The organism is Streptomyces sp. A18 (genome assembly GCF_059026065.1).
Genome location: NZ_JBWLKL010000010.1, coordinates 166,111 through 278,007, shown reverse-complemented (window position 1 = coordinate 278,007; position 111,897 = coordinate 166,111). Strand labels below are relative to the sequence as shown.

Sequence of the window (111,897 nt, the reverse complement as noted above, 5' to 3'; positions counted from 1 at the left end):
ACCGAGGAGCCCACCGCGGCCCGCGTGGGCCGCGCCGAGCTGCTGGCCGCCGCCGAGGTCGACGCGGAGCAGCTGGCGGAGTGGGAGACGTACGGGCTCATCGCACCCTTGCCGGACGGTGGTTACGACGCGGAGGCCGTGACGGTCGCCGCGCTCGTCGTCGAACTCGGACGGTTCGGCATCGAACCCAGACATCTGCGCGCCATGAAGTCGGCGGCCGAGCGCGAGGCCGGCCTCGTCGACCAGGTCGTGGCGCCGCTGCGCAGGCACCGTAACCCGCAGACCAGGGCCCATGCGGAAGCCCGTACGAAGGAGCTCGCGGGGCTGACCGGGAAGCTGCACTCTGCACTGGTGCAGACCGCGCTCGGGGTGCGGTTGCCCTGACTCGGGGGGTGCCCGACTACCCAAACCGGCCGGGCACGTCCTAGGGTTGCTGTGTGAACGAGCTCGACGTCGTAGGTGTCCGGGTGGAAATGCCCTCCAACCAACCGATCGTGCTCCTGCGTGAAGTGGGAGGCGATCGTTACCTCCCCATCTGGATCGGACCAGGTGAGGCGACCGCGATCGCCTTCGCACAGCAGGGGATGGCGCCCGCACGGCCGCTGACCCACGACCTGTTCAAGGACGTGCTGGAGGCGGTGGGACAGGAGCTCACCGAGGTGCGCATCACGGACCTCCGAGAAGGGGTCTTCTATGCGGAACTGGTGTTCGCCAGCGGAGTCGAGGTGAGCGCCCGGCCGTCCGACGCCATAGCGCTCGCCCTGCGCACCGGAACGCCGATCTACGGCAGTGACGGTGTCCTCGACGACGCGGGCATCGCCATTCCGGACGAGCAGGAGGACGAGGTGGAGAAGTTCCGCGAGTTCCTCGACCAGATCTCGCCCGAGGACTTCGGTACCAACAGCCAGTAGTCCGTCGCTTCCGAAGGGGCCCGGCGGACCATTCGGCAAGCCATTCCCGGCGACGCGGTACGGCAAACCACTCTTAGGGTGATTATCACTCGGCGTGCCGAGTGTGGCGATCGTTGACGAGCCCCTGGTGACTGCCTACCGTCGTGGAGGCAGGTCAAGGACGGAGGTCGGCGTGAGAAGCAGCGGCGACGGTACGGCGATGGGCGGTCCGTATCCGCTTCACGGCAGCGCGGCCGGTCACTCTCCGAGCAGGCCGATGGCGGTTCAGGGGAGCGTTCAGGGGAGCGGGGACGCCACGTCCGGACAGTCCGAACAGGAACAGATCGGTTACCGGGGGCCGACCGCGTGCGCGGCCGCCGGCATCACCTACCGACAGCTCGACTACTGGGCCCGTACGGGCCTCGTCGAGCCCAGCGTGCGGTCCGCGGGCGGGTCGGGGACCACGAGGCTCTACAGCTTCCGGGACGTCGTCGTCCTGAAGATCGTGAAGCGGTTCCTCGACACGGGAGTGTCCCTGCAGAACATCCGGACCACGGTCCAGCATCTGCGCGGCCGCGGTTTCCGGGACCTGGAGCGGATGACGCTCATGAGTGACGGCGCGACGGTCTACGAGTGCACGTCGCCCGACGAGGTCCACGACCTGCTCCAGGGCGGCCAGGGGGTCTTCGGGATCGCCGTGGGCGTCGTGTGGCGGGACGTGGAAGCGGCGCTCTCGCAGCTGCACGGCGAGCGGATCGACACCGGGGAGACGCTGGTGCGGCAGAACCCCGCCGATGAGCTGGCGAGGCGGCGCAACAGGGCCGTGTGAGGCGGCTGGGACGGTTGAGGCGGGTTCGAGTGCCCGGTGGTGTTCCCCAGGTGTTGTCAGTGGCGTAGGGCAGCATCAGAGGTGTGAGAACCGCGCCCACGATCCTGCATCTCGACATGGATGCCTTCTACGCGTCTGCCGAGCAGGCCGCGAAGCCGAGTCTGCGCGGGAAAGCCGTGGTGGTGGGCGGACTCGGGCCGCGGGGTGTGGTGGCGACGGCCTCGTACGAAGCGCGGAAGTTCGGTGTGCACTCGGCGATGCCCATGGGGCAGGCGCGGCGCCTGGCGCCGAATGCGGCCTATCTGGTGCCGCGCTTCGGGCTCTATCGCGACATCAGCGAGCAGGTGATGGGGCTGCTGCGGGAGCTGTCGCCGCTGGTGGAGCCGCTCAGTCTGGACGAAGCCTTCGTCGACCTGGAGGCGGGCGGCGTGGCGGACGACCAGGCGTCGGCGCTTGAGGTGGGTGAGCGGTTGCGCGCGGACATCAAGGCGGTGACTGGGCTCGCGGGGTCGGTCGGGCTCGCCGCGTCCAAGATGCTGGCCAAGATCGCTTCGGAGGATGCCAAGCCGGACGGCCTGCGGCTCATAGTGCCGGGCACCGAGCGGGAGCTGCTCGCGCCGATGTCGGTGCGGATCCTGCCCGGTGTCGGTCCTGCCACCGGGGACCATCTGCGGCGGGGCGGGATCATGACGGTGGGGGAGATCGCAGAGGCGGGCGAGGACGAGCTCGTGCGGCTCCTGGGCAAGTCGCACGGGAGCGCGTTGTACGCGATGGCGCTGGCGCGGGACGAGCGGCCCGTGGTGGCGGAGCGAGAGTCCAAGTCGGTCAGCGTCGAGGACACGTACGACGTGGACATCCACGACCGGGTACGGGTCAGGGGCGAGGTGGCGCGTCTGGCCGACCGGTGTGTGGAGCGGCTGCGGGCGGCGGGGCACTCGGGACGGACGATCGTGCTGAAGGTGCGGCGGTTCGACTTCTCGACGCTGACGCGCTCCGAGACGCTGCGGGGGCCCACGGACGACCCCGGAGTGGTCCGGGAGGCCGCCGCGCGGCTCCTGGAGTCCGTGGACACCACCGGAGGCGTGCGGCTCCTCGGGGTGGGCGTCACGGGGCTCGCCGACTACACGCAGGAGGATCTTTTCGCGCAGGCCCAGGAGCAGGCGCGGAGCGAAGCAGCCCAGGCCCTGGAGGCGCAGCGCGAGGCCGAGGAGGAGCGGGCCGCGGAGGCCGCGGAGGAACCCGCGGTCGAGGCGGTGGAGGAGCCGGTCGCTCCGGCCGAGCGGCGGTGGGCCGCCGGGCACGACGTGCGGCATGCCGAGTACGGGCACGGGTGGGTGCAGGGCAGTGGCCTGGGGCGGGTCACAGTGCGCTTCGAGACACCGGATTCGGTGGCCCCGGGGCGGGTGCGGACGTTCCGTACGGATGATCCGGCGCTCGAGCCCGCCGAACCCTTGCCGTTGGTGGCCTCTCCCGAGGCGCTGGAGCCGCAGTGACGTCCGGTCTGCCGCTGGTGGTCACCGGAGTGCTCGGCGGGCGTCAGATGCCCTCCTGGCCTGCGATCTTGCCGAAGTCCTGGTCCGGGGGCGGCGGTGACTGCGGGGGCGTGATGTCCAGGCCGTAATGGTGGTAGAGCTGCAGTTCCTGTTCGGGCGAGAGGTGGCGGCCCACCCCGAAGTCGGGGGCGTCCTTGATGAGGGAGCGGTCGAAGGGGATGCGCAGGGTTCCGTCGCTCTTGACCACGCTGGGCTCCAGGGGGACGAACGCGTCCCGGCTGAACAGACCGGTGCGTATCGCGGCCCACTCCGGGGCGCCGGTCGCGTCGTCGAGATAGACCTCGTCGATCGTTCCGATCTTGGTCCCGTGCTGGTCGAACGCCTTCCGGCCGATCAGATTGCGTGGATCGATATCGGTCTGCACGGTCCCTCCAACTGGTCGAGGCTTGTCGAAGTGGGGCGTAACTCATCCTTGTTCGTTCGTAATCACTACGAAAGAGCACTTCGGGGCAGGCGGCCACTCGAGGGATCCGCTATCTCCTCGCTGGTAGGCTGGCGCTTGGCTGCTGACCCCGTGCGGGAGAGCTCCCCGGTGGAAACACCGGGGGCGCCGAAGGAGCAACTCCTCCCCGGAATCTCTCAGGCACCTGTACCGCACGGACGAGGTCACTCTGGAAAGTAGGGCGGGCGTCGGGCGGGCACGTCCGGAACCCTTCCTCACCGACGGTGAAAGCCGGTGCGACGCCTCTCGCGGGGCACGGACCGGTGAAACTCTCAGGTTGAGATGACAGAGGGGGAGGCCGTCCGGGTACCCGCGCCGTGGTGCCCCTCGCAGGTCGCGTCAGACCAGGAGGCCTCCGCAATGACCGCCACCCCTCGTATCCCGCTCTCACAGCTCGAGCAGGGCATTCCCTTCGAGCAGCGGCACATCGGCCCCGATGTGGAAGCACGGGCCAAGATGCTCGCGCAGGTCGGATACGGCTCGCTCGACGAGCTGACCGCCGCCGCCGTGCCGGATGTGATCAAGAACGCCGAGGCGCTGAACCTGCCCGGAGCGCGCTCCGAGGCCGAGGTCCTGGCCGAACTGCGCTCCCTCGCGGACCGTAACGACGTGCTCGACTCCATGATCGGGCTCGGTTACTACGGGACGTTCACGCCGCCCGTGATCCTGCGGAACGTCATGGAGAACCCGGCGTGGTACACCGCTTACACGCCGTATCAGCCCGAGATCTCGCAGGGGCGCCTCGAGGCGCTGCTCAACTTCCAGACCGTCGTCGCCGAGCTGACCGGACTGCCCACCTCCGGTGCCTCGCTGCTCGACGAGGGAACGGCCGCCGCCGAGGCGATGGCCCTCTCGCGGCGCATGGGCAAGGTCAAGGACGGTGTCTTCCTCGTCGACGCCGACACGCTGCCGCAGACCATCGCCGTCATCCAGACCCGCGCCGAGCCGACGGGTGTCGAGGTCGTCGTCGCCGATCTGAGCGAGGGCATTCCGGCCGAGGTCGCCGAGCGCGGTGTCGTGGGCGTACTGATCCAGTACCCCGGCGCCTCCGGTGCCGTACGCGACATAAAGCCGCTCGTCGAGCAGGCACACGAGCTCGGTGCCATCGTCTCCGTCGCCGCCGACCTGCTGGCCCTGACGCTGCTCACCTCGCCCGGTGAGCTGGGCGCCGACATCGCCGTCGGCACCACGCAGCGCTTCGGTGTGCCGATGGGCTTCGGCGGCCCGCACGCCGGTTACATGGCGGTGCGCGAGAAGTTCGCGCGCAGCCTGCCGGGGCGGCTCGTCGGAGTCTCCGTGGACGCGGACGGCAACAAGGCCTACCGGCTCGCGCTGCAGACCCGTGAGCAGCACATCCGCCGCGAGAAGGCCACCAGCAACATCTGTACCGCTCAGGTGCTGCTCGCCGTGATGGCCGGAATGTACGCGGTCTACCACGGGCCCGACGGTCTCAAGGCCATCGCGCGGCGCACCCACCGCTTCGCCACCGTGCTCGCCGCGGGGCTCAGGGCCGGCGGGGTCGAGGTCGTGCACGGCGCGTACTTCGACACCCTGACCGTGCGGGTGCCCGGCAGGGCCGAGGAGCTCGTCGCCGCGGCCCGCGAGGGTGGCGTCAACATCCACCAGATCGACGCCGACCAGGTCTCCCTGGCCTGCGACGAGACCACCACGCGCAAGCAACTGACCGCGATCTGGACCGCGTTCGGGGTCGAGGGCGACGTCGAGGCGCTCGACGCGGAGACCGAGGACTCGCTTCCCGGCGGCCTGCTGCGCTCCGACGACTTCCTGGCGCACCCCGTCTTCCACCAGTACCGCTCCGAGACCGCGATGCTGCGCTACCTGCGCAAGCTGGCCGACCGCGACTACGCGCTCGACCGGGGCATGATCCCGCTGGGCTCCTGCACCATGAAGCTCAACGCGACCACGGAGATGGAGCCGGTCACCTGGCCCGAGTTCGGGCAGCTGCACCCCTTCGCGCCCGCCCAGCAGGCGCAGGGCTACCTGACGCTCATCCGTGAGCTGGAGGAGCGGCTCGCCGAGGTCACCGGGTACGACAAGGTCTCGCTGCAGCCCAACGCCGGTTCGCAGGGCGAGCTCGCCGGCCTGCTCGCCGTGCGCGGCTACCACCGGGCCAACGGCGACGAGCAGCGCACCGTCTGCCTCATCCCGTCCTCCGCGCACGGCACGAACGCCGCGAGCGCCGTGATGGCCGGCATGAAGGTCGTCGTCGTGAAGACCAGCGACGACGGTGAGATCGACATCGAGGACCTGCGCGCCAAGATCGAGAAGCACCGCGACGAGCTGTCGGTGCTCATGATCACCTACCCGTCCACGCACGGTGTCTTCGAGGAGCACGTCGCCGACATCTGCGCCCAGGTGCACGAGGCGGGCGGCCAGGTCTACGTCGACGGTGCGAACCTCAACGCCCTGGTGGGCCTCGCCCAGCCCGGCAAGTTCGGCGGCGACGTCTCGCACCTGAACCTGCACAAGACCTTCTGCATCCCGCACGGCGGCGGTGGCCCCGGCGTCGGCCCGGTCGGTGTGCGCGAGCACCTCGCGCCGTACCTGCCCAACCACCCGCTGCAGCCCGCCGCCGGGCCCGAGACGGGCGTCGGACCGATCTCCGCCGCGCCGTGGGGTTCCGCGGGAATCCTGCCGATCTCCTGGGCGTACGTACGTCTCATGGGTGGCGAGGGCCTCAAGCGCGCCACGCAGGTCGCCGTGCTGTCGGCGAACTACATCGCCAAGCGCCTCGAGCCGCACTACCCCGTGCTCTACACCGGCCCCGGCGGGCTCGTCGCGCACGAATGCATCATCGACCTGCGTCCACTGAGCAAGGCGACGGGTGTCAGCGTCGACGACATCGCCAAGCGGCTCATCGACTACGGCTTCCACGCGCCGACCATGTCGTTCCCGGTCGCGGGGACGCTGATGATCGAGCCGACCGAGAGCGAGGACCTGGTCGAGATCGACCGGTTCTGCGAGGCGATGATCAACATTCGCGCGGAGATCGAGAAGGTCGGCGGCGAGTGGACCGCCGAGGACAACCCGCTGCGGAACGCGCCGCACACCGCTGCCGCCCTCGGCGGTGAGTGGGAGCACGCCTACAGCCGCGAGGAGGCCGTCTTCCCGGCCGGTGTCGTGGCCGCGGACAAGTACTGGCCGCCGGTGCGGCGCATCGACCAGGCGTACGGCGACCGGAATCTGGTCTGCTCCTGCCCGCCGCTGGATGCGTACGAGGACTGATACCGGGTCCAGCACATGCGTGGGGGCCGGTCCGGAGGTCTTTCTCTCCGGGTCGGCCCCTTTGTCGTCCGTGCCGTGCTGCCCCGCGTCAGGCGGCCGTCATGATCTTGTCCGTGCCCAGCGGTCGATGCGGGGCGATGATCTGGCCGTCCGGCAGCAGCTCACCGGTGTCCTCGAAGAGGAGGACGCCGTTGCACAGCAGGCTCCAGCCCTGCTCCGGGTGGCTCGCCATGAGGAGCGCGGCTTCCCGGTCGGCGGAGTCGGCTGTCGGGCACGGTGGTTGGTGCTGGCACATGGAAGGGTTCTTTCGCTGCGATGTGATGGCTGTGACGTTGGCCTTGCGACTCGATGCGGTGTTCATGGCCGCCCCCCGTTTGTTTGGTCGGTCCCAGTGTTGCCCTACGGACGTCGATCCGCAGGGATTTAGCGGCAGCGCTCCTTACTGCTTAATGACGTATCACCCGCCCGGACGGTTCAGCCCAACTGCACTGTCTCTTCGGGTGGTTCGGGGTGGTCATACCGGGCTAGTCCGTATGGGCACATCACGCGCCGTGCCCCGCGGCCTGGACGGCGGCGGGGCACGGAGACGTACGGCGAGGTCAGGCGGGTGAGCCGAGCAGCGATGCCGGGGCCATGCGGTGGCTGAGCACCTCCAGGAGCTCCGTGGCGCGGTGCGGGCGGTGCGCCGCGATGCCGGGAGGCGCGGGCGCCAGGGGCACGAGGATGTCGGAGGGCGCGAGGTCGCCGCCCGCTCCGTCCGCCGTGCAGTCGCCGTGCAACCAGAGGGTCAGCATGTAGAGCTCGGGCACGGACAGCAGCCGGGGTTGGTAGGGCATCGGCATCGCCTCCGCGTGGCGCAGGGCGCGCTCGGTGGACGCGAGGTAAGGGCCCTCGAAGAAGTGGGAGAAGGCCCACCCGTCGGGCGTCAGCATCGTGTCCGCCGCGGCGACTGCGCGCTCGCCCGCGCGGATCAGGAAGCGCCACCCCGCGAGCCGGGTGGGCGATGTGCCCGACGGGGTGATCCGGTCGAGTACGTGGACGGGCAGCGGGAGTTCGGGGTTCACCGGTCCCTGTGCGGCGCGCAGGGACGGGGTACGGGCTTCGCGTACGGCGGTGGGTGAACCGAGAGCCGCGAGGACGCTGCGCAGGGCGGGCGCGGGAGCCGGGGGGACTTGCAGCGGCATGATGGGTCGCCTCTCTCATTCGACAGGCACGGTGGAACGAGGACAGGTGCGGACGTCGCTGTCTGCTCCGAAGTCAGAGGGGGCGGGGGCAGGGGACCGCGAGCGCCAACTCTCTGCCTCGTTCGCGGAGTTTATACGACACGTGTTCAGGCAGTGTTTCGTCTAACCGCACCTGATATTGCCGGCAAGGCGGAATTCGGTCGCTATTTCGCGGACTTTATCCCGATTCTGGATGGACCCCGACTGTCTGACCTCGGCTCCCCTCGCGGGAGCGGACGGCCGATTCTCGTCGGCGTTTTTCACCAGGCGCCGCAGCGAGGGTTCCCCGGCGTATCGCATGCCCGGTGAATGTGCCGCGCGGGGCCACGGCGTCGAGCGTACTGGGCCGGAGGCATGTGCGGGGCGTTATCGATCACATTGCAGGGCATCATCCCCCGAGACATCGCGGCCGGATCATTGGCTGCCCATCAGAGGAGGGGACGCTTCGATGGGGGAGAAGGTCGTGGCAGGGACGTTTGACCTGTCCGAGCGGAACCGGTACCGGAGCAAGCTCAAGGAGTGTCTCGCGGGGCTGCGGAGGCTCCTGGACGAGGAGCGGTTCGACCGGCCCAAGAACCTGATGGGTATGGAGATCGAGCTGAATCTCGCGGGGCCCGACGGCATGCCGAGAATGCTGAATGCGGAAGTACTCGAACGCATCGCGAGCCGCGACTTCCAGACGGAACTCGGAATGTTCAATCTTGAAGTCAATATCGCCCCTCACCGATTGGGCGGACGCGTTCTTGACCGCCTGGCCGAGGAGCTGCGCACCGGCCTCGCCTATGCCCACCGGAAAGCGAACGAGGTGAACGCGGGCATCGTGATGATCGGTATTCTGCCGACGCTCGCGCACCACGACCTGGTTTCGGGGAACCTCTCCGACGTCGACCGCTACGCCCTGCTCAACGACCAGATCGTGGCCGCCCGCGGCGAGGAGTTCGTCCTGGACATCCAGGGCGTGGAGCGGCTGACCTGCACCTCCGCGTCGATCGCGCCCGAAGCGGCCTGCACCTCCGTGCAGTTGCACCTCCAGGTCACACCGGGCCGGTTCGCCGACGTGTGGAACGCGGCGCAGGCCGTCGCCGCCGCGCAGGTCGCCGTCGGCGCCAACGCGCCGTTCCTGTTCGGGCGTGAGCTGTGGCGCGAGTCGCGGCCCCCGCTGTTCCTGCAGTCCACGGACACCCGCCCGCCCGAACTCCAGGCGCAGGGCGTGCGCCCGCGGACCTGGTTCGGCGAACGCTGGATCAGCGACGCCTACGAGCTCTTCGAGGAGAACCTGCGCTACTTTCCCGCGCTGCTCCCTCTCATGGACGAGGAGGATCCCCTGGAGGTACTCGACGACGGCCGGGTGCCGCAGCTCGGTGAACTCGTCCTGCACAACGGCACCGTGTACCGCTGGAACCGCCCCGTGTACGGCATCGCGAACGGCGTCCCGCACCTGCGCGTGGAGAACCGCGTCCTGCCCGCAGGCCCCACCATCACCGACGTCATCGCCAACGCCGCCTTCTACTACGGCGTCGTACGCGCCCTCGCCGAGGAGCCGCGGCCCGTGTGGACCCGGCTGCCCTTCGACGCCGCGGCCCGCAACTTCGACACCGCGTGCCGCGACGGCATCGAGGCGCGTCTGCGGTGGCCGAGGCGCGGCAGGACGGGCGGGATCGTCGAGATGCCGGCGGTCGCTCTCGTACGCGACGAGTTGCTGCCGCTCGCCGCGGCGGGGCTCGACGCGTGGGGAGTCGAGCCCGCCGACCGGGACTTCTACCTGGGCATCATCGAGGAGCGGTGCAGGCGGCGGGTGAACGGGGCGTCCTGGCAAGCGGCGACGTACCACCAGGCCCTGGAGACCGGGCTCGAACGCGAGGCCGCGCTCGCCGCGACCACCCGGCGCTACGCCGAGCTGATGCACGCGGGCGACCCGGTGCACACCTGGCCGGTGGGGCTTCCCGAACCGGCTGTCCTGAGCTGAGGCACCCAGGAGGCGGGTGGGCTCAGCCGTGGCTGCCCGCCTCCATGATGGCCTTGAGGATGACCGCGTGGATCTGCGCCGGGTCGTCGACCTGGTGACCTGATCCGCCGGTCGCTTCCGCGATCTGCACGACCTCCTCCTTGTCCGCGTTCGGGCCGACCGCGATCGCGATGAGCGGCACCGGGCGCTTGGGGTCGGAGAGGTTCTCCAGCTGTGCGACGAGGTTGCTGCGCGAGATGGAGCCGGGGTCCTGGTTCGCGCCGTCCGTGAGCACCACGAGCGCGTTGAACTTGCCGCTCGCGTACGTGGACGTGGCTTCCTTGTACGCCGCGAGCGTCGTGTCGTACAGGCCGGTCGCGCCGCCCGGGATCGGCGCCAGGTCGCTGAAGGCCTCCGAGACCTTGTCCCGCTGTGTGCCGTCGCCCTTGCGGTCGCCGAGCCGCTGAGTCGGCACGAGCTTGCGGTAGTCGCGCTCGCCGTCCAGGAGGGTGGCGAACTCCCAGAGGCCGATCTCGTCCTCGTCGGTGAACCCCGCGAGCGCCTGCAGCAGTGAGGACTTGGTGACTTCCATCCGGGACTGATTGCGGCCCGGCACGAACTCGCTCATGGAGTCCGAGACGTCGACGACCGTGCTGAGCCGGGCGCTCTGCACGGTGATCGTCCACATGCCGAGCGTCTCCTGAAGGTCCTTCTCGGAGGGCGGCTCGCTCGGCTCGTCCCCGTACGGCTGGGGGGTTCGGCCGCCGGCCGCGGTGACCAGCTTCGCCGACGGCTCCTCCGCGCCGGTCCTGAAGCCGTGCTTCTCCAGGATCGGGCGCCCCGCCTCGTCGCTGAACAGCGTCATGAAGCGCAGGGCTGCCCGGCTCTGGTCCGTGGACAGCTCGTCCTCCTGGACCAGCGTGTACGGGTAGTCGAGCCGCGGTGAGCCGTCCTTCGGATAGAACATGTCCAGGCTGTTCTCCTCGTCCGCCGTCTCGTTGTGCCGGTACGCGGCCTGCTCGGAGAGGATCAGCGCCTGATTGCGGCGCGGGTTGCCCTCTTCGGCGCCGGACGAGTCGCGGGCCAGGGTGTCGAGGAGCTGGCCGTCGTTGTCGGTGGTGCGCGCGGACAGCGCCTTGGCCATCGCGGCGGCCTGGGTGTCGCCGTCCTTGCCGCCCGACTCCTTCGCCGACTTGCCCAGCTTGGCGAGTGCCAGGAGGCCGGTCGCGCTGCGCGCGGGATCGGCGGCGCCGAGCCGCAGCTTGTCGCCTTTCATCGCCGCGCCGGTCAACTCCGGCCAGCTGTACGTCTTCTTGGGCCAGCCCAGAGACTCGGCGGCGGAGGGGACCATGGCCATGCCCACCGGGGACGAGGCTATGTTGCCCGCGGGCGTCACCTTGTTCTGCCTGCCGCCCAGGCCGACGCGTTGCAGCCACAGCTCGGAGTCCGGTACCCACACGTCGTAGGCGGGATCGCCCTTGCCCGTCCGCAGTTCGTCGGTGACCTTGTACGCCTCGCGGGCGGAGACCCGTACGTCGATGCACGATCCGTCGGACGTGACCTCGTTCTCGCGCGCGTCCTCGGCGGCCGCGCGCAGGGCGGGGGCGATGTCGGGGGCGGCGACGAGGTCCAGCTCCACCGAGTCGTCGCGGCACGAACCGCCGAAGGTGAGGAGGTCGCTGCGGACGGCGACCGCCGTGCCCGCCGCGACCGTCAGGACGAGTGCGGTCGCGATGGCCACGCTGCGGCCTCGGGTGCGTGGCCGAGGGTCGGGTGCGTCCGTCCCGTACTCATCGGGCAAGCTGTGACGTCCCATGGCGGTGGTGCCCCTCCTTGAGTGATGAAGCAAGGAAAGAGGGGGTGGCAAGACCGCAATCGGCGTCCGTCCCCCTCGGCCTGTCGCGCACGGTCTTCGTAACTTCTTTCGAGACCCTAGCGGGACGGGGATGGGGATGAGGCGGGATTACTCAACTGGAGGCGGAGTGCAAGCGGAGACCGGGTCGTTGGCCGGTTCTTTTCGGGGCGAGGGGCCATCGCGACGGATCCTCCGGGACGAGACGCTGCTCGTCCTGGCGCTCTCCCTGGGCGCGAGCGGTGTGTCCGCGCTGATCAGCTTTGTCGGATCGGTCACCAAACCGGGCGGTCTGAAGGACCAGGCGGCGACCATGAACTCGTCCGCCGCTCCAGGGCGGCCCTGGCTTGATCTCGCGTGGCAATTGTTCGGAATCTCGACGGCGTTGGTCCCGGTGGCGCTGGTCGCCCACTTCCTCATCAGGGAGGGCGCGGGACTGCGCACGATCGGCTTCGACCGGAGCAAGCCGTGGCCGGACCTGGGCCGTGGGGCGGCCATCGCGGCGGTGATCGGCAGTACCGGGATCGCCTTCTATCTGGCGGCGCGCGGGCTCGGGTTCAACCTGACGGTGGTGCCCGAGGACCTGCCGGACGTGTGGTGGAAGTACCCGGTGCTCGTGCTGGCCGCGGTGCAGAACGCGGTGCTCGAGGAAGTGATCGTCGTCGGCTATCTGCTGCGCAGGTTCGGGCAGTTGGGGTGGACGCCGATGGCCGCGCTGGTCGGGAGCTCGGTGCTGCGCGGCTCCTATCACCTCTACCAGGGCATCGGCGGGTTCATCGGGAACATGGCGATGGGGGTGGTCTTCGTGCTCCTGTACCGGCGGTGGGGGCGGGTCGGGCCGCTGGTGGTCGCCCATTCGCTGCTCGATATCGGGGCGTTCGTCGGGTACGCGCTGCTTGCGGGGAAGGTGGGGTGGCTGCCTACGCCATAGGCGGCGGGCAGGCGGGTGGTTCCTGGGGTGGCTGTGGGGACGTACGACGTGGTCGTACGTCCCCACAGTGGCGTCAGGCGTGCAGCTCTCCGTCGATGACGGTGACCGCGCGGCCCGTCAGGAGGGTGCGGTCGCCGCGCAGTTCCGTGCGGACGAGGCCGCTGCGGGCCGATGCCTGCAGGCCGGTGAGTTCCGCGCGGCCCAGGCGCTGGGACCAGAAGGGGGCCAGGGCGGTGTGGGCGCTGCCGGTGACCGGGTCCTCGTCGATGCCTACGTTCGGGAAGAAGCCCCGGGACACGAAGTCGTAACCGCGGGTGGGGTCTTCGGCGCGTGCGGTGGCGATGATGCCGCGCTTGGAGTGCTGGGCGAGGGCCTTGTGGTCCGGGGTGAGGCCGCGCACTGTCTTCTCGTCCGCGAGTTCGACCAGCAGGTCGCCGAGGTTCGCGCCGGTGTCGTACACCGCGAGCGGCTCGGCGCCGAGCGCCTGCGCCGCTCCGGCGGGGACCTCGGCCGGGGTGAGCGGGGCGGTCGGGAAGTCCATGGTGATGGTGCCGTCGGGGCGGGCGGTCGTGGTGAGGATGCCGCTGCGGGTGGCGAACCGGACGGGGCCGTCGGCGGTGCCGGTGACCTGCAGGACGTGGGCCGTGGCGAGCGTGGCGTGGCCGCAGAGGTCGACCTCGGTGGCGGGGGTGAACCAGCGCAGCGCCCAGTCGGCTTCGCCGTGCGGGGGGAGGGGGTGGGCGAAGGCGGTCTCGGCGTGATTGACCTCGGCGGCCACGTTCTGGAGCCAGGTGTCCTCCGGGAAGGCGTCGAGGAGGAGTACGCCTGCGGGGTTGCCCGCGAAGGCGCGGTCGGTGAAGGCGTCGACGATGCGGATGCGGTGAGGAGTCGGCATGTGGAGGACGCTAGCGGGCCAATGTGGGGGTGGGACAAGGCCAATTGCTGGTGAGTGGCCCCGGTCCTGGTCCTGGTCCTGGTCCGGGCGGGTGGTGGCTCGGCGCGATGGACGCGGTGGACGCGGTGGACGCGGTGGACGCGGTGGACGCGGTGGACGCGGTGGACCGGGTGGACCCAGTGGGCGCGGGGCGCGGGGCTTGACCGTTCTGAGGGCGGGGCCAGGTCGGTATGTCCGTCCGGCGCGTCCCCTCTCGTCCGTTGCTGACCTGGGCCTCTGACCTGGGCCTCTGCCTGTTGTCCTGTCTCAACGAAGTTAGTCGTTCGCGTGGCGTTGACCTGCGCGGACTGGGTTGGTTGAGACAGGCCGACTCGGTTCGTTGAGACGAAAGGTCGTTGTTGGCCCGGTCGGGACTCAGTAGAGCAAGTACGGAGTGACCAAACTCCGTCGTGTTTCAGCGCCGCTGTCCCCGGGGGTGCGCGGTGGAGGGATGACTTCGCGGGGGAAGAACGCGTCGTCGATCCGTCGGCTGCGGTGGAAAGCAATGAACCTGTGGAGGGAGAAGTACCGCTCGACCCACTGGATCAGGGGGTCCGTGCGTTCTTTGGGGATGTAGCCGATGAGGATATTTCGATCCGTGATCTGTTCAACGAGCCAGGTGACGTGGCCGGTCGAGACGGCGTGCCGTTCCCACTCCTGGCTTGCGAGGAGTCCAGTGAGCGCCACGACTTGAGGGTGAAAGACCATGGAGAAGGTCAGGTCTCGCGAAGGTGGTTCGCCGGTGTCATCGGGGAGGATGCGACGCGCTGTGTCGAGCACGTCGAATGGATCAGCGGTCTCCTGCATCCAGTTGAAGTAGATCTTGCGTGCGTTGCGGTAGGCGTTCCGGACCCAGCGGCGGCCATGGCGGGTGATCAAGTTTCGATGGCGCCTTTGGGCCTTCAGCGTGTCCGGGAGCCTGGAAACGTCGACTTGCTCGTCGACCCGGGTGATCCCGTCACCGATCCAGAGGCGGTGACGGAGACAGACGTTGCGGTCGTGGGTGGTCCAACAGGACACGGGTGACGTGATGCCCGCTGCGTTGGTGCAGCGGCGGCAAGCGGGCCGTTGGATAGCGGTGTGCAGAGCGCTTCGCGGACGGCCGACCGTTCCGGGACAGTCTGGGGCGTCTGGATCGAGGAATTCGGGGAGAGCCAGTTTGAGGGTCGTGGTGGGGAGGCCGACCGCCCTGGCGAGCGGCTCCAGGAGTGAGCTGGCAGGGGTCTTCTTGGTGCGGCGGATTTCCAGGAGAGGCAGGAGCTGATCGGCGGGAAGGTGGTTTGCATCGGCGAGCCGGCTGAGGAAGGAAGCCACGGTCTCGTCGTGGAACGGGGAGACGGCCCGGGGAAGCGACTGCCGCTGAGACATCAGGCCTCGCGTTCTTGCGCAGGACCGGACGCCGGACGCTCTCTGAGACGTTCACGATCGGCAGCAGCGCGACAGAAATGTGAGCACCAGACCGGTGTGTCACCCTCGCGAGCCAAGCCTGCTTCCTGTTGGAGGCCGCATTGTCCGCACTGGTTGTTCGACCAGCGGGCTTCGTAGGCGTCTTGACGGCAAGTCTGGGAGCACCAACGGAAGGGGCGGTTGCGTTCGATGACGGTGCCGCACTGACCACAGGGAGCGATACAGAGAGCGCGCCGGCGGGCGCCCTGGCGAGAGAGTGGTGCCCGCTTGTGGCGGGCGGTCACCCGGCAGCGGGCGGAGCACCACCGGGCTGGACGACCTCTGGCTTTCCGGCTGCGCATGGGCTGGCGACAGACTTCGCATCGGGTGTCCGTCAGCGCCCGTTGCAGGTCAAGAAGGGGACGCCCGGCGGCCTCGGCGAGCTTCTCAACGCTCGGAGGACCTGAGGAGCCCGACTCGCAGAGATGCGAACGCAGATCGGAGGGAACGACGTGGTTGGCATGCGCGAGGCGCCGGATGTAGGAGGCGACAGTGTCTCCGTCAGCGGGGCGAACGTAGATCGGCAGTCGAGGGACGTCGGTCATCGCTGTCTGGCGGGCTTGCGAGCTGGACGGACGGACTCCGCCGCGTGATCCAGAGGGATCGCATCGAGGCCGTCCTTGGTAATGCACTCAGTGCCGTTGAGGACTGCGTCGATCGCGGCGCCCCGGATGGCGTGGGACAGTGCGCCGATCATCCCGTCGGTGCGGTTGTGCAGGTAGCGGTCCAGTTTGACCAGACTGCGCGGTGGATGGTCGTGCAGGATCAGAGTCTCTTCCATGGTCGCGATCAGCGCTTTCCATTCGTCGCCGCAGGGGAACGGGCCGGTGGGGACGAGAGTGAAGCGGCCAGCGATCTGTGCGCCCCGCGTGCCGACCAGCAGTTCACTGCTCTCCAAGTCGATGCCTGCATAGACGAAGGTGGCGGGGATGCGCTCGGAGAAGTACTTCAAGGTGTCGGATACTTCGGCCCCGGCCTGGGTCCTTTGCGAGATGTTGTGGATCTCGTCGACGAGCACGAGCCCGGTGCGCGTGTCTGTGGAGACCCCCACCACGGCCTCGATGATGTCGGTCATGTTCGACCGCGGACGGACCGGTAGCCCCAGGAACCGGGCGAACTCTGCCGAGACCATGCGGGCGGTCGCAGCGGGCGGAACGGTGATGTAGAGGACCGGGATTCGGTCGCCGACCTTCGGGTGACGGGCTCGGTCGAGGAGTTCGTGGGCGCGGCCGAGTTGGGCGATTGCGCTGGTCTTGCCCGTGCCTGGAAGACCCGAGACCATCAGTCCGCGGCGGGCGCTGATCGCGTGCCGGTTCAGCAGGACCAGGCGACGGCCGCAGATCCGCGTCTTCTCGACGAACGACGTGGAGACCGTGAGCATCCGGGCGTGATGGTCGAGGCGGTCTTCGTCGTAAAGGTCCCGCTCGGTTGGTGACAGCTGCTGCAGTTCGGTCGGGGACAGTCGGACCGGGCTGGGAGGCGGGCCGTCGATGAACTTCCGCCAGCCGGCCAGGGTGGTCAGTTGCCGGTTCGCCTCTGCGTCGGCCTCCTGCACTGCCGTGGGCCCGGCCGCTGGGCAGGAGGGGGTCACGTGCGCCTCCAGGGGTTGGCGAGCGGGTCGAACAGGCCCAGCGGGATGACGTCGGCGAGTTCGGTGTCCGACTCGTCGTTGTGTTCGGTCTTGGTGGCGGGCGGATCGGGGACCGGGCGGTCGGTCGTGGTGGCCCGGGTGCGAGCGGCGACGCGGCGGTCGCGCTTCGAGCGCTTGGCCGGACGGTCCTGTTCTGCGGCGGGACCGTCATGGGCCCGCCGCAGCAGGGCTGCGGCCGCGTCGGCGATCTGCTCCTCGGTGCCGCCGGGGACCTGGGCGCGAGCGTGGTCCCAGGCGAGCTCGCCGAAGGGGACTCCGGCGCGGTGCAGATGCTTCCAGAACACGGTGATCCACCGATCGGCGCCGGTATCGCGTACCCAGATCCGGGAGACGTCGTAGGGGTCGTAGTGGACCTCCCACAGGCCCTTCTTCGTCGTCGCCCCGGAGCGCTGGCGGCGCAGCGGGTTCAACTCGGGGCTGTCGTAGGTGCGGTGCTTGATGCGGATCCCGTAGGCATTGATCGCCTGCCAGCGCTCCGGCAGCAACTCGACGTAGTCCTCCCCGCTGAGCGGCACTGGCACGTATCCGCAGGACTCAAGGAGCGTGGCGTACTTCTCGTTCGGCGAGAATGCCCGTGCCGGTGCGTCCGGGTCGCGCAGTGAGTCGTGGGGCCTGGTCTGCCAGTCGGCGATGATCCATTCGTCGAGGAGGTTCTGAATTTCGGGCAGCGACCACAGCGGTCCTTCTTCCAGGCCCCGGCCGCGGCGGCCTGTCGTCGAGCCGGTGTATCCCGCGACGAACTGGGCGAACAACGTGGCAACAGAGCTCAGGGTCTTCTCGATCGTGCCCTTGTCGGTCGGCGTCGCCTTGTGGGCTGGCTGCAGGTTGATGCCCAAATAGCGACAGGACGCGCGGAAGGCGTGCGAGATGAAGACGCTGCCGTGGTCGCAGACGATCGTCTCCGGAACGATCACCGGGCGAGCGGCCGCGTGTTCCAGGCGCCTGTCGATACTCAGCAGTCGCCGGTGCGGCAACGCTGACTGGGACATTCGCAAGGCTTCCGCCCAGCCAGGACGCATCGCTTCAGGGGTAACGCTGCGAGCCAGCAGCGCGGAGGCGTCCGCGGCCTTCGTGGAGGGCCGCAACACCGCTGCGGTGATCGACCTGGTGGCAATGTCGACCATGCCCGTCAGTTCAACCTTCTCGGCGACACCGTCATCCAGTCTCACCAGCACGTCCATCGGCGTGGAATCGATCTGCATCAGCTCGCCGGGCGCACTCGCCGGCACTTCGCCAAATGGCCCAGATGGCCGTGCACCGATCGATCGGCGGGTTCGGGCCGACCCGGTGGCATGGGTGCCCCTGGCGAGCTTGTCGAACAGCCGGTAGAGCGTGGCCCGCGACGGCAGTTCAATGCCGGTGGTCTCCTCCTGGTCGGACAGGATCTGCTTGGTCCGCCAGATAATGAAACCGATCGTCCTCGACGATGCTTCGGCGGTCTCGACAATCGCCTGCCGCATGGCCTCCACCACGGCAGGCTCGACCTGGCCGAAAGCCTGCATCAGCTTGGCCGACCGGCGGTCCGCCAGCCCGACCAGACCATCCCCCTGGTAGCGCTGACGCCGCTGCTTGATTCCGCTGGCTGACACCTGGTGCCCAGCTGCCGTCAGCTCCGCAGCCTTGGCCCGCTCGCGCTGGGCCAGCGAGTGTTTCTTCGGATCGAACTCCGGCCGCGGTTTGGCCCCTTCTGGAGCATCTGGCGGCAGGCCGTGCAAGACCTCCAGGATGTGCCTCTCCCACCAGCGGGCCTGTTCAGCGGCAGCCTCGGGAAACTCCGCGATGCGGGACGTCTGCGGCACTCGCCTCTTCCCGGTCACCGGCTGGCTCCGTTGGCCAAGTGGACGATCGTGCGCGGACCCAGCAACTCGACCGTCATCTCCTCGGAGGTCAGATCCTGGATCCAGAGCAGGTGGAACAGCACCGGCAGCGTCAACAGCCGGTCCCCGGCGATGTTTGCCCCCACCATGAGAGGTCCCGGGGCTGCGAAGACCTCCCGGAGCCGGGCAGCCGTCGGGTGGTGCAGACACCGTGGGTGCCGGTAGCGCGACAGCCACCGGACATTCGCGAGCAGTACCGCGTCCGGTGTTCCCAGCCGCTCGAACCTCCACCCGGCCTGGGCGCAGAGCAGACGCGTCACCTCGAAAGCCTCGGCGTCCTTCGGCTCGATCCGATCGTTTGCACGAACATCGACGACCACCGCCGAGCCGTCCGCGCGGCGCACGAAGTAGTCCGGGGCGTGCCGACGCTCCCGCTCGCCGTCATGCCAGTGCAGCCAGAACGGCTGCGAGCCAATCCCCACCACGCTCGGATCGAAGTCCATCAGCAGCAGCCGGTCCCGCTCCAGCCACGACTCAAAGCCGACGTGCCGCCCGGTCGTCGCCGACCAGTACCAGCCCGGAAAATGACGCTCACCGCGCGACCAGCGAAACGTACGTACAGGATCGACATCCTCGAACCGGCCCGTCACACAGTCCCGCAGTGGACGCCGACGACGCCCGTGCACCGCGTCCACGTACGACAACTCGATGCACGGCCCCGCGTGATCCACCCCGGCCGGTACAGCCATCCAGCACCCCCAGCGCCCTCAACCGCGCGACTAGGTTCGCTGAGACAGAACCCCGAACGACTCGGTTCGCTGAGAAAACGACTCGATTGAGTGAGACAGGACACCTGTCGTCTGGTAGGGCCTTGCCAGACGAGTGGTTCCGATATATCGTTGACGCATCGCGACAGATCAACGATGTCGCAGACCTACAAGTGCACGAGGAGTGATTGCTATGCGTTCCCACGGATATGAGCACGAGCACGGAAGGCGTGGCCCCGGCCACGAGGGTCGGGGTGGTTTTGAAGGGCGGCGCTCCGCGTTCGGTCCCTTCGGTCCCGGCTTCGGCGGTCCCGGTGGGCCCGGCGGCCCTTGGGGCGGCGGACGAGGCGGCAGGGGCGGTCCGCGAGGCAGGGCGCGGCGCGGCGACGTACGCGCGTCGATCCTGGCCCTCCTGAAGGACCGGCCGATGCACGGCTACGAGATGATCCAGGAGATCGCCGAGCGCAGCGGCGGGGCGTGGAAGCCCAGCCCGGGTTCGGTGTACCCGACCCTCCAGCTCCTGGAGGACGAGGGCCTGATCGTCAGCGCGAGCGAGGGCGGCAAGAAGCTCTTCTCGCTCACCGAGGCCGGCACCACCGCGGCCGAAGAAGGTCCCGACGCGCCTTGGGAAGAGGCCGGGCGCGGGGTCGACTGGGAGACGCTGAGCGAGATCCGCCAGGCCGGGTTCGGTCTGATGGAGGCGTTCGGCCAGGTCTGGAAGACCGGCAGCAAGGATCAGCGCGACAAGGCTCTGACGGTCATCAACGACGCCCGTAAGAAGCTGTATCTGATCCTCGCCGATGAGGACTGAGGCGTGCCGCTGAGGCGCCCCGCACTTGAGTGTGGGGCGCCTCTTTGCGTGCGGGAGGTCAGGTCACCAGGCCCGCCAGCTTTCGCAGCGACTCGTTCAGCGCCGCCGTCGCCGAATCCTTCAGCTTGCCCGCCATCAAGGAGACCGCCGCGCCCGTGAACTCCCCGTCTATGCGTACGTTCGTCGCGTCCCCTTCGGGGGAGAGCGTGTAGCGGGTGCCGACCGTGACGCCCATCGGCCCCTTGCCCTTGATCGCCAGGGTGCGCTCGCTCTCCAGTTCCTCGATCGTCCAGTTGACCTCGGCGGGGAAGCCCATGAGCTTCATGTTCTCCGCGAACGTGCCGCCCGCCTCCAAGTTGGTGGGGGCGCCCTGGGGGAAGCTCGTGTGGGTGGCGTTCCACTCGCCGTACGAGGAGAAGTCGGTGAGTTGGGCCCAGACCTTCTCGGCGGGCGCCTCGATCCGTGCTTCCGCGCTGACTTCGGCCATGCGACGACCCCTTCTCGTTGGGCGCTGCGGCGGGGCGCAGCTGCGGTGTCGCGGAACGTAGCCGCAGGGCCCGGAACATTCAATACTGATGAACCGTCAGATGTTGTGGTCACCTCGGCGGACCTGCCCGTGACCGGGTCGGGTACTGTTGCCATCCCCGCGACGGACGCGGGCAGAAGGACCCAGGAGGTGAGACCCATTACCGCAGCAGCAGGTCGGGCGCTCCCCCTTCGCGACCGCGCGGTTCACCCGGCATAGGTGACCGAGGGAGCCCCATCGGTATCCCGAAAGGTTCCTCCGCATCATGTCGGTCTCACCGTCCATAACGTCCCTCACGCCTTCCGCCATCGTCACCAGGCTGCGCGCCGCGGGCTGTGTCTTCGCGGAGGACGAGGCGTCGTTGCTCGTCGCCACCGCGCGTGACCACGCCGAACTCGCCGCCATGGTGGAGCGGCGCGTCTCCGGCAAGCCGCTCGAACACGTCCTGGGCTGGGCGGAGTTCTGCGGTCTGCGGATCGCCGTGGACGTCGGGGTCTTCGTGCCCCGGCGGCGCACCGAGTTCCTCGTGCGCCAGGCCGCCGCGCTCGCCGGGCCGGGCGCGGTCGTCGTCGACCTGTGCTGTGGCTCGGGCGCGCTCGGGGCCGCGCTCGGCGCCTCCGTCGAGCGGGTCGAACTGCACGCCGCCGACATCGACCCCGCCGCCGTGCGGTGCGCACGGCGCAACGTCGCCGACACGGGCGGACGGGTCTACGAGGGCGACCTCTACGAGCCGCTGCCCGGAGCCCTGAGGGGCCGCGTCGACATACTCCTGGCGAACGTCCCCTACGTACCCACCGAAGAGGTGGGTCTCCTGCCGCCGGAAGCGCGGATCCACGAGGCGCGGGTGGCGCTCGACGGCGGTGCGGACGGCCTCGACGTCCTGCGGCGGGTGACCGCGGACGCGGCGCGCTGGCTGGCGCCCGGCGGGCGGCTGCTGTTCGAGACGAGCGAGCGGCAGGTGCCGTACGCGCTCGAAGCGGTTGCCGACGGCGGTCTGGTCGCACGGTCGGTGAGTGACGAGGAGATGTACGCGACCGTCGTCATCGGGACGCGAGCCGCATAGGGGCCGCGGGTCAGCCGACCCTGCGTATCACCGCCGCGTCGAAGAGGTCGCACGCCCTGGGGAACGGGCTTTCGTCGTGGCAGTGCCAGGCGTCCCAGAACAGGTCGGCGGGCAGTGCGTCATCGGGTGCGTACACCCGATACACGTACTGTCTGCCGTCGATCGCGGGCAGCGCGACCATCCAGCACCCGCACTCCATGCCTGAGAGACGAGTGACCCCCGTGCCATGGTTGCGTGCCCGGCGCGAATCAAGGCGGCGCGCGCCCCTCGGGGAAGAACAGTGAGATCTCATCCGTAAGGAGGAGAAGCGACACATGCGTACCCAACCTGTGTCGGACGCGAAGATGCTTCCCGCCGCCGATGACGCCGAACCCGGTGGCTGATGGGGTGGGAGGTGTGCAAAGCCGTACCCCCCAGGGCGCCGAGCCAGGCCCGACCCGAGCAGAGACCGACTCCCGACTCAACGCCGCGCTGGCGTCGGTGATGGCGGGCGCGCGCCGGCGTGCGGTGCGGGACGGGGACCGGCAGATCGACACCGCGCATCTGCTGCACTCCCTGCTGGAGACCGACCCGGATGTGCGGGCGGCCTTGGACGACGAGGCTCAAGTGGTGCGGCTCCTCGGCTATCTCGTCCAGCGCAGCATCGGCTACGGCCTGCAGTGGCAGGGCACGGTCGAGGACTCCGGAGCGGTGCCGATGGTGCGGGCGGGCGACCGGGCGGGCAACTCCGTTCCCGTGCAGTCCGGCCCCGTGAAGGACACCGGCTGGTCGCCGTCCGCGACCGCCGCCATGGCCGCGGCCATCGCGCGGGCCGAGCGGCGCGGCGAACCGCGCGCCGCCGGCGTCGACCTCCTCGCGGGGCTTCTCGCCGATCCGGACTGCCGCGCGGTCGAGGTCCTGGGGCGGGCAGGGGCCGATGCGGGGGTGATCCTCCGGCGCATCGAGGACGATCCGTTCACCGGATCGTCGGCCGACGCGTTCATCGACCCGTATGCCGCTCCATACGCCGATCCGTACGCCGAGACGTCCGCCGATTGAGACAGGGTCTATCAGGGGTGACGCTCATGACACGTCCTGTCATGATGTCCCGGTGCAAGCGTCTCGGGGGAAACAGACAGGCTCACGGCTGAGCCAGGGGAGAGGCGTCGGCCTGGGGCTCGCCCTGGGGTCGGCGGTCGCCTTCGGCGGCTCGGGCGTCGCCGCCAAGCCGCTGATCGAGGCGGGTCTCGACCCGCTGCACGTGGTGTGGCTGCGAGTGGCGGGCGCCGCCCTGGTGATGGTGCCGGTCGCCTGGCGCCACCGTGGACTGCTGCTCCGCAGGCCCGCGCTCCTCCTCGGCTTCGGCCTGCTCGCCGTCGCAGGTGTCCAGGCCTGCTACTTCGCGGCGATCTCCCGCATCCCCGTCGGCGTCGCGCTCCTGGTCGAATATCTCGCGCCCGCGCTCGTCCTCGGCTGGGTGCGCTTCGTGCAGCGCCGGCCCGTGACGCGAGCCGCCGCGGTGGGCGTGGTGCTCGCGGTCGGCGGCCTCGCCTGCGTCGTGGAGGTGTGGGCCGGGCTGAGCTTCGACGCCGTGGGGCTGCTGCTCGCGCTGGGCGCCGCGTGCTGTCAGGTCGGCTACTTCGTGCTGTCCGACCAGGGCAGCGACGCCGGGGACGACGCCCCCGATCCGCTCGGCGTCATCGCGTTCGGACTGCTCATCGGGGCCGCGGTCCTGACGGTGGTGGCGCGCCCCTGGGGCATGGACTGGTCGGTGCTCGCGGGCAGCGCGGACATGGACGGCTCGGCCGTGCCCGCGTGGGCGCTCATCGCCTGGATCGTGCTGATCGCGACCGTCGTCGCGTACGTCACCGGGGTGCTCTCGGTGCGTCGGCTCTCGCCGCAGGTCGCGGGGGTCGTGGCCTGTCTGGAAGCGGTCATCGCGACCGTGCTCGCCTGGGTCATGCTGGGCGAACACCTGTCGGCGCCGCAGATCATCGGGGGCGCCGTGGTGCTCGCGGGGGCGTTCATCGCGCAGTCGTCCACGCCCGCCAAGCCGCGGGAGGGGCCTACCGCGGGCGGGGCGCCGGAGCCGAAGGAACAGTTGTCGTCAACAGGCACTGCCGCTTAGGGTGTTGATCATGCATTCACGCGCGCTCGTTCTTCCGCCTCCCGCCGCTTAAGCGCGGGCACCTCCTGGATCACACCCGGCCGGTCGCCGGGTGGAACGACGCTGCCCGCAGACGGAGCCAGAGCACTTCTTCTTTCCTTTCTGCGGAGAACTCACGTGTCGAATGTGTCGACTGCTGACTCCGGCCTGTCCGTCGGACGAGGCCTCTTCTACCTGATCGTCGCCGGAACGGCCTGGGGCACCGCGGGTGCCGCTGCCGCGCTGGTCTTCGACGCCAGTGACATGGGGCCGGTGGCCCTGTCCTTCTGGCGGTGCGCGGGCGGCTTCGTGCTGCTGTTCGCCGTCCGTCTGCTGCGGGCGCGCCGACGGTCCTCGTACGCCGCCGGGGCCGCGCCGCTGCGGCGCAGGCTGCCGCGGATCGTGGCGACCGGCGTGGCCCTCGCCGTGTTCCAGACCGCCTACTTCGCGGCCGTCGAGTCGACAGGACTCGCGGTCGGCACGGTGGTCGCCATGGGCGCCGGGCCCGTTCTCATCGCGCTCGGGGCGCGGTTCACCATGGGCGAGCGGCTCGGGAGCGGCGGGGCCGTCGCCGTGGCCGGGGCGCTGGCAGGGCTCGTGGTGCTCGTCCTGGGCGGCGGTGACGCCAGCGTGCGTCCCGCGGGCGTCGGGTGGGGCCTGCTCTCGGCGGCCGCGTACGCCACGATGACGCTGCTCACGCGGTGGTGGGGGCGGGACGGCGGCGCCGACTCGTCCGACACCACGGTCTGGTCGTTCGCCGTGGTGTCCGTCTGCCTGCTGCCGCTCGCCGCGGTGGAGGGCCTGGTCCCGCACGCCGCCGAACCGGCGCGGATGGGTGTCTACCTGCTGTACATCGTCGTGATCCCGACGGCGGTCGCCTACGCCCTGTACTTCGCGGGCGCGGCCGTCATCCGGTCCGCGACCGTCTCCGTGATCACGCTCCTCGAGCCGCTGAGCGCCGCGGTCATCGCGGTGGTGCTGCTCGGTGAGGAGCTGACCGTGTCGACAGTGCTGGGGACTCTGCTGATGCTGGCCGCGGTGACGGGACTGGCGGCCGCCGAGACGCGGGAACTCGCGGGGCGCGGTGTGGGTGGCAGGGCCCCGCGAGTGTCGTCTTGAGCCCGCAGGCCGGTGGGGTTGATCGCCCCCACGCGGCGGAGCCGCACATGTCTCAGCCCCGCGCCCCTGAAAGGGCGCTCAGCGGCGGCGTAGTTGGTGCGTCCGCGCCGCCGCGTCCCTGGGGCCATCGCGCTCCGTGAGGGCCGCCGCTATCTGCTCCTGGACGTCCATCGGCTTGCGGCCGGCGTACTTGAACTTCGCTCGTACGTCGGTCACTTCGAGGCACAGGGCGCGGATGCCCGAGAGCATGCGGCCGAACGGGGCCTCTCCCGCCGCGGCCGGGGACGAGCCGCCCTCCGGCTGGAAGTGGGCGACCTGGCGGTTGAGGAGCTCGGCCTTCTCCGCCGGGTCGTCCACGACGCGGGCCGTGCAGCGGAGCTGGACGGCGGCGTAGAAGCTGGTCGGCACGCCGTGCTCGGGCGGGGTGCCCGGCGGCGCCTGCCAGGGGCCCGGCACGTACACGTAGTCGTCCACCACGCTGAGCAGGACCTCGGGATCGGCTTCGAGCGCGGGCCACAGCGGGTTGGGGCGCGCCAGGTGGGTGATCACCCGGCCGTGCGGGCCGTGGCCGGTCTCGTAGGCGAAGTGCGCGGGCTGGACGTGCGGGGGCTCTCCGGGCAGGCCGTTCACCGCGAGCTGCCCGAAGTCGTGGCCGGAGAGCCACTGCTGCCACTCGGCGTCGGAGCGCGGCGCGTCCCAGGGGTGGATCAGCATCACAGCTCGATCAGGTAGTCGGGCGCTTCGATGCCGGGGGCCAGGTCGGCCGACGGGACGAGGGGGTCGTGGCCCTTGCGGAGCGGGACGACGCCGGCCCAGTGCGGGAGGTCCAGGTCCTCGGGGTCGTCGCTCGGGCCGCCGGTGCGGAGCTTGGCGGAGACCGCGGCGAGGTCGAGGCTGAGCACGGCGGTCGCGGCGAGTTCCTTCGCGTTCGCGGGGCGGGAGTCGGCGGATCGGCCGGGCACGACGTGGTCGACGAGCGCGTCCAGGGCGGTGCGCTTCTCTTCGGGGTCCGTGACCTGGTGGGCGGTGCCGTGGATCACCACGGAGCGGTAGTTGATCGAGTGGTGGAAGGCCGACCTGGCCAGGACGAGGCCGTCGACGTGGGTGACCGTCAGACAGACCGCGAGCCCCGGGTCGGCTTCTTCCTGCTTCCGGGCGTCTCCCGCCATCCGCAGCGGCCGGGAGCCCGTGGAGCCGTGCACGTACAGGCGTTCGCCCACCCGGCCGTACAGCGTCGGCAGGACGACGGGAGCGCCGTCCCGCACGAAACCGAGGTGGCAGACGTAGGCCTCGTCGAGTATCGCGTGCACCAATTCCTGGTCGTACGCGGCGCGGTCCCGGCCGCGGGTGGGGACGGTGAGGTCGGTCGGCGCGTACGAGACGGTGTCGGTGGCGGACTCGACGCCGGTCTCGATGCCGGACTCGGATGCGACGCTCATTGCCTTCTCCATTGCACTAGTGCATAATCAGGTTTGTGCTAGGAGAGTATCGGATCGAAGGTCGACGTGCAGCTGAGATCGCTGCCAGCGTGGAGCGCGCGGTGGGTGGCGGGGGGCTGGAGCCGGGTCAACTGCTTCCGCCGATGCGCGAGTTGGCCGAGCGGCTCGGGGTGAATCCCAATACGGTGGCCGCCGCCTACCGCACGCTGCGCGAACGTGGCGTCATCGAGACGGCGGGGCGGCGCGGCAGCCGCGTACGCCCCAAGCCGGCGACGACGGTGCGTGAGCTGATCCGTGTGGATGTGCCCGCGGGGGTGCGCGACGTGTCGAACGGCAATCCGGACACGGCACTGCTCCCCCCGCTCGCCGAGGTGTTCGCGGCCGCCGCCGCGGAGGGCGACCGGCGGCCCGTGCTGTACGGGGAGGCGGCCGTGGACCCCGAAATGACCCGCCACGCGCGCGTGGCCCTCGACGAGGACGGCGTGCCGGACGGCCCTGTCGCCGTCACCTCCGGGTCCCTCGACGCCATCGAGCGCGTGCTCGCCGCACATCTCAAGCCCGGCGACTCCGTCGCGGTCGAGGACCCCGGATGGGGCAGCCTGCTCGATCTGATGCCGGTGCTCGGGCTGCGTACGGTCCCGGTGGGCGTGGACGACGAAGGGCCGCTGCCCGCCGACGTGGCTCAGGCGCTGCGCGGCGGCGTCCGGGCGCTCATCGTCACCGACCGCGCCCAGAACCCGACGGGTGCCGCGATCAGTGCCCCACGCGCGCGTGCCCTGCGCCAAGTGCTCTCCGCGCACAAGGACGTGCTGCTCATCGAGGACGACCACGGCCACGCCATCGTCGACCTGCCGCTGCACCCCCTGGCGGGCGTGACCCGCAGCTGGGCCTTCGTGCGCTCCACGGCCAAGGCGTACGGACCTGACCTGCGGCTCGCCCTGTTCACGGGGGACGCGGTCACCGTCGACCGCGTGCAGGGGCGCCAGCGCCTCGGCCCTGGGTGGGTGAGCCATCTGTCGCAGCGCGCCGTGGTGCGGCTGTGGGCGGACGGCGCGGTGGACGCGGCCGAGGTGGCGGCGTCCTACGGGAAGCGGCGTGACGCCCTGATCGCCGCGCTCGCCGAGCGGGGCGTGGCGGCGCACGGGCGCAGCGGCATGAACGTGTGGGTGCCCGTACCGGACGAGACCGGCGCCGTCGCCAGGCTGCTGCACGCGGGGTGGGCCGTTGCCCCGGGGGCGCGGTTCCGGATGAACGCGCGTCCCGGGGTGCGGATCACGGTGTCGACGCTCGATGACGGCGACATCGAAGCCATGGCGGACGCCGTCGCGTCCGCCACCGGGCCCGCTCCCGCGCGTCGCTACGAGTGAGCGGGCTTCCGTGAGCGCTCGCGCGGCCTGGACTGGGTGAGCGCCGCGCCCGCCAGGACGATCACCGCGCCGACCGGCGTCGACCAGCTCAGGGACTCGCCGAGCACGGCGACGCCCGCGGCGGTGGCGATGACCGGGACGAAGTACGTGACCATCTGGGCCGTCGTCGGCCCGACCTCGGCGACCAGGCCGTACTGGATGAGGAAGGCGACGCCGGTGCCGACGGCACCCAGTGCCACGATCGCGAGGAGCGGCACGACGGGGAAGTGCGTGGGGAAGGACGTGAACAGCGGGGTCACCACGGCCAGTTCCACGGTCGCGATCAGGAGCTGGGCGCCGGTCAGCGACAGGTTCGAGTGGCCGGTCCCTGCCAGGGTGCGGCGCACGTAGATCCAGCCGATCGGGTAGCAGAGCGAGGCGAGCAGCGCCATCGCGGTACCACCGAAGTCGAGGCCGCTGAAGCCCTGCCAGGCGCCGAGGACCGTGAGCACTCCGAGGAACCCGATGCCGAGCCCGGCGACCCTGCGCCGCGTCGGACGGTCCTCGGAGAGCGCGACCAGGGAGAGTGCCATGCCCCACAGGGGCGACGTCGCGTTGCAGATGCCGGCGAGCGTGGACGGAATCGTCAGCTCCGCGTAGGCGAAGAGCGAGAACGGCAGGGCGTTGAGGAACAGCGCCGCGACCGCGAGATGCGCCCATGTCCGTGCACCGCGCGGCAGCCGCCGGCGCTTCGTCACGAGCACGGCCGCGACGACGGCGGTGCCGAACACCAGCCGCCCCAGGGTGACTTGGAAGGGCGCGTAGCCCTCTGTGCCGACCTTGATCAGCAGGAAGCTGAAGCCCCAGATCAGTGAGAGGACGCCGAAGCGCAGGCGCCAGCCGAGGACGCGGCGGGGCTTCGGTTCGACAGGGGCCGACGAGGAGGCGGGGGAGGCGGGGGAGGCCGAGGAGGCGGCGGCGAGGGAGCCGTGCGGGGTGGTGACGCTCATGCATGTCACCTTGGTCCACCCGGACCTCGTAGAACAAGCGAAATTAACTGCCCGGTATCGCGTAGCATCGCTTACATGTTGAACCTGGAGCGCCTGCGCACGCTCGACGCCCTGGCCCGGCACGGCTCGGTCAGCGGCGCGGCGGCGGGGCTGCACGTCACGACGTCCGCGGTCTCCCAGCAGATGACGAAGCTGGAGCGCGAGGTGGGCCAGCAGCTGTTGGCCAAGAACGGCCGCGGAGTGCGGCTCACCGACGCGGGACGGCTCCTCGCCGAGCATGCCGCGCGCATCCTCTCCCAGGTGGAGCTGGCCAAGGCCGATCTGGAGGAGCAGCGCGGCAAGGCCGTCGGCGAGCTGCGCATCGCCGCGTTCCCCACGGCGATGCGCGGCCTGCTGCCCGCCACGCTGAGCGCGCTGCGTGCCGGGCACCCCGGCCTGCGCGTCCGCTCCCAGGAGCTGGAGCCACAGCCCGCAGTGGCCGCCGTGGTGCGCGGGGACATCGACATGGCGGTGGTACTCGACTGGTACAACAAGCCGTTGCCGATGCCCGAAGGCCTGGTCAAGGCGTCCCTCCTGGACGACCCCGCCGATGTCGCCATGCCCGCGGCGCACCCCCTCGCCGACCGCGCCGAAGTGGACCTCGAGGAGTTCGCGGACGACGAGTGGATCACCTGGGCGGAGGGCGAGTTCTGCCACGAGTGGCTGATGTTCACGCTGCGCGCCAAGGGCATCGAGCCGCGGATCGCACACCGTGCGGAGGAGCATCACACCCAGCTCGCGCTGGTGGCCGCGGGTCTCGGCGTGTGCGTGGCACCCCAGTTGGGGCGCGATCCGATGCCTGCCGGGGTGCGGATGGTTCCGGTGCGGCATCGGGTGCGCCGTCATGTGTACGTGGTGTGGCGGGCGGAGGCGGACCGCCGGCCGTCGATCAGGGCGGCTGTGGAGGCGCTCCAGGGGGCGGGGGCCGAGATGGGCCAGTGATCGCGGGTGGGCCTGTGGTCTCGGGTACTCCTGTCGTCCCGGTTGCTGCTGTGATCAGGGGCGGGCCTGCAGTGCCGCCAGCTTCCGGAAGTCCCAGGATGCGATCGCGTCGGGCGTGAGCCGGATCCACGCGTGCTTCCCGTCGTACGGCATCGTGTCCATCCCGAAGTACTTCCGGGCGAACAGACGCTCAGGCACGACGAGTTCGGGGCAGGGTTCGCCCACGCGCGGCGACTCGGCGACGAAGGCCGCGGTCCCGGACAGCTCCACGCCCCGCAGCTCTCCGTACTCGACGCCCGCGTCGATCACCACGGCGATCCGCTGGTCGCCCCGCAGGTCCGCCCAGCGCTTGCTGCGGGTGATCGAGAACAGCCACAAGGACGTGCCGTCCCAGGTGAACCAGAGCGCGCTGACGTGCGGGGCGCCGTCGCCGGAGACGGTGGCGACCCGGCAGGTCCGTTCCGCGCCGAGGAACGCGTCGAGCTCGTCCGGCGACATCATGATCCTGCGGCCCCGGCGCTGTGTGACGGCCATCGGTCCTCCCGCGACATGTGGAAAAGGTGGGCGCACAGCCATACCTGACTGAGCGTCAGGAAAGCATGCGGTCTCTTCCGCCGTGACGCAATGGCGGCTAACCTCCGCGCATCCCGGGCGCCGGATGCCTCGGCTGTCCCGGACGACCCGGACAGGGGGAGCCATGCCGTCGCACGAACAGCTCAGGGAACTCCTCGACCCCGCCACCACCGCTCTGTTGACCGTCGAGTGCCAGCAGGGCGTGGTGGGGACGGAGAGCGCGCTGCCCGAACTCGCCGCAGAGGCACGCTCTTCGGGCTGCCTCGCCAATGTCGCCCGGCTCGTCTCCGCCGCCCACCTGGCCGGTGTCCCGGTGCTGCACGCCGTCGCCGAACGCCGGCCCGACGGACGGGGCGCCAACCACAACGCCCGCCTCTTCCGTGCCGCGGGGCGGCTGCCCGTGCAGCAGCTGTCCGGGACCAAGGCCGTGCGGATCGCGCCGCCCATCGAAGTCGCCGACGAGGACTTCGTCGTACGGCGGCTGCACGGACTCTCGCCCCTCGCGGGCACGGATGTCGACCCGCTGCTGCGGAACCTCGGGTGCCGCACCCTCCTGGTGACCGGCGTGTCGGCGAACGTGGCGATACCGAACGCCGTCTTCGACGCCGTGAACCTGGGCTACACCGTCGTCGTGCCGTCGGACGCCATCGCGGGAGTCCCCTCCGACTACGCGCCCGCGATGATCCGCAACACGCTCGCCCTGGTGGCCACCATCGCCACCACCGAGGACGTGCTCGGCAGTTGGAAGAGTCCTAGGCCAGTGTGATCGAGTCCCCCTCCACGCGGATCTGGGCCGCGGGCAGCGGTTTCGGCGCCGGGGAGGCCTTCACGCTCCCGTCGGCGATCGCGAACTTGCTGCCGTGACAAGGGCAGTTGATGGTGCCGCCCTCGGCACTCGTCACCGGACACTGTTTATGGGTGCAACGGTTCGAGAAGGCCTTGAACTCGCCTTCCGTCGGCTGGGTCACCACCACCCCCTCCTTCTTGAAGATCTTGCCGCCGCCCACCGGGATCTCGGACGTCTTGGCGAGCACGGCCCCGGCGGCGCCGCCGGGCTCAGCGGCTTCCTCGGGCGTCTCGTCGGCGGCCGGGTCGGAGTCGTAACCGTCGTCGCTCTCACCGCAGGCGGCGAGCGCGGCGGCCAGGCTCACGACACCCGCCGCGGAGACGACCGAACGGCGGGTGAGCGCGGGATGGGGTTCCTTCGAAAGGGTCATGTCTGGTGGTACGAGGCCGCGCACCCCCGTGTTCAAACGCGTCTGCACTTCTTGCGCGAGCGGTGTTCGCACCGGCATTAACCTGGGCCAATGCTCACTGAAGTCACCGCGGTCCGCTACGCCACGCCTCTGCGGGAGGGCGGATCGCTCCCCGGCCTCGTCGAGGCCGTGGACAGCCAGGGGGCGTACGCGCCGTACGTCATGAAGTTCACCGGCGCCGGACAGGGCCGCAAGACGCTCGTCGCCGAGGTGATCTGCGGGCAGCTGGCGCGCGGACTCGGCTTCCGGGTGCCGGGCCTGACGACGATCGTGCTCGACCCGGTGCTCGGCCTGGGCGAACCCGATCAGCAGGTGCAGGAGCTGCTCAAGTCGAGCGGCGGGCTGAACCTCGGGATGGAGTACCTCTCGGGCGCGCTCGGCTTCGATTCGCTCGCGTACGAGGTCGACCCGGTGGGGGCGGGCCGCGTCGTGTGGTTCGACGCGCTGATCAACAACGTGGACCGCTCCTGGCGCAACCCGAACATGCTGATGACCGGCGGCGACCTGTGGCTCATCGACCACGGCGCGAGCATGATCTGGCACCACAACTGGCGCACCGCCGAGACCGCGGCCGCCAAGCCGTACGACGCGTCCGACCACGCCCTCGCCCCCTTCGGCCCCGACATCGCCGCGGCCGCCGCCGAGCTCGCCCCGCTCGTCACCGAGGAACTGCTCGGCGCGGCCGCGGCCGACGTGCCCGACGCCTGGCTGGTGGACGAGCCGGGCTTCGAGAACCCCGACGCCGTGCGCCGCGCCTATGTGGCGGCGCTGCTGCCGCGGGCCAGGACCATCCATGAACGGATCCAGCTGCCCGAGCCGCAGCGGAAGGGCGCCACCCAGTGACCGAGCAGCCGCCGATCCCATCGGCCCAGCGGGACGTCTTCGAGTACGCCCTGGTGCGCGTCGTGCCGCGCGTGGAGCGCGGGGAGCAGTTCAACGCGGGGGTGGTGGTCTACTGCCGGGCCAAGTCCTTCGTGGCCGCCCGTACGCACCTCGACGAGGGCAAGCTGCGGGCCCTGGACCCGGAGGCCGACCTCGGGGGCATCCGGGCCGCGCTCGGCGCCGTCGAGCGGATCTGCGCGGGCGGCGCAGGCGCGGGCCAGGCCGAGCGGGATGATGCCGGGCGGCGTTTTCGGTGGCTGATCGCGCCGCGCTCTACGGTCGTGCAGCCGGGGCCGGTGCACACGGGGCTCACGGCGGATCCTGCCGCGGAGGTGGACCGACTCCTCGACCTCCTGGTGAGGTGAAGAAGCACAGCTCCCGGTGTGCCGTTGACACCGGGTGCCAGGGCTTCTAGCGTCTCGTTCAGCTGAAGGTACTAAGCGGTCGCTCACCATCGGGGCGTACCGTAGAGCCGCATCCCAAGGGCGAGGAGAACCAGCATGTCCACCACTGAGCAGCGCGTCGCGGTCGTGACCGGAGCAGCGCGAGGCATCGGCGCGGCGACCGCCGTGCGTCTGGCCGCCGAAGGCCGCGCCGTCGCGGTGATCGACCTCGACGAGGCCGCCTGCAAGGACACCGTCACGCAGATCACCGCTGCCGGTGGCAAGGCGATCGCGGTCGGCTGCGACGTGTCCGACGAGGCCCAGGTCGAGGCGGCCGTCGCCCGCATCGCCGACGAGCTCGGCGCGCCCACGATCCTCGTGAACAACGCCGGTGTGCTCCGCGACAACCTCCTCTTCAAGATGAGCGCGAACGACTGGGACACGGTCATGAACGTGCACCTGCGCGGTGCGTTCCTGATGTCGAAGGCCTGCCAGAAGCACATGGTGGACGCCAAGTTCGGCCGGATCGTGAACCTCTCCTCGTCCTCCGCGCTCGGCAACCGCGGCCAGGTGAACTACGCCGCCGCCAAGGCCGGCCTGCAGGGCTTCACCAAGACGCTGGCCAAGGAGCTCGGCAAGTTCGGCGTCACCGCCAACTCCGTGGCCCCGGGCTTCATCGTCACCGAGATGACCAAGTCCACCGCCGACCGCGTCGGCATGGGCTTCGAGGACTTCCAGGCCGCTGCCGCCACGCAGATCCCGGTGCAGCGCGTCGGCCGCCCCGAGGACATCGCCAACGCCATCGCCTTCTTCACGGGCGACGCCGCGGGCTTCGTCTCGGGTCAGGTCATGTACGTGGCCGGCGGCCCGCTCAACTAGTTCGTCCCGGAGGGATGCGGAGATGACAGTGCAGGACAGCGGAAAGACCGCGCTCATCACGGGCGCGAGCCGTGGCATCGGCTACGGCATCGCGGAGGCGCTCGTCGCCCGCGGTGACCGTGTGTGCATCACGGGACGCAACGAGGACGCGCTCAAGGAGGCCGTCGAGAAGCTCGGCGCCGACCGCGTCATCGGCGTCGCGGGCAAGGCCCACGACGAGGCCCACCAGGCGGTAGCCGTCGAGCGCGCCATGGAGGCCTTCGGGCGGGTCGACTTCTTGATCAACAACGCCGGTACGAACCCGGTGTTCGGGCCGATGGCCGAGCTCGACCTCAATGTGGCCCGCAAGGTCTACGAGACCAACGTGATCTCGGCGCTCGGCTTCGCCCAGCAGACCTGGAAGGCCTGGCAGAGCGAGAACGGCGGCGCGATCGTGAACATCGCGTCCGTCGCGGGTGTGTCTCCCTCGCCGTTCATCGGCGCGTACGGCATGAGCAAGGCCGCCATGGTCAACCTCAGCCTGCAGCTCGCGCACGAGTTCGCGCCGAAGGTGCGGGTCAACTCGATCGCGCCGGCCGTGGTCAAGACCAAGTTCGCCCAGGCCCTGTACGAGGGGCGTGAGGAGGAGGCCGCAGCCGCGTATCCTCTGGGGCGTCTCGGTGTGCCCGAGGACATCGGGGGCGCCGCGGCGTTCCTCACGTCCAGCCAGTCCGACTGGATCACAGGGCAGACACTCGTGGTCGATGGCGGCATCTTCCTCAATGCGGGCGTCGCCTGACGAAGGGCGACCAATCGCCGGTTACGCCCCTGAAAAGGGACGTACACGCGCATCAAGTGCCCCGTCGGCGCCGCGAGTTGGCCCGGCGGGGCATTGCGATATTGTCTCCCGACCCATGGCATGGCCGATCGAGGAGCGTGCGCGTGTTCAGTGAAGTTCGCCTGGTGGCGGCGGCGGGTCTCCGCGGCCTGGCCGGGCTGCCCCGCCGGGGCCTGCGGCCGGCCGCGGCGCTGGTGTCCATATCCCTGCTCTCTGGGTGCGGGGTCTTCTCCTCGGACGAGTCCGACGAGGAGCAGCAGATCACCGTCGGCACGATGAGTGCTCCCAGCACCCTCGATCCGGCGGCCGCCTGGGACAGCTCCTGGGAGCTGTACCGCAACGTCTTCCAGACCCTCCTGAGCTTCCCCAGCGGGGCGGCCGAGCCCGAGCCCGATGCGGCCGAGTCGTGCAAGTTCACCGACGCGACGAACAAGGTCTTCACCTGCGAGCTCCGGGAGGGCCTCAAGTTCTCCGACGGTCACGCGCTCGACGCGAAGGCGGTCAAGTTCACCTTCGACCGGATGCGGCGCATCGATGTGAAGGGCGGGCCCGCCGGTCTGCTCGGTTCGCTCGACTCGGTCGAGACGAAAGGCGACCGGACGGTCACGTTCCGCCTCAAGAAGTCGGACGCCACCTTCCCGTTCGTGCTCTCCACGCCCGCCATGTCGATCGTCGACCCCCTGGAGTACCCGGCGGACAAGCTCCGCAAGGGCACCACGATCGCAGGCTCGGGGCCGTACGCCCTGGAGTCGTACGAGGCCGGTGACCGGGCGGAGCTGGTGAAGAACACCCACTACAAGGGTGCGGCCGACCGCAAGAACGACGCCGTCACGATCCGCTACTTCAAGAAGTCGGCCACCATGGTCGAGGCCCTGAAGAACAAGCAGATCGACGTCACCTTCCGCGGCCTCGCGGCGCAGGACGTCGTCGACATGCAGGCCAACAAGAACGCCCGCGAGGGCATCCAGCTCGTCGAGGGCGCGGGCACCGAGATCCGCTACCTGGTGTTCAACCCCGATGACCCGTGGGCCCGGAAGAAGCCGGTCCGTCAGGCCTTCGCCCAGCTCATCGACCGCCCGGCCATCGCCCACAAGATCTACCAGGACACGGTCGAGCCGCTCTACTCGATGGTCCCCCAGGGCCTCACCGGGCACGGCACCGGCTTCTTCGACGACTACGGAGACCCCGACAAGGCCAAGGCCGCGAACATCCTCAAGGGCGCGGGGATCAACGAACCGGTGCCGCTCACGCTCTGGTACACGACCGACCGTTACGGCTCGGCGACCGAGGGCGAGTTCAAGGAGATCAAGCAGCAGCTCGAGGATTCGGGTCTGTTCAAGATCACGCTGAAGGGCCGTCCCTGGACCGAGTTCGACGCCGGGACCAAGAAGCGCGAGTACCCGGTCTTCGGCCGTGGCTGGTTCCCCGACTTCCCCGACGCGGAGAACTTCATCGCGCCGTTCATCGGCACCAAGAACGTGCTCAACACGCCTTACCCGGTGCCGGAGATCACCGACGAGGTGCTCCCGCGCTCGCGCCGCGAGGCCGACCGGGGCGCGGTGGCCGACGACTTCGAGCGGGCCCAGGAGCTCCTCGTCGACGACGCGCGGCTGCTCCCGCTGTGGCAGGGCAAGCAGTACATCATGGCGAGCGAGGAGATCGCGGGCGGCGAGAACGCCCTCGACCCTTCGGCGATCATGATGATGTGGGAGCTGGAGCGCAAGACCAGCTGGTAGCGGGGGCAGCGGGCAGCAGGGGTCGGTTGTCAGTGGCCGCCGGTAGGTTCTGTGGTGAGAAGTGACCGCACACCGGAGGTTGTTGACGTGACCGACATCGCCATGCTGCCCGCGTCCTGGCGCGGAGTCCTCGGCGAGGAGCTGCAGAAGCCCTACTTCAAGGAGCTCACGGAGTTCGTCGAGCAAGAGCGGGAGAAGGGTCCCGTCTACCCTCCGCGTGACGAAGTGTTCGCCGCACTCGACGCGACGCCGTACGACCAGGTCAAGGTCCTCGTCCTCGGCCAGGATCCGTACCACGGCGAGGGGCAGGGGCACGGCCTCTGCTTCTCCGTGCGGCCCGGCGTGAAGACCCCGCCCTCGCTGCGGAACATCTACAAGGAGATGAAGGAGGAGCTCGGCCACCCCGTGCCGGACAACGGCTATCTGATGCCGTGGGCCCGGCAGGGCGTCCTGCTCCTGAACGCGGTGCTCACGGTCCGCGCCTCGGAGGCCAACTCCCACAAGGGCAAGGGCTGGGAGAAGTTCACCGACGCGGTGATTCGCGCGGTCGCCGAGCGCCCCGACCCCGCCGTCTTCGTCCTGTGGGGCAATTACGCCCAGAAGAAGCTCCCCCTCATCGACGAGGAGCGGCACGTGGTCGTGAAGGGCGCGCACCCCTCGCCGCTCTCCGCGAAGAAGTTCTTCGGCTCGCACCCCTTCACGCAGATCGACGCAGCGGTGGCCGCGCAGGGGCACGAGCCGATCGACTGGCGCATCCCGGACCTCGGCTGAGCTCAGCCGATCGCGTACGTGAGGGTGTACGGCACGGAGGTCTCGCCCTGCCGCGCGGTGAACGCACCGGTGCCGCCGATGCCCGCCAACTCGCCCGATCCCGAGCCGGGTTGCACGGTCAGGGCGCAGGTGATGGTGCCGTCGGCGCCGAAGGAGCCACGCTGCTCCAGGACGAACGAGCCCGTGCGCCCCTCGACGCTGCCTTCGACGAACTCGTAGCCGACGAAGGCGCCGGTGGTCTCGTCGGCGTACATGAGCGTGTACTCGCAGGAGGTGCCGGTGGCCTCGATGGCGCCGGTGAAGTCGTTCGTGACGGTGGCGTGCGCGATGCGGGCGCCGCCGTCCGCTCCGGCGACGGGCTTCTCGTCCCAGTGGGTGAAGGTGAAGGTGCCGGTGGCCTCGTCGGCCTCGGTGGTGTGCGGAGGCGTGGTCATGTGATGCCTTTCTCGGGCGGTCGTGTGCTTCGTGCGGCTCAGCGGTTCCGTGGCGGTCGCTGCTGCCGAGGAGAGCTTGTCGCCCGTACCTGACACCTTCTGTCAGGTACCGGTGCAGACTTGATCCATGCGCGCCGACCGGCTTCTCGCCCTGCTCCTGTTGCTCCAGAACCGCGGGCGGATGACCGCGCCGGAACTCGCCGAGGAGCTGGAGGTCTCGGTACGCACCGTCTACCGGGACGCGGAGGCCCTCGCCGCCGCCGGTGTGCCCGTCTACGCCGAGCGGGGCCCGGCAGGTGGCTTCCGGCTCATGGACGGCTACCGCACGCGGCTGACCGGCCTCACGGACGACGAGGCCGACTCCCTCGCCCTCGCGGGCATGCCCGCCGCCGCGGCCGATCTCGGCCTGGGTGCCGAACTGGTCACCGCACAGCTCAAGTTGGGCGCGGCGCTGCCCGCCGGGCTCGGTGAGCGGTCACGGCGGATCCAGGAGCGCTTCCACCTGGACGCGGAGGGCTGGTTCCGCGCGGCCGATAGCGCGCCGCTGCTGTCCGTCGTCGCCGACGCCGTGTGGCGTCAGCGCGTGCTGCGGGCGCACTACCGGCGCTGGGGCGGCGAAGTGCGCCGCGAACTACATCCCTTGGGGCTCGTGCTCAAGGCGGGCAACTGGTACCTGGTGGCGTCCGCCGAAGGCACCGTACGCACCTACCGGGTCTCGCGCTTCCTGGAGGTGACGGCCACGGACGAGCCCTCCGCGCGGCCCGCCGGGTTCGATCTGGCCGCCTACTGGGAGACGGCCTCGCGTGACCTTCACGCGCGCGTCCTGCGGGGGACGGCGCGCGTGCAGGTCACGCCCGCGGGGCTCCGGCTGCTGCCCGCGCTGTTCGGGGCGGCGGGGACGCGGGCCGTGGAGGGGGCCAAGGCGCCGGACACGGCAGGCCGGCGGGTCGTCGACCTGGAGGTCGAGACCCTGCCCGTCGCCGTGAGCGACCTGCTCAGGCTCGGCCTGGAGGCCGAGGTCCTTGGCCCGCCCGAACTCCGCGCCGAGCTGGCCAGGACCGTCACCGGCCTGGCCCAGCGGTACGCGTGAGCGCCTCGCGGCCGACCGCGCCTGACGGTGATTGTCAGTGCGTGCGGATAGCGTCGAGAGGGATTTGCACGATGGGCGTACGAGTGTGGAGGACCCGGTGGCGGAGCAGCAGGAGCAGGCGGCGGAAGACGCCATGATGACCCGGATCGGGCAGGCGGTCATGCTGCACCACGGAGGCGACCGCGAGGAGGCACAGGGCCGCTTCCTGGGCCTGTGGTCGGAGATCGGCGATGAGGGCGACCCCCTGCACCGCTGCACGCTCGCGCACTACATGGCGGACACGCAGGAGGACCCGTCGGACGAACTGGCCTGGGACCTGCGGGCGTTGTCGGCGGCGGACGAGCTCACGGACGAGCGCCTGCACGAGCACCACGACTCGATCGCCGTCCGCGGCTTCTACCCCTCCCTGCACCTCAACCTCGCGGCGGACTACGCGAAGCTGGGGCGCCCCGAGGCGGCGCGCAACCACATTCGGAGGGCGCGTGAGGTGGTCGGGGCGCTGGGGGACGACGGGTACGGGGACGGGATCCGAGCGGCCATCGGGAGGCTGGAGCTGCAGTTGGGGGAGGGGAGCGAGGTGGAGTGAGGCAGGGGCCGAGGTGTGGAGTCCGGGGCCGGCGGGCTCAACGCCCGTAGGCGTCCTGGCAGATGACGGCCGCGGGGCTGTCGGGCTGCCAGCCGCCGTACTGCTTGCCGAGGGCGCAGAGGTCCGCGTTCGTGGGCGCGGCGGTGGGAAGCACCGGCAGTTCGGCGGCCTCCGGCCGGTGACCGTGGCGGTGCGGGGGCGGGTCGGAGCGCTGCTCGGGGCTTGCGGTGCGGGGCGGCGCGGAGGGGACGGTCGGGGCGGTGCCGGTGGTGCGGGGCGCCGGGGAACGCGGCGGCCCGATGAGCTCGAGCGCCTCGCGGGCCGGTGCCTCCACGACCCGCGGCCGGGAGTTTCCGTCGGGGCGGGGCGCCGGGGGTGGGGCGCTCGCGGCGGACGGCCCCGACGCGGGCTGCCGCTCGACGCTCACACAGCCGGAGACGGCGGTGACCGCCACGGAGACCAGGAGAGTGGCGGTGGTCGTGGTTCGGTGCATTCGCGCAACTCTGGGGTCTGAGGGGCACATTCGGCGAGGGAACGGGGGGAAGTTGGCCCGCATGGGTGAGCGCGCCGGGCGGAGCCACCTGTCCCTTCGTGCCATGCGGCGAGAGGGGGGTACCTCCCACGCCCTTAAAGGCAGTGGGAGAGCGTGCGCAACGCCGCGGAGATCCATCAGAAGGCCCTAGGCCTCGTCCAGCATTCCCCGCAGGAGCTCGCGGAGCCCGGCGCGCAGGGGGCTCTCGCTCGGTGGCGGGGTGCGGTACGAGCCTGCCGCGTGGGAGAACAGCAGGCCTTCGGTCCAGGCCACGAGAGACAGCGCGTGACGCTCGGGGTCCGGTGAGCCCAGCGTCCGCATCAGGCCCACCAGTGACTCTCTGAACTGCGCCCCCGCCGCGTCGTAGTAGGCGCGCAGCTCCGGTCTGCGGCTTGCCTCCAGGGCCAGTTCGTAGCGGGAGATCAGCAGGTGGCGGCTGTCGCCGGTCAGGTATCGGTGCAGGATCCCGGCGAGTGAGGTGATCAAGGGCTCGCGACGGACCGTGTCGGTGGTCGCGACGCTCTGCAGCTCGGCAGGCGTGAGTACGCCCGCCTCGCGTTCCGCCAGCCTGCTCACCGCCACCTCCAGCAGCGCGAGCCGGGTGCGCGCGTGGTTCGAGGTCGAGCCCTGCGGGAGCCCCGCGGCCTCGTCCACGGCTCGGTGCGTCAGCCCTCGCATGCCGCGCTCGGCGAGCAGGGTCAGCGCCGTGTCGGCGATCAGTTCGCTGCGGGGCGGACCAGGCGGCCCCGCGCTGCGTCGGCGTGCGGTCATGAACTCCACCCTACCCCCGATCACTACAGGTGTAGTACGGTCGGTGCGTCGTCTACTACAGATGTAGTGTCCGAGCTTCAGGAGGAGTCATGGCGCAGCCTCAGCAGCCCCACCCGGGCCCGCAGGGACACCGGAGCCGCAGGCCCTACGCCGTCGTCATCGGTGGTGGCATCGGCGGCCTCACCTCCGCCATCGCCCTGCACCTCTCGGGCTGGCGGGTCACCGTCCTTGAGCGGGCCACCACCCTGGAGCCCGTGGGCTCCGGCATCGGGCTCGCGCCCAACTCCCAGCGCGCCCTGGACGTCCTGGGGCTCGGTGACCGGGTCCGCGCGCTCGCCGCCTGGGAGGGCGATGGCGGGATGCGTGCGCAGAACGGACGCTGGCTCGTGCGGACGAGCGCCGCGGTGACCGCGGCGGAGTTCGGCGGCGCGCTCGTCGTGGTGCACCGCGCGACCCTCGTCGACCTGCTCGTCTCCGCACTGCCCGGCGACGCCCTGCGCACCGGAGTGCGGGCCGAGCTCACCGATCCGGGAGCGGCCGACCGCAGGGCGGTCGTCCTCGCCGACGGCGAGCGCATCGAGGCGGACCTCGTGGTCGGCGCCGACGGCATCAACTCGGCCGTACGGTCGGCCCTGTTCCCGGCGCACCCACAGCCCACGTACGCCGGATTCACGGCCTGGCGTCTCGTCGTCCCCGCCCCCGACCGCCCCTTCGAACCGCACGAGACCTGGGGGCGCGGCGGCCTCTGGGGCACCCACCCGCTCAAGGACGGCAGGATCTACGCGTACGCCACCGCGACCGTCCCCGAAGGCGGACACGGCACCGACGGCGAGAAGGCCGAGCTGACGCGCCGCTTCGCCGACTGGCACGACCCGATCCCCGAGATCATCGCCGCCGCACGCCCCGAGGACATCCTGCGCAACGACGTGCGCCACATGAGCACGCCCCTCGCGCACTACCACCGGGGGCGTGTCGCCCTCATCGGCGACGCCGCGCACGCCATGGCGCCCACCCTGGCCCAGGGCGGCAACCAGGCCATCGAGGACGCCGTCGTCCTGGCCCATCACACGGCCCCCGGAGGCGACCTGGCCGCGGGGCTCGCCGGCTACAGCGCGGTCCGGGTGCCGCGTACGACGGCGATCGTCCGGCAGGCAGCGCGCGCCGCCCGCATGAACCATCTGACGAGCGCCCCGCTCATCGCCGTACGCAACCGCGTCATCGCCGCGGCGGCGCGCCTCGGCCCGAACCTGATCCTGCGGAGCTTCGCCTCCATCGCCGACTGGCGTCCGCCGCAGCAGCCGTATGCTGCGGGAACAGAACTCGCTCCAGCGCCAGAGCACGGCGCTGGAGCACAGCGGTAGAGGAGACAGGGACAGTGGTGAAGGTCGGCTGTATCGGACTTGGTGACATCGCGCAGAAGGCTTATCTGCCGGTGCTCACCACCCTGCCGGGGGTCGAACTGCACCTGCAGACGCGTACGCCCGCGACCCTCGCCCGCGTTGCGGGCGTCCACCACATCCCCGAAGAGCGCTGCCACACCGACTTGGACGCGCTGCTCGCCCAGGGCATCGACGCCGCCTTTGTGCACGCCTCGACCTCCGCCCACCCGGAGATCGTGACCCGGCTGCTCGAAGCGGGCGTGGCCACGTATGTCGACAAGCCCCTCGCCTACGAACTCGCCGACTCGGAGCGGCTCGTGCACCTGGCCGAGGAGCGTTCGGTCAGCCTCGCCGTCGGCTTCAACCGGCGCTTCGCGCCCGGCTACGCGCAGTGCGTCGAGCACCCGCGCGAGCTGATCCTGATGCAGAAGAACCGCGTCGGCCTGCCCGAGGACGTGCGCACGCTCGTCCTGGACGACTTCATCCACGTCGTGGACACCCTGCGCTTCCTCGCCCCCGGGCCGATCGACCACGTCGGCGTGCGCGCCCGCATCCAGGACGGGCTCATGGAGCACGTCGTACTGCAGCTGGCGGGGGACGGGTTCACCGCGCTGGGTGTGATGAACCGGCTCAGCGGCTCCACCGAGGAGATCCTGGAGGTCTCCGGTCAGGACACCAAGCGGCAGGTGCTCAACCTGGCCGAGGTCATCGACCACAAGGGCCAGCCGAGCGTGCGTCGACGCGGGGACTGGGTCTCGGTGGCCCGGCAGCGCGGCATCGAGCAGGTCGTGCTCGCCTTCCTCGACGCCGTGCGCGCGGGCAAGGTCCTCAGCGCCCGGGATGCGCTGGCGACCCATGAGCTGTGCGAGCGCGTGGTCCGTGCGGCTCAGGAGCAGGCCGCCTGAAGCGTCCCCTCGCGGATCCCCGCAGGGTGCGCGCACCCTCTGCCGCGCACAGCACCGCGAGCACGACGAGGGCCGCGTGCACGGGCCAGTCGCCCAGCCTGACGTACGGCGTGACGCCCGTGGCCAGCGGAATGTCGTACGTCGCCGTGGCGCTCGCCGATGTGCCGAGCGGGGCACCGACCGGCTCGCCGTCCGCGCCGTACACGGCGGAGACGCCGGTGAGCGTGGCGTGCACCATGGGGCGGCCGGTCTCGGCGGCCCGCACCGCGCCGAGCGAGGCGTGCTGCTCGGGCGCCCAGCTGGACTGGAACGTCGAGGTGGACGACTGCGCGAGCAGCAACTGGGCGCCCTCGCGCGTCAGATGACGGCTCATGTCGGGGAACGCCGATTCGAAGCACACGAGCGGGCCGACCTTGAGGTTGTTCCCGACGTCCATCACGACCGGGCGCTCCCCGCGCCTGCGGTCCTCGCCCGCCGCCTTCCCCACGGACGTCGCCCAGCCCAGGAGCGAGCGGGCGGGGACGTACTCGCCGAAGGGGACGAGCCGCATCTTGTCGTAGCGGTCGCCGGTGGTGCCCTCGGGGCCCACGAGGACGGAGCTCTTGAAGATGCCCGGCTGATCGGAGCGGCGCGCGTCCACGTTCACCAGGATGTCGGCGCCGACATCGCGGGACAGCGCGGCTATGCGTCGAGCGACGTCGGGGCGTTGCGCGAGGTCGTGGCCGACGCTGCTCTCGCCCCAGACGACGAGGTCCAGGTCCTGGCCCGCCAGATCGCGGGTCAGTGCCTCCTCGCGCGCGAGCCGCTTGTCGGCGCCGCCTACCCCGTCGATGACGCCGGGCTGGACGACGGCCACGCGCATCCGGCCTTCGGGCTCGGGACGCGGGGCCCAGGCCCAGGCGGATGTCGTCACGGCGGCCACGGCGACGATTCCGGCGGCGGCGGGGATGGCCCTCGCCGCGGCCTTGCGTGACGCCCGGGGAGTGTGTGGCGTCCCGGACGGGCGTGCGGCCAGGGCCACGACGAGCATCGCGACCCCGGTGTTCAGGACGACGATCAAGGCGCTGACCAGCCACACCCCGCCCACCGACGCGAGGCGCAGGGCGGGATCGACCTGCCACTGACTGGAGCCGAGCAGCCCCCACGGTCCGCCCAAGCCCTCCCAGGACCTGACCAGTTCGACCATCAGCCAGCCGGACGGCAGGACGACGAGCGCGGCCACCGTCCGCCCCGGTGCCGCAGGACCGCCCAGGAGGCGCCGCACCAGCCAACCCCACGGCGCCCACAGCAGGCCGAGCAGCGCCGCGATGACGAGGGTGAACACATGCAGGCTCGGCAGCAGCCAGTGATGCACCGCCACCATGAACCCGATGCCGCCGAGCCAGCCGTCGAGCGCCGCCCTGCGCCCGGTCTCCGCCGAGCGTGCGAGCAGGATCCAGGGCACGAGCGCGACGTAGGCGAACCACCACAGCGACGGGGCGGGGAAGGCCAGGGCGGGCAAGGCGCCGACGGCGACCGCGAGGGCGCCGCGCCATCGGGCCGATGCGAGCAGCCCCGTCACGGACGTGGCCGATAGGCGCGGCCACCGCCGGTCCCGGTCGTCGCTGAGTGGATCCATGCAGCGCCTCCCTCGGCCCCGACACCGGTCGTGTCTCCAGTGTGCGCGCCCCGGACGATCTAGCACAGGGCGCCGTCCACGCCCCTGCTCAGCCGGGTCAGCCGGGTCAGCCGGGTCTCAGCCGGGCGTGTGGCTTCGGGAGCGCTGCTGCACCTGGCGCCACTTCTCCCGCACGGTCACCTGCCGCAGCCGCCAGCCCTCGTGCGTACGCAGCGTGGTGAAGGCGTACCGGCCGCCGCAGATGAAGTCCGGGGCCGCGGAATCCGTGCCGCCCCCGCCTTTGCCCTCGCCCTCGCCCTCGCCCTCGCCCGATGCGAAGCGCATCGGGTTCACGTAGTCGGCCTGTACCTCCGCGATGTCGCCGATGTCCTGGTCGAGCGTCCCGAAGCGCAGCCTCCTGTTGACGATCAGATGCTGGCGCATCGGGAAGAGCTCCATCGTTCCGGCCAGCCACCCGGCCACATCGGCGGCGCTCGCGTCGATGCCGCCCGCCGAGCTGTAGTCGGCGCGTCCGTCCGGGGTGAAGAGCCCTTGGTAGGTGTCCCAGTCGCCGTCGTCGACGGTCACTGCGTACTCGGTGATGAGGGAGTCGATGGCCAACCGGTCCATCACGGCGGCGAGTTCCACGCGCTGCGTCATCGGCTCAGTGTTGGGCACGGGGAATGCTCAGCCAAGAGGCGTGCGGGAACGCGCCGGAATGAGGGTGGGAACACGGCGGGATATCTGCGGTCGCCGAGGGTCCTATTCAGGAGCAACTGCCTTACGATGCCGGGCAGTTGACCATCCGCAGCAGCAGAAACACTCTGAACTGGGAGGCCCGGTGAAGAACGAGCAGCGCATCGCGGCGTACAAACGGCAGGGAAACCGCAGCGAACTGACGGGGCGGCAGAAGCGCCGCATCGCGAAGAAGCAGCGTCAGGGCAAGGGCTGACGCGAGGCCCGGGGCGTCGACCGGGCCGCCTACGCCGCCTCCACGACCTCTTCGCGCATGGCGGCTGCCCACTCCGTCACCAACTGTTCGTACTCACGGCGCTGTTCGGCCGAGAGGCGACCACCTGCGCGCATCCACAGACCGCGGATCCGCTCGTTCAATTCCGCGGCAGACCGTACGGAACCACGGGGCTGAGGGCTTAAGGGCATGCGTCAACCCTAGGGGATAGCTACGACAATCGGAACTGTCAGCTACTGGGCAGATCCTCCAAGTGAGCAGCGGCACAGATCGGCGGCCGGGCCGTCACAGCCTGTCACCCGGACGGCCCATCACCGTGCCGCCCCCGGCCCCGTCTGCTGATATCCAGGGAGAAGTGACGCGCCGGAGCCGCGCGCCGAGGGGGATTCATCGCCCTGACGCCGTCGTGGCGCCCGGGGCCCATCGAGTGGAGGACCACTCATGTCCCAGTACGTCAGTCTCTCCGTGGACTTCACCCAGGGCCTCAACGACGCCTGGTCGAAGGTGGCCCAGTTCGTGCCGAAACTGATCGGCTTCCTGGTCGTCCTGGCCATCGGCTGGTTCGTCTCGAAGATGATCGCGAGGATCCTCGACCGGGTCCTGCGCAAGGTCGGCTCCGAGAAGCTCGCCGAGCGGGCGGGCGCGTCCCGGATGTTGGCGAATTCCAAGTACGACATGACGGGGATCGTCTGCAAGGTCGTGTACTTCGCCCTGCTCCTGATCACCCTGCAGCTGGGCTTCGGTGTCTTCGGCAGCAACCCGGTCTCCACGATGCTCGACGGCATCGTCTCGTGGATCCCGCGCGCCGTCGTCGCCATCGTCCTGATGGTCGTCGCCATGGCCGTGGCCAACGTCGTCCGCGACATCGTCACCAGCGCGCTGTCCTCGATGTCGTACGGGAAGACCGTCGGCACGATCGTCTGGGCCTGCATCGTCGCACTCGGTGTGATCGCGGCCCTCGGCCAGGCGGGCATCGCCACCTCGGTCACCCAGCCCGTCCTCTACGCGGCGCTCGCGGCCGGTGCGGGCATCCTGATCGTCGGTGTGGGCGGCGGGCTCATCGCCCCGATGCGTCAGCGCTGGGAGCGCTGGCTGAACACGGCCGAGCAGGAGACGGCCAAGGCCCGCGGCAGTGTCAGCGCGTACCAGGCGGGCCGACAGGACGCGATGACCAACCAGCCCGTGGAGGAGCGCGAGCGCTACGACATGTGACGGGCGCCGGTCCGCAGGTTTCCTCAGGACCCGGAGGACTCCGGCACCAGGTCGTGCCGCCTCACCAGCCAGGAGATGGCGGTGAGGCGGCACACCGCGTAGTCGTGGCCCACCGGCTCCCGCCACCCGTTCTCGGACAGCGCGTCGAGGAACCCCAGGGCGTAGTCGGCCAGGATCTCCGGGTCCGGCGCCGGCGGCACGAGCTCGGCCCCGCCCATCTCGAGCCGCTCCCGCAACTCCGCGACGTGCTGATCCACCGCGGCCGTGAAACCGGGCTCGAAGGCGAACTCGGCGAAGCGCGGCGCGTATGAGGCGTTGATGCGGGCGAGGGGCGACATCCCCACACCGTAAGCCGGACGAACCCTCCTGAAGAGCGCCTTTCGGCATGCCATTGGTCACAACGCCGCCCGGCCGAGGCCTGGTCCGACGTCGGGGCGTCAGCCCGCCGATTCTCCCGCGTGCGGGCTGAGGGTGCCCGCGCCCACCAGGATGAACAGGACGATGCCGAGCACGATCCGGTAGTACACGAACGGCATGAAGCTCTTGGTCGTAATGAACTTCATGAACCACGCGATGACGGCGTATCCGACGAGGAAGGCGATGATCGTCGCGAAGATCGTCGGGCCCCAGGACACATGCCCGCCCTCGCCCGCGTCCTTGAGCTCGAAGGCGCCGGACGCGAGGACGGCCGGGATGGCGAGCAGGAAGGAGTAGCGGGCCGCGGCCTCGCGGGTGTAGCCCATGAGCAGGCCGCCGCTGATGGTGGCGCCGGAGCGGGAGACGCCCGGGATCAGGGCCATCGCCTGGCAGATGCCGAAGATCAGACCGTCCCGGACGCCCAGTTCCTTCAGGCTCTTGCGCTCCTTGACGGCGCGGTGCTTGCCGCCGTTCTCGTCGCGGGCCGCGAGCCGGTCGGCGATGCCGAGGACGATGCCCATCACGATCAGCGTCGTGGCGATGAGCCGCAGATCGCGGAACGGTCCCTCGATCTGGTCCTTGAACGTGACGCCGAGCACGCCGATCGGGATCGAGCCGACGATGACGAGCCAGCCCATCTGCGCGTCGTGGTCCGAGCGCGGCACCTTGCCGAAGAGGGAGCCGAACCACGCGGAGATGATCCTCGCGATGTCCTTGCGGAAGTAGATCAGCACGGCGGCCTCGGTGCCGATCTGGGTGATCGCGGTGAACGCGGCACCCGGATCGTGCCAGCCCGCGAACGCCGCGGTCAGCCGCAGATGCGCGCTGGACGAGATCGGGAGGAACTCGGTCAGTCCCTGGACGAGCCCGAGGATGAAGGATTCAAGCCAAGACATGGAAACTGCGCCGTCCAACTACGGATCATGGGCTGCGGGTGCGGTCATGTGCCGGGAGATACGGGAGGTATGGGAGCGAGGGGTGATCACTCCCTTGCCGTGGGGCAGCGTAGCGTCACTTGGTTACGAGACTGCCGGAGGGCCGCGCTTGGCGCAGTTCCCCGCGCCTCTCCGGTGCTTCGTCCCCGCGGGGTTCTACCGCCCGCGCAGGTGGTTGCGCTTGCACCACGCCACCACCGCGCCCGCGAGACCCGTCACCGCGATGAAGCCCATGGCGACGAGGAAGACAGGGGACGTCGGCGTCGACGCGCGGGCGCCGGCGATGACGTACGCGGCGGTGTTGGGGATCGATCCCAGGCCGGTCGCGAGGAGGAACGGCAGCCACCCCATGCGGGACACCGACGCGCAGTAGTTGGCGGCCGCGAAGGGCACGCCGGGAAACAGCCGCGCCGCCAGCATCGACCGGAAGCCGTGCCTGCTCAGCTGCCCGTCGGCCGCCTTCAGCCAGCGCCCCCTGAGCAGCGGGCGCAGCGCGTCCTGCCCCAGCATCCGCCCGAGCCCGAAGGCGATACCGGCGCCGATGACCGTGCCCGCGAGCGCCGCGGTGAGCCCCGCCTGCGACCCGAACAGGGCTCCCGCCGCCAGATTGAGCAGCGGACGCGGCACGAACGCCGTGGTGCACAGGCCGTACGCGACGGCGAACACCACGATCGCGGCCACGCCGCCCAGCTGCCGCAGCCCTCCGTCGGACAGGAGCCGCTGTGGTTCGAAGAGCAGTACGCACGTCCCGGCGGCCGCCAGCATCACCACAAGGAGCGACAGCCGCGACCAGGGCGAGAGCAGCGCCCTGGTGCAGCGCACGGCGAAGCCCTGCGGGCGGGCGGCGACGGTGTCGAACATCCGGGGAGACTAACCGACAAATGTGTGTGATCGCCGTATGGTGCGTCTCATGAGCGTCACAGCCCCACGCAGCGACGTGGCGGACGTCGTCATGGAGCGGCTCACGGCGACGTACCCGACGGCGGCCTTTCCGGAGCGGGCCGTGCAGGCGCAGGCGTACATGAAGAACATCGCCCCCTTCCTCGGTCTGCTGTCCCCGCTCCGCCGTGAGTTGTCCCGCACGGTCCTCGCGGGCACCCCGCGCCCCGACGAAGCGGACTGCGCGGCGATCGCGCTGCGCTGCTGGGAGCTGCCCGAACGCGAGTACGCGTACTTCGCCGTCGACTACCTGCGCCGCCACGTGAAGCGGCTCTCCTCCGGCTTCCTGCCCGTCGCCCGCCACCTCGTCACCACCGTCTCCTGGTGGGACACGGTCGACGCGCTCGCCGCGCACGTCGTCGGCGGTCTGGTAGCCGCCGATCCGAAGCTGACGGCCGAGATGGACACCTGGATCGAGGACGAGGACCTATGGGTGGCCCGCACCGCGCTCCTCCACCAACTCCGGTACAAGGACGCCACCGACACCGGACGTCTCTTCGCCTACTGCTTGCGGCAGTCGGGCCACCCCGACTTCTTCATCCGCAAGGCCATCGGCTGGTGTCTGCGCGAGTACGCCAAGACCGATCCGGACGCGGTACGTGACTTCGTCGGGCGGGAACGCGGACGCCTGGCGCCCCTCTCGGCGCGTGAGGCACTCAAGAACCTCTGAGCGCACCGGAGTTCACCCCGGACCGGACCGCGGGGGCCGCCAGGGGAAAACCATTCGACGTACCCCCGCCCGTCGGCGATGATCTGCGACATGTTCCGGTACGCCTTTCACGCAGCTTCGCCCGCGGTCGCGGGCGCTGCGAAGGCTGCCGTCCTCCACTTCGCCGCACTTCCTGTCGACGGCGCCCGACGCTGACCCTCCCCGGACACTCCGGCGGACCCCATAGGGGGAGGGTCGGTCCGGCCCCGGGGTCCCCGTCCCGAGCGCGCACGCGATGACGTGCGCCCAGGACTTCAGCTTCGAGTTCCCCCGAAGGAACCGCCATGTCCAAGACGGCATACATCCGTACCAAGCCCCACCTCAACATCGGCACGATGGGCCATGTCGACCACGGCAAGACCACCCTGACCGCCGCCATCACCAAGGTCCTCAGCGAGCGCGGCACCGGCACGTTCGTTCCCTTCGACCGCATCGACCGGGCCCCCGAGGAGGCCCAGCGCGGCATCACCATCAACATCGCGCACGTCGAGTACGAGACCGACACCCGGCACTACGCCCACGTGGACATGCCGGGCCACGCCGACTACGTGAAGAACATGGTCACCGGCGCCGCGCAGCTGGACGGGGCGATCCTCGTCGTCTCCGCGCTCGACGGGATCATGCCGCAGACCGCCGAGCACGTCCTGCTTGCCCGCCAGGTCGGGGTCGACCACATCGTGGTCGCCCTCAACAAGGCCGACGCGGGTGACGAGGAGCTCACGGACCTCGTCGAGCTGGAGGTGCGCGAGCTGCTCTCCACGCACGGGTACGGCGGCGACTCCGTCCCGGTCGTACGGGTCTCGGGGCTGAAGGCGCTGGAGGGCGACCCGCGGTGGGCCGCCGCCATCGAGGCGCTGCTCGACGCGGTGGACACCTATGTGCCCATGCCCGAGCGGTACGTCGACGCGCCCTTCCTCCTCTCGGTGGAGAACGTGCTCACCATCACCGGGCGCGGGACCGTCGTCACCGGAGCCGTCGAGCGCGGCCAGGTGCGCGTCGGCGACCGGGTCGAGGTGCTCGGCGCGGAGACGGAGACCGTCGTCACCGGGCTCGAGACCTTCGGCAAGCCCATGGAGTCCGCCCAGGCGGGCGACAACGTGGCGCTGCTGCTGCGCGGTGTGCCGCGCGACGCCGTACGACGCGGGCATGTCGTCGCGGAGCCGGGGAGCGTCAGTCCAAGCCGTCGCTTCACCGCCCAGGTGTACGTCCTCTCCACCAAGGAGGGCGGACGGTCGACGCCGATCACGACCGGCTACCGGCCGCAGTTCTACCTCCGCACCGCGGACGTGGTGGGCGACGTCGACCTCGGCGAGGCCGCGGTGGCCCGGCCGGGCGACACCGTGACCATGACGGTCGAGCTCGGCCGCGACATGCCCCTGGAGACGGGCCTCGGCTTCGCGATCCGCGAGGGCGGCCGCACCGTCGGCGCGGGCACGGTGACCGAGGTCGGCTGACGTCCGGTGCCCGCCTCCCGCGGGGGGATCCGCCCCCGGGGGAGGCGGGCACAATGGAGCGGTGAATGATGACGAACGCGCGGATGAGGCCATACCCGTCATCAGGGACGTGGACCACGGCACCGCCAAGCTGATGCCGGACGTGGACCGGGCCCGCGCCTGGCTGCTCACGGTCGACGGGGCGCCTCAGTCGTACGTCGATCTGGACGCGCCGACCCATCTGGAGTTCGAGTACGCGCAGCGGCTCGCCCACGTCCTGGACACCGCCGACGATCCCGACCACCCCCTGGACGTGATCCACCTCGGCGGCGGCGCGCTCACGCTGCCCCGGTACGTCGCCGCGACCCGGCCCGGCTCGCGCCAGGACGTCGTGGAGGCGGACCGGGGACTGCTCGAACTGGTCACCGAGCGGCTGCCGTTGCCCGCGGACTCCGGGATCACCGTGCACGGAGCGGACGCCCGGGGGTGGCTGGAAGCGGCGGCACCCGACAGCACCGACGTACTCGTCGCCGATGTCTTCGGCGGCTCGCGGGTGCCCGCCCATCTGACGTCGGTGGCCTACGCGTGCGCCGCGGAGCGGGTCCTGCGCGCGGGCGGGGTCTATGCGGCGAACCTGGCCGACGGGGCGCCGTTCGGCTTCCTGCGCTCCCAGCTCGCGACCTTCGCCGAGGTGTTCGGGGAGGTCGCGCTGATCGCCGAGCCGACCGTGCTGCGGGGACGCCGCTTCGGCAACGCGGTGCTCGTCGCCTCGCACGAAGCGATCGAGGTCGAGGCGCTGGCCCGGCGCGCCGCGGGTGACATCTTCCCAGCGCGTGTCGAGTACGGGGCCGCGCTGCGGCGATTCATCGGTGACGCGAAGCCGGTGCGGGACGCAGACGCCGTGGCTTCACCCGAGCCGCCGGACGGGGCCTTCAGCATCGGCTGAGGGGTCGGCCGGGGGTGCGGCCGAGGGGGCGTCCGCGGGGTCGGCCGGGAGTTCGACGGGAAGCTCGACCGGGGTTTCGATCATGGGCTTGGCCGGGGGCGCGCCGACGGGAGCGGCCACCTTGGCGACCTCCTTCGACGCCGTGCGCCGCGTCAGATTGCGTACGTCGGGGACGAACAGCACGAGCGCGGTCACCACGACCACCAGCGCCGCGCACCCCCACAGCGAGGCCGAACGCCCGAAGGCGAGCTCCGCGGGGCCCGCGAGAGCCGTGGCGAGCGGGACCATCGCGATCGAGCCGAACCAGTCGTACGCGGCGACGCGCGACAGCTTCTCCTCGGGGATCTCCTGATGCATCGCCGTCATCCACGAGACGCCGAACACCTCGATCGCGATGCCGCTGACGAACATCACCGCCGCCAGACCCCACACCGGCAGGGGAACCGCGAGCGCCGCCGACGGTGCGGCGAGCGGGAAGACGCACAGGGTGCCCGCGAGCAGCAGACGCCGGGGCTTCCACCGCATCATCAGGAACGCACCGCCGACCGTGCCCGCGCCGAACGCGGCGAGCGCGAGCCCCCAGGGTCCGGCGCCGCCAAGATCGTCCCGGGCGACCAAGGGCCCGAAGACCGCTTCGGCCGCGCCGACCACCGCCACCACCACGGAGAACTGCGCGACGATCGCCCACAGCCACGGCCGGCCGATGAACTCCCGCCAGCCGTCGCGCAGATCGGAGAGCAGCCCGCCGCCTGGCCCCCGCGCCGGTATGTGGCTCACGTCGAGGAACGACCGCAGGGCTCCGGCCACCGCGAACGCCGCCGCGTCCACGGCGAGCACCCAGCCGGGCCCGATCGCGGCGACCATGAGACCACCGAGCGCCGCGCCGCCGAGCCCCGCGCCCTGCATCGCCATGCGGTAGAGCGCGAAGGCGCGGCTCGCCTGTTCCCCGCTGACCGTCGACATCAGCATGCCTTCGGCGGCCGGGCCGAAGAACGCCTGGCCGGTGCCGCCGAGCGCGGTGAGCAGCATCATCGACCACAGCGGGGGCGTGCCGGAGATGACGAGCACCGCGAAGACCGCCTGCGAGACGCAGTTGAGCGCGTTGGCCGCGACCATCACGTGGTGGCGCGGCAGGCGGTCGGCGACGGCGCCGCCGATGAGCAGGAACAGCACGAGCGGCAGCGTGCGCGCCGCCGCCACCAGACCCACGTCCCCGCCGTCACCACCGGAGTCGAGAACCGCGAACGCCGCCGCGATCAGGGCGCCGTGGCTGCCCAGGTTGGTCACGATCGCGGCGGCGGTCAGCAGGCTGTAGTTGCGCCCGGCCCAGGCGGGTCGGCGCGCGGCGGCGGGAGTGGTCACCAGGGGACTATCCCCGCCGGGACACCGAGTTGCCAAACCGATTCTGTACGGGGCAGGGGCCCCTCAGCGGCTCAGGACTCCTCGGCGTCACCGTGCAGGCGCACCGTGCCGAGGATCTTCTTCACCGTGGCGTCGGGGATCTCGTCCTTCACGCCCTTGGCGCCGTACAGCGACCAGGCGACGTACTCACCCTCGGAGTTCTTGAAGGCGAACGTCGTGGCCTTGCCGTCCGAGTCGCACTTGTCGCTCCCGGCCGCGCCGGAGGTCGTGGACGTCGCGACGCTGCCCTTGATGCCCGACGTGGTGGTGAACGACTCCACCTTGCCGATCTTGATCTTCTTCTTGTCGGCCTTCTTCTGGTCCGTGTAGCCGCCGAAGACCCACCAGGCGGAGTCGTTGCGCGCGACGTCCTTGGTGTTCTTCGCGCCGTTCTGGCCCTTGGTGCCGACGGCGCCGAGGGCGGTGTCGTCCTTCGTGCCGTCCTTGTCGTCGTCCGAGGTGCACCACTTGGACTTGTAGTACGCGGGCGCGGACATGCCGATGAGCGCGCTGCCGTCGTCCTTCTCGCTGTCCTCGAAGCCGATGAAGGTGCCGGGGGTCTGCACCTCCCAGTCGGCCGGGACGTCGAAGGCGGTGCCCCACTTGGGGTTCACGACGACCTGCCAGCCCTTGATCGTCGGCTTCGGGTCGTTGCCCGTGCCGCGCTCGCTGCCGCCGTCGTCGGTCGGGCTCGGCTTCGGGGACGCGGACTTGGCGGGAGCCTTCTTCTCCGGCTTGCCGTCCGCCTCGTCGTCCTTGTCACCACCCAGGACGAGGAAACCCGTGACACCGGCGGCCACCAGGACGGCGAGCGCCGCGACGATCGCGGTGATCTTCGTCTTGTTCCCGTCCCCGCCCTGACCGCCGCCCTGAGGCGGCATGGGCGGTGGAGTGGGCGCGGCCCACTGCGGCTGCTCCGGCTGCGAGTAGGCACCCGAGTGCGGCTGCTGCTGGTATCCCGGCTGCTGATACGGGTTCGGCTGCTGGTACCCCGGCTGCTGGTACGGATTGGGATTCTGGTCCTGCGGGTTCTGCTCGCCCCCGGGCGGCTGCTGTCCTGGCCACATGGCCGGAAACGATACGGGGTATCGGAGGGGCCGTTCGCTCAGGACTTCGGCCGGGTGTCGTACTCGCGGACCGTGCTCAGCATCTTCCTGACCGTCGTGTCCGGCACTTCCTCGGCCACGCCCTTGGCGCCGAAGAACGACCACGACACCAACTTCCCCCGGGAATCCCTGAAGCCGAAGGTGGCCGCCTTGCCGTCCGTGCGGCACTTGTCGTCGTTCTCGACCCCGGAGACCGAGGAGGTGGCGAAGCTGCCCTTGATGCCGGACTTGGTCGTGTACGGCTCCACCGCGCTGGTCTTGACGCTCTTCCGGTCGGGCTGGGAGTACAGGCCGTACACCCACGTCGCCGAGTCCTTCGCGGCGATCTGTTCGGTGCTCTTCGCGCTGCGGTTGCCCTTGCTGCCGGCTTCCGCGAGCGGCGTGTAGTCCTTGACGCCGTCCCGGTCGGGATCGCTCGCGCACCACTTCTGCTTGAGCGCCGCGGGCGACTTCATCCCGATCAGGATGCTGTCCTCGTCGTCGGCCTCTCCGACGGCGTCCACCCAGTCGCTCGACTTGAGCTCCCACTCGGGAGGCGCGTCGAAGGCGATGCCGCGCTCGGCGTTCGTGACCGTCTTCCAGCCCGGAATCGTCGGCTTCGGCCCGCCTCCGACACCCCGGGAGTCGGCTTCGTCCGACCCGGTCGGACTCGGGGCGGCGGACGTGGCCTTCGCCGGGTCGGGCTTCGCGCTGTCGTCCTTGTCGCCGCCCAGGACCAGGAAGCCGGTGACACCGGCGGCCACCACGACCGCGGCGGCGGCGGCGATCGCGATGACCTTCGTCCGGTTGCCGCCGCCGTTGCCCTGCGGGGCCCCGGGCGCCTGGGGCGCGCCACCCGGCACGGTCGGGGCGTTCCACGGCGCCGGCTGCTGGTACCCCGGCTGCTTGTACGGATTCGGCTGCTGCTGGGGCCCGCTGCCGGGCTGTTCTCCTGGCCACATGAGGCGCAACGATAGGTGACCGCGATCTACGTGGAGCGAGCTCCTGGCCAAAAAACGCTACCGGTGGGTAACATCCTGGTCATGAGCGCTGACCAGATGTCGATCGGCGAGATGCTCGCCGCCACCGTGCCGATGGCCCGGACGCTGAACCTCGAGTTCCGCGAGACCACGCCCGAGAAGGCCGTGGTCGCCCTGCCCGACCAGGCCGACTACCACAACCACGTCGGCGGGCCGCACGCCGGAGCCATGTTCACGCTGGGGGAGTCGGCGAGCGGTGCGATCGTGCTCGCCGCGTTCGGTGAGCAGCTCTCGCGGGCCGTGCCCCTCGCCGTCCGCGCCGACATCGCGTACCGGAAGCTCGCCATGGGGCCGGTGACCGCCACCGCGACGCTCGGCCGCCCGGCCGCCGAGGTCGTCGCCGAACTGGACGCGGGGCAGCGGCCGGAGTTCCCGGTGGCGATCGAGATCCAGCGCGAGGACGGCGCCGTCACCGGCGAGATGACCGTCGTGTGGACGCTGCGTCCCAATAACTGAGTCGCGTACGGGCGTTGGCTTCCGTACGTTCATTGAACACAGCGGCGTCGCGTCGGCCGGGCCACGGGGGTCCCGACCGGAGCGCCGTTTCTTCTGACTTCTTCCCGCCGTTTTCCCCGGCTCTCCGTTCAACTCATTGACACGAGTCAACGACGGTCATAGTTTTCCGCCGCCAGAGGGTCGACGTCATCCAGGGGAGTCGCCGCATGAGCCGGCTGAGAAGAACGAGGCGTTGTGTGTCCGCTTTGGTCGTCATGGCCGCCGCCACGGCCATGCTCACTCCGTACACCGCACAGGCCGCCGCGCAAGACGAGTCCCGGAAGGGCGGCGGGACACTCGTCCGTACGGACGCGGGCTGGCTGCGCGGTCAATCCACCGCAGAGGGGCGGCAGTTCCTCGGCATCCCGTACGCACGGCAGCCCGTCGGCGACCTGCGCTGGAAGGAGCCCAGGCCCGCCAAGTCCTGGCAGGGCGTGCGCAATGCGGACTCCTTCGGCAACCGGTGTGTGCAGACGGCGAGTTGGGACCCCGGCTACGAGAATCCCAGCCACACCGAGGACTGCCTCGACCTGAACGTGTACGCGCCCAAGGGGCAGTACAAGCAGCGTCCCGTCATGGTCTGGTTCCACGGCGGCGGGCTCACCGCGGGAGCGGGGGAGGACATCGTCCCCGACGCCTTCGCCCGGCGCACCGGCACCGTGGTCGTGACCGTCAACTACCGTCTGGGCGCCATGGGTTTCCTCGCCGGGAAGAGCCTCGACGGTGAGGCGTCCGACCGCGTCTCGGGCAACTACGGCATGCTCGACCAGCAGGCCGCCCTGCGCTGGGTCCGCGCCAACATCGGCTCGTTCGGCGGCGACCGGCAGCGCGTCACCATCGCGGGCGAGTCCGCGGGCGGCCGCTCCGTCTGCACCCAGCTCGCGTCGCCCACCGCCAAGGGCCTCTACCGCGCGGGCATCGTGCAGAGCGGTGCCTACGGAGACTGCGCGGCCCGCCAGCGCGACGAGGCGCTCACACAGGGCGCCGCCTTCGCGAAGAAGGCGGGCTGCCCCGACCCGGCGACCGCCATCGCCTGCCTGCGGAAGAAGCCCGCGAAGGAGATCCTCGCGGCGCAGGCCGGGTTCGACTGGGGACCGGTGGCGGGCGGTGACTTCCTGCCGGTCCAGCCGGAGGAGGCGTACAGGGACGGGAGCGCCTCGCGCGTGCCGGTCCTGAACGGTGCGAACAGCGACGAAGGGCGGCTCTTCGCCTACGGGCAGTTCGACGGCCAGGGCAAGCCGCTCACCGCGGCGCAGTACCCCGGCGCGCTCACCCGGATGTACGGCGCGGAGCTGGGCGCCGAGGTCCTGGAGCGCTACCCGCTGTCCGAGCACGCATCGCCGACGCACGCGTACGCGGCGGCCCAGGGCGACGTGATGTTCGCCTGCCCGGCGTTGCGCATGGACAGGACGCTCGCCGGCCGCGGCCCCGTCTACGCCTATGAGTTCGCCGACCGCACCTCGCCGCCCTTCGCCTCCATCCGCGAGGCGGGCGAGACGTTCGACTTCGGGGCGACCCACGTCAACGAAGTGCAGTACCTCTTCAAGCACTTCGGGCTCGCATCACCCCTCGACGCGGAGCAGCGGCTTCTCGCCCGGCAGATGGTCCAGTACTGGGGCTCGTTCATCCACGGCGGCGCGCCGCGCGCCGAGGGCCAGGTCACCGCGCCCGACCAGCGGACGCAGCCGGGCCAGGTGCTCTCGCTGCGCACCGCCTCCGCGGGCGGGAACGAGCTGAGCGGCACCGTGGCCAGGGAACACCGATGCGACCTGTGGGACTCCGCCCCGGCCGACGCCGGGTGAGCGGGTAGGCTGCCCGGCGTGCGCGATCTTGGGGGGAACGCGCATGCCGGGTACAGGCACATCAGCACAGGAGGAACCGGCGTTGCACGTCCAGGAATGGCTGGAGACCGTACCGGCCGTCAGTATCTACGCGCTGGTGGGCGTGGTCATCGGTCTGGAGAGCCTGGGCATCCCGCTGCCGGGTGAGATCGTCCTCGTCTCCGCCGCGCTGCTCTCCTCGCAGCACGGCGAGCTCGACCCCGTCGTCCTGGGGATCTGCGCCACCGCGGGCGCCATCATCGGCGACTCCATCGGGTACGCGATCGGACGCAAGGGCGGCAGGCCGCTGCTTGCGCGGCTCGAACGGAAATTCCCCAAGCACTTCAGTGCCGCGAACGTCGCCGGCGCCGAGCGGTCCTTCCAGAAGTGGGGCATGTGGGCGGTCTTCTTCGGCCGCTTCGTCGCGCTGCTGAGGATCTTCGCGGGACCCCTCGCCGGCGTCCTTCGCATGCCGTACTGGAAGTTCCTCGTGGCCAACGTCCTGGGCGGCATCGTCTGGGCGGGCGGCACCACCGCCGTCATCTACTACATCGGTGTCGTCGCCGAGGACTGGCTCAAGCGGTTCTCGTACTTCGGCCTCGCCATCGCCGTGCTGATCGGCGTCGGCTCCATGCTGCTCGTCAAGCGCCGCGCCAAGAAGTCCGCGGCGGCGCATTCCGAGGCTGAGGCGAGCAGCAGTGCGTCGACGGCGGCCGAGCGGGTGCCCGTTCCTGCCGCCGACTGAAGCACTTCCGGAGTTACTCGGCGTGGGCGTCCCGGTGGGCCTTGGCCAGCTCGACGTACATCGTGCCGTTGAGCGTGACGCCCGCGCGCTCCTCGTCGGTGAGCGGCCTGCGCACCTTGGCGGGGACGCCCGCGACGAGTGAGCCGGGCGGCACGACCATCCCCTGCGGCACGAGCGCCTGCGCCGCGACCAGCGAACCGGCGCCGATCACCGCGCCGTTGAGCACGGTCGCGCCCATGCCGATCAGGCAGTCGTCCTCGACCGTGCAGCCGTGCAGTACGGCGTTGTGGCCGACCGAGACCCGCTCGCCGATCGTCATCGGGAAGCCCAGGTCGACGTGGAGGCTGCAGTTGTCCTGGATGTTGCTGTCGGCGCCCACGACGATCGGCCCGCCGTCCGCGCGGAGCACCGCCCCGTACCAGGCGCTCGCGCCCGCGTGCAGCGTCACCTCGCCGATGATCACAGAGGTGGGCGCGGTGAAGGCGTCCTGATCGATCTTCGGGTTCTTGCCGCCGAACCCGGTGATGAGTGCCTCGTGGCCCATCGGATTTCTCCATTCGTACGTGTCTCGCGCCTGGCGGAACCGTACGGGACGGCGGCATGTCCGCCACCGTGTGGGGTGAAGATCACAGGGGTCCGGGCTCACCGGGGCACGCGGGGCTGAGTAACGTGAGCCCGTGCCGAAGAACAGGAACACGTTCTCATCCGCGGTCGCCGACTGGCGGCGCCGCGCCACTCAGCGCGCCGTGCACGCGGGCTGGGCGTGGGTGCAGCGGACCGGTGCGGTGACCGCCCAGCGGCCGGGGCGGCTCCGGTTCGGCGCGCTCGGCCAGGACACGAAGCTCGCCTTCCCGCAGGGGACCGTTTTCGGTGAGCCGTGGATCCGCATCGGCGACCACTGCATCATCGGCGAACAGGTCACGCTCACCGCAGGGATGATGCCCGACCTGGACCTCGGACCCGATCCGATCCTGCGCATCGGCAACGGCGTCGTGCTCGGCCGCGGCAGCCATGTCATCGCCGACACGACGGTGACGATCGGCGACGACTGTTACTTCGGGCCGACGGTGTACGTGACGTCCACGAACCACTCGTACGACGATCCCCACACGCCCATCGGCAAGCAGTGGCCGCGGATGGAGCCCGTGGAGATCGGGCCCGGCTGCTGGATCGGCACGAACGCGGTGATCTTGCCGGGGGCGAGGCTTGGCCGCAATGTCGTGGTCGCCGCGGGTGCCGTTGTCCGGGGTGACGTCCCTGACCACGCGGTAGTCGCGGGAGCCCCCGCTCGTGTCGTGCGGACGTGGGACCCCGAGGCGGGGTGGCAGCCGCCTTTGCGGACTCCTGCGCCTGTGCCCATTCCTGACGGGGTCACACCGGAACAGCTTCTTGCCCTGGGGGAGTTGGAGGGGTAGTTCGCTGCTTGCCTCGACTGCGGGTGCGTCGTGGCTCGTCGCGCAGTTCCCCGCGCCCCTAAAAGGGCTCGTTTCAGCTGGCCAGCAGTACCGTGCCCACCAAGGCCAATCCCGCCCCCGCCGCCTGAATCCCCCGCAGCCTTTCCTTCAGTACCGCCCGTGCCGCCAGCGCGGTGATCACCGGGTAGGTCGAGGAGAGTACGGCGGCCAGGGTTACCGGGCCGTTCTGTGCGGCGATCGAGTACGTGCCGTTGGCTGCTACATCGGCGAGGCCCACGAAGGCGAGTGCCGGGAGCGCCGCCCAGATCAGGCTCATGCCCGTGCCCTCGGGGAGCGCGATGCCGCCGCGCCTCACGGAGACGAACAGGGCGAGCCCGCCCGCGGCCACGTTCGTCACGCGCTGCACGAACAGAGCGAGGAACAGCCCCGTCAGGTTGCTCGACGCCTCGGAGATGAGGGCGAGCACCGCGCCGAAGCCGAAGGCCGCGAGCAGCGTGAGCAGGACCGCCTGCCGCTGCACGGGGGCGCCGCGCAGTTCCGGGCCGCCGGCGAGCACGATCCCCACGATGGCGACGGTGAGCCCGGCGAACTGCGGGACCCCCGGCCGCTCGCCCAGGAAGAGCCCGACCGCCACCGGTACGACGACGCCCACGGAGGCGAGCGGGGAGACGACGCTCATCGGGCCGATGGCCAGGGCCTTGTAGAAGGCGAGCATCGCCACCGGGCCGAGGAGTCCCGCGGCCACCGCGAACCACAGCTGAGGCCCCCACTCCGTCCAGCCGCCCGTGGCGACCACGATCACGCCGAGGACGATCACGGCGATGGTCTGTGAGGCGACGACGACCGTGAGCGCGGGGATGCGTCGGGTGAGCAGTCCGCCGCCGAAGTCGGCTAGCCCGTACATCAGGCTGGTGGCCAAGGCGAACAGTGCTGTCATCGAAGATCCTCGCAGTACAGTGTGGTGAACCTCTAGGTGCACCACACCGTAGTTCACTATTCTGAACGCTGTCATCCAAAATATTGGACGGAATGTGTCGGACCTCGACCAGTTGACCCAGTCGCTCGCGCGCAACCTCAAACGCTGGCGCTCGGAGCGGGGCTTCACGCTCGACGCGCTCGCGGCCCGCGCGGGCGTGAGCCGCGGCATGATCATCCAGATCGAGCAGGCAAGGACCAACCCCAGCGTCGGCATAACGGTGAAGCTCGCCGACGCCCTGGGCGTCAGCATCACCACGCTCCTCGACTACGAGCAGGGCCCGCACGTCCGACTGGTACCGCCGGAGCAGGCGGTGCGGATGTGGTCCACGGAGGCGGGCAGCAGCACGACGCTGCTCGTCGGGACCGAGGCGCGTGGCCCCTTCGAGCTGTGGGCGTGGAAGCTGGCACCCGGCGACGGCAGCGACTCCGACGCGCACCCGCCGGGGACCATGGAGCTGCTGCACGTCGCCGCGGGTGAACTGACGCTCCTGGTCGACGGCGTGGAGCATCTCGTGCCCGCCGGGTCGTCCGCGTCGTTCGAGGCGAACGTGGGGCACGGCTATCACAACAAGGGCTCCGAGCCCGTCGAGATGACCATGTCGGTGTCGGTGCCGCCGGCGCACGCGGCGTCGTACTGAGCCGACGAGAGACGTGCCGGGCCGGGCCGGCGCCCGCACCGTGAGACACCCCAAGTCCGCGCCGGAGCGGCCTGTTAGCGTGCCGCCATGCGTGCACCCATGGGAGATTTCGACGACGTCCGCCCCGCGCCCGAGGCCCTCGACCTGCTGATCGCACCGGTCGCCGACGCCGTTCGTGGCTGGAGCGGGACCGTCCCCGCCGACGAGGTCCTCGTCGTCGACACCGACCCGCGGTGGGCCGACACCGCCACCTTCGTGGAGCACTACGGCCAGGACATCCTGGAGCAGTCCGCGAACTGCGTCGTCGTGGCGGGCAAGCGCGGCGGCGAGGCATCGCTCGCCGCGTGCCTGGTGCTCTCCCACACCCGCGTCGACGTGAACGGCGTCGTGCGCCGCCAACTCGGCGCCCGCAAGGCCTCGTTCGCACCGATGGACACGGCGACCGGCGAGACCGGCATGGAGTACGGCGGCATCACCCCGATCGGCCTGCCCGCCGCCTGGCCGCTGCTCGTGGACGCCGCCGTCGTCGACCTGCCGTACGTCCTGATCGGCAGTGGCCGCCGCCGGGGCAAACTCATCGTGCCGGGCAAGGCGTTCGCCGAGCTGCCGAACGCGGTAGTGCTCGAAGGGCTCGGCGTCGCCTGACCCGGGCCCGGCTCAGAGGTGCGCGTGGCTCACCGGCAGACTCCGTCCGCGCGCAGCCGCGCGATGTCGTCCGGGCCGCGCCCCAGCTCCCCGAGGATCCGCTCGGTGTGCTCGCCCGCGGCCGGAACCGGGTCCATGCGAGGGGCGACGCCGCTCAGATCCGCGGGCGGCACCAGCGCCTGCACGGGGGACGAGCTGCCCGGGATCGCGATGTCCCGCCAGCGGTCGCGCTCGCTGAGCGCGGGGTGGTCGAGAAACTCGGAGACCGAATTGACGCCCGCGTTGGCGATGTTGGCGCGGTCGAGCAGCTCCATCGCCTCCTCGCTGCCGAGTCCGGCGAAGCGCGCCGAGATGATCGCGTCGAGTTCGTCGCGGTGCGCGACCCGGTGAGAGCCGGTGACGAACCGTGGGTCATCGGTCAACTCGGGCCGTCCGAGGACCTGTTCGCACAGAGCGGCCCACTCGCGTTCGTTCTGCACGGACAGCAGGACGTCCTTCCCGTCGGACGCGGTGAACGGCCCGTACGGCGCGACCGTCGCGTGCCGAGCGCCGACGCGCGGCGGCTGCGTGCCGCCGTAGCGCGTGTAGTAGGCGGGCTGGCTCATCCACTCGGCGAGCGCGTCGAAGAGGGAGACCTCCACGGCCGGTGCGCGCCCCGTGGTCGCCCGGGTGAAGAGCGAGGAGAGGATGCCGCTGTAGGCGTACATCCCACCCGCGATGTCCGCGACCGAGATCCCCGCCCGTACCGCCTCGTCGGGTGTGCCGGTCAGCGAGAGCAGCCCGGTCTGGCACTGCACGAGCAGGTCGTACGCCTTGCGGTCCGCCCAGGAGCCGGTGGTTCCGTACCCGCTGACGGTGCAGGGGATCAACGTCGGGTAGCGGGCCTGGAGTTCGTCCGCGCCCAGGCCGAGGCGGTCGGCCGCCCCAGGGGCGAGGTTCTGCACGAACACGTCGGCGCCCGCGAGGAGTTCGTGCAGGATCTGCCTGCCCTCGTCGGACTTGAGGTCCAGGGTGAGGGACTCCTTGGAGCGGTTGAGCCAGACGAAGTAGCTGGCCTGGCCGTGCACCGTGGTGTCGTAGCGGCGGGCGAAGTCACCGCCGCCCGGCCGCTCGACCTTGATCACGCGGGCGCCGAGGTCGGCCAGCTGGCGGGTGGCGAAGGGCGCGGCGACGGCCTGCTCCAGGGAGACGACGGTGATGCCCGCCAGAGGGAGCTGACCGGCCGGTTCGTGGTGCGTCGTCGCCATGACTGCCTCTCGTTCGCGGGTGCTGCCTGAGTCTGTACGGTCACACACGGCGCGCGGCGGTTGGTGGGCGGTGGGGGTGCGAGCGGGCTCCCTCAGTCGCCCTCGCCCACACCCACGACCGACTTGGACACGAGCCGCCCGTCGGCGAAGCAGAGGCGGTAGCCGTCGGACGACATGAGGCTGGTGCTGTAGTACACGCAGTCCTGGCCGCGCGGCGTCGCGGGCGCGCCGTCCGGCGGGCCGTCCCTGGTGTACTGCGGCAGCCGGGACTCCACTTCGCCGCGCGGGTCCCCGGCCGTCAGGCCGTCGTACACGTCCCGGTCGAGCACCGACAGGGACGAGCTGACCAGGCTGAGGGGGATCATGAGCAGCAGGATCCCGGCGAGTACCGCGAGCGGCGCGAGGACCGCCTGTGTGAGCCGCCGTCTGATCTGCCGCTTGGCCAGCTCCAGTTCACGGGCCGAGGTGGTCGGCCGGGGCGCTTCGACCGCGCGCGGGGCCGACCCCGTAGCGGGCAGTTCGGCGGTCACCTCGAAGCCGCCGTCGTCGGCGGGGCCCGCGCGCAGCGTGCCGCCCGCCAGGCGCACCCGCTCGTCCAGGCCGACGAGGCCGCTCCCGCCCGACGCCACCCCGGGCAGGCGGCCCGCGGGGGCCGGGCCGTTCACCGTCGTCAGGCGCAGCGTGTCTCCGTCCCGCGTGACGCGGACCCGGACCGCCGCGCCGGGCGCGTGTTTGGCGGCGTTCGTCAGGGACTCCTGGAGCACGCGGTGGACGGCGAGACCCACCATCGGCGGCAGGTCATCCGTGGCCCCCGAGCGTTCGAGCGTGACCTCGACGCCGGAGGCCCGCGCGCGCTCGACCACGACTTCCGTGCTCTCCTCCGACGGCGCCCTCGGCGGCACCTCGTCGTCGGCCCGCAGCACGCCGATGATCTCCCGCAGCCGTTCGGTCGCCGCGCCGGCCGCCTCGCGCAGCTCGCCGACGGCCGCCTGCTGGCGGGCGTCGAGGGTGGGGTCGACTTCGAGGACACCGGCCTGGACCGCGATGAGCGTCAGGTCGTGGCCCAGCGAGTCGTGCATGTCGCCCGCGATCCTGGCGCGTTCGCGGATGCGGGTGCGGTCCGCGACGGCCTGCTGCTCGTGCTCCATGCGCTCGGCGAGCCGCCAGCCGGTGGCCATCAGGTCGGCGTACTGGCGGCGGTAGCGGCCAAGGAGCCAGGGCAGCACCACGGCGATCAGGAGCGTCAGGAGCATCGTGGGCCAGCCCCACAGGTCGCTCGACACCACCGCGCACAGCACGAGCCCGGCCCCGGCGACCGTCCCGAAGAACCACAGAGCGGGCCGCACCGCGACCGTGCGGCTGCCGGCGAGATACCCGAAGACGGAGAGGGCCGCCCAGTACACGGGCGTCAGCATCTCCGCGTCCGTCATCAGACTCAGGCCGACCGGCACGGCGAGCGCCGCGAGCGGCCACCGCCTGCTGAACGCCACGGCGACCCCGAGCAGCGGGACACCGACGGCCGCCACGACCGCGTCACGTCCGTCGGGACCGAGGGCGGCCGAGACCGGTGGCGCGCACACCACGAGCCACAGTCCGATGTCGAGGAGCCGGGGAAGCCAGCCGTGTACGCCGCGCATCCGCACAGCATCGCCGATCACCCCGGCCGACGCCCCCGACGAAAGTAGGGGATCGCCCCGGAGGGCTTCCGGCTCACTCCCCGCCGACGAGCCCCTCGGCCGCACTCCCCGCAGCTTCACTCCCCGCAGCCTCACTCCACGCCGACGAGCCCCGCCTCGTACGCCAGGATCGCGGCCTGCACCCGGTTCTTGAAGCCGAGACGGGCCAGGACCTGGCTCACGTACGCCTTCACCGTGCCCTCCACGACGTGCAGTCGCCCGGCGATCTCCGCGTTCGACAGACCGGCGCCGACCAGCGCGAGCACCTCGCGCTCGCGCGCCGTCAGCTCTTCGATGCGGGCCCGCGCGGTGGCCTGCTTGCCGAGCTGCCCCGCGCCCAGACGGGAGATGACCCGCCGCGTGATCGACGGGGAGAGATACGCGCCGCCTTCGGCGACGGCCTGGACCCCGGCGATGAGCTCGCGCGGATTGCCGGACTTGAGGAGGAAACCGGCAGCGCCGGAGCCGAGCGCGCTCGCGATGTACTCGTCCTCGGAGAACGTGGTGAGCATCGCCACGGCCGTCGCGGGCGCGGCCTTGTGCAGCTCGGCCGCCGCCTGGAGGCCGTCGAGCCGGGGCATCCGGATGTCCAGGAGGCAGACGTCCGGGCGGTGCTTGAGGGCGAGGTCGACCGCCTCGCGCCCGTCGGAGGCCTCGGCGACGACCTCGATGTCCTCGGCGGTGGAGAGGATCGCCCGCACCCCGGCCCTGATCATCGCCTCGTCGTCGGCAAGCAGCACTCGGATCATGCGAGCACGCTACCCGGCCGTCTCGGACTCGACGAAAGTGCAGGGCAGTCACTGACCAAGGTCCCCTGCCCACGGCCGCGCCGCTTCGTAGCGTCCTTGTCAGCACCGCCGACGCGATCCAAGGCGTGGGCGCCGAGAGGGAGTTGGGGAACGATGCTCACGCTGCGGAGCCTGACCAAGAGATACGGCGAGAAGACCGCCGTCGACGCGCTGTCCCTGGAGGTGGCACCCGGGAAGATCACCGGATTCCTCGGACCGAACGGCGCGGGCAAGTCCACCACCATGCGCATGATCCTGGGCCTCGACCACCCCACATCGGGAACCGCCCTCATCAAGGGCAAGCGGTACGCCGACCACACCCACCCCCTGCGCGAGGTCGGCGCCCTCCTGGACGCCAGGTCCGTGCACCCGCGGCGCACCGCGTACAAGCACCTGTCGGCCATGGCCCGCAGCCACGGCATCCCCGCCCGCCGCGTCGACGAGGTGCTCGACGCCACGGGACTCGGCGATGTGGCGGGCGGGGAGCGTCGGCCGCCGACCCGGCGACGCTCGCCACCGTCTACGGCGTCGAGTTCGTCGTCGCCGCCCTCGCCATGCTCTGCGTCACCGGCGAGTACGCCACCGGAAGCATCACCGCCACCCTCCAGTGCGTGCCGGACCGGGCACGCCTGCTGATCGCCAAGAGCCTCACGGTGGGGGCCGTCGCGTTCGCCGCCGGGATCGTGCTCGCCGTGCTCGGGGTCGTGGCGGGAGCGGTGGCCATGGACGCGTCGACGTCCGACTTCGCACAGGTCGCGGGTCAGGTGTTTGCGATCGCCGTTCACCTGATGCTCATGAGTGTCCTGACCGTCGGCCTCGCGGTCATCGTGCGCAGTTCAGCCGGGGCCATCACCGTGCTGTTCGTGCTGCTGCTCATCGTGCCGACGATCCTCCAATCGATTCCCCTCGACTTCCTCACGAACCTGGCGCAGTTCCTGCCCCAGGCGGCGGGCACGCAGTTCCTGACCGGCGACGCGGATCTCTACGGTCCCGCCACCGGGCTGCTGCTCCTGACGGCCTGGACGGCCGCCTCCCTGACCCTGGCCACGGTGATCCTCGGGCGTCGCGACGCCTGAGCCCTCCGCGGCCCACGACCGCTCCTCCCCGAACGGAGACCGGATCTGTCATGCCCTCGACATCCGCCGCTTCCCTGCCCGCAGCCCCGACGCCCACCGCTCCCGCCGCCCCCAGCGCGTACGTCACCTCGATCGCCGACTCCGCCGAGCAGATCCGGGCCGCGCAGCGCCTGCGCTACCGCGTGTTCGGCGAGGAGATGGGCGCCACGCTCCACACTTCACTGCCCGGCCACGACGTGGACCCCTACGACGACCTCGTGGACCACCTGATCGTCACCGACACCACCACCGGCGAGGTCGTCGGCACCTACCGCCTGCTGCCTCCCGGGCGGGCCGAGCGGTCCTACTCCGACAGCGAGTTCGACCTGCGCGCGCTGGAGGGGCTGCGGTCGTCCACGATCGAGGCCGGCCGCTCCTGCGTACACCCGGACCACCGCTCCGGTGCGGTGATCAACCTGATGTGGTCGGCCCTCGCCCGCTACGTCCTGCTCTCCGGCCACCGTTATCTGGCGGGCTGCGCCTCGGTGCCGCTGTCCGACGGCGGCAAGGCCGCGTCCAGCGCCTGGCTGCTCGGCACGTCCAAGCACGCGTCGCCGCCCGAGCTGCGGGTGCAGCCCCGGCGCCCGTGGGTGCCCACCGCGCCGCCGGTGGAGCGGCCCACCTACGCCGACCTTCCGCCGCTCCTGAGGGGCTACCTCCGCCTCGGCGCGTGGATGTGCGGGGCGCCCACGCACGACCCGGAGTTCGAGGTCGCCGACTTCTTCGTCCTCCTCGACATGGACCGGCTCGGTGACCGCTACCGCCGCTACTTCCTGGGGGAGACGCCATGAGCCCGGCGGGAGCCCCGGCCGCGCTGTGCACCCCGGCCTGCGTCACGGGCCCGGCGCCGCGGGTGCCTTCGGTCGAAATGGCCCGCCGGTACACCGCGTTGGCGTACGAGATCGGCCTCGGCGTGGCGCGGGGCGAGCGGCTCGCCGAGCCCCGCGCGTTGCGGGCGCGGGCCCGGGGGATCCTGGACGCGCTGGGCGTACGTGTTGAGGCGGGACCCGAGCGCCTTACGGTGAACGGCGGCCCTGGCCGTCCCGGCACCCTGATCGTCGCCAACCACATCTCCTGGCTCGACGTCGTCAGCCTGCTCGCCGTCGAACCGGTGACGGTCCTCGCCAAGCGGGAGGTGGGCCAGTGGCCGGTCATCGGCGCGCTCGCCCGGCGGGCCGGTTCGCAGTTCATCGACCGCGACGGACTGCGTCAACTGCCGCACGTCGTCAATGAGTTGGCGGCTACGCTGGCTTCGGGTCGCTCCGTCGTCGTCTTCCCGCAGGCGACGACCTGGTGTTCTGTGCCCGGCGGCCGTTTCCGCCGGGCGACCTTCCAGGCCGCGGCCGACGCGGGCGCGCCCGTGCGGCCGGTGACCATCCGCTACTACCAGCGCGGCACCCGCAGCACCACGGCCGCCTTCCTCGGCGACGAGTCCTTCGGGGCGTCGCTGCACCGCGTGGCCCGCGCGCGGGAGCTGACGGTGCACATCACCGCGCACACCCCGCTGCACGGCTCCGACCGGCGGCAGCTGGCCGCAGATGCCCAAGCGGCCGTCGGCGCCGATGAGCCGACCGCCCATGTCTGAGCTGCGGCTGCCCCTCATGAGCCACGGGTCCTGGTGGGGCGTCCAGCCAGGCGTCGACCGGCGCGGGGCGCCGCGTGCGCAGGTCCAGGAAGTACGCGGGCAGGTCGGCCGATCCGAGCACCGCCTCGGCGAACTCCGCGGGCGGGGCCGGGTAGTCCGTGCCGTGGTGGAAGGTCAGCGCTACGGACGCGTAGCCGCTGCCGCAGTGCTCGCGCAGGTGGCCGCCCCCCGCGTTGCGGTGGGTCTGGAGTGCGGGCGATGACACCGAGCGGGGGTCGCCGCCGGCCGTGTGGGCGAGGCCGCCCCAGTAGCCGGTCTTCTGCCGGGTGCGCTCGTGCCACCGGATCGTGTCGTCAGCGATGGCCCGCTCGATCCGCCTCCCGGGAACTCGGGCTCACGGAAACTCGGAAACTCGGGAACTCGGGAGCCTCCGTGGCCGACTCCTGGACAGGCGCGGGCGCGACGGTTCCGCGCTGTCGCGTTCACAAATGTCAGGAGAGCGGCGATGAGTGATCGCCTCCGACTCGCCCTGCTCTGCGGGTTCCTCGCGCTGCTCGCGGTGATCTTCGCGGTGTCGTACGCCGTGGGGGCGGCCCTCGGACCGGACACCCCCGCGACACAGCGGACCGAGACCGAAACGGACAGGGGGCCCGGTCACGACGGTGGCGGAGGGGCCCACGAGCACGGCGGCATGGGGGACATGCACTCCGGTGACGACCGATGAAGGGGCGGCCCCGGAAAGTGGTCGGAGCGGAGGGCCGTCAAGTTCCCCCGGATTCATGTGCCGTGGCTCACACGTGCGGGGCGGGTGAGCGGGCCGGGTCCTTTTCGCGTACCCCTCAGTGAAGAGAGTGGCGCGAATGCAAGGATGGCCCCGCCATGACTGCTGGGTGGTGTTCTCGCGCGGTACGGGCTGCGGTGTTCGCGGCCGCCTGCGTGCTGCTCGCTGCCCTGGGGCACGTGCTGATGTCGGGGATCTCCGTGCCCTGGTGGGCGCTGGGTGCCGGAGCCGTCGGAGTCGGCGGCACGGCGTGGGTCCTCGCCGGGCGCGAGCGGGGGCTGCCGCTGGTCGTCGCCGTGGCGGTGGCCGCGCAGACCGCGCTGCACTCGGGTTTCTCCCTGGCGCAGGCCGCGGCGCAGCCGCCGGGCGGAGCCTCGCTCGTACGGCGGTGGGTGCAGCACATGCTCTGCGCGGCGCCCATGGGCGGCGACTCCATGGGGCGCGGGCAAGGATCGGCCATGTCCGCGCCGATGCCCGCGTCAGGAACGACGCCGGGAGCGGCCTCCGGAACGACGTCGGACATGACGTCCATGCCCGCCATGCCCGCCATGCCTTCGATGGGCTCCATGGAGCACATGGGTCACATGGGAGGCGGCCACGACATGAGCGGCATGTCGCCGACCGGCATGCTCGCCGCCCACCTGCTCGCCGCCCTCCTCTGCGGCCTCTGGCTCGCGCACGGTGAACGCGCGGCCTTCCGCATCGCGCGTGCCTTCGCCGGGTGGATCGTCGCCCCGCTGCGCGTTCCCCTCGCACTGCCCACGCCCGTCCACCGGCCCCGCATCCGGCCCCATCGTCACCGCTCGGCGGGCCGACCGCGGCAGTTGCTCCTCGTCCACGCCATCACTTCTCGGGGTCCGCCCGCGGGAACCGCTGTCGCCTGACAGTTGGTTCCCCGACGCCGTTCCCGCGCGCCTCGCCGCGCGGCCCGACGGCTCGGGCATCGACCGCACACCTTCCCGTGCGGCCGTACCCCCCTCACCGGAACCGCCGGACGCACGCACGTACGGCGTGTCCGGGTCCCGGAATCCCGAGAAGGACACCAGGTGATCACTCCTGCCCTGCCCAGCTCACCCGACGAGTCGATAACGGCCTGGGCGCTCGCCGCCCGCGCCGGTGACCCCGAAGCGGTCGAGCACTTCGTACGCGCCCTGCATCGCGACGTCCGCCGGTACGTGACGTACCTGGGCGGCGACCCGCAGGCCGCCGACGACCTGACGCAGGACACGTTCCTGCGGGCCCTCGGCAGCCTGCACCGTTTCGAGGGGCGCTCGTCCGCCCGTACCTGGCTGCTGTCCATCGCCCGGCGCGCGGTGATCGACAGCCTGCGGCACGCCGCCGCACGGCCCCGCCTCTGCGACACGGACGACTGGCAGTCCGCCGCGGAGCGGGCCCAGCCGCGAGGCCTGCCGGGCTTCGACGACGGCGTGGTCCTCGCCGATCTGCTTGCGGCGCTGCCCGACGAGCGACGTGAGGCCTTCGTCCTCACCCAGCTCCTGGGGCTGCCCTACGCGGAAGCCGCGCTGCTCACCGGTTGTCCGGTGGGGACGGTCCGCTCGCGCGTGGCGCGGGCCCGCGTCTCGCTGATGGAGCGGCTGCGGGACGCCGAGCGCCCCGCGCTGGTCGGCGCCGCGGCCTGACGCGCCGAACGGCCGCCCGGCGATCACGCCGGGCGGCCGTCAGTGCGTGGGCCACCGCTTCGAGAGCTGACGGCCTCGAGCTGTGCCGCGGTGAGCCGGTCCTGTCCCGCGTGGCGCAGGGCGCCGGCCACGCGCTCCGGGGGCCAGCCCAGGGCGGTCGCCAGTTCCCCCTCCGGGAGAGGCGCGCCCGCGTGCCGCAGCGCGGCAAGGACGGTCAAGGCGTCGTCGACGGCTTCGGTGCCGCCGCTCATGTCGTCGCTGAGGGTCGCGAAGAACTCGCTCATGTGGGCGAGCCGGGCTCCCGCGGGCGTCGCCGCGTCGAGTACTTCCACTCCCCGCTGCGCGGTCTGCGCCCACATGGCGTGCTTCTGCGCGCTCGTCATCCACGCCTGGAGCCAGACGTCGTCGTCGATGACGTAGCGTTCGCGCCGCTGTCCGGGCTCCCGCCCGCGCCTGATCACCTCAAGCCCCTCCAGATAGCCGACGGCGAGCGACACCGACGCGGGACTGACCCGCAGCCGCTGGACGAGGTCCGATGCGGTGAGGCTGCCGGAGTCGTCGGTGATCAGCGCGGCGAGCACCCGCGCGGCCATGCGGGGCACGCCCGTCCTGACCATGAGCGCCGCGAGCTGCTCGGCGAAGTCGCGTACGAGAGAGGGGTCCCGGCCGTACGCGTCGGCAGGCATGGCCGGTTCGCGGTGCGGGGCCTTCCTGCGGCGGCGGGCGCGGCGGCCGGTGGCGAGGTGGGCGTGGTCGACGCGGTAGGCCTCCGGGCCGCCGTTACGGGTCACCTCCCGGCTGATGGTCGACGTCGGTCTGCCGATACGCCGGGCGATCTCGGCGTATCCGAGCCCTTCGGTCAGGCCCGCGCCGATCTCCTGGCGGTCCTGGTGGGTGAGCCTGCCTCCTGGCACGGGCGGGGCCTCCTTGCGTTCATCGGCAAGTTCATTGCAATGAATCCTCGAAAATCCCCTATTGAATAGGGGTACTCGACCAGTAATTCATTGATGCCCTGTTGAACGCAACGTAGCTTCGCCGGTATCGCAACGAACAACGGGGCGGATACGGCGAGGAGTTGACGTGACGACGACGAGCGAGGGCGTCGTGCTCGATGTCGAAGGGCTGCGCATGCGCTACGGCACGGCCGATGTGCTGCGCGACGTGACCTTCCGGGCGCGGCACGGCGAAGTGCTCACCCTGCTCGGGCCGAACGGGGCGGGCAAGACCACCACCATCGAGATCATGGAAGGCTTCCGCATGCGCTCGGCGGGCCGCGTCCAGGTGCTCGGCACGGATCCGGCGCTCGGCACCGAGGCATGGCGGGCGCGCATCGGGGTCGTCCTGCAGTCCTGGCGCGACCACGGCAAGTGGCGGGTGCGTGAGCTGCTCGCGCACCTCGGGACGTACTACGCCCCCTACTCCACCGACACGATCCGGCGGCCGTGGGACACCGACGAACTCATGGCGACGGTCGGCCTGACCGCGCACGCGGGCAAGAAGGTCAAGACGCTCTCCGGTGGACAGCGACGCAGGCTCGATGTGGCGATCGGCATCGTGGGCCGCCCGGAACTGCTGTTCCTCGACGAGCCGACCGCGGGCTTCGACCCGGAGGCACGGCAGGAGTTCCACGCACTCGTCCGCCGCCTCGCCGACGAGCACGCGACCACGATCCTGCTCACCACGCACGACCTGGACGAGGCGGCCAAGCTCGCCGACCGCATCCTGATCCTGTCCGGCGGACGGATCATCGCGGACGGCCCGGCGGACGACCTGGCGCGGCGGATCGCGGGGCAGGACGAGGTGCGCTGGACGTGCGGCGGGCGGCACTTCGTGAAGTCGACGGACGACTCGACGGCTTTCGTGCGCGGATTGTTCCGCGCGTACGGCGACGACGTGGGCGAACTGGAGGTCCACCGGGCCTCGTTGGAGGACACGTACATGGCACTGGTGCGACACCAGGGCGAGACCGGGGCGTACGGCACCGGGAAGGCGGCGGCCCGGTGAACGCGACGAGCGTGGCGATGCGCGCGGGGCTGGGCCGTGGCCTGATCGAACTGCGTCAGTCGTTCACCAACGGCGGTGACGTGCTGTCGCATCTGCTCTGGCCGGTGCTCATGCTGACCGTCATGTTCTTCATGCGGGACACGGCGTTCGGCACGAGCGGGCTCCTGCTCGGCACGCTCGCCCTGCCGAGCATCCTGGGCATGAACGCGGCGATGGGCATGGTCAGCATGAGCCAGGCGCTCACCGCCGAACGCGAGGACGGCACCTTGCTGCGCGCCAAGGCGACGCCGAACGGGATGCCGGGCTACCTCGTCGGCAAGGTCGTCTCGGTGTCCGGCGGCCTGCTCGCCGACCTGGCGATCCTGCTGGTCCCCGGCATCTTCGTGGTCGGTGGCCTCGCGATCGGCGGCCCCGGCTCCTGGCTGACCCTGACCTGGGTCCTTCTCCTCGGCATGCTCGCCACCCTGCCGATCGGCGCGATCCTGGGCTCGGTGTTCACCAGTGCGCGCAGCCAGGGCCTGATCCAGCTGCCGATCCTGGGCATGATCGCCGTGTCGGGCATCTTCTACCCGGTCACCGCGCTGCCGGACTGGCTGCAAGGGGTCGCCCAGGTGTTCCCCATCTACTGGCTCGGCCTCGGCATGCGCTCGGCCCTGCTGCCGGACAGCGCGGTCGGCATCGAGATCGCCGACTCCTGGCGGCACTGGGAGACGGCAGGGGTGCTGGGGGCCTGGGCCGTCCTCGGCCTGCTCGTGGCCCCGGTCGTGCTGCGCCGGATGGCGCGCGGGGAGTCGGGCTCCAGCGTGGCGGCGCGACGGGAGAGGGCGCTGCGGCGGGTCGGCTGACCGGTCCGCCGCGGCGCCCCTTCCCCGAACGCCTAGCGCAACATGGGCAGTTCGATCGCCGGGGAGATCGCGGATAACTACCTATGTTGCAGCGCTGATCGAGTTTGCTGCGGATATGGGTAGATCTTCCCCGAACTCTCTGGAGGGAGAGACCGACGAGAGAGCGAAGACGCTCATGCAACGTCAAGATGCTGCCGTGCTATGTGCGTTGGGGCTGACAGACGAGGAACTGGACCTGATGGCCTGGGCCGGCCGGCCGCCGGAGATCCCTCCGCACTTGTGGACGTCTATATCCGCCGCTCGAAGAAGCGTGAGGACTTGGCGACGCTCAGAGCGCACCTCAAAGGTATCGCCCGGTGGGTCAAGGCGGAGGACCTCAGCATTAGGCACGTGTGGTTCGAGCAGTTGAGCGCGAGTAAGTCGCACGTCCGCCGTGACGAGTTTGAGAAAGCCAAGGCGGCTGTCGTGGAAGGGGCGTCCAGGACTTTGGTGGTGTGGAAGACGGACAGGCTGGACCGCCGTGGGATGGGGGCGGCCGGGTCACTTCTGGACGAACTCGACAAGCGGCGGGCGCGGTTGTCGTCCGTCTCGGAAAGTCTGGACAGCTCCAGGGGAGGCCGGATGGTTTTCGCCTTCCTGTCGGAGCGGGCGCGCGACGAAGCCAAGGACATCGCTGACCGCGTCCAGATCGGCCTCGATGCGCATCGAGCGATCGGGCGGACGCCGGGTGGGCCCTCGCCGTTCGGCGTGACGAAACTCGGTGACGGCAAGGTTGGTCCGCATCCTGAGGAGTACCCGTTGGCTCGTCGGATCGCGGAGGGCCTGCTCGACGGGAGGGCTGCAACGACCTTGGCGCATGAGCTGACAGCGGAAGGCCACCGCACCCGCAGAGGTCGACATTGGTCGGCTAACGCAACTGAACGGGGCAGTTTGGCCATTTGACGTCGCAGAGCGGGGACAGCCATGGCGATGGCCACCACCGTCCATGGCTCTCCGAGTGTGCGAGCGCGGCGTACGACCTCATGCCAGGTCCGGGTACGCAGCTCGGGCCGGGTGCTGGGGTGAGCGAGAAGGCTACGGACTTGGTCCACGGGCAGGGCCTCGACCGCGGGAGCGTCGCAGATGAGCCCGGCGGGCAGTCTCAGCGGTTGCGGCTCTGCGGCCAACGCGAGGAACGCAGTCTCCAGTGCTGCGAGCGGCGACTGGCCAGGAAGGAGGCAGGGAACGGCGCGGCGGTGGTGCATGTCGGCGCCCGAAGATCGAGCGACGGACAGAACACCGCCATGGATCCAGGCGCCTGGGCCACCATCGCGTCACCTGAGGTCCGAGACCGCACCACCACCGCGCAACGAGCCTCCCTTCGGCCACCATCCAACCGACCCGCGCAGGGCATGGAACCGCCCCGAACTGGATCGATTGCCTCGATCTGCCGCCACTTAACGTTCAGGGAAAGAAGCTGGAGCAATTTCCGAACGGGGCTGTGTTCACTGGCCAACGGGCGAGGTGGGTCGCCTATGGCTCGCCGGTGGCGCGGTCGTGGCTCGCTTGGTTTGGGCAGCCGCGATGTGGCTGCGCCAGAGCCCAGCCAGGCGCTGCGCTCGTGTCGTGTGGTCGAGCTGCGGTGGACTCCCCGGCCTCGCAGGATCCCCGCGCGACGCGTGCCCCACAATGCGGATGGGTGTAGCTCTTGGCTCATACAAGCGCGCTTGTATGAGCCAAGAGCTACACCCATCCAAGAACCCCACCGCGACCTGAGCCTCCATCAACCCCTCGGCGGCGGCCAACGCCTGTCCCATCGCCCTGGCTTGAGATGACGGCGCGAACAGGGTGCCTTTCGAGCCGAAGTCCCCTGCGGGCAACCACTGCTGGTCTGGGAGCAACCAGACATCTACGTGTGTCGGGCGGCAGGCCACTTGTCGCTTTCGCGGTAAAGGTCGGGGCCGAAACGCCACGCAACCAAGGCGAAAGGCTGTGCGATTCCTGTGGGGTGCTGCATAGCGTGCGAGCACCCAGTGACCGTGGGGGTCACCGGGTGCCTTCCTGAGGAGAAGCACGTCTTCACGCACCACAGGAACACCGCACAGACGTAAGCAGATTCGTGCCAGACACACCATTGTGGCGGCTTCGGTAGCCGTAGCGCTCATGGCCGGGGCCATTCCGGCGGCCTTCGCCCAGGTCGAGCCGGGCGGCCCGTCCTCGACCTGGGGCAAGCGGAGCGCCAAGGCAGAGATGCCCCCGGTGAAGGTCGGCGAGACGAAGGCTCCGGGATCGGTCCGTGAGCGCGAGTCGTCGCCGGACGTGGCGGCGTGGCGGGCGGCGCAGAAGGACCGGGCCGGTACCGCGACCGGGAAGCGGGAGCGCGCCGCGAAGGCAGTCGCGGCGGTGGTGCCCAAGGGGCAGGGGGACGTGCCATGGCATCAGATCTCCGATGTCCGGGTCACCGACTCCCTGGTTGCCCGCATCAATTACTCGACCGGCAACCTGATGCTCGCCGGGACCGACTTCCAGGTCGCCGGGGTCGGCCAGTCCCTGCAGCTGACCCGCACCTACAACTCCCTGGACGCGCCGTGGGGGAAGGTGTCGCAGCGCTGGTGGCAGAACTACGAACGCTATCTGCAGATCGAGGACGGCCAGGTGGTGCTGTACGACGCCACGGGCGGGGCCGTCACCTTCACCAAGAAGGCCGACGGCACCTACAGCACCCCGAAGGGCTACCGCCTGGACCTGAAGAAGTCGTCGAACGGCGAGTACACCCTGACCGAGCGCGGCTCAGGCTCGAAGGACACCTACAGCGCCTCCGGCACGCTGGTGAAGGTCTCCGACCGCAACGGCGGGCACATTCTGGTCGAGCAGCACGACCAGGGCAGTGAGCACAAGGGTTTCAAGCTCACCGAGCCCCGCTCGGGTCGCTTCGTCGACCTGGTCAAGGCGAACGCGTCGCAGTGGCAGGTGAAGGACAACGCGGGCCGCACCGTCGTCTACGACCTCAACCCGGCTGGCGACCTGGCGAAGGTCACCGACACCGAGGGCAAGACCACCCAGTTCGGCTACGATACCGACCGCCGTCTGACGAAGATCACCACCCCTGAGGGGCGGGTGACGGTCTTCACCTACGACAGCGACAACCGTGTCACCTCGATGAAGAGGGCCACCCACTTCGACGGCTCCGGCGAGACCGGACCGACGTACCTCTACACGTACACCACCGGCGAGGGCAGGGCAGGCACCACCAAGGTCACTGACCCGGCCGGGAACACCACAACCTACGCGCATGCCGCCGACGGCGAGATCACCAAGGTCACCGACGCGCTGGGCCGTAACCGTGAGAGCACCTACGACGCCAACCTCAACCTTGAGACGGCTGTAGACGCGATGGGCGTGGGCGGCACCCCGGGCAACGTCACCGCGTACGGCTGGGACACCCGGTCCAACCCCACCTCTGCCAAGCTGCCCACCGGCGCCACTTCCACGCTCACCGGCTACAAGACCATCGCCGGCGCGGATGTCCCCGGAAAGATCACGTCCGCCGACGGCATGGCCGTCACGTACGACTACGACACCGCGGGTAACACCACCAAGGAGACCGTCGCCGGAGCCGAAGGCGGAATCCGCACCTTCAGCTACAACCCCAAGGACCCCACCTGCGGCGGCTTCGAGGGCCAGCGATGCGAGGTCAAGGACGCCAACGGCAAGACCACCAAGGTCACCTACGACGCCAAGGGCAACCTGGCCAAGGTCACCCCGCCGAACCCGGTGGGTACAACCATCTACACCTACGACAGCCTGGGCCGTCCGGAGACCAGCATCGACGGACGCGGCATCAAGACCGTCTACGTCTACGACAACCGCGACCGGATCAAGAAGGTCTCCAGCACCAACATGACCGTCACCTACGACTACGACGGCGACGGCAACCTCAAGCAGCGCTCGGACGCCACCGGGATCACCAAGTACGACTTCGACCCGCTGAGCCGGGAGACAATCCGTACCCTGCAGGACGGCTCACAGACCGTCCTCACCTACTATCCCGAGGGCAACGTCGAGACGTACACCGACCCGTCCGGCACGGTGAAGTACACCTACAACAAGGTCAACAACCTCGAATCCCTCACCGACGCGCAGGGCAAGAAGACCGGCTACGAGTACAACGCGAACGACTTCCGCACCAAGACCAGCTTCCCCGGCGGCACCGTCGAGACCATCACTCCGGACAAAGCCAACCGTGCGGAGCGCATCAAGGCGACCTCACCGTCGGGCACGCTGGTCGACCTCGCCTACGACTACTCGTACACCAGTGGCGGCACCACCAAGGACGGCACTCAGATCCGCACCGAGACCGATGCCATCGCCGGACTCAAGCGCGCCTACACCTACAACTCGGCAGGCCGTCTCACCTTCACCAACGAGACCAAGGGGTCGACGGTCAACGACAGTTGGCTGTACTGCTACGACAAAGCGGGCAACCTCACCTCCCAGGGCCGCAAGGCGGGCTGCCCCGGCGGTACCACCTTCAGCTACAACGACGCCTCCCAGATCACCGGCAAGGATGGCGTCACCGATGGCTGGTCCTACGACAAGGCCGGCAACGAGACGGCGGCCGCCCCGACCCCGGAGGCCGCCCGCACAGGTGGCCAGTGGAACGACTTCTCCCAGCTCACCTCTCTAACCCAGGGCAGCCAGGAGCTCAAGGGGCGCTATGCCTCTACCGACCAGTCCGAGCGCATGCAGTTCGGCGACACCACCTTCCACCACGGCCCGGTCGGCCTGTCCTCCAAGACCACGGCCGGGGTAGACATGAACTTCACCCGTGAGCCGAACGGCAACCTCAATTCCTTCTGCACGGAAGGTCCGTTGAGGACGCAGAGCACGTACTACTACCTCACCGACGCCCTCGGATCGACCAGGGTCGTCGTCGACGGCCAGGGCACGAAGGTCAACACGTACGACTACAGCCCGCGTGGCGTCACCCGCAACATCAGCGAGAAGGTTCCTCAGCCGTACCGCTTCGTAGGCGGCTACCAAGACCCGACTGGGCTCTACCACAACGAGGCCCGGTACATGGACCCGCGCACCGGTCGCTTCACCCAGCCCGACCCCTCGGGCCTGGAAGCCAACCCCTACCTGTACACCTCCGGCGACCCCACCAACATCATCGACCCCAACGGCCTCTGGGGCATACCCGGGTGGGGAAAGGTGAAGAAGGTCTGGAAGAAGCACAGCGGCGCCATCCTCGGAATTGGGGTCGCCGCCGGGTGCAGCTTCGCCACCGGCCTGACCGCAACAGCCGGTTGCGTCATCGTTGGAGCGGGTGTGGCCGGCGCGGTGTCCCATCGAGTCTCTGGGGAGAACCAGACCCTCGGCGGGTATTGGTCGGCGACCTGGCAGCCCATGGTGTGGGGGGTTGCTGGTAGCTTCGCGGGGAAGCTCGGCCCTGCGGTCAACCGGTGGAGGGCTGACCGGAGCCTCCCCAACTGAGGGGATAACAATCCGATGGGATCTCCGAACCCAAGAGGTCTGATGGCTCGCATTGGTGACGCCTACTGGCGCTTCGAAAAACGCTTTAGCCGCCCGCCCACCAGAAGCCAGAGGTACTCCGCGAGGCACCCCGTGCTCATCGGGACATACGCAGGAGCAGCCATGTCTGCGGTCTTGCTTCCTACGTCCCTGGGCGCGGGGAATGGAGTCGCCTACAGCATTCTGGCCTCTCTCCTAGGGGGGGTCCTCCTAGGAGCGGTCTTTTGTGGCTTCTGCTTCCTGGAAAGAAGGCGCCAGCAGAAGCTGTTTGGAGATCGCTGAACTCGACCGAGCATGAGGGTCCCCTGACTCCGTCAGGGGACCCTCATGCATCCCCAGGGCTGGTGGGCAGGCCAGTGGCCTCGACTGGGCTGTGTGCAAGTTGAATTCGCCTGGTAAATGGGACGGTGTGCGGGCGTGAGGGGGCTTGCTCCCATGCGACGACATGGACCCAAGTACTCCAGCAGTGCACGACTACCCTGGGGCTGGAGGTTTCAGCCTGTTCGGAAGGAACGGGCCGCGCTGCTTCGCTCAGGGGTGAAGGCGTCGGTCGCTCCCGCGCCCTCGCTGCTCGGACCGGAGCTCCACCCACGGATCTTGCGGGCCACGCCCTTCAGCTTCGGATGGCCGGGCGCCACCGCGATCTCGAAATGGGACTCCTTGGGCGTCCTGAAGTCGCCGCCCCAGGCCACTACGCCGTCCAGCTCGGCGAGGATGTCTCTGACGACGACCAGTTCGTTCGGGTAGAGGTTGCCCTTGGAGCCGGTCGGGTAGTACAGCGGGCGCACCGCGATCGCGCTGCCGGAGAGGTAGTTCGACTCGTAGGCCTGCGTCACGGCGTGGTCATTGGTCCAGCCGTGGACGTCGCCGTCACGGAGAGAGTCGATCTCGTAGTGGAACCGGCGTGCGACATAGGTCAGGACGGCCGCCGCGTCGCCGCCGGCGAGCGGGACCTTCTGGTCACTGCCCTCGATGTCGAACGACGGCGCGGTGTCCAGGACCGGCCAACCGTTCTCGGAGTGCTTGCCGGACCAGTCGTCCGCCTTGTCGGCCGCCGCTGCCGACTGGGGTGTTCCGGCGACGCCGAGCGTGACGACGCCGGAGACGGCGGCCGAGACTGTCATGAAGCGACGCCGCGAGAAGCAGCGAGTCATGTGTTTCTCCTCGTTCTGATCATTCTGAGATGTGCCACCGTGGCGACGGCGACCGCGCTGACACTGGCCACCAGAAGCACGGTGAAGATCACGACGGCGGGGTTCACCCAGCCGGGTACGAGATCGAAGTGGGCGTTGCACTTGTTGTGCAGCGGGAACCAGCGGTCTGATTCCTCCGCGTGCTGTGCTCGGTAGGCGGCGTCGTACGGCTCCTGCCGGACCCGGCAGGACTTGTCCACGCGCAAGGCGCCGGAGAAGGCGCCGACACAGTAGGAGACGAGCAGGCCCAAGAGGGACACCGGCGCGGTCGCCAGGGCGAGCATCGGCCACGCTCCGCGTCCACCCCCCGAGCGCAGGGCGCGGACGCCCCGCAGGACGGCGGTGACGACTAGGAGCCCAGCGGCCAGGAGGAGGGCTGTGAGGACGGCGAACAGCCAGCCGAACGCCAGGAGGCTGAAGAGGCCCATCAGGACCATTCCACCAAAGTAGAGCAGCTTCTCCGGATGCTGCGGGGTGCTGCACACTCGCATACGTCAGTCCTTGATACGTGCCGACCGGAGGAACTTCTCATGGCTGCTCCGATAGGCGGGGGCTCTGCTCTTCTCCATGCCCATGCGGGCCAGGAGCGTGTCGACGAAGCCCTGCTCGAAGGACTCCAACTTCTCGTGACCTCCTGGTGCGTTCTGCAGGATGGCGGGAAGCACCGCGCCCTCGAGCGAGATGAACTGCTTGCGGCCGATGCCGAGCGTGGCATCGCTGGCGGTGAGGGCGTTGTGCGCGGCCTGCCTGCAGTTTTCGGCATTGCCCCAACGCTTCTGGAAGAAGTCGTTGAACCGGGTCAGGCCGCCACCGCCCGCGCCATACCGATCCTTGACCGCCTGGACGATGTCTTTGCCGCCCCGGACGGCCTGGGCGATGAGGTATCCGTCGGCGTCCTCGACGAGGTCGTTGAATCCGAACGAGGAGGCCACTCCGGGCTTGGCCAGCTTGGCCTCACAGAACGCCCTGCCGGACGCGTACTTCTCTTCGGAATTCCGCCAGTCCGCGTAGAAGGTCATCAGGTCGCCCGCCCAGCCGCCGACGTCACCGCCGTTGGCGCCCTTCTTGTTGGACGGCTGCGCCTTGAGGAAGTGGGCGTTGGCCGTGGCCATCATATGTTCGGCGCCCAGGTCGTATCCGGTGAAGGGGTCCTTGAACCGTTCCTTGACGGACATGCCCTTTGAGTTGGCATACGCGACGAAGTTCTCGTCGTAGGAGCCGATGAGGAACCACCAGCCGAGCTTGTTCTTCCAGTCCTTGTCGCCGTACTCGTGATGCCGGATGTATTCCATGACGAGCTGGCTGGGGTTGCCCTTGCCGTAGGACTTGGCGACGCCGTACAGCTTCTCGACGTACTGGATGAAGGCATCGGCCGGGCCTCCGCTGTCCTTGACGGAGGAGACACCCCGGTCGGCGCCGGAGACGACATCCCGGTCCAGGTCGAAGGAGTCGGACCCGTCGCGGACCTTGAACTCCTTGATCTGGTTGAAGGACCAGTTCCGGGGCAGTGGGAAGCCGAGATTTCCGGAGAATCCCCACGACATGCCAGAGACGAAGGAATACCGGGAGAACGTCTTGTCGGTGACGTTCCGGCACACGTTCCGGGACCCGTAGACGCCGTGGTTGTATTTTTTGCCCTGGCTGGCGAGGGCGGCCTGGACGCCGTGGAAGTAGGTGATGATGCCCTGCGACGGCCCGTCGATGGCTTCCTGGGTGGCGTCGTAATCCACAGCGAAGTAGATGGTCGTACCCGGATTGAAGCCGTAGCCGGAGGCCAGCTTGTGGGCGTTCAGGCCGTGCTGATGGCCGTTGCCGTAGGTGAAGTCGGCGAGTTTGCGGGCGTTGTCCTGGTAGATCGGGAAGACCTTCAGGCCGTGGCTGAAGATCGTGTCCAGTTCACCGGGTTTGATTTCCTTGTCCAGGGTGGATCCGGGCGGGTCGTAGATGTAGCGACCGACGATCTCGTAGCCATTGGACTTCAGCCACTTCGCGCGGGACGGGGTGATCTCGTATCGGGTGTCCGAGCCGGTGGCCCCGCGGTCGGGATCGCCCATGGAGACCAGTAGTTGGGCCCATGTCGCGTAATCACCCCGGCCGTTGACGCTCAGCCTGGAGAACCCCTGGAAGACGCGGACCCATTCGGCGAGCTTGCTGTCGAAGCCGGCCCGGTGGGTGGTGCGGACCTCCTCCGAACCGCTGTTGTAGGTAGGCGAGTTGAAGACGCAGGCAGCGGAGAACAACTCGACGAAGATGCCGGAGTCCCCCTGCTTGACCGTGCGGGACTTCAGGCCGGTCTGCGTACCGGGGCCGAAGTTCCCGTTCGGCGCTGATATGCCGAGCTCGTACTGGATCGCGATCAGGAGGGACCGCTGGACGTCCCGGGAGTAGATGCCGTCCGCCGGGCCGATGTTGAAGGCGCTCTTCTGCCCATAGCGTCCGTTGAGCCAACGCTGGATGTCGCGGATCTCATCGGTCCCGCCGGCCACGACCACATAGGCATCCATGTTGAGGATGGCCTTGACCAGCTTCGCGTTGATGGTCCCCCCGCCTTCGGGAAGGCCTATGTTCCCGCGCAGCTTCTTGACCGCGTCGCGGGTGACACCGGTGAACCAGCCTTCGCTGCCGGGCTCGACGGCCCAGTAGCCCTTGCACCACAGGCCGTATTGAAGGATGGCGACGATGTTGCGGTTCTTGTCCCAGTTGAATCCGATCTCGCCGAGTGCGGCGACCTTGGACTCGGTTCCGGGGCCGAAGTTCGCCACGACCGGCGAGATGCCAAGTTCTTTCTGCAGCCCCATCATCAGGGAGTACACGGTGCCCCAGCCCGTACGCCCGTTCTCCGGGCAGCGCTGGTATCCGGGGACACCGCCGTATGTCTTGTTGACCCATTTCTGGGCCCTGAGAATCTGCTCGTCCATGGTGAACGCCTTTCATTCGTCGGAAGCCGGGGCCCCGATGGTGGTGATGCCGATCAGGGATGCTGCCCGGCGGGCCTTGGCCAGTGCCTGGTCGGCGGTTTCGGCGTGGGCGTAGGCGAAGCCGACCGAGGCGGAATTGTCGAGGCGGCCCGCGACGTGGTCGCCGAGCTCGGCGTGCATGGTGATCTCTACGCCGTGTGCGGTGGCTTCGCGCAGGCCGCCGACGCCGATGAACCGGCCGGGCTCGTCGGGGAAGAGCGCCACTGCGGCACATGCCCGGCGAGGCCCGTCGCCGGGCATGCCCGGCGACGGGGTGAGGCCGAGCGCGAGGAGCTTGGCATCGAGGTACGGGTCGGTGCCGCAGGCGTCGGCGACCATGGTGAAGATCATGTGCGCCCCGAGCCGCGGGTTGATCTCCACGATCCGAGGGCCGTCCTCGGTGATCAGCACCTCGGTGTGGGCGGGGCCTTGGCGGTAGCCGATGGTGCGCAGGGCACGGTCGACGCAGTCCGTGACCTCGGTCCACGTGGTGGACCCGAGGGCCATGGGGAAGGAGCGCGCTTCCTCCAGCAGCGTGTCCTGGCGCAGTTGCTTCGACGTGGCGCCGAAGAAATGTGTCTCACCGGCCACGGTGATCGACTCGACGCCGACCGCGACGCCCCGGGCGTACTCCTCGAACAGGACATGGCCGGGGCGGGGCCGGTCTCGCGGTGACCGGCGCAGGTTCGACAACTCCCGCCAGGCCGCGACCGCTTCGGCAGCGGTGGTGCACTTGCGGACCCCGTACGAGAGGGCTCCCGACGGCGGCTTGGCGATCAGTGGCAGGCCCACGTGCAGGACGGCCTCGTCCAGCTCCTCCCCGCACGTCACCAGGCGCCATGCGACGTTCGCCGGATCCCCGTCCAGGGCGCGGCGCAGCAGGTGCTTGTGGTTCGCCGTCCGCACCGCCTCGGGCCCCTGGGAGGGCAGAGCGAGGTGGGCGGCTGCCAGGGCGGTCGCTTCGGTGTGGTCGTCGGAGAACGACGTCACACCGTCCACCAGCGGTCTGCCGTGCGCGTCGGTGAGTGCATCGATGATCGCCGCCCAGTCGTGGATGTCGACCCGGAGGACCTTGTCGACCTGTGCGAGCGGGTGCTCGGAGAAGGGGCGTCCGCCGGTGTACCAGTCCTCGTCCTGGACGAGCAGCCAGATCTCACAGCCGAATTCGCGGGCCGCGTGGATGCTTTCGTAGAAGGCCTCGTGCGGCATTGATCCGACGACAGCCAGGCGTTTTCCCGCGAATCGCGCGTATGCGGTCACCGCTTGCCGCCCGGCGGGATGTCCGCGGGCACTGTCTGCACGGCTAGGCCCGGCGGACCTGGAACACGTCCACCTTGTCGTTCCAGTTGCCGCCGCCGGGGTAGGCGAGATTCCTGAAGTTGGAGTACTTGGCCGGGGCGCCGAGCCTCCGCTCGCGGTCGTGGAGGAGCCCGGACCGCAGGTCGATGATCTTTGCGTCCCCGTAGTTCGTCGACCAGCCGCCGACCCAGTAGTAGACGGAGCTGAGCTTGTCCCTGAAGCCCCACTCCTTGAGGTCCTTCTTGCCACTGCTGGACAACCGGAGCAACTTGCCCTTGTAGTTGGCGTCCGCGTACAGGCACCAGTAGTCGGCGAAGCACTTGCTGGGCGGCGCGGCGGCCGCGCGGGCCACCGGGGCGGAGGCGGCCTTCAGGGTCTCCGTGCGGGTGGTGGTGGGCAGTTCGGGGTCGGTGAGTGCCTCTTCGTCCGAGTCGTAGCAGTGCACTTCACCACTGGGGAGTTCGGTGCAGCTGTCCGCCCCCTCCCAGGACTCGGCGAGGTTGATCCGACGCCCGTCGTACTCGGCGATCACTGGATTCACCGGCGCTTCCCGCGCCGGAGTCGCCGTGGCCGAAGGCTCCGCGGCGGGCTCGTCGGCGTGCGCCGCCGTACCGCTGGTGAACACCAGGGCGGTGGCCGCGGAGGCGGCAAGAAGGCATGAGGTGAACGGCTTGCGTATCACGGGTTGTTCTCCATCGTGGTGCTGTAGTTGTGCAGCCGGATGCCGTCAGGGCCGTACACGTCGAGTACATAGCCCTTGTCGAGACGGACGCCTTCTCCGGCCAGGAAGGCCGCCAGGTCGGTGGCGAAGTCGTCGAACGGCTCGTAGCCGTTCTTCTTGTGGGTCCGCACGGTCAGTTCAAGAACGTCTTCCTTGGCCTTCGCATGGCTGATCCCGATCCCGTACACCCCCCGGTCCCCTCCCGCTCCGCGGTACTTGGCGGCCAGCTCCGCCGCGGACTTGGACACGGGAGCGGTGGCTGTCGGAGGGCCGCTGTCCGGCGGATCCTTCGTCCATGGCGGGTCGCCTTCGGCGCTGCATCCTGACAAGAGGACGGCAGCGGCAAGCCCGAGTGCGGACAGGGTCCGTTTCATGAAGCGTTCCTCCGGGCGCGCCTGAGCACGGCGCAAGACACAGGTGGACATCGGAAGTTGAAAGCCAGGAGGAGGCCAGGCCGACGACGGTCCCCCCGGGTGTTGGTCGGTGCGTGCCGCCGCGGATCGGTCACCAGCAGCTGGGCACGGGGATCACCATAGACACACAACAAAGGGCATATGCAACATGAGATGGCCCTATTTCAGGTGCATAACGACTTCGCCTGATTGGTGACGTAAAGCGCAAGGAGCTCGTCCGCATCGGGCATCCCACGACGAACGCCGGAGTTGCTGAACCGTCAGCGCCTCCGGCGTTCGAGGGAGGGGACGAGGTGCCCGGCCGAGGCCAACGCCCCCGTCGCAGCCCCAGCGTCGCCACCCCCGTGGCCGCCAGCAGCCCTGCCGAGATGAGCAGGCTGAATGCGCATCCCGGAGACGAAGTCCCCGGCCACCAGGCCCCCGAAGGCCGCGATCCCCAGGCCCCCGGGCACCTGACGGGCCGAGTTGAGGACCCCCGCGGCCAGGCCCGCACGGTCGGCGGGCACCGCCTCCATCATCGCCGCGGTGAGGGGCGGGATGGTCAGGGCACTGCCAAGTGCCAGCGGCACCATGAGGATTCCGACCTGCTGCTGTTCGTAGCGATCGTCGACGAGTAGAGGAGTACGTACGACATGCCCCTCCGCGACTCGGTGTGGAACACCGCCCCCACCTCCGCCCCCGCCCAGCGCGGCGACCGCTATGTCCTCGGGTCAGCCGCCCACCCGGCCAAGATGCTCCCGGCCATCGCCGCCCACGCTGTGCACGCAGAGACGGACGCGGCCGCCAGCCGCGTCCTCGCCCACCACTGGCCCGGATCCGTCAACTACGGAGACATGCGCACCATCGACTGGAGCCAGGTGCCTCCGGTGGACATTCTCACCGCGGGGTTCCCCTGCCAGGATCTGTCGTTCGCGGGTCCGCGCACGGGACTGACGCCCGGCACCCGCTCCGGGCTGTGGCACCACATCGTGACCGCCATTGATCAACTCAAGCCACAGAGGGTGATCATCGAGGATGTCCGCGGAATCCTCTCCACCCGTGCCTGGACGCACGACGGCGAATCTCGCCACGAGCGGCGGCTCCCAGCACCCGGCCAAACGCAAGGCGGGCGGGCACGGCCCCACCTTTGCCGACGAGGTCGAGCACCTGCTGCCCACCCCGACCCGCTGCGACGCGACCGGCGGTGCGGGCACCACCCCGAAACGCCGCGGCGGCATGAACCTCCGCACTGCCGTCACTCACCTCCCCAATGGTGGGCCGACCGGTTCCTCGCCTGTATGCACTGGAGTGGGGGAGGCGCCTGACGATGATTGTGCTGGCACATTCACCTATGGAAGGGGCGGCGGTCGGCTTGCGACCTCGGTTGGTTGGCTGGTCGGAACTTTGAGTGTGGGCATGGCTGATGGGATCGCAGCTGTGCTTGGAGGTCACAAGAGCCCTTGTTCGGAAGGGTTCGTTGTGGAAACCGGGACTCCCCGGTTCCCATTGTGATCACCACCACCGCGGGCGTTTCCGTCAAACCGGGTTGTCAGAGAGCCGCCAGAGGGGAACATCCCTGTGACCGCTCGGGGTTGGCTGCGCGGAGGCGCCGTCCGACCGGATTCTGTACATGTCTGCCCACCTGGCGTGAACGGAGGGCGTCGGCTCGGAGCGGGCGTGCGCCGATGCCGGTGGTCAGTGTTCGCTTCCGGCTTGCAGCCGCTCCAGCTTTTGGCCTCTTCCAATTCGTGTCTTCGTCTTGGGAAATGGCCGAGAGCACGATGGCGCTGCAGGTGGGACTTGCCGATGCCAAGTCCCACCTGCTCCTCCTGGCGTTGGAGCAGGTGGAATACGTGGGTCGGAGGGGGACGCACATGTCCTATCAGCGCCCGAGCCTTGTTGCGGTGACGAGAGAGTGAATGGCCGACCACTCCGCGACAGACGTGACTGTCGCGGAGTGGTCGGCCATTCCCCAGGAGAGGCGCTGCCGCTTCTCCAGTCGTCGCGCTAACGTAGGGAATTGAGTTCGATCGCCGGGCAGCGGTCCATCACCATGTCGAGGCCCGCCTCCCGCGTCCGCTCATACGCGGCCTCGTCGATGACGCCCAGCTGGAACCAGACGGCCTGCGCGCCGATCGCGACGGCTTCCTCGGCGGCCTGGCCGGCGAGGGAGCTGTTGAGGAAGACGTCCACCACGTCGATCTTGAAGGGCACGGCGGAGAGGGACGGGTAGCCCTTCTCGCCGTGCACCGTCTCGGCCTTCGGGTGGATGGGCACGACGCGTTTTCCGTAGCGCTGCAGGACCGCAGCGACTCCGTACGCCGCTCGCTCCTCGTTCGTGGACAGACCCACGACCGCCCAAGTGTCACCGAGCTCCGTCAGGATCTTCCGCACTGTTGCCGGATCGCCGTACACGTCCCGCTCCCTCTGCCGCCGATGGTGGTTGGCCATGGATGCGCCACGACCGTTGTCGCGTCAGACATTCACGCCGAAGTCCGACGCGATGCCGCGCAGCCCACTGGCATAACCCTGGCCGACCGCGCGGAATTTCCACTCCGTGCCGTGGCGGTAGAGCTCGCCGAAGACCATGGCGGTCTCGGTCGACGCGTCCTCGGTCAGGTCGTAGCGGGCGATCTCCGCGTTGTCCGCCTGGTTGACCACGCGGATGAAGGCGCCCCGGACCTGGCCGAAGCTCTGGCCGCGGCTCTCGGCGTCGTGGATGGAGACCGGGAAGACGATCTTCGTGATGGTGGCAGGGACCTCGGCGAGGTTCACCTTCACGGCTTCGTCGTCGCCCTCGCCCTCACCGGTGAGGTTGTCGCCGGTGTGCTCGACCGAGCCGTCGGGGCTCTTGAGCTGGTTGTAGAAGATGAAGTGCTGGTCGGAGACGACCTTCCCCGAGTCGTCGCAGAGCAGTGCGCTGGCGTCCAGGTCGTAGTCCGTGCCGGTGGTCGTGCGGACGTCCCAGCCCAGGCCGACCAGGACGGCGGTGAGGCCGGGCGCCTCCTTGCTGAGCGAGACGTTGCCGCCCTTGGCCAGGGAAACTCCCACGATGTCCTCCTGAAGTCCTGAGGTGAAGTGCGTACCGGCCGTGGTCAGGGCCGGACTGAAAAATCTACAGCACTGTAGAAGTAACCGGGGTGTCGCGTCCCGATACCGCATCCCGATGCCGCGTCCCGTAACGATGTGTCGCACCTCAACTGGGCGTCAAGGGAGCCGTCACGACGCGCCACGAGGGCGCGCGTCGCCATACTGGAGTCGCCGATGGCGGCAACGTAGGAACGCGGGAACGCGGGAGGGACGGACCATGACACGGACCGCACCACAGGAAGTACTCGACGCCGTGGCGGCGCGGCTCGCGCCCGATCCGGCGGCCAATCCGCTCGTCCCGCGGTTCGCGGACGGCACCGCGAACCGTTCCGCGATCACCGCTCTCGCCCTGGAGCAGCGCTCCGTGATCCCCGCGGACCGCCGCTCCTTCCTGCACCTGGCCGAACGCTCTGCCGCCGCGGGGGAAGCCGAGTGCGCGGACTTCTTCCGCACGCTCGCCGAAGGGGAGACGCTCGCCTTCGAGCGGCTCGGCGCGCTGGTCGCGGCGTGCGGAGTGGAGAAGGCGGAGGCCGACGCGTACGAGCCGCGGGCGGGCTGTCAGGCCTATCCGGCGTACGTGGCCTGGCTCGCCCTGAACGGTTCTCCGGCCGACGTGGTGCTCGCCCTGACCGCCAACTTCGCGGCCTGGGGCGCCTATTGCGCGACGCTCGCCCGCGCGCTCGTGACCCACTACGGCTTCAGCGAGGAGGCCTGCGGGTTCTTCGCGTTCTTCGCCGAGCCCGCGCCGGACCTGGAGCGGCAGGCGCTCGCCGCGGTGCGCGCGGGCCTGGACCGGGGCCTCGACCCGACCGGGTCCGCCCTGCGCTATGGGAAGCTGCTGCAGTGCTACGAGGCGATGTTCTGGGAGGCACTCGCCGACCCGGCGCGCGGCCTCTGAGCCTCCGCCCGCAGCGGGAACCCCGGCGACCTACTCCCGGCGAAACTCGGCGAGTTGAGCCACGAGCCCACGGATCAGCGCGTCGAGCCCCGACGCGAACGCCGCGTCGGCCCGCCCCGCCTTGTCGCCGCCGACGGCACCGTCCAGAGCGGCCGCCAGGACGGGCACCCGTGGCGCGTGCCCGGCCGGATCGATCATCAACGGCGGAGCCACCAGGTCGAGCGCCGAGCCGAGCAGGAAGGACTCGACGCTGGTCAGCGCCGCGACCAGCCGCTCATGGGGCCATCCGCCACGGGCCAGCGCCGTCACGACCGACTCGTACATGCTGAGCGTGGCCGGTGAGCTGATGGTCGTGGTGGCCAGCAGGGCGATGGCGTGCGGGTGCCGGGCGAAGGCGTCGCGGTACGAACGGGCCCACGCGGCAAGGGCGTCGGGCCACGGCAAAGTGTCGAAGGCGGAGACGTCCATCTCCTCGACGATCCTGCGCCGTACGCCCTCGATGACCTCGGCGCGACCGTCCAGATGGTTGTAGAGCGAGGCGGTCTTCACCCCGAGCCGTGCGGCGAGGCGGGGCAGGCTGAACGCGTCACCACCCTCGGCGTCGATCAGCGCGAGCGCCTCCCGCGCTATCAGGTCCGCGCTGAGCACCGGTGTCCGCGGTCTCCCTCTGCTCATGGCCCGGCAACTCCTCTCCTCGGGTGCGGTCTTCACAGCCGCCCGTGTGCAGAGTACGGTCCTGCCCAGCTCGGACTAAAGCCTTTAGTTTTCGGACCTGCCGCCCGACCCCCTGGAGTGCCCGCGTGACCGCACCCAACTCCCCTGACGCCAAGGGCCTGAGCGGCGGCGCCGTCGGTACCGGCGATCTCGTCTTCTTCGTCGTGGCCGCCGCCGCGCCGCTGACCGTGATGGCCGGGGTGGCACCGCTGGCGATCGGCATGGCGGGGCGGGCGGCGCCGCTCGGCTATCTGATATCGGGGCTGCTGCTCATCGTCTTCGCGGCCGGATTCACCGCGATGAGCCGCTTCGTCCGCAACGCCGGCGCCTTCTACGCCTACATCGGCCGCGGGCTCGGACGCCCGGCGGGAGCGGGGTCCGCGTACGTCGCGCTCTTCTCGTACAACGCCATCGAGGTCGGACTGCTCGCCGCCTTCGGGTGGTTCACCGAGTCCGGGTTCCACGACCTGACCGGGGTCCGCGTGGCCTGGTGGATCTGGGCCGTCGCCGGGCTCGTCGCCATCGGTGTGCTCGGCTATCTGAAGGTCACGCTCAGCGCCAAGGTCCTCGGCGTCGCCCTGGTCCTCGAAGTCCTCGTGCTCCTGGTCTTCGAGGCCGGTCTCTTCGCGCACGGCGGCGGTCCGCAGGGCCTCGACCCGGGCACGCTCTCGCCGGAACACCTGGGCGGGGCGGGGGTGGGCGGCATGTTCGTGCTCGCCGTCGGCGCCTTCGTCGGGTTCGAGGCGACGGCCATCTACGCGGAGGAGGCACGGGAGCCGGAGCGCTCGGTGCCGCGCGCCACGTACATCGCGGTGGCGTTCCTCGCGCTCTTCTACACCTTCACGGTGTGGATGATCATCAACGCGTACGGATCCGACCGCGCCCAGGCAGTCGCCGAGGGGAAGGGCGGGCCCGACATGGTCTTCACGGCCACCGAGCGCTTCGCCGGGGCCTGGGCCGCCGATTCCATGCACGTACTGATCATCACCAGCGCCTTCGCCGCGACTCTCGCCTTTCACAACGGCGCCGCCCGCTACTTCTACGCTCTGGGCCGCGAAGGGCTGTTGCCGCGCCGCCTCGGCACGGTGTCCCCGAAGACGCGGGCGCCCGCCGCCGCGGTCGTGACGCAGTCGGCCATCGCGCTTGCCGTGGTCGTCGTGACCGTCGTCAGCGGCGCGGACCCGTACACCGTCACCTTCCTGTGGAGCAACGGCTCCGGCATCCTCGGCGTGATGCTGATGCAGGCGCTCGCCGCCCTCGCGGTGTACGGCTTCTTCCGGCGCGAGCGCAGGGGCATGCCCGCCTGGCGGGTGGTCGCGGCACCGCTGATCGCCTGCGTGGGTCTCGCGGTCCTCATCGCCCTGGTGTGTGCCAACCTCGATCTCCTGACGGGGGCTTCGAGCGGTGTCAACGCGGCGCTGATCGCGCCGCTGCCCGTGCTGTTCGTGGCGGGCGCGGCACTGGCCCTGCGGATCCGGCGGCGCGAACCGCGGGCGTACGAACGGCTGACGACAGTGGACGCGGAGCGCGTGTGATGGAGGGGCAGAAGAACATGGCCGACGAAACGGCGACGCGGGTCTTCCTGGGGACGGTCAGCACCGGGAGCGACGTCCACGGGGACACCACGGCACTCGCCGTACGCGACGGACGCGTCCTCGCGCTCGGGGACGCGGCCCGCGCCCTGGCCGAAGAGGCGGACGACGTGGTCGAGTTGGGCGACGGGCTGCTCCTTCCCGCCTTCGGCGACGGACACGCCCACCCTCTCTTCGGGGGCCTGGAGAGCTTCGGCCCGCAGGTCAAGGACCTCACCTCGGTCGACGAGATCGCCGCCGAGGTCGGCCGGTGGGCTCAGGCGCACCCGGACGCGGAGTGGATCGTCGGCGCGTCCTACGACCCCGCGCTCGCGCCGGGCGGCGAGTTCGACGCACGCTGGCTGGACGCGGCGGTGACGGAACGGCCCGTCGTGCTACGGGCGTACGACTACCACACGGTGTGGTGCAACACGGAAGCGCTGCGCAGGGCCGGCGTGCGGGACTCGACACCGGACCCGCGCCTCGGCTGGATCGTCCGGCGCCCCGACGGATCACCCCTGGGCACCCTGCGCGAGTGGCACGCCTGCGACCTCGTGCTCGACCAGGTGCCCGCGCGCGGGGAGGCCGAACTGGTCGAAGCCGTACGGCGAGCGGGGCAGGCGTACGCGCGAGCGGGCATCACCTGGGTCCAGGACGCCTGGGTCGAACCGGAGATGGTGGAGGCCTATCTCGCCGCGGCCCGCCACGACGCGCTGAACGTCCGCGTCGACCTGGCCCAGCGCGCCGACCCCGACCGCTGGCGCGAGCAGCGGGGGCAGTTCGCCGCGGCACGTGGGCGCGTGGCCGCCGAGGGCGGCCCGCTGCTGTCCGCACGCACGGTGAAGTACTTCAGCGACGGAGTCATCGAGGGCGGTACGGCCGCCCTGCTCGACCCCTATCTGGACGCGCCGCACAGCTGCGGCATGCCCGTGTGGGAGCCGCGCGCGCTGGCCGAAGCGGTGTGCGCGTTCGACGCCGACGGCTTCCAGACGCACATCCATGCCATCGGCGACGCGGGCGTACGGGCGGCGCTCGACGCGGTGGAGTCGGCGGTCCGTGCCAATCCGGCCTGGGACCGGCGGCCCGTGATCACCCACGTCCAGCTCGTCGACCCGGCCGACCTGCCGCGCTTCGCCGCGCTCGGCGTCATCGCCAACTTCGAGCCCCTGTGGGCGCAGCCCGACCCGCTCCAGACCGAGCTCTCGATGCCGCGGATCGGCGCCGAACGGTCCGAACGGCAATATCCGATGGGAGAGTTGGCGCGCGACGGGGTGCGGCTCTCCTTCGGCAGCGACTGGCCCGTCAGCTCACACGAGCCCCTGGAGGGCATCCAAGTCGCCGTCACCAGGCGGACGTTCGACGGGACCCCGGCCGACGCCTTGACCCCGCATCAGCGGCTCACCGTGGAGGAGGCGCTCGCCGCGGCCACCAGTGGCGTCGCGCACCAGGCGGGCGCGGACGACCGGCTCGCGCTCGTACCAGGGGCGCCCGCGGACCTGGTCCGGCTCTCCGCCGACCCGCGCGCCGTGGACCCGATGGCCATCCGGCACGTGCGGGTGCTCGGCACGTGGCTGGCCGGAGCCCCTACGTACCGGGCGCGTGCGGAGTAAGGGGCAGGGCGATGGCGGTGACGGCTATGCCCTCACGTATCAACCAGTTGCCGTGGAACCCCGTGACCTCACGGCCTGCCACCGTCGGCCCCGGGACGAGGAGCTCCGCCGTGAACGTGCCGTCCGGCGCCAGATCGACCCGCGCCTCCTCGAAGCCGAGCCAGAGCCCGGTCAGCGGGAACCACGTCTTGTAGACGGACTCCTTGGCGCTGAAGAGCAGCCGGTCCCAGGGGACCTCCGGATGCCGCTGACCGAGCTCGGCCAGGGCCGCGCGCTCCGCCTCGTCCGTGACCAGCCGCAGGACGTCGGGATCGGCGAGCGGAGCGGCCGGCTCCGCGTCGATGCCGATGGAGGAGAGCGCCGAGGCGCGGGCCACGACGGCGGCGCGGTAGCCCGCGCAGTGCGTCATGCTGCCGACGATGCCATCGGGCCAGCGCGGTGCGCCCTTGGGCCCCGGCAGGATCGGCACGGCAGGCACACCGAGCTCGGCCAGGGCGGTACGGGCGCACTGCCGGACCGTGGCGAACTCGCGGCGCCGCTTGTCCACGGCCCGCGCGATGGCGTCCTTCTCCTCCGGGAAGAGGAAGGGATCGGCCGGGTCGTGCCGGGTCTCCACGACGGTGACGGGCGCGGTGGCGAGCAGCGAAGCCAACACGTCCGTTTCGCCGGTGAGTTGCTGTACGCGATTCGAGGGTGACGTCACAACGGATCACCGTACCGGGGCCGTGGCCTGCGCGGGGGCCTACCCTGGCGAGATGCACGACGAGTACCGCACAGTGGCCCGCGAGGCCGTGCACGAGACCGAGATCAACCGCTCGCGCTTCCTGTGCGCCCTCGCGCCCGCGGCCACCGAGGGGGAGGCGCAGGACTTCGTCGCGCGCATCCGCAAGGAGCACCCGTCCGCCTCGCACAACTGCTTCGCGTACGTCATCGGGGCCGACGCCGGGGTGCAGAAGGCGAGCGACGACGGTGAACCCGGTGGCACCGCCGGTGTGCCGATGCTCCAGATGCTGCTTCGCCGCGACATGCGGTACGTCGTCGCCGTCGTGACCCGCTACTACGGCGGGGTCAAGCTGGGTGCCGGGGGGCTGATCAGGGCCTACGGAGGAGCGGTCGGCGAGGCGCTGGACGCGGTCGGCACGCTGACCCGCAGGCGCTTCAGGCTCGCGACCGTCACGGTCGACCACCAGCGCGCGGGCAAGATCCAGAACGATCTGCGGTCGGCGGGGCGCGAGGTGCGTGACGTGCGGTATGGCGACGCGGTGACCATCGAGATCGGCCTTCCCGACGCCGACGTGGAGGCCTTCACGTCCTGGCTGGCGGACGCGACCGCGGGCAGCGCGGTCTTCGAGCTCGGGGGAGAGGCGTACGGGGACGCCTGACGGCGGGCGGGGCGCTCGATGACGCCGTGCTGGTGCCCGAGCCCAGGCGTGAATGAGTTCGAATGGGTAGAATTCGGGCATGGGAGAGCGGCCTGTACCGCCGACTGCGCCCGAACTCGTCCTCGAGACCGACACCGGCTCCACGGTGATGAGTCCGAGCCGGGACTATCACGTCGGGCGCGATCCGCTGAGCGACATCGTCATCGACGACGCCCGCGTCTCCTGGCACCATGCCGTCCTGCACGCCGAGCTCGACCACTGGACGATCGAGGACGAACACAGCACGAACGGCACGTACGCCGACGGGCGGCGCATCCACGAGTGGGGCGTCGGACCCGGCAGCGTCCTGCGATTCGGCAGCGTCGCGGACGGGCCGCGCGCGGTGCTCATCGGGCGCGAGTCGCCCCCACCCGCGGCGCCCGCCGCTCCCGAGCGCCCCTCTGCCGTCCGCACGCCGTCGGCCACCGGCACCTTCCGGCAGCCGACGTCCGTGCGCCCGCTGCCCACCCGTACCGTCCGCATCGGCCGCGCAGCGGACAACGACCTGGTCGTCGACGATCTGATCGTCTCCCGCCGCCACGCCGAGCTGCGGGTCCTCGCGGACGGCAGGTACGAGATCGTCGACCTCGGCAGCCACAACGGCACCTACCTCAACGGTCAGCCGGTCGTCCGCGCCCCTCTCTCGCCGGGAGACATCGTCGGCGTCGGCCACCGTGCGTTCTGCCTCGTCGGCGACGAGCTCCAGGAATACGTCGACACCGGCGAGGTGTCGCTCGACGTCCAGGAGCTGACGGTCGCTGTGGACCGGGGCCGCAAGACGCTCCTCGACAAGATCTCCTTCCCGGTCGGCGAGAAGTGCCTGCTCGCCGTCGTCGGTCCCAGCGGCGCCGGGAAGTCCACCCTCCTCAACGCCCTCACCGGCCTGCGTCCCGCCGACGACGGCACGGTCCTCTACGACGGCCGCGACCTCTACCGTGACTACGCCGAGCTCCGCCAGCGCATCGGTCTCGTGCCGCAGGACGACATCCTGCACGCCCAGCTCACCGTGCGCAGGGCCCTCGGCTACGCCGCCGAACTGCGCTTCCCCCAGGACACCGAGAAGGCGGAGCGCCGGGCCAGGGTCGACGAGGTCATCCGCGAACTCGGCCTCGAACAGCGCGTGGAACAGTCCATCCACAGCCTCTCCGGCGGCCAGCGCAAGCGCGTGAGCGTCGCACTGGAACTCCTGACGAAGCCGTCGCTGCTCTTCCTCGACGAGCCGACGTCCGGACTCGACCCCGGCATGGACCGCTCGGTGATGAACATGCTGCGCGGCCTCGCCGACGACGGCCGGACGGTCGTCGTCGTCACGCACAGCGTGCTCAGCCTCGAGGGATGCGACCGGCTCCTCGTGCTCGCGGCGGGCGGCAGGATCGCCTACTACGGGCCGCCGAAGGACGCGCTGCCGTTCTTCGGCTTCGAGGAGTGGCCCGAGGCGTTCGAGGCCTTCGAGGGAGACCGCGACCGGGACTGGGCCGGGGAGTACCGGCGCTCGCCGTTCCACCAGCAGTACATCGTCAACTCCTCCGCGCAGCCGCCCGTGCCGCAGGGCACCGGGGGCCCGGCCGCCGCGTTCGCGCCCCCGCCGAAGGCGCAGAGCTGGGGGTCCCAACTGCGGACGCTCGTGCGGCGGTACGCGGCCGCGCTCGGCGCCGACCGGACGTTCCTCGCGATCATGATCGCGCTGCCGTTCGTGATGGGCGCCATGGCCCGCGCGCTCGCCGGGAGCAGGCTGACGCAGGAGACGGCGATGAACGCGCTGCTCATCCTCTGCGTGGGCGGCGTCCTGACCGGCGCGGCCAACGCCGTGCGGGAACTGGTCAAGGAGCGGGTCATCTACCGGCGCGAACGGGCCGTGGGGCTCTCCAGATCGGCGTACCTGATGTCGAAGGTCGTCGTACTGGGAACGATCACCGTGCTGCAGGCCGTCGTGCTGACGCTGGTGGCGCTGCTCGGTGTCGACCTCAACGCACCCGGTGGCGAAGGGGTGTTGCTGCCGCCGCTCGCCGAGATCACCGTGGCGGTGGCGCTGCTCGCGTTCACGGCCATGATGCTCGGCCTCCTGGTCTCGGCCCTGGTGCGCAAGGAAGAGGTGACGATGCCGCTGCTCGTGCTCCTCGCCATCGTCCAGGTGGTGTTCTGCGGCGCGCTCCTGAAGCTGCACGGGGTGCCCGGTGTGGAGCAGTTGGCGTGGCTCGTGCCCTCGCGGTGGGCGCTGGGTGCGATGGCCGGGACCATCGAGCTCGGGCGGATCGTGCCGGGCGAGCTGACGTCCGACCCGCTCTTCCGCCACTCCGCGGGCATCTGGCTGCTCAACATGGGCATGCTGCTGGCTCTCTCGGTGGTCTTCGGCTTCGTGGTCGCCAGGCTCCTGAGACGGCACGAGCCCGCGGTCATGCGGAAGTAGCGGGAGCGGCCGAGATGACCACAGCGGACTTCCGCCCCACACATGTCGTCCCCCAGGACGGGCTCCCCGCCTGGGAGGCGCCGGACGTGGACCGCCCGACGGCGCCGCTCGACGCGCTGCTGCCGGTGGACCTGGTCGACCGGCTCGGCGACTGGGGCCGGATCGTCTGCGCGAACGGCTGGACGGCCTGGGTCGACTCCCGCCTCCTGATCGCGGTGCCACGCGAACCACCGGCGGCGGGCCACCCCCTGACCCGCACGGCGGACCCGGGCCCGCTCCTGGCGAGAGCGGAGGAGGCGCTGGGCCGCTATCGCCGTGCGGCGCGGGAACTGGCGACCGGCGCCGGCGACGGCGAAGCCTTCCGCGGCCGGACGCACGGCCTGCGCGTGGGCGTGGTCGTGGACGGCGAGTCGATGTGGCTCTACGACGCCGAACACGAGCGGTGGGTGTACTGCGACGGGACACGGCTCAGCACGTACGCGGCGGGGGAGGGCCCGAGCTTCCATGGTTACGGGGATGGGGCGGACGGGGTGGACGGGGCGGACGGGGCGGACGAGGCGGACGGGAGACGTGCGGTGGCCCCGGATCCGACGCGGGTGGTGGGAGCGGTGTCTGATGCGGGGGATGACGGCGGTGAGGGGGCGGGTCCGGGTTCCACGCGGGTGGTGGAAGCGGTGTCTGATGCGGGGGCTGACGCCCGTGAGGGGGCGGAATCGGATCCCACGCGGGTGGTCGAAGCCGTCCCCGATCCGGGGCCCGCCCCCGATCCGTACGGCGATGACGCCACCCGTCGCATTCCGCCCGTCACCGTCGACCCCGATCCCCCGGCCCGGCCCGGTGACGGCTGATGGGCACCGCACCGCGCGACGACCTGTCATCGAGCCCGAGTCTTCACTCCGGGCGCTCGTCCGAGCTGGTCGGGAAGCAGATCGCGGGGTACCGCGTCGAGAGCGAGATCGGGCGCGGCGGTATGGCCGTCGTCTATCGCGCCAAGGACCTGCGGCTTGACCGCACCGTCGCCCTCAAGCTGCTCGCCCCCGAGCTCGCGCGCAACGACACCTTCCGGCAGCGGTTCACGCACGAGTCACGCGTGGCCGCCGCCATCGAGCATCCGCACATCGTGCCGGTCTTCGAGGCGGGGGAGACGGACGGCGTGCTCTACATCGCCATGCGGTACGTCCCCGGGCTCGACCTGCGCCACCTGCTCGACGACTCGGGGCCCCTCCCCGTCGGAGCCGCCCTGCGCATCGCCGCGCAGGTCGCGTCCGCGCTCGACGCCGCCCACGATCACGGTCTCGTCCACCGCGACGTCAAGCCCGGCAACATCCTCGTGGCCAAGGGCACCGACAGCGACCACCCGGAGCACGTCTACCTGACGGACTTCGGGTTGACGAAGAAGTCGCTTTCGCTGACCGGGTTCACCACCGTGGGTCAGTTCGTCGGGACCCTCGACTACGTGGCGCCCGAGCAGATTTCCGGACGTCCCGTGGACGGCCGATGCGACGTCTACAGCCTCGCCTGCGTCGTCCACGAGACCATGGCCGGTGGGCCGCCCTTCCAGCGCGACGACGACATGGCCCTGCTCTGGGCCCATCAGTACGACCAGCCGCCCCGCCTCACCGAGAAGCGCCCCGGCGTTCCCCCGGCCCTCGACGGAGTCCTGGCGAAGGCGCTGGCCAAGAAGCCCGACGAACGGTACGGCTCCTGCCGGGAGTTCGTGGCCGCGCTGCGCGCCGCGGTCACGGGAAACGCGGAGGGACACGCTCCCACGCAGGTGGACCTCCCGGCCGCGGGACCCCCGGACGACCAGGGTGCGCCTCCGGAGCCGCCGGACTGGGCGCGGCCCGTCTTCCGGCGGCTGGCCGGTTAGGAGAGTGGGCGTCCGTCGCTCTCCACCTCGCCTCGCCGGTGGACCCGGCGTGCCAGCAGGCCGCCGATGAAGCCTGTGACCAAGCCCCATGCCACGGCGAGGATCAGTGCGGTTCCCAGTTGCGGATGCAGCTTCACCAGGCCCGAGAGGCCGCCGCCCAGGTCCCCGATGCCCAGGAGCGAGAGGCCGAAGTGGGCGTCGAGGCGGGCGAGCAGGCAGACGGCGAGCACGGTGAGGGTCAGGGCCACCGCCATGTGCACGGCGTGCTGCCAGGCCCGCATCCGGGCGGGCGAGCGTGCCGCCATCAGGAACGCGGCCCCGAGGACCAGGACCGCCGCGACGACGAGGAGCCACCACACCCGGCCGTCGTGGTCGGAGAGGGTCCGCAGGCTGAGCGTGGAGTCGCTCGGAGTGCGGAGTACCTCGTCGAGGACGCGCGGCATGGGGAGTCCGAATGGCCCGTCCACCCGGCCCTCCCAGGACGCGCCGAGCCCGAGGGTGAAGGCGAGCCAGACGAGGTTGGGCAGCCCCAGCAGCAGCACCGCGAGCGTCTCGGCGGCATGCCCCCGGGTGGCCGCCACGACCACCCCGATGACGAGCCCCAGGGCGACGTACGCGAGCAGCAGCACGACCATCGCGTAGGCCGCGGGACGCACCGACTCCTGGAAGCGCACCAGGCGCGCGGGGAGCGGGGCCCCGCGCGACACGAGCAGCGCCACGGCGAGGACACCCGCAAGCCACAGCAGCCCGAACAGGATGGTCAGCGGCACGTCGGTCTCGAAGCCGACCTTGGGCGAGCCCGCCCCCAGCAGATCCCCGATGTCGGCCGCGTCGCCCTCCCCGAGCGAGATCGTGAACGTATGGCGGGCCAGCAGGCCGAGGCCGATGAGGGACAGCACCCACAGCACCGCGAACCGCGCGGCCCATCCGCCCAGTTCCTTCGCGTCGGCGACGGCCCGGTGCCGCAGCGGCCTGAGGAATCCGGCGGCGATCACCAGGGCTCCGGTGAGGGTCACGGACAGGGGGAGCACGGAGAGCCCCGCGTTCGCCCCTGCGATCCCCCCGGCGTCGCCGGAGAGCCCGACGGAGCCGCCGACCGCCATCACGACGACGGCCGCCACGACGCTCGGGAACGCGCCGCCGGGCAGGTCCGCCGCCCCGGCGGCCCACAGACCGAGCGCGGCGACGACGGCCATGGCCACCAGCGCCCCCAGCACGGCGACGACGGCGTGGATCCAGCCGTGGGGGGCGCGTCGGCTCTGCGGTGCGCGCTGCGCGGCTGCCCGCCCGTGCGGTCTCTGGTCGTTCACGTTGTCACGCTAAGCAGCGGCACGGCAGCCCGCCCGTCGGGAGAGCCGACCGCGTCGGCTTGCGGGCTTCCGGGGAGCGGGACACACAATAGGCGCGTAACGGAATATTGCGATCGGAGCGGGCGGAAACGGGATCGCTCCCGTGCGCCGCAGATTCCCCCATCCCCCTCCCATCGCCCGATCCCCTCGACTTCCTCGACCCCTACACAGGGAAGAAGTGTTCGTGAGCGCCGAACCGCCGTCGTCAGGACGCCCCACAGGACCCCCGTCAGGCCCGCTCTCGGGCCCTTCGCAGCCGGGCGCGACCCAGGCAGGTTCGACGCCGCCACCCGGCGGCGACCGGCCGTCGGGCCCGCCGAGCGGTCCGCCTCCGACGGGAGGTCCCCCGGACGGCGGGGGTCCGGACGAGGGACCCGGCGGGAGCTCGGAGCCGGAGCGCCCCTGGTGGAGGTCGGCACCGCGCGTGGCGGTGATCTCCCTCGCGGTCGTGGCCGCGGTCGTGCTCACCGTCGTCCTCACCCGGCCGGACGGCTCCGGCGGCTCCGACGGCACCTCGGACTCCGCCGGTGAGGTCCTCCTCCAGCCCGCAGGGAAATCGGGCCCCGACCCCTTCACCGAGTCGACGGCCAGGGACGACTCCACGTCCCCGTCCCCGACCGCGCCGCCCAGCTCATCGGCCTCGGCCAATGTGACACGCGGCGTCGACGGAGCCGCTCCAGGCCTCTACGGCGGGACGCGCAAGGTCGGCAGCTGCGACGTGGAGAAGCAGGTCACCGTCCTCCAGGGCGACCCGGCGAAGAGCAAGGCGTTCGCCTCGGTGCTCGACATCGCCCCTCCCTCCGTCCCCGAGTATGTGCGGGCACTCACCCCCGTACAGCTGCGCATGGACACCCGCGTCACCAACCACGGCTACCGCGACGGCGCCCCCACCGCCTATCAGGCCGTCCTCCAGGCAGGCACCGCCGTACTCGTCGACGACCGGGGTGTGCCGCGCGTGCGCTGCGCCTGCGGCAACCCGCTGGTGCCGCCCGTCGCGCAGAAGAGCACCCCGAAGCGGACCGGCGAGGAGTGGCCCGGCTACCAGTCGTCGAACGTCGTGGTCGTCGCGCCCTCCACCCAGGTCGTGAACGCGTTCGTCATGTACGACCCGGAGAGCGGCGAGTGGTTCGAGCGTGACAAGGGCGACACCGGCGCCGGTGACACGAAGACACAACCGCCGGTGAACGACCCGTCCGCATCACCCTCTCCCTCCACGTCCCTGCCCCCTTCCCCGTCCTCCAGTGAGCCCTCCTCGCCGTCCGCTTCGTCGCCCTCCGCACCCCAGACGCCCTCCTCCGAGCCGGAGCAGCCGCCCACCTCGCAGCCCGCACAACCGCCGTCGTCGCCGGTGGCGGATTGAGGTTCGTGATCGAGCAGGGGCCGACAGGCGCTAGCGTGGTGGGTGCTGTCGGCGAGGCCCGTGCTGGGGCGGTGCTGGATCGAGGGCACAGGAGGGGAAAGCGAGCATGCGGGCCGGAGCGGCGTCTTGAGAATTCTGCACACGTCCGACTGGCATCTGGGCCGGGCGTTCCACCGCGTGAACATGCTCGGCGCCCAGGCCGAGTTCATCGGCCACCTCGTCGCCACGGCGCGTGAGCGCGAGGTGGACGCCGTCGTCGTGTCCGGGGACGTGTACGACAGGGCCGTGCCACCGCTCGCCGCCGTCGAGCTGTTCGACGACGCGCTGCACCGGCTCGCGGAGCTCGGAGTGCCGACGATGATGATCTCCGGCAACCACGACTCGGCGCGCCGCCTCGGTGTCGGCGCGGGCCTCATCGGCCGTGCGGGCATCCACCTGCGCACCGCGCCCGCGGCCTGCGGTGAACCGGTGGTCCTCGCCGACGACCACGGGGACGTGGCTTTCTACGGCCTGCCCTATCTCGAACCGGCCCTGGTCAAGGACGAGTTCGGGGTGCGGCGCGCGGGCCACGAGGCGGTGCTCGGTGCCGCCATGGACCGGGTCCGCGCCGACCTGGCCGCCCGGACGCCGGGCACCCGGTCCGTGGTCCTCGCCCACGCCTTCGTCACCGGCGGCGAGGCCAGCGACAGCGAGCGCGACATCACGATCGGCGGCGTGTCCGCCGTGCCGGCGGGGGTCTTCGACGGCGTCGACTACGTGGCGCTCGGGCACCTGCACGGCAGCCAGGCCATCAGCGAGCGCGTGCGCTACTCGGGCTCCCCGCTGCCGTACTCGTTCTCCGAGTCCGCGCACCGCAAGAGCATGTGGCTCCTCGACCTCGGCGCGGCGGGGGAGATCGAGGCCGAGCGGATCGACTGCCCGGTGCCGCGTGCGCTCGCCCGGATCCGCGGAGACATCGAGACGCTGCTCGCCGACCCGGAGCTCGACCGCCACGAGGAAGCCTGGGTCGAGGCGACGCTCACCGACCCGGTGCGCCCCGACGACCCCATGGCCCGCCTCTGCGGGCGCTTCCCGCACACCCTCAGCCTCGTCTTCGACCCGGAACGCACCCCCGACGACCCGGACGTCTCGTACGCCAAGCGTCTGGAGGGCCGCACCGACCAGCAGATCGCGGAGGACTTCGTGACCCATGTGCGGGGCGCGGGGCCCGACGTACGCGAACAGGCGGTGCTGCGGGCGGCGTTCGACACCGTCCGCACCGACGACACGGTGCGCGAGGTGTCCCGATGAGGCTGCACCGGCTCCGGATCACCGCGTTCGGCCCCTTCGGCACCACCCAGGACATCGACTTCGACGACCTCTCCGCGTCCGGGCTCTTCCTGCTGCACGGGCCGACCGGCGCGGGCAAGACCTCCGTCCTGGACGCCGTCTGCTACGGCCTGTACGGCTCGGTGCCGGGACCCCGGCAGGGCAGCGGCCAGGGCGTGACGCTGCGCAGCGACCACGCGCAGCCCGCCGTGCGGACGGAAGTCTGCCTCGAACTCACCGTCGCCGGGCGCCGGTTGGAGGTGACCCGGCAGCCGCCGTGGGAGCGCCCGAAGAAGCGCGGCACCGGCACGACCACGGAGAAGGCGCAGAGCTGGCTCCGGGAGTACGAGGCTTCAGCCGACGACGGCGGTGAGTGGAAGGACCTCAGCCGCTCCCACCAGGAGATCGGCGAGGAGATCACACAGCTGCTCGGCATGAGCAAGGAGCAGTTCTGCCAGGTGGTGCTGTTGCCCCAGGGCGACTTCGCGCGCTTCCTGCGGGCCGATGCCGAGGCCCGCGGCAAACTGCTCGGGCGGCTCTTCGACACGCGCAGGTTCGCCGCGGTCGAGCAGCGACTCGCCGAGCAGCGGCGCGATGCCGAGGGCGCGGTGCGGGAAGGGGACGGGGAACTCCTCGCCGACGCGCACCGGATGCAGCAGGCCGCCGGCGGCACTCTGGAGGACGCCGAGTCGCCGCTGCCCGAACTGGCGCCCGGTGATCCGGGACTCGCCGGGTCCGTCCTGGCCTGGGCCGCGGTCTCCCGCACCACGGCCCGCGAACGGCGCACGATCGCCCGGTGCGCCCTCGACGCCGCCGAGTCCGCGCGGGCCGCCGCGGGGCGCGTTCTGGACGACGTGCGCGAACTCGACCGGCTGCAAAGGCGGTTCGGCCAGGCGCGGGAGCGGTCCGTACGCCTTGAGGAGCGCGCGGATGAGTACCGGCAGCTGCAGACCCGGATGGACCGTGCCCGCAAGGCCGAGACGGTCGCCCCCGCGCTCGGCCTGCGCCGGGCCACCGAAGAGGAGCACCGCAGGGCCGCGGCCGAAGAGGAGCGCGCCCGAGGTCAGCTGCCCGCCACGTTCGCGGACTCGGGTGCGTCGGGCCTAGCCGCCGCCGCGCGTAAGGCCGCCGAAGAACTCGGCGGCCTCGACGCCGCCCGGCGCGCCGAGCGGCGCATCGCCGAACTGGGTGCGGAGCGCGCGGCCCTGGAGCGCGAGGAGCGGGCCGACGACGAGCTGCTGCGCGAGGCCGCGGGCTGGCTCGACGGCTGGGAGACGACCCGGACCGCACTCCAGGAGCGTATCGAGTCCGCCCAGGAGGCGGCCACGCAGGCGGAGCACATCGCGGGCCAACTGGAGCCCGCACAGGGAAGGTTGGACGCGGCGCGTCGCCGTGACCGGCTCACCCAGGAGGCCGCCACCGCGTTCGAACGGGCCCTCGCTGCACGCGAGCGTGCCACCGCGGCCCACGAACACTGGCTGACCCTGAAGGAACAGCGCCTCACCGGCATCGCGGCGGAACTGGCCGCCGGTCTGGCCGACGGCTCCCCCTGCGCGGTCTGCGGAGCCACCGAACACCCGGCGCCCGCCCCGAAGACCGCGGGTCACGTCGACCGCGCCACGGAGGAGTCGGCGCTCGCCGCCCACCGCCAGGCGGAGGAGCGGCGTTCGGTGGCGGAGGGGCACCTCGGTGAGGTGCGCGAGTCGCTGGCCGCCGCGAGGGCGGCCTCGCAGGGCTTGTCCGGCGGGGATTTTGCCGCCGCGGATTCGCAGGCCGTCCCGGACGAGTCCTCCGTCGAGCAACTCGCCGCATATGTCGAGACGTTGCGAGGAGAACACGCCGAGGCCCGCAGCCGCGCCTCCGGACTGCACGCGGCCCGCGAAGCCCTCGCTCAGGCCGAGCGCGAGTACGACCGCAGGGCCGCGGTGCGGCAGGAGGCCGCCGTGCGCGCGGCGTCGCGTGCCACCCTGCGGGACTCGCTCGACCGCGAACAGGCAGGTCTGGACGTCGAGTTGACCCGCGCGCGGGGAGCAAGCGCCAGCGTCGCGGCCCGCGCGTCCCAGCTGGAGCGGCAGACCGCGCTGCTGACCGAGGCGGCCGAAGCCGCACGCATCGCCGACGACACCGCCCAGCGCCTCAAGGACGCCGACGCGCGACTCGCCGATGCCGCCTTCCGCGCCGGGTTCGACACGCCGAGGGCGGCGGCCGAGGCCATGCTCGACGACGCGCGCCACAGCGAGCTGCAACACCGTATCGACGCATGGCGGAACGAAGAGGCGGCGGTGCGTTCGCTCCTCGCCGAGCCCGACGCGGTCGCCGCCGCGCAGCAGCCGCCCGCCGATCTCGGAGCCGCCCAGGAGGCCGCCGAGGACGCCGACAGGCAGGCCCGCGCCTGCGCCTCCGCGCTCGACGCGGCCACCCGGCGCTGCGCCGAACTCGACCGGCTCTCCGACCGGTCGGCCGCCGGAGCCCGGCGGCTCGCGCCGCTGCGCGCCGAGTACGACCGCGTGGCGCGCCTCGCGGGACTCGCCGCGGGCACATCGGCGGACAACGAACGCAAGATGCGCCTGGAGTCCTATGTCCTGGCCGCCCGGCTCGAACAGGTCGCCGCAGCGGCGACCGCACGGCTGCGACGCATGTCGTCGGGCCGCTACACCCTCGTCCACTCCGACGACCGCACGGGGCGCGGCCGTTCGGGCCTGGGCCTGCACGTGGTCGACGCGTGGACGGGCCGCGAGCGCGACACGTCCACGCTCTCGGGCGGCGAGACCTTCTTCGCCTCACTCGCCCTCGCCCTCGGCCTCGCGGACGTCGTCACCGACGAGGCGGGCGGCGTACGCCTCGACACGCTCTTCATCGACGAGGGCTTCGGCAGCCTCGACGACCAGACCCTCGACGAGGTGCTCGACGTCCTGGACTCGCTGCGGGAGCGGGACCGCAGTGTCGGCATCGTCAGCCACGTCGCCGACCTGCGGCGCCGCGTGCACGCTCAGCTGGAGGTCGAGAAAGGGCGCGCGGGTTCGGTGGTGCGGCAGCGGGGCGGGTCCTGAGGGTTCGTGTCAGGTCCTCAGGGTTCGGGGGCGGTTCCTGAGGGTTCTCAGCGGCCCAGCGGGCGTCTCGGCAAGGGAGAGGAGTAGACGATGCTGGTGGTCACGGACCCCAGCGCGCCGATCTTTCCCGCGACCTCCTCCAGGTGGCTCATCGAGCGCGCCGCGACCTTGATCACGAAGCAGTCGTCTCCGGTGACATGGTGTGCCTCCAGGATCTCGGGGGTCACTTCGACCAGGTCGTGGAACGGCTTGTAATGGCCGTTCGGGTAGCGCAGGCGCACGAACGCGAGGATGGGCAGCCCGAGCCGCTCCGGGTCGACCACGGCCGCGTACCCCTGGATCACGCCCGCCTCCTCCAGGCGGCGGACCCGTTCGGTGACGGCGCTCGGGGACATGGAGACGGCACGCGCCAGCTCTGCGTAGCTGGCACGGCCCTCACGCTGGAGGACGTCGAGGATGCGCCAGTCGGTGGCGTCCGTGGAATAACCGGTCATGCCTGAGAGGTAACAGGGGAATCCCCGGCTGATCAAGAGCTACGCCGGTGATCGGCTCTTCTTGGGCGGCGGCTCCGCCCGTAAATTTCTGGCCATGAGCACAGTGACGAACACGGTGACGAACACAGAGTCGACGACCGCGACGACCGCGACGAGTACCGCGCCCGCAGCCACCGGCGCCCCGAACTCCGTCCTTCGCGTCGCCCCCGCGTCCCCGGCGGTCGCCGCCGCGTACTTCGGCGCGAGCCTCGCCTTCCACGCCGACGTCTCCGACGTCGCGTCGGCGCTCGCGACTGACGGTGACCCCGGCTTCGTCGTGGTCGACTCCCGCTCGACGGAGTCCTGGGACCAGGGACACATCCCCGGCGCGATCCACCTCCCCACGGCCCTCATCCCCGAGCAGGCCGAGCAACTCCTCGACAGGTCGGTCCCCGTCGTCACGTACTGCTGGGGCCCCGGCTGCAACGGCGCGACCCGAGCCGCCCTGGCCCTGGCCCAACTGGGCTTCCAGGTCAAGGAGATGCTGGGCGGCTTCGAGTACTGGGCCCGCGAGGGCTTCGAGTTCGAGACCTGGGAGAGCAGCGAACGCCGCAGCCCCGACCCTCTGACGGCCCCGCTGGACGCGGAGGACTGCGGCTGCTGAGAGGGCCCCGACATCAACTCAGATGCGCCCGAGCCCTCCACCCCCCAAGATGATGTGCCATGCCCCTCCTCCCGCACCCCGCCCCCGAAGCCCTGCGGCGCGACCCTCTGCCGTTGCGTGGGCGGACCGCCCTCGTCACCGGAGCGAGCCGGCGCGGCGGTATCGGATACGCCGTGGCCCGGCGCCTCGCCGCGTACGGAGCGAGTCTCTATCTGCACCATCACGTGCCGCACGATGCCGCGCTGCCCTGGGGCGCCGACCGGCCCGCCGACGTCGTCGCCGGAGTGCGCGAGGTGCTCGCGGATCCGGCGGCTTTCGTCCACGACGGGCCCGGTGATCTGGGGGATCCCGCCGCGCCCGCCGAGCTGATCGCCACGGCCGCCGAAGCGCTCGGCGGGCGTATCGACATCCTGGTCGCCAACCACGCGGTCAGCGGTGACGACGGCACCCTCGACACCATCGACGCCGCCATGCTGGACACCCACTGGGCGGTGGACACCCGATCGGTGATCCTCCTTGTGCAGGCGTACGCCCGGCTGAGAGGGGGCCTCCCGCCCCGTACGCCCGGCGGGCGCGTGGTGATGATGACCTCCGGGCAGGACATCGCGGGCGGCATGCCGGACGAGATCGCCTACAGCCTGCAGAAGGGGGCGCTGGCCTCCGCGACGCGCTCCCTGGCCACGACCCTCGCCGACCTCGCCGTGACCGTGAACTCCGTCAATCCTGGCCCGGTGGACACGGATTACCGGACTGGCGACGACTACGCCGCGATCGCCGCCATGTTCCCGGCGGGGCGATGGGGCATGCCCGATGACCCGGCCCGGCTCATCGCGTGGCTGGCCACCGATGAAGCCGAGTGGATCACCGGGCAGGTGATTGATTCCGAGGGCGGGTTCCGCCGCTGAGGCCCCTGCCCCTCCCCGGAAGGCCTACAGCGCCGACAATTCGTCCACCAAGTCGTCGAGACCCAGCGACCCCTGCGACAGCGCGGCCATGTGCCACGCCTTCGCGTCGAAGGCGTCACCGTGCCGACGGCGCGCGTTCTCGCGCCCCAGGAGCCAGGCCCGCTCGCCCAGTTTGTAGCCGATGGCCTGGCCGGGGATGGAGAGGTAACGGGTCATCTCGCTCGCCACGTACTCCGTGGGGCGGCTGCAGTGCGCGTCGTAGAACTCCTGCGCGAGGTCGGGGGTCCAACGCCCGCCCGGGTGGAAGGGGGAGTCCGCGGGGATCTCCAGCTCCAGGTGCATGCCGATGTCGACGATGACCCGCAGCGCCCGCATCATCTGGGCGTCCAGGTAACCGAGCCTGCGCTCGGCGTCCGTGAGGAAGCCGAGTTCGTCCATGAGCCGCTCGGCGTACAGCGCCCAGCCCTCCGCGTTGGCGCTGACGATGCCGATGGTCGCCTGGTAGCGGGAGAGGCTCTCCGCGACGTGCGCCCACTGTGCGAGCTGGAGGTGATGGCCGGGCACACCCTCGTGGTACCAGGTGGAGACCAGGTCGTAGACGGGGAAGCGGGTCTCGCCCATCGTGGGCAGCCACGTCCGCCCTGGGCGCGAGAAGTCCTCCGACGGGCCCGAGTAGTACGGTGCCGCCGCGCCGCCCGGCGGCGCGATGCGGGACTCCACCTTCCGTACCCGCTCGGCGAGTTCGAAGTGTGTGCCGTCCAGCGCCTCGATCGCCTCGTCCATCAGCTCCTGGAGCCAGACCCGCACCTCCTCCACGCCCTCGATGTGTGCCCCGTGCTCGTCCAGGTGCGCGAGCGCCACCCACGGCGTGGCCGCGCCGGGCAGGATCCTCTCGGCCTCGGCACGCATCTCGCCGAGCAGCCGGTGGAACTCGGACCAGCCGTACGCGTACGCCTCGTCGAGGTCCAGGTCGGTGCCGTTGAAGTAGCGGGACCAGCGGGCGTAGCGTTCGCGGCCCACGGTGTCGGGGGCGCCCTCGATCGCGGGCGCGTACACGTCCCGCATCCAGTCGCGCAGCGCCACGACCGACGCGGTCGCGGCGCGTGCCGCCTCGTCCAGTTCGGCGCGTAGCGCGTCAGGGCCCTCCGAGGCGAACTCCTCGAACCAGCCGCGGCCATCGGCGCCACCGGGGCCCGCCCACTCGCCGAGCTGCCCGATGAAGACGGAGGTGGGGCGCGGCGGCGCGAACAGCTTGCGCTCCAGGCCCAGTTCGAGCGAGGCGCGATAGCCCTCGTACGCGGCCGGCACGGCACGCAGCCGTTCGGCGATCGCGGACCAGTCCTCGGCCGTCTCCATCGGCGTCACGGTGAAGATCTCCCGCACCGCGTGCGGGATCGTGTGCAGGTTGCCGACCGCGCGCAGCCCTTCATCGGCCTCGTGCACGGCGAGTTCGGCGGTGAGCCGCTCCCGCAGGAGTCGTGCGCACCGGCGCTCGACGTCACGGTCGGCGCCGGGCTGACGCTCCGCGTCGTCGAGCCGGGCGAGCGTCGTGCGGGCCAGCTCCGCGACGGCTTCCTGACCCGCCGGTGAGGTGTCGGGGAGCTTGCTGTGGCTCGCTTTGACGCCGAGATACGTGCCGCTGATGGGGTCGAGGGCGATCAGCTCGTCGACGTAGGCGTCGGCGACCTGGCGAGGCAGCTGGCTCCTGCTCTCACTATTGTTCGAGCTCGTGATCTTGGTGTCTGACATGCGGCCATCCTCGTACGCGGGACGCGCCCGCGTCATCACGATTGGCCGGAGGGCTGCCCTTGGTCATCGGCCCCGGGGCCGGGCGGCAGGAGCGGCCCGCACTCCCACTGCTGGAAGATCAACCGTGTCTCCACGCGCGCCACTTCGCGCCGCGCCGTGAACTCGTCGAGGACGAGCCGCTGGAGGTCCGCCGTGTCGGCCACCGCCACATGCACGAGATAGTCGTCGGGCCCCGCGAGATGGAACACCGAACGGGACTCGGGCAGCGCCCTGATCCGATCCACGAAAGGGCCGACGAGCTCCCGCCGATGCGGACGCACCTGCACGGAGAGCAGCGCCTCCAGGCCGCGCCCGAGCTTCGCCGGGTCGAGCCGCAGCTGGTGCCCGAGGATCACGCCGGAGCGGCGCAGCCGGGAGATCCGGTCCAGACAGGTCGACGGCGCGACGCCGACCTGGGCCGCGAGATCGCGGTAGGTGATCCGGGCATCGTTCTGCAGCAGCCGCAGTATGCGGAGATCCACCGGGTCCAGTACGACAGATTCAGCCACTCGCCGAACGTAGCACGGGGTTCAACCGTCGGGCACCGGTCGTTGTTCAGGCTGTCCGGCATGGAGACGAACACGGAACCCCGCCCCGGATCCGGCCACCCGGCCGCCACCCCGGAGTCAGCACGGCCGGAGCCGCGCGCCCTCGCCACCGAGGCCGTGCACGCCGGGCGCGACGACCTCGCCGGGCTCGGCCTGCACGCCGCGCCGATCGACCTGTCCACGACCTACCCGTCGTACGACACCCGCGGCGAGGCGGCGCGCATCGACGCCTTCGCCGCCGACGGCGCCCTGGACGACGGACCGCCCGTCTACGCCCGCCTCGCGAACCCGACCGTGGCCCGCTTCGAGACGGCCCTGGCCCGGCTCGAAGGCACGGAGAGCGCCGTCGCGTTCGCGAGCGGCATGGCGGCGCTGACCGCGGTCCTTCTCGTACGAGGAGCGGCGGGCCTGCGCCATGTCGTCGCAGTCCGCCCGCTGTACGGGTGCAGCGACCACCTCCTTACGGCGGGGCTCCTCGGCTCCGAGGTGACCTGGGTCGACCCCGCGGGGATCGCCGATGCCATCCGCCCCGACACGGGCCTGGTCCTTGTCGAGTCGCCCGCCAATCCGACCCTCGCGGAACTCGACCTGCGCGCGGTGGCGCACGCCTGCGGCACGGTGCCGCTGCTCGCCGACAACACCTTCGCGACGCCCGTCCTGCAACGGCCGGTCGAGAGCGGGGCCCGGCTCGTGCTGCACAGCGCCACCAAGTACCTCGGCGGGCACGGCGACGTCCTGGGCGGAGTGGTCGCCT

The 111,897-nt window shown here is 70.6% G+C and carries 108 protein-coding genes, 2 pseudogenes and 1 riboswitch (2 of these 111 cut by a window edge); of the genes and pseudogenes, 61 read left to right on the top strand and 49 right to left on the bottom strand.

Annotation, left to right across the window (positions count from 1 at the left end; all coding sequences use genetic code 11):
* The 4 genes from ftsR to AC5P1C_RS19260 form a co-directional block, all read left to right on the top strand.
* On the top strand, window positions 1–384 hold the 3' portion of the coding sequence (ftsR, locus tag AC5P1C_RS19275; RefSeq protein WP_493867086.1) for a transcriptional regulator FtsR. Its footprint begins 360 nt before the window's first position; only the last 384 of its 744 coding nucleotides appear in the window; its start codon lies off the left edge, out of view; it ends in the stop codon at window positions 382–384.
* A gap of 53 nt (window positions 385–437) precedes the next feature.
* Complete coding sequence (locus tag AC5P1C_RS19270) at window positions 438–911, top strand: bifunctional nuclease family protein (RefSeq protein WP_006123076.1); 474 nt, start codon at window positions 438–440, stop codon at window positions 909–911.
* Window positions 912–1,083: 172 nt separating this feature from the next.
* Window positions 1,084–1,719 carry a MerR family transcriptional regulator gene (locus AC5P1C_RS19265; protein WP_493867085.1) on the top strand — a complete coding sequence of 212 codons (636 nt, stop codon included), beginning with the start codon at window positions 1,084–1,086 and terminating at the stop codon, window positions 1,717–1,719.
* Window positions 1,720–1,802: 83 nt separating this feature from the next.
* Window positions 1,803–3,212 carry a DNA polymerase IV gene (locus AC5P1C_RS19260; RefSeq protein ID WP_493867084.1) on the top strand — a complete coding sequence of 470 codons (1,410 nt, stop codon included), beginning with the start codon at window positions 1,803–1,805 and terminating at the stop codon, window positions 3,210–3,212.
* Between the two features lie 43 nt (window positions 3,213–3,255).
* On the opposite strand, the gene AC5P1C_RS19255 is transcribed toward AC5P1C_RS19260, so the two are convergent.
* A complete protein-coding gene (locus AC5P1C_RS19255) occupies window positions 3,256–3,636 on the bottom strand; it encodes a PRC-barrel domain-containing protein (protein ID WP_493867083.1) in 381 nt (126 codons plus the stop codon).
* A 143-nt stretch (window positions 3,637–3,779) separates the two neighbouring features.
* A riboswitch (glycine riboswitch) is annotated at window positions 3,780–3,877 on the top strand.
* 197 nt (window positions 3,878–4,074) lie between these two features.
* Between AC5P1C_RS19255 and gcvP the strand changes: the two genes are divergently transcribed.
* Entirely contained in the window at window positions 4,075–6,960 is a 2,886-nt protein-coding gene (gene gcvP / locus AC5P1C_RS19250) for an aminomethyl-transferring glycine dehydrogenase (RefSeq protein ID WP_493867082.1), read from the top strand.
* Between the two features lie 88 nt (window positions 6,961–7,048).
* Here the strand turns inward: gcvP and AC5P1C_RS19245 are convergent, their stop codons facing one another.
* Both AC5P1C_RS19245 and AC5P1C_RS19240 read right to left on the bottom strand, forming a co-directional pair.
* Window positions 7,049–7,255, bottom strand: a complete 207-nt coding sequence (locus AC5P1C_RS19245; protein ID WP_361843540.1) for a DUF5999 family protein — start codon at window positions 7,253–7,255, stop codon at window positions 7,049–7,051.
* Window positions 7,256–7,559: 304 nt separating this feature from the next.
* On the bottom strand, window positions 7,560–8,144 hold the full coding sequence (locus tag AC5P1C_RS19240) for a hypothetical protein (RefSeq protein ID WP_493867081.1): 585 nt from the start codon (window positions 8,142–8,144) through the stop codon (window positions 7,560–7,562).
* A gap of 487 nt (window positions 8,145–8,631) precedes the next feature.
* Between AC5P1C_RS19240 and AC5P1C_RS19235 the strand changes: the two genes are divergently transcribed.
* On the top strand, window positions 8,632–10,149 hold the full coding sequence (locus tag AC5P1C_RS19235) for a glutamate-cysteine ligase family protein (protein WP_493867080.1): 1,518 nt from the start codon (window positions 8,632–8,634) through the stop codon (window positions 10,147–10,149).
* Window positions 10,150–10,171: 22 nt separating this feature from the next.
* Here the strand turns inward: AC5P1C_RS19235 and AC5P1C_RS19230 are convergent, their stop codons facing one another.
* On the bottom strand, window positions 10,172–11,944 hold the full coding sequence (locus tag AC5P1C_RS19230) for a substrate-binding and VWA domain-containing protein (RefSeq protein WP_493867079.1): 1,773 nt from the start codon (window positions 11,942–11,944) through the stop codon (window positions 10,172–10,174).
* A gap of 166 nt (window positions 11,945–12,110) precedes the next feature.
* On the opposite strand from AC5P1C_RS19230, the gene AC5P1C_RS19225 reads away from it, so the two are divergent.
* Window positions 12,111–12,911, top strand: coding sequence for a CPBP family intramembrane glutamic endopeptidase (locus AC5P1C_RS19225; RefSeq protein WP_493867078.1), 801 nt, complete (start codon window positions 12,111–12,113; stop codon window positions 12,909–12,911).
* A gap of 73 nt (window positions 12,912–12,984) precedes the next feature.
* On the opposite strand, the gene AC5P1C_RS19220 is transcribed toward AC5P1C_RS19225, so the two are convergent.
* Window positions 12,985–13,806 carry a PhzF family phenazine biosynthesis protein gene (locus AC5P1C_RS19220; RefSeq protein ID WP_493867077.1) on the bottom strand — a complete coding sequence of 274 codons (822 nt, stop codon included), beginning with the start codon at window positions 13,804–13,806 and terminating at the stop codon, window positions 12,985–12,987.
* A 50-nt stretch (window positions 13,807–13,856) separates the two neighbouring features.
* Here AC5P1C_RS19220 and AC5P1C_RS19215 point away from each other — a divergent pair, with 50 nt between their 5' ends.
* A complete protein-coding gene (locus AC5P1C_RS19215; protein ID WP_493867076.1) occupies window positions 13,857–14,009 on the top strand; it encodes a hypothetical protein in 153 nt (50 codons plus the stop codon).
* 211 nt (window positions 14,010–14,220) lie between these two features.
* On the opposite strand, the gene AC5P1C_RS19210 is transcribed toward AC5P1C_RS19215, so the two are convergent.
* The 4 genes from AC5P1C_RS19210 to AC5P1C_RS19195 all read right to left on the bottom strand — a co-directional run bounded on the left by AC5P1C_RS19210 (window position 14,221) and on the right by AC5P1C_RS19195 (window position 19,508).
* On the bottom strand, window positions 14,221–15,213 hold the full coding sequence (locus AC5P1C_RS19210; protein ID WP_493867075.1) for a TniQ family protein: 993 nt from the start codon (window positions 15,211–15,213) through the stop codon (window positions 14,221–14,223).
* Between the two features lie 619 nt (window positions 15,214–15,832).
* Window positions 15,833–16,846: an ATP-binding protein gene (locus AC5P1C_RS19205; protein ID WP_493867074.1), complete on the bottom strand. Its 1,014-nt coding sequence runs from the start codon at window positions 16,844–16,846 to the stop codon at window positions 15,833–15,835.
* A 32-nt stretch (window positions 16,847–16,878) separates the two neighbouring features.
* A complete protein-coding gene (locus tag AC5P1C_RS19200; protein ID WP_493867073.1) occupies window positions 16,879–18,741 on the bottom strand; it encodes a TnsB C-terminal domain-containing protein in 1,863 nt (620 codons plus the stop codon).
* A gap of 14 nt (window positions 18,742–18,755) precedes the next feature.
* A complete protein-coding gene (locus tag AC5P1C_RS19195) occupies window positions 18,756–19,508 on the bottom strand; it encodes a TnsA-like heteromeric transposase endonuclease subunit (RefSeq protein ID WP_493867072.1) in 753 nt (250 codons plus the stop codon).
* Window positions 19,509–19,719: 211 nt separating this feature from the next.
* Here AC5P1C_RS19195 and AC5P1C_RS19190 point away from each other — a divergent pair, with 211 nt between their 5' ends.
* Window positions 19,720–20,337, top strand: a complete 618-nt coding sequence (locus AC5P1C_RS19190; RefSeq protein WP_493867071.1) for a PadR family transcriptional regulator — start codon at window positions 19,720–19,722, stop codon at window positions 20,335–20,337.
* A 58-nt stretch (window positions 20,338–20,395) separates the two neighbouring features.
* Here AC5P1C_RS19190 and AC5P1C_RS19185 read toward each other — a convergent pair whose 3' ends face one another.
* Window positions 20,396–20,824: a type II toxin-antitoxin system Rv0910 family toxin gene (locus tag AC5P1C_RS19185; protein WP_493867070.1), complete on the bottom strand. Its 429-nt coding sequence runs from the start codon at window positions 20,822–20,824 to the stop codon at window positions 20,396–20,398.
* Between the two features lie 304 nt (window positions 20,825–21,128).
* Here AC5P1C_RS19185 and AC5P1C_RS19180 point away from each other — a divergent pair, with 304 nt between their 5' ends.
* A complete protein-coding gene (locus tag AC5P1C_RS19180; protein ID WP_493867069.1) occupies window positions 21,129–21,926 on the top strand; it encodes a putative protein N(5)-glutamine methyltransferase in 798 nt (265 codons plus the stop codon).
* A gap of 10 nt (window positions 21,927–21,936) precedes the next feature.
* Here the strand turns inward: AC5P1C_RS19180 and AC5P1C_RS19175 are convergent, their stop codons facing one another.
* The gene (locus AC5P1C_RS19175) at window positions 21,937–22,107 is read right to left on the bottom strand and encodes a hypothetical protein (protein ID WP_493867068.1); all 171 of its coding nucleotides are present in this window, start codon (window positions 22,105–22,107) and stop codon (window positions 21,937–21,939) included.
* A 215-nt stretch (window positions 22,108–22,322) separates the two neighbouring features.
* Between AC5P1C_RS19175 and AC5P1C_RS19170 the strand changes: the two genes are divergently transcribed.
* From AC5P1C_RS19170 to AC5P1C_RS19160, 3 genes are all read left to right on the top strand, one after another.
* A complete protein-coding gene (locus AC5P1C_RS19170; protein WP_493867067.1) occupies window positions 22,323–22,964 on the top strand; it encodes a peptidase in 642 nt (213 codons plus the stop codon).
* Between the two features lie 52 nt (window positions 22,965–23,016).
* On the top strand, window positions 23,017–24,033 hold the full coding sequence (locus tag AC5P1C_RS19165; protein ID WP_493867066.1) for an EamA family transporter: 1,017 nt from the start codon (window positions 23,017–23,019) through the stop codon (window positions 24,031–24,033).
* 165 nt (window positions 24,034–24,198) lie between these two features.
* Window positions 24,199–25,170: a DMT family transporter gene (locus AC5P1C_RS19160; RefSeq protein ID WP_493867108.1), complete on the top strand. Its 972-nt coding sequence runs from the start codon at window positions 24,199–24,201 to the stop codon at window positions 25,168–25,170.
* 78 nt (window positions 25,171–25,248) lie between these two features.
* Here AC5P1C_RS19160 and AC5P1C_RS19155 read toward each other — a convergent pair whose 3' ends face one another.
* Entirely contained in the window at window positions 25,249–25,884 is a 636-nt protein-coding gene (locus tag AC5P1C_RS19155) for an FMN-binding negative transcriptional regulator (RefSeq protein ID WP_493867065.1), read from the bottom strand.
* Window positions 25,884–26,609 carry a pyridoxamine 5'-phosphate oxidase family protein gene (locus AC5P1C_RS19150; protein ID WP_493867064.1) on the bottom strand — a complete coding sequence of 242 codons (726 nt, stop codon included), beginning with the start codon at window positions 26,607–26,609 and terminating at the stop codon, window positions 25,884–25,886. Before AC5P1C_RS19150 ends, AC5P1C_RS19155 begins: the two co-directional genes overlap by 1 nt.
* 35 nt (window positions 26,610–26,644) lie before the next feature.
* Between AC5P1C_RS19150 and AC5P1C_RS19145 the strand changes: the two genes are divergently transcribed.
* Window positions 26,645–27,976 (top strand): aminotransferase class I/II-fold pyridoxal phosphate-dependent enzyme, encoded by a 1,332-nt coding sequence (locus tag AC5P1C_RS19145; protein WP_493867063.1) that lies wholly within the window; start codon window positions 26,645–26,647, stop codon window positions 27,974–27,976.
* On the opposite strand, the gene AC5P1C_RS19140 is transcribed toward AC5P1C_RS19145, so the two are convergent.
* On the bottom strand, window positions 27,967–28,965 hold the full coding sequence (locus tag AC5P1C_RS19140; RefSeq protein ID WP_493867062.1) for a DMT family transporter: 999 nt from the start codon (window positions 28,963–28,965) through the stop codon (window positions 27,967–27,969). The genes AC5P1C_RS19145 and AC5P1C_RS19140 overlap by 10 nt on opposite strands.
* Before the next feature lie 75 nt (window positions 28,966–29,040).
* On the opposite strand from AC5P1C_RS19140, the gene AC5P1C_RS19135 reads away from it, so the two are divergent.
* Window positions 29,041–29,946, top strand: coding sequence for a LysR family transcriptional regulator (locus tag AC5P1C_RS19135; RefSeq protein WP_493867061.1), 906 nt, complete (start codon window positions 29,041–29,043; stop codon window positions 29,944–29,946).
* A 54-nt stretch (window positions 29,947–30,000) separates the two neighbouring features.
* Here the strand turns inward: AC5P1C_RS19135 and AC5P1C_RS19130 are convergent, their stop codons facing one another.
* Window positions 30,001–30,480, bottom strand: coding sequence for a pyridoxamine 5'-phosphate oxidase family protein (locus AC5P1C_RS19130; RefSeq protein WP_493867060.1), 480 nt, complete (start codon window positions 30,478–30,480; stop codon window positions 30,001–30,003).
* A gap of 163 nt (window positions 30,481–30,643) precedes the next feature.
* Between AC5P1C_RS19130 and AC5P1C_RS19125 the strand changes: the two genes are divergently transcribed.
* A complete protein-coding gene (locus AC5P1C_RS19125) occupies window positions 30,644–31,285 on the top strand; it encodes a cysteine hydrolase family protein (protein ID WP_493867059.1) in 642 nt (213 codons plus the stop codon).
* On the opposite strand, the gene AC5P1C_RS19120 is transcribed toward AC5P1C_RS19125, so the two are convergent.
* On the bottom strand, window positions 31,272–31,736 hold the full coding sequence (locus tag AC5P1C_RS19120) for a Rieske (2Fe-2S) protein (protein WP_493867058.1): 465 nt from the start codon (window positions 31,734–31,736) through the stop codon (window positions 31,272–31,274). The genes AC5P1C_RS19125 and AC5P1C_RS19120 overlap by 14 nt on opposite strands.
* A gap of 90 nt (window positions 31,737–31,826) precedes the next feature.
* On the opposite strand from AC5P1C_RS19120, the gene AC5P1C_RS19115 reads away from it, so the two are divergent.
* The 6 genes from AC5P1C_RS19115 (at window position 31,827) to ung (ending at window position 37,243) form a co-directional block, all read left to right on the top strand.
* Window positions 31,827–32,618, top strand: a complete 792-nt coding sequence (locus AC5P1C_RS19115) for a HipA family kinase (RefSeq protein WP_493867057.1) — start codon at window positions 31,827–31,829, stop codon at window positions 32,616–32,618.
* On the top strand, window positions 32,615–33,022 hold the full coding sequence (locus AC5P1C_RS19110) for a DUF3037 domain-containing protein (RefSeq protein WP_493867056.1): 408 nt from the start codon (window positions 32,615–32,617) through the stop codon (window positions 33,020–33,022). Before AC5P1C_RS19115 ends, AC5P1C_RS19110 begins: the two co-directional genes overlap by 4 nt.
* 135 nt (window positions 33,023–33,157) lie before the next feature.
* Window positions 33,158–33,919 carry a 3-oxoacyl-ACP reductase FabG gene (gene fabG / locus AC5P1C_RS19105; protein ID WP_493867055.1) on the top strand — a complete coding sequence of 254 codons (762 nt, stop codon included), beginning with the start codon at window positions 33,158–33,160 and terminating at the stop codon, window positions 33,917–33,919.
* Between the two features lie 22 nt (window positions 33,920–33,941).
* Window positions 33,942–34,697: an SDR family oxidoreductase gene (locus AC5P1C_RS19100; RefSeq protein WP_493867054.1), complete on the top strand. Its 756-nt coding sequence runs from the start codon at window positions 33,942–33,944 to the stop codon at window positions 34,695–34,697.
* Between the two features lie 164 nt (window positions 34,698–34,861).
* A complete protein-coding gene (locus tag AC5P1C_RS19095; RefSeq protein ID WP_493867107.1) occupies window positions 34,862–36,472 on the top strand; it encodes an ABC transporter substrate-binding protein in 1,611 nt (536 codons plus the stop codon).
* An 87-nt stretch (window positions 36,473–36,559) separates the two neighbouring features.
* Window positions 36,560–37,243, top strand: a complete 684-nt coding sequence (ung, locus tag AC5P1C_RS19090) for a uracil-DNA glycosylase (RefSeq protein WP_493867053.1) — start codon at window positions 36,560–36,562, stop codon at window positions 37,241–37,243.
* 2 nt (window positions 37,244–37,245) lie between these two features.
* Here ung and AC5P1C_RS19085 read toward each other — a convergent pair whose 3' ends face one another.
* The gene (locus tag AC5P1C_RS19085; protein WP_493867052.1) at window positions 37,246–37,677 is read right to left on the bottom strand and encodes a DUF3224 domain-containing protein; all 432 of its coding nucleotides are present in this window, start codon (window positions 37,675–37,677) and stop codon (window positions 37,246–37,248) included.
* Window positions 37,678–37,804: 127 nt separating this feature from the next.
* Between AC5P1C_RS19085 and AC5P1C_RS19080 the strand changes: the two genes are divergently transcribed.
* Window positions 37,805–38,767, top strand: a complete 963-nt coding sequence (locus tag AC5P1C_RS19080) for a helix-turn-helix transcriptional regulator (RefSeq protein WP_493867051.1) — start codon at window positions 37,805–37,807, stop codon at window positions 38,765–38,767.
* Window positions 38,768–38,864: 97 nt separating this feature from the next.
* Window positions 38,865–39,353, top strand: coding sequence for a hypothetical protein (locus AC5P1C_RS19075; protein ID WP_493867050.1), 489 nt, complete (start codon window positions 38,865–38,867; stop codon window positions 39,351–39,353).
* Window positions 39,354–39,390: 37 nt separating this feature from the next.
* On the opposite strand, the gene AC5P1C_RS19070 is transcribed toward AC5P1C_RS19075, so the two are convergent.
* Entirely contained in the window at window positions 39,391–39,846 is a 456-nt protein-coding gene (locus AC5P1C_RS19070; protein WP_493867049.1) for a hypothetical protein, read from the bottom strand.
* Between the two features lie 186 nt (window positions 39,847–40,032).
* Window positions 40,033–40,656 carry a TetR/AcrR family transcriptional regulator gene (locus AC5P1C_RS19065; RefSeq protein WP_493867048.1) on the bottom strand — a complete coding sequence of 208 codons (624 nt, stop codon included), beginning with the start codon at window positions 40,654–40,656 and terminating at the stop codon, window positions 40,033–40,035.
* Window positions 40,657–40,745: 89 nt separating this feature from the next.
* Here AC5P1C_RS19065 and AC5P1C_RS19060 point away from each other — a divergent pair, with 89 nt between their 5' ends.
* Both AC5P1C_RS19060 and AC5P1C_RS19055 read left to right on the top strand, forming a co-directional pair.
* Window positions 40,746–42,017 carry an FAD-dependent monooxygenase gene (locus tag AC5P1C_RS19060; RefSeq protein WP_493867047.1) on the top strand — a complete coding sequence of 424 codons (1,272 nt, stop codon included), beginning with the start codon at window positions 40,746–40,748 and terminating at the stop codon, window positions 42,015–42,017.
* A gap of 17 nt (window positions 42,018–42,034) precedes the next feature.
* Window positions 42,035–42,940, top strand: a complete 906-nt coding sequence (locus AC5P1C_RS19055) for a Gfo/Idh/MocA family protein (protein WP_493867106.1) — start codon at window positions 42,035–42,037, stop codon at window positions 42,938–42,940.
* On the opposite strand, the gene lnt is transcribed toward AC5P1C_RS19055, so the two are convergent.
* Window positions 42,864–44,558 carry an apolipoprotein N-acyltransferase gene (gene lnt / locus AC5P1C_RS19050; RefSeq protein ID WP_493867046.1) on the bottom strand — a complete coding sequence of 565 codons (1,695 nt, stop codon included), beginning with the start codon at window positions 44,556–44,558 and terminating at the stop codon, window positions 42,864–42,866. The genes AC5P1C_RS19055 and lnt overlap by 77 nt on opposite strands.
* Window positions 44,559–44,675: 117 nt before the next feature.
* Window positions 44,676–45,197, bottom strand: coding sequence for a nuclear transport factor 2 family protein (locus tag AC5P1C_RS19045; RefSeq protein WP_493867045.1), 522 nt, complete (start codon window positions 45,195–45,197; stop codon window positions 44,676–44,678).
* Window positions 45,198–45,948: 751 nt separating this feature from the next.
* Between AC5P1C_RS19045 and AC5P1C_RS19040 the strand changes: the two genes are divergently transcribed.
* On the top strand, window positions 45,949–46,719 hold the full coding sequence (locus AC5P1C_RS19040) for a mechanosensitive ion channel family protein (protein ID WP_493867044.1): 771 nt from the start codon (window positions 45,949–45,951) through the stop codon (window positions 46,717–46,719).
* 23 nt (window positions 46,720–46,742) lie between these two features.
* Here the strand turns inward: AC5P1C_RS19040 and AC5P1C_RS19035 are convergent, their stop codons facing one another.
* From AC5P1C_RS19035 to AC5P1C_RS19025, 3 genes are all read right to left on the bottom strand, one after another.
* The gene (locus AC5P1C_RS19035) at window positions 46,743–47,057 is read right to left on the bottom strand and encodes a DUF6401 family natural product biosynthesis protein (RefSeq protein ID WP_493867043.1); all 315 of its coding nucleotides are present in this window, start codon (window positions 47,055–47,057) and stop codon (window positions 46,743–46,745) included.
* Window positions 47,058–47,156: 99 nt separating this feature from the next.
* Entirely contained in the window at window positions 47,157–48,032 is an 876-nt protein-coding gene (locus tag AC5P1C_RS19030; protein WP_493867042.1) for an undecaprenyl-diphosphate phosphatase, read from the bottom strand.
* Window positions 48,033–48,227: 195 nt separating this feature from the next.
* Window positions 48,228–48,932, bottom strand: a complete 705-nt coding sequence (locus tag AC5P1C_RS19025; RefSeq protein WP_493867041.1) for a TVP38/TMEM64 family protein — start codon at window positions 48,930–48,932, stop codon at window positions 48,228–48,230.
* A gap of 49 nt (window positions 48,933–48,981) precedes the next feature.
* Here AC5P1C_RS19025 and AC5P1C_RS19020 point away from each other — a divergent pair, with 49 nt between their 5' ends.
* From AC5P1C_RS19020 to AC5P1C_RS19010, 3 genes are all read left to right on the top strand, one after another.
* Window positions 48,982–49,680, top strand: a complete 699-nt coding sequence (locus AC5P1C_RS19020) for a DNA alkylation repair protein (RefSeq protein WP_493867040.1) — start codon at window positions 48,982–48,984, stop codon at window positions 49,678–49,680.
* 323 nt (window positions 49,681–50,003) lie between these two features.
* Entirely contained in the window at window positions 50,004–51,173 is a 1,170-nt protein-coding gene (gene tuf / locus AC5P1C_RS19015; protein ID WP_493867039.1) for an elongation factor Tu, read from the top strand.
* A 133-nt stretch (window positions 51,174–51,306) separates the two neighbouring features.
* Window positions 51,307–52,098, top strand: a complete 792-nt coding sequence (locus AC5P1C_RS19010; protein WP_493867105.1) for a spermidine synthase — start codon at window positions 51,307–51,309, stop codon at window positions 52,096–52,098.
* Here AC5P1C_RS19010 and AC5P1C_RS19005 read toward each other — a convergent pair.
* The 3 genes from AC5P1C_RS19005 to AC5P1C_RS18995 form a co-directional block, all read right to left on the bottom strand.
* Window positions 52,060–53,460 carry an MFS transporter gene (locus AC5P1C_RS19005; RefSeq protein WP_493867038.1) on the bottom strand — a complete coding sequence of 467 codons (1,401 nt, stop codon included), beginning with the start codon at window positions 53,458–53,460 and terminating at the stop codon, window positions 52,060–52,062. The two genes, AC5P1C_RS19010 and AC5P1C_RS19005, sit on opposite strands and share 39 nt — an antisense overlap.
* Before the next feature lie 71 nt (window positions 53,461–53,531).
* Window positions 53,532–54,566: a DUF8017 domain-containing protein gene (locus AC5P1C_RS19000; RefSeq protein ID WP_493867037.1), complete on the bottom strand. Its 1,035-nt coding sequence runs from the start codon at window positions 54,564–54,566 to the stop codon at window positions 53,532–53,534.
* Between the two features lie 38 nt (window positions 54,567–54,604).
* On the bottom strand, window positions 54,605–55,546 hold the full coding sequence (locus AC5P1C_RS18995; RefSeq protein ID WP_493867036.1) for a DUF8017 domain-containing protein: 942 nt from the start codon (window positions 55,544–55,546) through the stop codon (window positions 54,605–54,607).
* Between the two features lie 96 nt (window positions 55,547–55,642).
* On the opposite strand from AC5P1C_RS18995, the gene AC5P1C_RS18990 reads away from it, so the two are divergent.
* The 3 genes from AC5P1C_RS18990 to AC5P1C_RS18980 all read left to right on the top strand — a co-directional run bounded on the left by AC5P1C_RS18990 (window position 55,643) and on the right by AC5P1C_RS18980 (window position 58,684).
* On the top strand, window positions 55,643–56,080 hold the full coding sequence (locus tag AC5P1C_RS18990; RefSeq protein WP_493867104.1) for a DUF4442 domain-containing protein: 438 nt from the start codon (window positions 55,643–55,645) through the stop codon (window positions 56,078–56,080).
* 236 nt (window positions 56,081–56,316) lie between these two features.
* A complete protein-coding gene (locus AC5P1C_RS18985; RefSeq protein WP_493867035.1) occupies window positions 56,317–57,921 on the top strand; it encodes a carboxylesterase/lipase family protein in 1,605 nt (534 codons plus the stop codon).
* Window positions 57,922–58,003: 82 nt separating this feature from the next.
* Entirely contained in the window at window positions 58,004–58,684 is a 681-nt protein-coding gene (locus AC5P1C_RS18980) for a DedA family protein (protein WP_493867034.1), read from the top strand.
* A gap of 13 nt (window positions 58,685–58,697) precedes the next feature.
* On the opposite strand, the gene AC5P1C_RS18975 is transcribed toward AC5P1C_RS18980, so the two are convergent.
* Window positions 58,698–59,228: a gamma carbonic anhydrase family protein gene (locus tag AC5P1C_RS18975; RefSeq protein ID WP_493867033.1), complete on the bottom strand. Its 531-nt coding sequence runs from the start codon at window positions 59,226–59,228 to the stop codon at window positions 58,698–58,700.
* A 133-nt stretch (window positions 59,229–59,361) separates the two neighbouring features.
* On the opposite strand from AC5P1C_RS18975, the gene AC5P1C_RS18970 reads away from it, so the two are divergent.
* Window positions 59,362–60,099 carry an acyltransferase gene (locus AC5P1C_RS18970; RefSeq protein ID WP_493867032.1) on the top strand — a complete coding sequence of 246 codons (738 nt, stop codon included), beginning with the start codon at window positions 59,362–59,364 and terminating at the stop codon, window positions 60,097–60,099.
* Between the two features lie 73 nt (window positions 60,100–60,172).
* On the opposite strand, the gene AC5P1C_RS18965 is transcribed toward AC5P1C_RS18970, so the two are convergent.
* A complete protein-coding gene (locus AC5P1C_RS18965) occupies window positions 60,173–61,036 on the bottom strand; it encodes an EamA family transporter (protein WP_493867031.1) in 864 nt (287 codons plus the stop codon).
* Between the two features lie 94 nt (window positions 61,037–61,130).
* On the opposite strand from AC5P1C_RS18965, the gene AC5P1C_RS18960 reads away from it, so the two are divergent.
* A complete protein-coding gene (locus AC5P1C_RS18960) occupies window positions 61,131–61,715 on the top strand; it encodes a helix-turn-helix domain-containing protein (RefSeq protein ID WP_493867030.1) in 585 nt (194 codons plus the stop codon).
* A gap of 87 nt (window positions 61,716–61,802) precedes the next feature.
* Complete coding sequence (locus AC5P1C_RS18955; RefSeq protein ID WP_493867029.1) at window positions 61,803–62,360, top strand: YbaK/EbsC family protein; 558 nt, start codon at window positions 61,803–61,805, stop codon at window positions 62,358–62,360.
* 29 nt (window positions 62,361–62,389) lie between these two features.
* Here the strand turns inward: AC5P1C_RS18955 and AC5P1C_RS18950 are convergent, their stop codons facing one another.
* From AC5P1C_RS18950 to AC5P1C_RS18940, 3 genes are all read right to left on the bottom strand, one after another.
* Entirely contained in the window at window positions 62,390–63,607 is a 1,218-nt protein-coding gene (locus tag AC5P1C_RS18950) for a CaiB/BaiF CoA transferase family protein (protein WP_493867028.1), read from the bottom strand.
* 92 nt (window positions 63,608–63,699) lie between these two features.
* Window positions 63,700–65,244 (bottom strand): sensor histidine kinase, encoded by a 1,545-nt coding sequence (locus AC5P1C_RS18945; protein ID WP_493867027.1) that lies wholly within the window; start codon window positions 65,242–65,244, stop codon window positions 63,700–63,702.
* 131 nt (window positions 65,245–65,375) lie between these two features.
* On the bottom strand, window positions 65,376–66,032 hold the full coding sequence (locus AC5P1C_RS18940; protein ID WP_493867026.1) for a response regulator: 657 nt from the start codon (window positions 66,030–66,032) through the stop codon (window positions 65,376–65,378).
* A gap of 153 nt (window positions 66,033–66,185) precedes the next feature.
* On the opposite strand from AC5P1C_RS18940, the pseudogene AC5P1C_RS18935 reads away from it, so the two are divergent.
* From AC5P1C_RS18935 to AC5P1C_RS18920, 4 genes and pseudogenes are all read left to right on the top strand, one after another.
* Window positions 66,186–66,548: pseudogene (locus AC5P1C_RS18935) on the top strand (ATP-binding cassette domain-containing protein); the annotation flags it as partial.
* 134 nt (window positions 66,549–66,682) lie between these two features.
* Window positions 66,683–67,147 carry a hypothetical protein gene (locus tag AC5P1C_RS18930; RefSeq protein WP_493867025.1) on the top strand — a complete coding sequence of 155 codons (465 nt, stop codon included), beginning with the start codon at window positions 66,683–66,685 and terminating at the stop codon, window positions 67,145–67,147.
* Between the two features lie 50 nt (window positions 67,148–67,197).
* Entirely contained in the window at window positions 67,198–67,977 is a 780-nt protein-coding gene (locus tag AC5P1C_RS18925) for a GNAT family N-acetyltransferase (protein WP_493867024.1), read from the top strand.
* Window positions 67,974–68,771 (top strand): lysophospholipid acyltransferase family protein, encoded by a 798-nt coding sequence (locus tag AC5P1C_RS18920; RefSeq protein WP_493867023.1) that lies wholly within the window; start codon window positions 67,974–67,976, stop codon window positions 68,769–68,771. Before AC5P1C_RS18925 ends, AC5P1C_RS18920 begins: the two co-directional genes overlap by 4 nt.
* Here AC5P1C_RS18920 and AC5P1C_RS18915 read toward each other — a convergent pair.
* Entirely contained in the window at window positions 68,674–69,117 is a 444-nt protein-coding gene (locus AC5P1C_RS18915; protein ID WP_493867103.1) for an erythromycin esterase family protein, read from the bottom strand. The genes AC5P1C_RS18920 and AC5P1C_RS18915 overlap by 98 nt on opposite strands.
* Window positions 69,118–69,276: 159 nt before the next feature.
* Between AC5P1C_RS18915 and AC5P1C_RS18910 the strand changes: the two genes are divergently transcribed.
* The 3 genes from AC5P1C_RS18910 to AC5P1C_RS18900 all read left to right on the top strand — a co-directional run bounded on the left by AC5P1C_RS18910 (window position 69,277) and on the right by AC5P1C_RS18900 (window position 71,192).
* Window positions 69,277–69,495, top strand: coding sequence for a hypothetical protein (locus AC5P1C_RS18910; protein ID WP_493867022.1), 219 nt, complete (start codon window positions 69,277–69,279; stop codon window positions 69,493–69,495).
* Window positions 69,496–69,650: 155 nt separating this feature from the next.
* A complete protein-coding gene (locus AC5P1C_RS18905; RefSeq protein ID WP_493867021.1) occupies window positions 69,651–70,436 on the top strand; it encodes a hypothetical protein in 786 nt (261 codons plus the stop codon).
* 162 nt (window positions 70,437–70,598) lie between these two features.
* The gene (locus AC5P1C_RS18900) at window positions 70,599–71,192 is read left to right on the top strand and encodes a sigma-70 family RNA polymerase sigma factor (RefSeq protein ID WP_493867020.1); all 594 of its coding nucleotides are present in this window, start codon (window positions 70,599–70,601) and stop codon (window positions 71,190–71,192) included.
* 23 nt (window positions 71,193–71,215) lie between these two features.
* Here AC5P1C_RS18900 and AC5P1C_RS18895 read toward each other — a convergent pair whose 3' ends face one another.
* Complete coding sequence (locus AC5P1C_RS18895) at window positions 71,216–72,106, bottom strand: GbsR/MarR family transcriptional regulator (protein ID WP_493867019.1); 891 nt, start codon at window positions 72,104–72,106, stop codon at window positions 71,216–71,218.
* A 214-nt stretch (window positions 72,107–72,320) separates the two neighbouring features.
* On the opposite strand from AC5P1C_RS18895, the gene AC5P1C_RS18890 reads away from it, so the two are divergent.
* The 4 genes from AC5P1C_RS18890 to AC5P1C_RS18875 all read left to right on the top strand — a co-directional run bounded on the left by AC5P1C_RS18890 (window position 72,321) and on the right by AC5P1C_RS18875 (window position 79,516).
* Entirely contained in the window at window positions 72,321–73,196 is an 876-nt protein-coding gene (locus AC5P1C_RS18890; protein ID WP_493867102.1) for an ABC transporter ATP-binding protein, read from the top strand.
* A gap of 17 nt (window positions 73,197–73,213) precedes the next feature.
* Window positions 73,214–74,041 carry an ABC transporter permease gene (locus tag AC5P1C_RS18885; RefSeq protein WP_493867101.1) on the top strand — a complete coding sequence of 276 codons (828 nt, stop codon included), beginning with the start codon at window positions 73,214–73,216 and terminating at the stop codon, window positions 74,039–74,041.
* A 279-nt stretch (window positions 74,042–74,320) separates the two neighbouring features.
* Entirely contained in the window at window positions 74,321–74,983 is a 663-nt protein-coding gene (locus AC5P1C_RS18880; RefSeq protein WP_493867018.1) for a recombinase family protein, read from the top strand.
* Between the two features lie 1,200 nt (window positions 74,984–76,183).
* On the top strand, window positions 76,184–79,516 hold the full coding sequence (locus AC5P1C_RS18875; RefSeq protein ID WP_493867017.1) for an RHS repeat-associated core domain-containing protein: 3,333 nt from the start codon (window positions 76,184–76,186) through the stop codon (window positions 79,514–79,516).
* Window positions 79,517–80,049: 533 nt separating this feature from the next.
* Here the strand turns inward: AC5P1C_RS18875 and AC5P1C_RS18870 are convergent.
* The 7 genes and pseudogenes from AC5P1C_RS18870 to AC5P1C_RS18840 all read right to left on the bottom strand — a co-directional run.
* The gene (locus AC5P1C_RS18870) at window positions 80,050–80,679 is read right to left on the bottom strand and encodes a hypothetical protein (RefSeq protein WP_493867016.1); all 630 of its coding nucleotides are present in this window, start codon (window positions 80,677–80,679) and stop codon (window positions 80,050–80,052) included.
* A gap of 26 nt (window positions 80,680–80,705) precedes the next feature.
* A complete protein-coding gene (locus tag AC5P1C_RS18865) occupies window positions 80,706–81,239 on the bottom strand; it encodes a hypothetical protein (RefSeq protein ID WP_493867015.1) in 534 nt (177 codons plus the stop codon).
* Window positions 81,240–81,242: 3 nt separating this feature from the next.
* Window positions 81,243–83,666, bottom strand: coding sequence for a glycoside hydrolase domain-containing protein (locus AC5P1C_RS18860; protein ID WP_493867014.1), 2,424 nt, complete (start codon window positions 83,664–83,666; stop codon window positions 81,243–81,245).
* A 12-nt stretch (window positions 83,667–83,678) separates the two neighbouring features.
* Window positions 83,679–84,914, bottom strand: coding sequence for an ATP-grasp domain-containing protein (locus AC5P1C_RS18855; protein WP_493867013.1), 1,236 nt, complete (start codon window positions 84,912–84,914; stop codon window positions 83,679–83,681).
* A gap of 94 nt (window positions 84,915–85,008) precedes the next feature.
* Window positions 85,009–85,686 (bottom strand): peptidase inhibitor family I36 protein, encoded by a 678-nt coding sequence (locus AC5P1C_RS18850; RefSeq protein WP_493867012.1) that lies wholly within the window; start codon window positions 85,684–85,686, stop codon window positions 85,009–85,011.
* Window positions 85,683–86,099 (bottom strand): hypothetical protein, encoded by a 417-nt coding sequence (locus AC5P1C_RS18845; protein WP_493867011.1) that lies wholly within the window; start codon window positions 86,097–86,099, stop codon window positions 85,683–85,685. Before AC5P1C_RS18845 ends, AC5P1C_RS18850 begins: the two co-directional genes overlap by 4 nt.
* 361 nt (window positions 86,100–86,460) lie before the next feature.
* A pseudogene (locus AC5P1C_RS18840) lies at window positions 86,461–86,722 on the bottom strand (MFS transporter); the annotation flags it as partial.
* 48 nt (window positions 86,723–86,770) lie between these two features.
* On the opposite strand from AC5P1C_RS18840, the gene AC5P1C_RS18835 reads away from it, so the two are divergent.
* Window positions 86,771–87,442, top strand: coding sequence for a DNA cytosine methyltransferase (locus AC5P1C_RS18835; RefSeq protein ID WP_493867010.1), 672 nt, complete (start codon window positions 86,771–86,773; stop codon window positions 87,440–87,442).
* A 682-nt stretch (window positions 87,443–88,124) separates the two neighbouring features.
* Here AC5P1C_RS18835 and AC5P1C_RS18830 read toward each other — a convergent pair.
* Window positions 88,125–88,532: a CoA-binding protein gene (locus tag AC5P1C_RS18830; RefSeq protein ID WP_493867100.1), complete on the bottom strand. Its 408-nt coding sequence runs from the start codon at window positions 88,530–88,532 to the stop codon at window positions 88,125–88,127.
* Window positions 88,533–88,592: 60 nt separating this feature from the next.
* On the bottom strand, window positions 88,593–89,168 hold the full coding sequence (locus AC5P1C_RS18825) for a TerD family protein (RefSeq protein ID WP_493867009.1): 576 nt from the start codon (window positions 89,166–89,168) through the stop codon (window positions 88,593–88,595).
* A 256-nt stretch (window positions 89,169–89,424) separates the two neighbouring features.
* On the opposite strand from AC5P1C_RS18825, the gene AC5P1C_RS18820 reads away from it, so the two are divergent.
* Window positions 89,425–90,105, top strand: a complete 681-nt coding sequence (locus AC5P1C_RS18820; RefSeq protein WP_493867008.1) for a TenA family protein — start codon at window positions 89,425–89,427, stop codon at window positions 90,103–90,105.
* 30 nt (window positions 90,106–90,135) lie between these two features.
* Here AC5P1C_RS18820 and AC5P1C_RS18815 read toward each other — a convergent pair whose 3' ends face one another.
* Window positions 90,136–90,780, bottom strand: coding sequence for a TetR/AcrR family transcriptional regulator (locus AC5P1C_RS18815; RefSeq protein WP_493867007.1), 645 nt, complete (start codon window positions 90,778–90,780; stop codon window positions 90,136–90,138).
* Between the two features lie 125 nt (window positions 90,781–90,905).
* Here AC5P1C_RS18815 and AC5P1C_RS18810 point away from each other — a divergent pair, with 125 nt between their 5' ends.
* Together AC5P1C_RS18810 and AC5P1C_RS18805 are read left to right on the top strand one after the other, a co-directional pair.
* Window positions 90,906–92,354, top strand: coding sequence for an APC family permease (locus tag AC5P1C_RS18810; protein WP_493867006.1), 1,449 nt, complete (start codon window positions 90,906–90,908; stop codon window positions 92,352–92,354).
* Entirely contained in the window at window positions 92,354–94,000 is a 1,647-nt protein-coding gene (locus tag AC5P1C_RS18805; protein ID WP_493867005.1) for an amidohydrolase, read from the top strand. The genes AC5P1C_RS18810 and AC5P1C_RS18805 overlap by 1 nt, the downstream gene beginning before the upstream one ends.
* Here AC5P1C_RS18805 and AC5P1C_RS18800 read toward each other — a convergent pair.
* On the bottom strand, window positions 93,975–94,652 hold the full coding sequence (locus AC5P1C_RS18800) for a 4'-phosphopantetheinyl transferase family protein (RefSeq protein ID WP_493867099.1): 678 nt from the start codon (window positions 94,650–94,652) through the stop codon (window positions 93,975–93,977). The genes AC5P1C_RS18805 and AC5P1C_RS18800 overlap by 26 nt on opposite strands.
* A 103-nt stretch (window positions 94,653–94,755) precedes the next feature.
* On the opposite strand from AC5P1C_RS18800, the gene AC5P1C_RS18795 reads away from it, so the two are divergent.
* The 4 genes from AC5P1C_RS18795 to AC5P1C_RS18780 all read left to right on the top strand — a co-directional run bounded on the left by AC5P1C_RS18795 (window position 94,756) and on the right by AC5P1C_RS18780 (window position 99,698).
* Window positions 94,756–95,382 carry a YigZ family protein gene (locus AC5P1C_RS18795; protein WP_493867004.1) on the top strand — a complete coding sequence of 209 codons (627 nt, stop codon included), beginning with the start codon at window positions 94,756–94,758 and terminating at the stop codon, window positions 95,380–95,382.
* A 79-nt stretch (window positions 95,383–95,461) separates the two neighbouring features.
* The gene (locus AC5P1C_RS18790) at window positions 95,462–97,828 is read left to right on the top strand and encodes an FHA domain-containing protein (protein ID WP_493867003.1); all 2,367 of its coding nucleotides are present in this window, start codon (window positions 95,462–95,464) and stop codon (window positions 97,826–97,828) included.
* Between the two features lie 14 nt (window positions 97,829–97,842).
* Complete coding sequence (locus tag AC5P1C_RS18785) at window positions 97,843–98,676, top strand: hypothetical protein (RefSeq protein ID WP_493867002.1); 834 nt, start codon at window positions 97,843–97,845, stop codon at window positions 98,674–98,676.
* Window positions 98,676–99,698, top strand: coding sequence for a serine/threonine-protein kinase (locus tag AC5P1C_RS18780; RefSeq protein ID WP_493867001.1), 1,023 nt, complete (start codon window positions 98,676–98,678; stop codon window positions 99,696–99,698). The genes AC5P1C_RS18785 and AC5P1C_RS18780 overlap by 1 nt, the downstream gene beginning before the upstream one ends.
* Here the strand turns inward: AC5P1C_RS18780 and AC5P1C_RS18775 are convergent.
* The gene (locus tag AC5P1C_RS18775; protein WP_493867098.1) at window positions 99,695–100,894 is read right to left on the bottom strand and encodes a streptophobe family protein; all 1,200 of its coding nucleotides are present in this window, start codon (window positions 100,892–100,894) and stop codon (window positions 99,695–99,697) included. The genes AC5P1C_RS18780 and AC5P1C_RS18775 overlap by 4 nt on opposite strands.
* Before the next feature lie 337 nt (window positions 100,895–101,231).
* Between AC5P1C_RS18775 and AC5P1C_RS18770 the strand changes: the two genes are divergently transcribed.
* The 3 genes from AC5P1C_RS18770 to AC5P1C_RS18760 all read left to right on the top strand — a co-directional run bounded on the left by AC5P1C_RS18770 (window position 101,232) and on the right by AC5P1C_RS18760 (window position 106,765).
* A complete protein-coding gene (locus tag AC5P1C_RS18770; RefSeq protein ID WP_493867000.1) occupies window positions 101,232–102,407 on the top strand; it encodes a DUF6777 domain-containing protein in 1,176 nt (391 codons plus the stop codon).
* A gap of 126 nt (window positions 102,408–102,533) precedes the next feature.
* Window positions 102,534–103,697, top strand: coding sequence for an exonuclease SbcCD subunit D (locus AC5P1C_RS18765; RefSeq protein WP_493866999.1), 1,164 nt, complete (start codon window positions 102,534–102,536; stop codon window positions 103,695–103,697).
* Window positions 103,694–106,765, top strand: coding sequence for an AAA family ATPase (locus tag AC5P1C_RS18760; protein WP_493866998.1), 3,072 nt, complete (start codon window positions 103,694–103,696; stop codon window positions 106,763–106,765). Before AC5P1C_RS18765 ends, AC5P1C_RS18760 begins: the two co-directional genes overlap by 4 nt.
* A 47-nt stretch (window positions 106,766–106,812) precedes the next feature.
* Here the strand turns inward: AC5P1C_RS18760 and AC5P1C_RS18755 are convergent, their stop codons facing one another.
* Entirely contained in the window at window positions 106,813–107,259 is a 447-nt protein-coding gene (locus AC5P1C_RS18755) for an Lrp/AsnC family transcriptional regulator (RefSeq protein WP_493866997.1), read from the bottom strand.
* A gap of 94 nt (window positions 107,260–107,353) precedes the next feature.
* Here AC5P1C_RS18755 and AC5P1C_RS18750 point away from each other — a divergent pair, with 94 nt between their 5' ends.
* Entirely contained in the window at window positions 107,354–107,902 is a 549-nt protein-coding gene (locus AC5P1C_RS18750) for a rhodanese-like domain-containing protein (RefSeq protein WP_493866996.1), read from the top strand.
* Window positions 107,903–107,961: 59 nt separating this feature from the next.
* On the top strand, window positions 107,962–108,807 hold the full coding sequence (locus tag AC5P1C_RS18745; RefSeq protein WP_493866995.1) for an SDR family oxidoreductase: 846 nt from the start codon (window positions 107,962–107,964) through the stop codon (window positions 108,805–108,807).
* Window positions 108,808–108,831: 24 nt separating this feature from the next.
* Here AC5P1C_RS18745 and AC5P1C_RS18740 read toward each other — a convergent pair whose 3' ends face one another.
* Entirely contained in the window at window positions 108,832–110,556 is a 1,725-nt protein-coding gene (locus AC5P1C_RS18740) for a DUF885 domain-containing protein (RefSeq protein ID WP_493866994.1), read from the bottom strand.
* Window positions 110,557–110,591: 35 nt separating this feature from the next.
* Window positions 110,592–111,104, bottom strand: coding sequence for an Lrp/AsnC family transcriptional regulator (locus tag AC5P1C_RS18735; protein WP_493866993.1), 513 nt, complete (start codon window positions 111,102–111,104; stop codon window positions 110,592–110,594).
* A 60-nt stretch (window positions 111,105–111,164) separates the two neighbouring features.
* Between AC5P1C_RS18735 and AC5P1C_RS18730 the strand changes: the two genes are divergently transcribed.
* Window positions 111,165–111,897, top strand: the 5' portion of a protein-coding gene (locus tag AC5P1C_RS18730) for a trans-sulfuration enzyme family protein (RefSeq protein WP_493866992.1). It continues 569 nt past the right edge of the window; 733 of the gene's 1,302 nt are visible here — the first part of the coding sequence; its start codon is at window positions 111,165–111,167; its stop codon lies off the right edge, out of view.

Coding starts and splice junctions, on each gene's coding strand:
- gcvP (WP_493867082.1), top strand. CDS start 4,075: ATGACCGCCACCCCTCGTATCCCGCTCTCACAGCTCGAGCAGGGCATT.
- lnt (WP_493867046.1), bottom strand. CDS start 44,558: ATGGATCCACTCAGCGACGACCGGGACCGGCGGTGGCCGCGCCTATCG.
- AC5P1C_RS18890 (WP_493867102.1), top strand. CDS start 72,321: ATGCGCTACGGCACGGCCGATGTGCTGCGCGACGTGACCTTCCGGGCG.
- AC5P1C_RS19130 (WP_493867060.1), bottom strand. CDS start 30,480: ATGGCCGTCACACAGCGCCGGGGCCGCAGGATCATGATGTCGCCGGAC.
- AC5P1C_RS19135 (WP_493867061.1), top strand. CDS start 29,041: ATGTTGAACCTGGAGCGCCTGCGCACGCTCGACGCCCTGGCCCGGCAC.
- AC5P1C_RS19070 (WP_493867049.1), bottom strand. CDS start 39,846: ATGCACCGAACCACGACCACCGCCACTCTCCTGGTCTCCGTGGCGGTC.
- AC5P1C_RS18775 (WP_493867098.1), bottom strand. CDS start 100,894: ATGGCCGTCGTCGCCGCGCTCGGTCTGTGGGCCGCCGGGGCGGCGGAC.
- AC5P1C_RS19195 (WP_493867072.1), bottom strand. CDS start 19,508: ATGGCTGTACCGGCCGGGGTGGATCACGCGGGGCCGTGCATCGAGTTG.
- AC5P1C_RS19035 (WP_493867043.1), bottom strand. CDS start 47,057: ATGTCGCCCCTCGCCCGCATCAACGCCTCATACGCGCCGCGCTTCGCC.
- AC5P1C_RS19085 (WP_493867052.1), bottom strand. CDS start 37,677: ATGACCACGCCTCCGCACACCACCGAGGCCGACGAGGCCACCGGCACC.
- AC5P1C_RS18945 (WP_493867027.1), bottom strand. CDS start 65,244: ATGCGCGGCGTACACGGCTGGCTTCCCCGGCTCCTCGACATCGGACTG.
- AC5P1C_RS18835 (WP_493867010.1), top strand. CDS start 86,771: ATGCCCCTCCGCGACTCGGTGTGGAACACCGCCCCCACCTCCGCCCCC.
- AC5P1C_RS18995 (WP_493867036.1), bottom strand. CDS start 55,546: ATGTGGCCAGGAGAACAGCCCGGCAGCGGGCCCCAGCAGCAGCCGAAT.
- AC5P1C_RS18740 (WP_493866994.1), bottom strand. CDS start 110,556: ATGTCAGACACCAAGATCACGAGCTCGAACAATAGTGAGAGCAGGAGC.
- AC5P1C_RS19120 (WP_493867058.1), bottom strand. CDS start 31,736: ATGACCCTTTCGAAGGAACCCCATCCCGCGCTCACCCGCCGTTCGGTC.
- AC5P1C_RS19175 (WP_493867068.1), bottom strand. CDS start 22,107: ATGGTCGCGCTGCCCGCGATCGACGGCAGACAGTACGTGTATCGGGTG.
- AC5P1C_RS19060 (WP_493867047.1), top strand. CDS start 40,746: ATGGCGCAGCCTCAGCAGCCCCACCCGGGCCCGCAGGGACACCGGAGC.
- AC5P1C_RS19030 (WP_493867042.1), bottom strand. CDS start 48,032: ATGTCTTGGCTTGAATCCTTCATCCTCGGGCTCGTCCAGGGACTGACC.
- AC5P1C_RS18940 (WP_493867026.1), bottom strand. CDS start 66,032: ATGATCCGAGTGCTGCTTGCCGACGACGAGGCGATGATCAGGGCCGGG.
- AC5P1C_RS19240 (WP_493867081.1), bottom strand. CDS start 8,144: ATGCCGCTGCAAGTCCCCCCGGCTCCCGCGCCCGCCCTGCGCAGCGTC.
- AC5P1C_RS19190 (WP_493867071.1), top strand. CDS start 19,720: ATGCGTTCCCACGGATATGAGCACGAGCACGGAAGGCGTGGCCCCGGC.
- AC5P1C_RS19125 (WP_493867059.1), top strand. CDS start 30,644: ATGCCGTCGCACGAACAGCTCAGGGAACTCCTCGACCCCGCCACCACC.
- AC5P1C_RS18855 (WP_493867013.1), bottom strand. CDS start 84,914: ATGCCGCACGAGGCCTTCTACGAAAGCATCCACGCGGCCCGCGAATTC.
- AC5P1C_RS18885 (WP_493867101.1), top strand. CDS start 73,214: ATGCGCGCGGGGCTGGGCCGTGGCCTGATCGAACTGCGTCAGTCGTTC.
- AC5P1C_RS19020 (WP_493867040.1), top strand. CDS start 48,982: ATGAGCGTCACAGCCCCACGCAGCGACGTGGCGGACGTCGTCATGGAG.
- AC5P1C_RS18955 (WP_493867029.1), top strand. CDS start 61,803: ATGCGTGCACCCATGGGAGATTTCGACGACGTCCGCCCCGCGCCCGAG.
- AC5P1C_RS18875 (WP_493867017.1), top strand. CDS start 76,184: ATGGCCGGGGCCATTCCGGCGGCCTTCGCCCAGGTCGAGCCGGGCGGC.
- AC5P1C_RS18860 (WP_493867014.1), bottom strand. CDS start 83,666: ATGGACGAGCAGATTCTCAGGGCCCAGAAATGGGTCAACAAGACATAC.
- AC5P1C_RS19140 (WP_493867062.1), bottom strand. CDS start 28,965: ATGAGCGTCACCACCCCGCACGGCTCCCTCGCCGCCGCCTCCTCGGCC.
- AC5P1C_RS18805 (WP_493867005.1), top strand. CDS start 92,354: ATGGAGGGGCAGAAGAACATGGCCGACGAAACGGCGACGCGGGTCTTC.
- AC5P1C_RS19010 (WP_493867105.1), top strand. CDS start 51,307: ATGCCGGACGTGGACCGGGCCCGCGCCTGGCTGCTCACGGTCGACGGG.
- AC5P1C_RS19065 (WP_493867048.1), bottom strand. CDS start 40,656: ATGACCGCACGCCGACGCAGCGCGGGGCCGCCTGGTCCGCCCCGCAGC.
- AC5P1C_RS18950 (WP_493867028.1), bottom strand. CDS start 63,607: ATGGCGACGACGCACCACGAACCGGCCGGTCAGCTCCCTCTGGCGGGC.
- AC5P1C_RS19235 (WP_493867080.1), top strand. CDS start 8,632: ATGGGGGAGAAGGTCGTGGCAGGGACGTTTGACCTGTCCGAGCGGAAC.
- AC5P1C_RS19045 (WP_493867045.1), bottom strand. CDS start 45,197: ATGACGCAGCGCGTGGAACTCGCCGCCGTGATGGACCGGTTGGCCATC.
- AC5P1C_RS18920 (WP_493867023.1), top strand. CDS start 67,974: ATGAGCCCGGCGGGAGCCCCGGCCGCGCTGTGCACCCCGGCCTGCGTC.
- AC5P1C_RS18925 (WP_493867024.1), top strand. CDS start 67,198: ATGCCCTCGACATCCGCCGCTTCCCTGCCCGCAGCCCCGACGCCCACC.
- AC5P1C_RS18865 (WP_493867015.1), bottom strand. CDS start 81,239: ATGCGAGTGTGCAGCACCCCGCAGCATCCGGAGAAGCTGCTCTACTTT.
- AC5P1C_RS18760 (WP_493866998.1), top strand. CDS start 103,694: ATGAGGCTGCACCGGCTCCGGATCACCGCGTTCGGCCCCTTCGGCACC.
- AC5P1C_RS18910 (WP_493867022.1), top strand. CDS start 69,277: ATGAGTGATCGCCTCCGACTCGCCCTGCTCTGCGGGTTCCTCGCGCTG.
- AC5P1C_RS18990 (WP_493867104.1), top strand. CDS start 55,643: ATGTCGATCGGCGAGATGCTCGCCGCCACCGTGCCGATGGCCCGGACG.
- AC5P1C_RS18795 (WP_493867004.1), top strand. CDS start 94,756: ATGCACGACGAGTACCGCACAGTGGCCCGCGAGGCCGTGCACGAGACC.
- AC5P1C_RS19025 (WP_493867041.1), bottom strand. CDS start 48,932: ATGTTCGACACCGTCGCCGCCCGCCCGCAGGGCTTCGCCGTGCGCTGC.
- AC5P1C_RS19245 (WP_361843540.1), bottom strand. CDS start 7,255: ATGTGCCAGCACCAACCACCGTGCCCGACAGCCGACTCCGCCGACCGG.
- AC5P1C_RS18870 (WP_493867016.1), bottom strand. CDS start 80,679: ATGACAGTCTCGGCCGCCGTCTCCGGCGTCGTCACGCTCGGCGTCGCC.
- AC5P1C_RS19230 (WP_493867079.1), bottom strand. CDS start 11,944: ATGGGACGTCACAGCTTGCCCGATGAGTACGGGACGGACGCACCCGAC.
- AC5P1C_RS19100 (WP_493867054.1), top strand. CDS start 33,942: ATGACAGTGCAGGACAGCGGAAAGACCGCGCTCATCACGGGCGCGAGC.
- fabG (WP_493867055.1), top strand. CDS start 33,158: ATGTCCACCACTGAGCAGCGCGTCGCGGTCGTGACCGGAGCAGCGCGA.
- AC5P1C_RS19180 (WP_493867069.1), top strand. CDS start 21,129: ATGTCGGTCTCACCGTCCATAACGTCCCTCACGCCTTCCGCCATCGTC.
- AC5P1C_RS18905 (WP_493867021.1), top strand. CDS start 69,651: ATGACTGCTGGGTGGTGTTCTCGCGCGGTACGGGCTGCGGTGTTCGCG.
- AC5P1C_RS19080 (WP_493867051.1), top strand. CDS start 37,805: ATGCGCGCCGACCGGCTTCTCGCCCTGCTCCTGTTGCTCCAGAACCGC.
- AC5P1C_RS19000 (WP_493867037.1), bottom strand. CDS start 54,566: ATGTGGCCAGGACAGCAGCCGCCCGGGGGCGAGCAGAACCCGCAGGAC.
- AC5P1C_RS18780 (WP_493867001.1), top strand. CDS start 98,676: ATGGGCACCGCACCGCGCGACGACCTGTCATCGAGCCCGAGTCTTCAC.
- AC5P1C_RS19220 (WP_493867077.1), bottom strand. CDS start 13,806: ATGCCGACTCCTCACCGCATCCGCATCGTCGACGCCTTCACCGACCGC.
- AC5P1C_RS19040 (WP_493867044.1), top strand. CDS start 45,949: ATGTCCCAGTACGTCAGTCTCTCCGTGGACTTCACCCAGGGCCTCAAC.
- AC5P1C_RS18785 (WP_493867002.1), top strand. CDS start 97,843: ATGACCACAGCGGACTTCCGCCCCACACATGTCGTCCCCCAGGACGGG.
- AC5P1C_RS19185 (WP_493867070.1), bottom strand. CDS start 20,824: ATGGCCGAAGTCAGCGCGGAAGCACGGATCGAGGCGCCCGCCGAGAAG.
- AC5P1C_RS18790 (WP_493867003.1), top strand. CDS start 95,462: ATGGGAGAGCGGCCTGTACCGCCGACTGCGCCCGAACTCGTCCTCGAG.
- AC5P1C_RS18745 (WP_493866995.1), top strand. CDS start 107,962: ATGCCCCTCCTCCCGCACCCCGCCCCCGAAGCCCTGCGGCGCGACCCT.
- AC5P1C_RS18820 (WP_493867008.1), top strand. CDS start 89,425: ATGACACGGACCGCACCACAGGAAGTACTCGACGCCGTGGCGGCGCGG.
- AC5P1C_RS18845 (WP_493867011.1), bottom strand. CDS start 86,099: ATGAAACGGACCCTGTCCGCACTCGGGCTTGCCGCTGCCGTCCTCTTG.
- tuf (WP_493867039.1), top strand. CDS start 50,004: ATGTCCAAGACGGCATACATCCGTACCAAGCCCCACCTCAACATCGGC.
- AC5P1C_RS19210 (WP_493867075.1), bottom strand. CDS start 15,213: ATGTCTCAGCGGCAGTCGCTTCCCCGGGCCGTCTCCCCGTTCCACGAC.
- AC5P1C_RS19150 (WP_493867064.1), bottom strand. CDS start 26,609: ATGAGCGTCGCATCCGAGTCCGGCATCGAGACCGGCGTCGAGTCCGCC.
- AC5P1C_RS18975 (WP_493867033.1), bottom strand. CDS start 59,228: ATGGGCCACGAGGCACTCATCACCGGGTTCGGCGGCAAGAACCCGAAG.
- AC5P1C_RS19115 (WP_493867057.1), top strand. CDS start 31,827: ATGCTCACTGAAGTCACCGCGGTCCGCTACGCCACGCCTCTGCGGGAG.
- AC5P1C_RS18750 (WP_493866996.1), top strand. CDS start 107,354: ATGAGCACAGTGACGAACACGGTGACGAACACAGAGTCGACGACCGCG.
- AC5P1C_RS18815 (WP_493867007.1), bottom strand. CDS start 90,780: ATGAGCAGAGGGAGACCGCGGACACCGGTGCTCAGCGCGGACCTGATA.
- AC5P1C_RS18965 (WP_493867031.1), bottom strand. CDS start 61,036: ATGACAGCACTGTTCGCCTTGGCCACCAGCCTGATGTACGGGCTAGCC.
- AC5P1C_RS19155 (WP_493867065.1), bottom strand. CDS start 25,884: ATGCTGATCCACCCCTGGGACGCGCCGCGCTCCGACGCCGAGTGGCAG.
- AC5P1C_RS18755 (WP_493866997.1), bottom strand. CDS start 107,259: ATGACCGGTTATTCCACGGACGCCACCGACTGGCGCATCCTCGACGTC.